Source organism: Corallincola luteus, assembly GCF_004336975.1.
In the GTDB taxonomy this organism is placed as follows: domain Bacteria; phylum Pseudomonadota; class Gammaproteobacteria; order Enterobacterales; family Neiellaceae; genus Corallincola; species Corallincola holothuriorum.
Genome location: NZ_SJXE01000003.1, coordinates 1 through 115,343 on the forward strand (window position 1 = coordinate 1; position 115,343 = coordinate 115,343).

General features: G+C 50.6%; 102 protein-coding genes, 1 other RNA gene and 2 pseudogenes (1 of these 105 running past the window's edge). 74 read left to right on the plus strand and 31 right to left on the minus strand.

The annotated features are described in order from the left end of the window. Positions 1-752 precede the first annotated feature (752 nt). The 4 genes and pseudogenes from ptsG (EZV61_RS08090) to ptsP (EZV61_RS08105) all read right to left on the minus strand — a co-directional run. A pseudogene (gene ptsG, locus EZV61_RS08090) lies at positions 753-2,189 on the minus strand (PTS glucose transporter subunit IIBC); the annotation flags it as partial. A 35-nt stretch (positions 2,190-2,224) separates the two neighbouring features. Beyond that, positions 2,225-4,759, minus strand: a complete 2,535-nt coding sequence (gene ptsP / locus EZV61_RS08095; protein ID WP_114338089.1) for a phosphoenolpyruvate--protein phosphotransferase — start codon at positions 4,757-4,759, stop codon at positions 2,225-2,227. A 556-nt stretch (positions 4,760-5,315) separates the two neighbouring features. Beyond that, positions 5,316-6,728, minus strand: a pseudogene (gene ptsG / locus EZV61_RS08100) (PTS glucose transporter subunit IIBC); the annotation flags it as partial. 79 nt (positions 6,729-6,807) lie between these two features. Then, complete coding sequence (gene ptsP / locus EZV61_RS08105; protein ID WP_131414931.1) at positions 6,808-9,378, minus strand: phosphoenolpyruvate--protein phosphotransferase; 2,571 nt, start codon at positions 9,376-9,378, stop codon at positions 6,808-6,810. A 258-nt stretch (positions 9,379-9,636) separates the two neighbouring features. Between ptsP (EZV61_RS08105) and EZV61_RS08110 the strand changes: the two genes are divergently transcribed. Both EZV61_RS08110 and EZV61_RS08115 read left to right on the plus strand, forming a co-directional pair. Beyond that, positions 9,637-10,188, plus strand: a complete 552-nt coding sequence (locus EZV61_RS08110; protein ID WP_131414933.1) for a lipid-binding SYLF domain-containing protein — start codon at positions 9,637-9,639, stop codon at positions 10,186-10,188. Between the two features lie 257 nt (positions 10,189-10,445). Next, a complete protein-coding gene (locus EZV61_RS08115) occupies positions 10,446-10,757 on the plus strand; it encodes a hypothetical protein (protein WP_130567165.1) in 312 nt (103 codons plus the stop codon). A gap of 72 nt (positions 10,758-10,829) precedes the next feature. On the opposite strand, the gene uvrA is transcribed toward EZV61_RS08115, so the two are convergent. Further along, positions 10,830-13,649, minus strand: coding sequence for an excinuclease ABC subunit UvrA (uvrA, locus tag EZV61_RS08120; protein WP_131414935.1), 2,820 nt, complete (start codon positions 13,647-13,649; stop codon positions 10,830-10,832). A 299-nt stretch (positions 13,650-13,948) separates the two neighbouring features. Here uvrA and EZV61_RS08125 point away from each other — a divergent pair, with 299 nt between their 5' ends. The 6 genes from EZV61_RS08125 to EZV61_RS08150 all read left to right on the plus strand — a co-directional run bounded on the left by EZV61_RS08125 (position 13,949) and on the right by EZV61_RS08150 (position 19,794). Further along, positions 13,949-15,826, plus strand: a complete 1,878-nt coding sequence (locus EZV61_RS08125; RefSeq protein WP_131414937.1) for an alpha-amylase C-terminal beta-sheet domain-containing protein — start codon at positions 13,949-13,951, stop codon at positions 15,824-15,826. Positions 15,827-15,963: 137 nt separating this feature from the next. Continuing rightward, complete coding sequence (locus EZV61_RS08130; protein WP_131414939.1) at positions 15,964-17,328, plus strand: MFS transporter; 1,365 nt, start codon at positions 15,964-15,966, stop codon at positions 17,326-17,328. A 38-nt stretch (positions 17,329-17,366) separates the two neighbouring features. After that, entirely contained in the window at positions 17,367-17,981 is a 615-nt protein-coding gene (ssb, locus tag EZV61_RS08135) for a single-stranded DNA-binding protein (RefSeq protein ID WP_114338096.1), read from the plus strand. A 278-nt stretch (positions 17,982-18,259) separates the two neighbouring features. Beyond that, the gene (locus EZV61_RS08140) at positions 18,260-18,892 is read left to right on the plus strand and encodes a ZrgA family zinc uptake protein (protein ID WP_131414941.1); all 633 of its coding nucleotides are present in this window, start codon (positions 18,260-18,262) and stop codon (positions 18,890-18,892) included. Positions 18,893-18,913: 21 nt separating this feature from the next. Next, a complete protein-coding gene (locus EZV61_RS08145) occupies positions 18,914-19,372 on the plus strand; it encodes a Fur family transcriptional regulator (RefSeq protein WP_131414943.1) in 459 nt (152 codons plus the stop codon). Between the two features lie 29 nt (positions 19,373-19,401). Next, positions 19,402-19,794, plus strand: coding sequence for a MerC domain-containing protein (locus EZV61_RS08150; protein WP_233496461.1), 393 nt, complete (start codon positions 19,402-19,404; stop codon positions 19,792-19,794). A gap of 25 nt (positions 19,795-19,819) precedes the next feature. Here the strand turns inward: EZV61_RS08150 and EZV61_RS08155 are convergent, their stop codons facing one another. After that, entirely contained in the window at positions 19,820-20,485 is a 666-nt protein-coding gene (locus EZV61_RS08155) for a DUF3299 domain-containing protein (RefSeq protein ID WP_240695173.1), read from the minus strand. Positions 20,486-20,607: 122 nt separating this feature from the next. On the opposite strand from EZV61_RS08155, the gene EZV61_RS08160 reads away from it, so the two are divergent. Both EZV61_RS08160 and EZV61_RS08165 read left to right on the plus strand, forming a co-directional pair. After that, positions 20,608-21,288, plus strand: a complete 681-nt coding sequence (locus tag EZV61_RS08160; RefSeq protein WP_131414947.1) for an ABC transporter ATP-binding protein — start codon at positions 20,608-20,610, stop codon at positions 21,286-21,288. Next, complete coding sequence (locus tag EZV61_RS08165; protein ID WP_131414949.1) at positions 21,279-22,526, plus strand: ABC transporter permease; 1,248 nt, start codon at positions 21,279-21,281, stop codon at positions 22,524-22,526. Before EZV61_RS08160 ends, EZV61_RS08165 begins: the two co-directional genes overlap by 10 nt. A gap of 152 nt (positions 22,527-22,678) precedes the next feature. On the opposite strand, the gene EZV61_RS08170 is transcribed toward EZV61_RS08165, so the two are convergent. Together EZV61_RS08170 and EZV61_RS08175 are read right to left on the minus strand one after the other, a co-directional pair. Continuing rightward, positions 22,679-24,724 carry a CotH kinase family protein gene (locus EZV61_RS08170; RefSeq protein WP_131414951.1) on the minus strand — a complete coding sequence of 682 codons (2,046 nt, stop codon included), beginning with the start codon at positions 24,722-24,724 and terminating at the stop codon, positions 22,679-22,681. Between the two features lie 367 nt (positions 24,725-25,091). Continuing rightward, positions 25,092-26,108: a tetratricopeptide repeat protein gene (locus tag EZV61_RS08175; protein ID WP_205695351.1), complete on the minus strand. Its 1,017-nt coding sequence runs from the start codon at positions 26,106-26,108 to the stop codon at positions 25,092-25,094. Positions 26,109-26,361: 253 nt separating this feature from the next. Here EZV61_RS08175 and EZV61_RS08180 point away from each other — a divergent pair, with 253 nt between their 5' ends. Both EZV61_RS08180 and EZV61_RS08185 read left to right on the plus strand, forming a co-directional pair. Next, positions 26,362-27,558 carry an EAL domain-containing response regulator gene (locus tag EZV61_RS08180; RefSeq protein ID WP_131414955.1) on the plus strand — a complete coding sequence of 399 codons (1,197 nt, stop codon included), beginning with the start codon at positions 26,362-26,364 and terminating at the stop codon, positions 27,556-27,558. A gap of 40 nt (positions 27,559-27,598) precedes the next feature. Then, complete coding sequence (locus EZV61_RS08185) at positions 27,599-29,521, plus strand: EAL domain-containing protein (RefSeq protein WP_131414957.1); 1,923 nt, start codon at positions 27,599-27,601, stop codon at positions 29,519-29,521. On the opposite strand, the gene EZV61_RS08190 is transcribed toward EZV61_RS08185, so the two are convergent. Further along, entirely contained in the window at positions 29,518-30,483 is a 966-nt protein-coding gene (locus EZV61_RS08190) for a 1-aminocyclopropane-1-carboxylate deaminase/D-cysteine desulfhydrase (RefSeq protein WP_205695352.1), read from the minus strand. The two genes, EZV61_RS08185 and EZV61_RS08190, sit on opposite strands and share 4 nt — an antisense overlap. Positions 30,484-30,605: 122 nt before the next feature. Here EZV61_RS08190 and pilM point away from each other — a divergent pair, with 122 nt between their 5' ends. The 18 genes from pilM (at position 30,606) to EZV61_RS08280 (ending at position 49,962) form a co-directional block, all read left to right on the plus strand. After that, positions 30,606-31,511 (plus strand): type IV pilus biogenesis protein PilM, encoded by a 906-nt coding sequence (gene pilM, locus EZV61_RS08195; RefSeq protein WP_114338106.1) that lies wholly within the window; start codon positions 30,606-30,608, stop codon positions 31,509-31,511. Then, on the plus strand, positions 31,508-32,101 hold the full coding sequence (locus tag EZV61_RS08200) for a PilN domain-containing protein (RefSeq protein WP_114338107.1): 594 nt from the start codon (positions 31,508-31,510) through the stop codon (positions 32,099-32,101). The genes pilM and EZV61_RS08200 overlap by 4 nt, the downstream gene beginning before the upstream one ends. Then, positions 32,098-32,748 (plus strand): type II secretion system protein GspM, encoded by a 651-nt coding sequence (gene gspM, locus EZV61_RS08205; RefSeq protein ID WP_131414959.1) that lies wholly within the window; start codon positions 32,098-32,100, stop codon positions 32,746-32,748. The genes EZV61_RS08200 and gspM overlap by 4 nt, the downstream gene beginning before the upstream one ends. 1 nt (position 32,749) lies before the next feature. Further along, entirely contained in the window at positions 32,750-33,082 is a 333-nt protein-coding gene (locus tag EZV61_RS08210) for an MSHA biogenesis protein MshK (RefSeq protein WP_114338109.1), read from the plus strand. A gap of 11 nt (positions 33,083-33,093) precedes the next feature. Then, entirely contained in the window at positions 33,094-34,764 is a 1,671-nt protein-coding gene (gene mshL, locus EZV61_RS08215) for a pilus (MSHA type) biogenesis protein MshL (protein WP_233496463.1), read from the plus strand. Between the two features lie 3 nt (positions 34,765-34,767). Beyond that, entirely contained in the window at positions 34,768-35,667 is a 900-nt protein-coding gene (locus tag EZV61_RS08220; protein WP_130567152.1) for an ExeA family protein, read from the plus strand. Beyond that, positions 35,664-36,854: a tetratricopeptide repeat protein gene (locus EZV61_RS08225; protein ID WP_131414961.1), complete on the plus strand. Its 1,191-nt coding sequence runs from the start codon at positions 35,664-35,666 to the stop codon at positions 36,852-36,854. The genes EZV61_RS08220 and EZV61_RS08225 overlap by 4 nt, the downstream gene beginning before the upstream one ends. Continuing rightward, complete coding sequence (locus EZV61_RS08230; RefSeq protein ID WP_114338112.1) at positions 36,854-38,602, plus strand: GspE/PulE family protein; 1,749 nt, start codon at positions 36,854-36,856, stop codon at positions 38,600-38,602. Before EZV61_RS08225 ends, EZV61_RS08230 begins: the two co-directional genes overlap by 1 nt. A gap of 10 nt (positions 38,603-38,612) precedes the next feature. Further along, positions 38,613-39,839: a type II secretion system F family protein gene (locus tag EZV61_RS08235; RefSeq protein ID WP_131414963.1), complete on the plus strand. Its 1,227-nt coding sequence runs from the start codon at positions 38,613-38,615 to the stop codon at positions 39,837-39,839. A gap of 1 nt (position 39,840) precedes the next feature. Further along, entirely contained in the window at positions 39,841-40,368 is a 528-nt protein-coding gene (locus EZV61_RS08240) for a hypothetical protein (RefSeq protein WP_131414965.1), read from the plus strand. Positions 40,369-40,424: 56 nt separating this feature from the next. Continuing rightward, on the plus strand, positions 40,425-41,027 hold the full coding sequence (locus EZV61_RS08245; protein ID WP_205695353.1) for a type II secretion system protein: 603 nt from the start codon (positions 40,425-40,427) through the stop codon (positions 41,025-41,027). Positions 41,028-41,057: 30 nt separating this feature from the next. Continuing rightward, on the plus strand, positions 41,058-41,582 hold the full coding sequence (locus EZV61_RS08250) for a type II secretion system protein (protein WP_130567146.1): 525 nt from the start codon (positions 41,058-41,060) through the stop codon (positions 41,580-41,582). A 189-nt stretch (positions 41,583-41,771) separates the two neighbouring features. Then, a complete protein-coding gene (locus EZV61_RS08255) occupies positions 41,772-42,284 on the plus strand; it encodes a type II secretion system protein (RefSeq protein ID WP_131414967.1) in 513 nt (170 codons plus the stop codon). Positions 42,285-42,468: 184 nt separating this feature from the next. Continuing rightward, positions 42,469-42,978, plus strand: coding sequence for a pilus assembly FimT family protein (locus tag EZV61_RS08260; RefSeq protein WP_165569557.1), 510 nt, complete (start codon positions 42,469-42,471; stop codon positions 42,976-42,978). After that, positions 42,968-43,597 carry a type IV pilus modification PilV family protein gene (locus EZV61_RS08265; RefSeq protein WP_131414971.1) on the plus strand — a complete coding sequence of 210 codons (630 nt, stop codon included), beginning with the start codon at positions 42,968-42,970 and terminating at the stop codon, positions 43,595-43,597. The genes EZV61_RS08260 and EZV61_RS08265 overlap by 11 nt, the downstream gene beginning before the upstream one ends. Continuing rightward, positions 43,597-44,439: a PulJ/GspJ family protein gene (locus EZV61_RS08270; protein WP_131414973.1), complete on the plus strand. Its 843-nt coding sequence runs from the start codon at positions 43,597-43,599 to the stop codon at positions 44,437-44,439. Before EZV61_RS08265 ends, EZV61_RS08270 begins: the two co-directional genes overlap by 1 nt. Next, positions 44,429-44,929, plus strand: coding sequence for a hypothetical protein (locus EZV61_RS08275; protein WP_130567142.1), 501 nt, complete (start codon positions 44,429-44,431; stop codon positions 44,927-44,929). Before EZV61_RS08270 ends, EZV61_RS08275 begins: the two co-directional genes overlap by 11 nt. Further along, on the plus strand, positions 44,926-49,962 hold the full coding sequence (locus tag EZV61_RS08280; RefSeq protein WP_131414976.1) for a DUF6701 domain-containing protein: 5,037 nt from the start codon (positions 44,926-44,928) through the stop codon (positions 49,960-49,962). Before EZV61_RS08275 ends, EZV61_RS08280 begins: the two co-directional genes overlap by 4 nt. A gap of 46 nt (positions 49,963-50,008) precedes the next feature. Here the strand turns inward: EZV61_RS08280 and EZV61_RS08285 are convergent, their stop codons facing one another. Continuing rightward, on the minus strand, positions 50,009-50,485 hold the full coding sequence (locus tag EZV61_RS08285) for a YbaK/EbsC family protein (protein ID WP_165419363.1): 477 nt from the start codon (positions 50,483-50,485) through the stop codon (positions 50,009-50,011). A gap of 216 nt (positions 50,486-50,701) precedes the next feature. On the opposite strand from EZV61_RS08285, the gene EZV61_RS08290 reads away from it, so the two are divergent. The 8 genes from EZV61_RS08290 to tldD are packed head-to-tail and all read left to right on the plus strand — an operon-like array spanning position 50,702 to position 61,597. Continuing rightward, complete coding sequence (locus tag EZV61_RS08290; protein WP_114338124.1) at positions 50,702-51,745, plus strand: rod shape-determining protein; 1,044 nt, start codon at positions 50,702-50,704, stop codon at positions 51,743-51,745. Positions 51,746-51,805: 60 nt separating this feature from the next. Next, positions 51,806-52,660, plus strand: coding sequence for a rod shape-determining protein MreC (mreC, locus tag EZV61_RS08295; RefSeq protein ID WP_131414978.1), 855 nt, complete (start codon positions 51,806-51,808; stop codon positions 52,658-52,660). Continuing rightward, positions 52,657-53,145: a rod shape-determining protein MreD gene (gene mreD / locus EZV61_RS08300; RefSeq protein ID WP_131414980.1), complete on the plus strand. Its 489-nt coding sequence runs from the start codon at positions 52,657-52,659 to the stop codon at positions 53,143-53,145. The genes mreC and mreD overlap by 4 nt, the downstream gene beginning before the upstream one ends. An 11-nt stretch (positions 53,146-53,156) precedes the next feature. Continuing rightward, entirely contained in the window at positions 53,157-53,783 is a 627-nt protein-coding gene (locus EZV61_RS08305; protein WP_130567137.1) for a Maf family protein, read from the plus strand. Next, positions 53,761-55,236, plus strand: a complete 1,476-nt coding sequence (gene rng, locus EZV61_RS08310) for a ribonuclease G (protein ID WP_114338127.1) — start codon at positions 53,761-53,763, stop codon at positions 55,234-55,236. Before EZV61_RS08305 ends, rng begins: the two co-directional genes overlap by 23 nt. After that, positions 55,237-59,325 carry a YhdP family protein gene (locus EZV61_RS08315; protein ID WP_131414982.1) on the plus strand — a complete coding sequence of 1,363 codons (4,089 nt, stop codon included), beginning with the start codon at positions 55,237-55,239 and terminating at the stop codon, positions 59,323-59,325. Then, the gene (locus EZV61_RS08320; protein ID WP_205695354.1) at positions 59,322-60,149 is read left to right on the plus strand and encodes a carbon-nitrogen hydrolase family protein; all 828 of its coding nucleotides are present in this window, start codon (positions 59,322-59,324) and stop codon (positions 60,147-60,149) included. The genes EZV61_RS08315 and EZV61_RS08320 overlap by 4 nt, the downstream gene beginning before the upstream one ends. Continuing rightward, on the plus strand, positions 60,149-61,597 hold the full coding sequence (gene tldD / locus EZV61_RS08325; protein ID WP_114338129.1) for a metalloprotease TldD: 1,449 nt from the start codon (positions 60,149-60,151) through the stop codon (positions 61,595-61,597). Before EZV61_RS08320 ends, tldD begins: the two co-directional genes overlap by 1 nt. A 122-nt stretch (positions 61,598-61,719) precedes the next feature. Here tldD and EZV61_RS08330 read toward each other — a convergent pair whose 3' ends face one another. Then, on the minus strand, positions 61,720-64,563 hold the full coding sequence (locus tag EZV61_RS08330; RefSeq protein WP_131414984.1) for an Ig-like domain-containing protein: 2,844 nt from the start codon (positions 64,561-64,563) through the stop codon (positions 61,720-61,722). A 23-nt stretch (positions 64,564-64,586) separates the two neighbouring features. Next, positions 64,587-65,114, minus strand: a complete 528-nt coding sequence (gene yjgA, locus EZV61_RS08335) for a ribosome biogenesis factor YjgA (protein WP_114338131.1) — start codon at positions 65,112-65,114, stop codon at positions 64,587-64,589. A gap of 92 nt (positions 65,115-65,206) precedes the next feature. On the opposite strand from yjgA, the gene pmbA reads away from it, so the two are divergent. Next, on the plus strand, positions 65,207-66,592 hold the full coding sequence (gene pmbA, locus EZV61_RS08340) for a metalloprotease PmbA (protein WP_420810809.1): 1,386 nt from the start codon (positions 65,207-65,209) through the stop codon (positions 66,590-66,592). Positions 66,593-66,653: 61 nt separating this feature from the next. Here the strand turns inward: pmbA and mgtE are convergent, their stop codons facing one another. The 11 genes from mgtE to EZV61_RS08395 all read right to left on the minus strand — a co-directional run bounded on the left by mgtE (position 66,654) and on the right by EZV61_RS08395 (position 74,998). Then, positions 66,654-68,012: a magnesium transporter gene (gene mgtE / locus EZV61_RS08345; RefSeq protein ID WP_114338132.1), complete on the minus strand. Its 1,359-nt coding sequence runs from the start codon at positions 68,010-68,012 to the stop codon at positions 66,654-66,656. 96 nt (positions 68,013-68,108) lie between these two features. Next, entirely contained in the window at positions 68,109-68,387 is a 279-nt protein-coding gene (locus tag EZV61_RS08350; protein ID WP_114338133.1) for an HPr family phosphocarrier protein, read from the minus strand. Positions 68,388-68,392: 5 nt separating this feature from the next. Next, complete coding sequence (rapZ, locus tag EZV61_RS08355) at positions 68,393-69,265, minus strand: RNase adapter RapZ (protein ID WP_114338134.1); 873 nt, start codon at positions 69,263-69,265, stop codon at positions 68,393-68,395. Further along, positions 69,262-69,711 carry a PTS IIA-like nitrogen regulatory protein PtsN gene (ptsN, locus tag EZV61_RS08360; protein WP_114338364.1) on the minus strand — a complete coding sequence of 150 codons (450 nt, stop codon included), beginning with the start codon at positions 69,709-69,711 and terminating at the stop codon, positions 69,262-69,264. Before ptsN ends, rapZ begins: the two co-directional genes overlap by 4 nt. Before the next feature lie 8 nt (positions 69,712-69,719). Further along, positions 69,720-70,007 (minus strand): ribosome hibernation promoting factor, encoded by a 288-nt coding sequence (hpf, locus tag EZV61_RS08365; protein WP_114338135.1) that lies wholly within the window; start codon positions 70,005-70,007, stop codon positions 69,720-69,722. A 31-nt stretch (positions 70,008-70,038) separates the two neighbouring features. Next, entirely contained in the window at positions 70,039-71,535 is a 1,497-nt protein-coding gene (locus EZV61_RS08370) for an RNA polymerase factor sigma-54 (protein ID WP_131414986.1), read from the minus strand. An 89-nt stretch (positions 71,536-71,624) separates the two neighbouring features. Beyond that, a complete protein-coding gene (gene lptB / locus EZV61_RS08375; protein WP_114338137.1) occupies positions 71,625-72,350 on the minus strand; it encodes an LPS export ABC transporter ATP-binding protein in 726 nt (241 codons plus the stop codon). Positions 72,351-72,353: 3 nt separating this feature from the next. Further along, entirely contained in the window at positions 72,354-72,884 is a 531-nt protein-coding gene (gene lptA / locus EZV61_RS08380; protein ID WP_131414988.1) for a lipopolysaccharide transport periplasmic protein LptA, read from the minus strand. Beyond that, positions 72,868-73,434, minus strand: a complete 567-nt coding sequence (gene lptC, locus EZV61_RS08385; protein WP_131414990.1) for an LPS export ABC transporter periplasmic protein LptC — start codon at positions 73,432-73,434, stop codon at positions 72,868-72,870. The genes lptA and lptC overlap by 17 nt, the downstream gene beginning before the upstream one ends. Continuing rightward, positions 73,431-73,988, minus strand: a complete 558-nt coding sequence (gene kdsC, locus EZV61_RS08390; RefSeq protein WP_130567129.1) for a 3-deoxy-manno-octulosonate-8-phosphatase KdsC — start codon at positions 73,986-73,988, stop codon at positions 73,431-73,433. The genes lptC and kdsC overlap by 4 nt, the downstream gene beginning before the upstream one ends. Before the next feature lie 41 nt (positions 73,989-74,029). Next, positions 74,030-74,998 (minus strand): calcium/sodium antiporter, encoded by a 969-nt coding sequence (locus EZV61_RS08395; protein WP_131414992.1) that lies wholly within the window; start codon positions 74,996-74,998, stop codon positions 74,030-74,032. 222 nt (positions 74,999-75,220) lie between these two features. Here EZV61_RS08395 and mlaF point away from each other — a divergent pair, with 222 nt between their 5' ends. From mlaF to murA, 7 genes are read left to right on the plus strand one after another with little or no spacing between them, the layout of a single operon-like run. Then, positions 75,221-76,030 carry a phospholipid ABC transporter ATP-binding protein MlaF gene (gene mlaF / locus EZV61_RS08400; RefSeq protein WP_114338141.1) on the plus strand — a complete coding sequence of 270 codons (810 nt, stop codon included), beginning with the start codon at positions 75,221-75,223 and terminating at the stop codon, positions 76,028-76,030. Beyond that, positions 76,027-76,803, plus strand: a complete 777-nt coding sequence (gene mlaE, locus EZV61_RS08405) for a lipid asymmetry maintenance ABC transporter permease subunit MlaE (protein ID WP_131414994.1) — start codon at positions 76,027-76,029, stop codon at positions 76,801-76,803. Before mlaF ends, mlaE begins: the two co-directional genes overlap by 4 nt. 4 nt (positions 76,804-76,807) lie before the next feature. Continuing rightward, on the plus strand, positions 76,808-77,296 hold the full coding sequence (gene mlaD, locus EZV61_RS08410) for an outer membrane lipid asymmetry maintenance protein MlaD (protein WP_131414996.1): 489 nt from the start codon (positions 76,808-76,810) through the stop codon (positions 77,294-77,296). Positions 77,297-77,323: 27 nt separating this feature from the next. Next, on the plus strand, positions 77,324-77,983 hold the full coding sequence (locus tag EZV61_RS08415; RefSeq protein ID WP_131414998.1) for an MlaC/ttg2D family ABC transporter substrate-binding protein: 660 nt from the start codon (positions 77,324-77,326) through the stop codon (positions 77,981-77,983). After that, positions 77,980-78,291, plus strand: a complete 312-nt coding sequence (locus EZV61_RS08420; RefSeq protein WP_131415000.1) for an STAS domain-containing protein — start codon at positions 77,980-77,982, stop codon at positions 78,289-78,291. Before EZV61_RS08415 ends, EZV61_RS08420 begins: the two co-directional genes overlap by 4 nt. Before the next feature lie 18 nt (positions 78,292-78,309). Then, positions 78,310-78,567, plus strand: coding sequence for a BolA family iron metabolism protein IbaG (ibaG, locus tag EZV61_RS08425; protein ID WP_114338146.1), 258 nt, complete (start codon positions 78,310-78,312; stop codon positions 78,565-78,567). A gap of 13 nt (positions 78,568-78,580) precedes the next feature. Further along, the gene (gene murA / locus EZV61_RS08430; RefSeq protein WP_131415002.1) at positions 78,581-79,846 is read left to right on the plus strand and encodes a UDP-N-acetylglucosamine 1-carboxyvinyltransferase; all 1,266 of its coding nucleotides are present in this window, start codon (positions 78,581-78,583) and stop codon (positions 79,844-79,846) included. A gap of 85 nt (positions 79,847-79,931) precedes the next feature. Here murA and degS read toward each other — a convergent pair whose 3' ends face one another. The 3 genes from degS to EZV61_RS08445 all read right to left on the minus strand — a co-directional run bounded on the left by degS (position 79,932) and on the right by EZV61_RS08445 (position 83,006). Beyond that, entirely contained in the window at positions 79,932-81,029 is a 1,098-nt protein-coding gene (gene degS, locus EZV61_RS08435) for an outer membrane-stress sensor serine endopeptidase DegS (RefSeq protein WP_130567125.1), read from the minus strand. A 113-nt stretch (positions 81,030-81,142) separates the two neighbouring features. Beyond that, entirely contained in the window at positions 81,143-82,498 is a 1,356-nt protein-coding gene (locus EZV61_RS08440; protein ID WP_131415004.1) for a DegQ family serine endoprotease, read from the minus strand. 85 nt (positions 82,499-82,583) lie between these two features. Next, on the minus strand, positions 82,584-83,006 hold the full coding sequence (locus tag EZV61_RS08445) for a Z-ring associated ZapG family protein (RefSeq protein ID WP_114338150.1): 423 nt from the start codon (positions 83,004-83,006) through the stop codon (positions 82,584-82,586). A gap of 117 nt (positions 83,007-83,123) precedes the next feature. Here EZV61_RS08445 and zapE point away from each other — a divergent pair, with 117 nt between their 5' ends. From zapE to EZV61_RS08485, 8 genes are all read left to right on the plus strand, one after another. Beyond that, complete coding sequence (gene zapE, locus EZV61_RS08450; RefSeq protein WP_131415006.1) at positions 83,124-84,209, plus strand: cell division protein ZapE; 1,086 nt, start codon at positions 83,124-83,126, stop codon at positions 84,207-84,209. A 191-nt stretch (positions 84,210-84,400) separates the two neighbouring features. Beyond that, a complete protein-coding gene (gene rplM, locus EZV61_RS08455; RefSeq protein ID WP_114338152.1) occupies positions 84,401-84,829 on the plus strand; it encodes a 50S ribosomal protein L13 in 429 nt (142 codons plus the stop codon). A gap of 18 nt (positions 84,830-84,847) precedes the next feature. Next, positions 84,848-85,240 (plus strand): 30S ribosomal protein S9, encoded by a 393-nt coding sequence (rpsI, locus tag EZV61_RS08460; RefSeq protein WP_114338366.1) that lies wholly within the window; start codon positions 84,848-84,850, stop codon positions 85,238-85,240. A gap of 241 nt (positions 85,241-85,481) precedes the next feature. Further along, positions 85,482-86,075 carry a ubiquinol-cytochrome c reductase iron-sulfur subunit gene (petA, locus tag EZV61_RS08465; RefSeq protein ID WP_114338153.1) on the plus strand — a complete coding sequence of 198 codons (594 nt, stop codon included), beginning with the start codon at positions 85,482-85,484 and terminating at the stop codon, positions 86,073-86,075. Next, positions 86,075-87,337, plus strand: coding sequence for a cytochrome b (locus tag EZV61_RS08470; RefSeq protein WP_114338154.1), 1,263 nt, complete (start codon positions 86,075-86,077; stop codon positions 87,335-87,337). The genes petA and EZV61_RS08470 overlap by 1 nt, the downstream gene beginning before the upstream one ends. After that, on the plus strand, positions 87,337-88,074 hold the full coding sequence (locus EZV61_RS08475) for a cytochrome c1 (protein WP_114338155.1): 738 nt from the start codon (positions 87,337-87,339) through the stop codon (positions 88,072-88,074). Before EZV61_RS08470 ends, EZV61_RS08475 begins: the two co-directional genes overlap by 1 nt. An 84-nt stretch (positions 88,075-88,158) precedes the next feature. Then, a complete protein-coding gene (gene sspA, locus EZV61_RS08480) occupies positions 88,159-88,788 on the plus strand; it encodes a stringent starvation protein SspA (RefSeq protein WP_114338156.1) in 630 nt (209 codons plus the stop codon). A 3-nt stretch (positions 88,789-88,791) separates the two neighbouring features. Then, positions 88,792-89,214: a ClpXP protease specificity-enhancing factor gene (locus tag EZV61_RS08485; protein ID WP_114338157.1), complete on the plus strand. Its 423-nt coding sequence runs from the start codon at positions 88,792-88,794 to the stop codon at positions 89,212-89,214. A 71-nt stretch (positions 89,215-89,285) separates the two neighbouring features. Here EZV61_RS08485 and dolP read toward each other — a convergent pair whose 3' ends face one another. From dolP to EZV61_RS08505, 4 genes are read right to left on the minus strand one after another with little or no spacing between them, the layout of a single operon-like run. After that, a complete protein-coding gene (dolP, locus tag EZV61_RS08490; RefSeq protein WP_233496464.1) occupies positions 89,286-89,867 on the minus strand; it encodes a division/outer membrane stress-associated lipid-binding lipoprotein in 582 nt (193 codons plus the stop codon). 4 nt (positions 89,868-89,871) lie between these two features. Then, on the minus strand, positions 89,872-90,462 hold the full coding sequence (locus EZV61_RS08495) for a phosphoheptose isomerase (RefSeq protein ID WP_114338158.1): 591 nt from the start codon (positions 90,460-90,462) through the stop codon (positions 89,872-89,874). A 22-nt stretch (positions 90,463-90,484) separates the two neighbouring features. After that, entirely contained in the window at positions 90,485-90,841 is a 357-nt protein-coding gene (locus EZV61_RS08500) for a YraN family protein (RefSeq protein WP_114338159.1), read from the minus strand. After that, positions 90,819-92,714 carry a penicillin-binding protein activator gene (locus EZV61_RS08505; RefSeq protein ID WP_131415008.1) on the minus strand — a complete coding sequence of 632 codons (1,896 nt, stop codon included), beginning with the start codon at positions 92,712-92,714 and terminating at the stop codon, positions 90,819-90,821. The genes EZV61_RS08500 and EZV61_RS08505 overlap by 23 nt, the downstream gene beginning before the upstream one ends. Positions 92,715-92,815: 101 nt before the next feature. On the opposite strand from EZV61_RS08505, the gene rsmI reads away from it, so the two are divergent. The 18 genes from rsmI to lpxC all read left to right on the plus strand — a co-directional run bounded on the left by rsmI (position 92,816) and on the right by lpxC (position 112,054). After that, positions 92,816-93,661, plus strand: a complete 846-nt coding sequence (gene rsmI, locus EZV61_RS08510) for a 16S rRNA (cytidine(1402)-2'-O)-methyltransferase (protein WP_131415010.1) — start codon at positions 92,816-92,818, stop codon at positions 93,659-93,661. A gap of 34 nt (positions 93,662-93,695) precedes the next feature. Further along, positions 93,696-94,060, plus strand: an RNA gene (gene rnpB, locus EZV61_RS08515) — RNase P RNA component class A. Positions 94,061-94,367: 307 nt separating this feature from the next. Next, positions 94,368-94,826 (plus strand): division/cell wall cluster transcriptional repressor MraZ, encoded by a 459-nt coding sequence (mraZ, locus tag EZV61_RS08520; protein ID WP_114338162.1) that lies wholly within the window; start codon positions 94,368-94,370, stop codon positions 94,824-94,826. Between the two features lie 9 nt (positions 94,827-94,835). Beyond that, positions 94,836-95,774: a 16S rRNA (cytosine(1402)-N(4))-methyltransferase RsmH gene (rsmH, locus tag EZV61_RS08525; RefSeq protein WP_131415012.1), complete on the plus strand. Its 939-nt coding sequence runs from the start codon at positions 94,836-94,838 to the stop codon at positions 95,772-95,774. Further along, positions 95,771-96,085, plus strand: coding sequence for a cell division protein FtsL (gene ftsL, locus EZV61_RS08530; RefSeq protein WP_131415014.1), 315 nt, complete (start codon positions 95,771-95,773; stop codon positions 96,083-96,085). Before rsmH ends, ftsL begins: the two co-directional genes overlap by 4 nt. Further along, the gene (locus EZV61_RS08535) at positions 96,082-97,830 is read left to right on the plus strand and encodes a penicillin-binding transpeptidase domain-containing protein (protein WP_130567120.1); all 1,749 of its coding nucleotides are present in this window, start codon (positions 96,082-96,084) and stop codon (positions 97,828-97,830) included. Before ftsL ends, EZV61_RS08535 begins: the two co-directional genes overlap by 4 nt. Beyond that, the gene (murE, locus tag EZV61_RS08540; protein WP_165569558.1) at positions 97,814-99,307 is read left to right on the plus strand and encodes a UDP-N-acetylmuramoyl-L-alanyl-D-glutamate--2,6-diaminopimelate ligase; all 1,494 of its coding nucleotides are present in this window, start codon (positions 97,814-97,816) and stop codon (positions 99,305-99,307) included. Before EZV61_RS08535 ends, murE begins: the two co-directional genes overlap by 17 nt. Then, positions 99,304-100,695: a UDP-N-acetylmuramoyl-tripeptide--D-alanyl-D-alanine ligase gene (locus tag EZV61_RS08545; protein ID WP_131415018.1), complete on the plus strand. Its 1,392-nt coding sequence runs from the start codon at positions 99,304-99,306 to the stop codon at positions 100,693-100,695. Before murE ends, EZV61_RS08545 begins: the two co-directional genes overlap by 4 nt. Continuing rightward, positions 100,689-101,771 carry a phospho-N-acetylmuramoyl-pentapeptide-transferase gene (mraY, locus tag EZV61_RS08550; RefSeq protein WP_114338168.1) on the plus strand — a complete coding sequence of 361 codons (1,083 nt, stop codon included), beginning with the start codon at positions 100,689-100,691 and terminating at the stop codon, positions 101,769-101,771. Before EZV61_RS08545 ends, mraY begins: the two co-directional genes overlap by 7 nt. Then, positions 101,714-103,108, plus strand: a complete 1,395-nt coding sequence (gene murD / locus EZV61_RS08555; protein ID WP_476695889.1) for a UDP-N-acetylmuramoyl-L-alanine--D-glutamate ligase — start codon at positions 101,714-101,716, stop codon at positions 103,106-103,108. The genes mraY and murD overlap by 58 nt, the downstream gene beginning before the upstream one ends. A gap of 17 nt (positions 103,109-103,125) precedes the next feature. Beyond that, entirely contained in the window at positions 103,126-104,337 is a 1,212-nt protein-coding gene (gene ftsW, locus EZV61_RS08560; RefSeq protein WP_233496476.1) for a cell division protein FtsW, read from the plus strand. Beyond that, positions 104,337-105,413, plus strand: coding sequence for an undecaprenyldiphospho-muramoylpentapeptide beta-N-acetylglucosaminyltransferase (murG, locus tag EZV61_RS08565; protein WP_131415020.1), 1,077 nt, complete (start codon positions 104,337-104,339; stop codon positions 105,411-105,413). Before ftsW ends, murG begins: the two co-directional genes overlap by 1 nt. A 3-nt stretch (positions 105,414-105,416) precedes the next feature. Then, a complete protein-coding gene (murC, locus tag EZV61_RS08570; RefSeq protein ID WP_131415022.1) occupies positions 105,417-106,898 on the plus strand; it encodes a UDP-N-acetylmuramate--L-alanine ligase in 1,482 nt (493 codons plus the stop codon). Further along, positions 106,888-107,811, plus strand: coding sequence for a D-alanine--D-alanine ligase (locus EZV61_RS08575; protein WP_131415024.1), 924 nt, complete (start codon positions 106,888-106,890; stop codon positions 107,809-107,811). The genes murC and EZV61_RS08575 overlap by 11 nt, the downstream gene beginning before the upstream one ends. Then, positions 107,812-108,579 (plus strand): cell division protein FtsQ/DivIB, encoded by a 768-nt coding sequence (locus EZV61_RS08580; RefSeq protein ID WP_130567113.1) that lies wholly within the window; start codon positions 107,812-107,814, stop codon positions 108,577-108,579. It begins immediately after the preceding gene. Between the two features lie 17 nt (positions 108,580-108,596). Further along, positions 108,597-109,832 carry a cell division protein FtsA gene (gene ftsA, locus EZV61_RS08585; RefSeq protein WP_114338175.1) on the plus strand — a complete coding sequence of 412 codons (1,236 nt, stop codon included), beginning with the start codon at positions 108,597-108,599 and terminating at the stop codon, positions 109,830-109,832. A 40-nt stretch (positions 109,833-109,872) separates the two neighbouring features. Beyond that, positions 109,873-111,039: a cell division protein FtsZ gene (gene ftsZ / locus EZV61_RS08590; protein ID WP_114338176.1), complete on the plus strand. Its 1,167-nt coding sequence runs from the start codon at positions 109,873-109,875 to the stop codon at positions 111,037-111,039. A 103-nt stretch (positions 111,040-111,142) separates the two neighbouring features. Then, positions 111,143-112,054 (plus strand): UDP-3-O-acyl-N-acetylglucosamine deacetylase, encoded by a 912-nt coding sequence (gene lpxC / locus EZV61_RS08595; protein WP_114338177.1) that lies wholly within the window; start codon positions 111,143-111,145, stop codon positions 112,052-112,054. A 75-nt stretch (positions 112,055-112,129) separates the two neighbouring features. On the opposite strand, the gene EZV61_RS08600 is transcribed toward lpxC, so the two are convergent. Beyond that, positions 112,130-112,579 (minus strand): DUF721 domain-containing protein, encoded by a 450-nt coding sequence (locus EZV61_RS08600; RefSeq protein ID WP_240695179.1) that lies wholly within the window; start codon positions 112,577-112,579, stop codon positions 112,130-112,132. Positions 112,580-112,659: 80 nt separating this feature from the next. On the opposite strand from EZV61_RS08600, the gene EZV61_RS08605 reads away from it, so the two are divergent. Together EZV61_RS08605 and secA are read left to right on the plus strand one after the other, a co-directional pair. Beyond that, a complete protein-coding gene (locus EZV61_RS08605; protein ID WP_131415026.1) occupies positions 112,660-113,586 on the plus strand; it encodes a M23 family metallopeptidase in 927 nt (308 codons plus the stop codon). Positions 113,587-113,701: 115 nt separating this feature from the next. After that, on the plus strand, positions 113,702-115,343 hold the 5' portion of the coding sequence (secA, locus tag EZV61_RS08610) for a preprotein translocase subunit SecA (RefSeq protein ID WP_131415028.1). 1,082 nt of this gene lie beyond the right edge of the window; only the first 1,642 of its 2,724 coding nucleotides appear in the window; it begins with the start codon at positions 113,702-113,704; the stop codon falls past the right edge of the window.

Below are 115,343 nucleotides of genomic sequence, written 5' to 3' on the forward strand. Positions count from 1 at the left end.
AGCAGTGAAACGCAATTGCGCCGATGGTAGTGTGGGGCTTCCCCATGTGAGAGTAGGTCACCGCCAGACACCTAATACAGTGAAGAGGCTACCCGATAGGGTAGCCTTTTTGCGTTTAAGGCCGTTGAAAACAAAAAAGCCCCTCGCTTGGGCGAAGGGCTTTTTTGTTTTCAGCGCGCCTAGTGTCGGCAGCCTATAGTGTTGTCATCAAGCTGAAAGAGTCGTCAATCAGGCCTGGATACTGATAAATAGTTAAGCAATTTTTAGCTGACTATCTCCGGCCTACTTCGCTGCCAGTCAACTAGTAAAATAAGCAGACTACATGAAAGGGGTATTTCCCATGCTGGCGACTTCAGGCAATAAAAAGCCCATCACTTGGATGGGCTTTGCTGGTTTATTAAGGCGCTCTATTTAATACGACTTCTGAGTTCAGCTTCGTGAGCTGTCGGATTATCCTGAACCAGTAAGTGGTAAAGGTTGTCGTTAATCCGCATGAAGTCCTTCACACCAGCGCCTTCAAGCTGGGCTAGCTCGACATCAACGGGTTGCTTAATAGATATCCTTAATCTGCTGGTTGCGCAGGCGATCACATCGGCAACGTTTGCCGCGCCTCCCATCGCCTCGCAAATGATATCTATATGTTGCTTAACGTCATCGCTAATATCTACGGCCGTCGATGATACCGATGTGGAAGATTCCACTGGCGCCTGCACCTGGGCCGTAGTTGTGGGTGCAACGCCATCAGCCTTTCCCGAGCGAATCGCCTCATCCATGTCGGTTTTTAGGTTTTCAGATTGGGTGCCAAAAATCGCTTGGATCCCATTCCCAACAACCACGACGCCAGCCGCGCCCATCGACTTTAATTTGTCTTGATTAACCTGGGCGATATCCTTAACGCCCACACGTAGCCGAGTGATACAGGCATCAAGGCTGGAGATGTTGTCTTTACCGCCAAATGCCGCGATAAGTGCGAGGGTTTTATCTGCTGCTGGATCTCCGCTACTGGATGTCTCTTCTTCGTCATCATCGACAACCATGGCGTCTTCTCGGCCCGGTGTGGCTAAGTTCATGGTTTGGATAACGACTCTAAATAAAACGTAGTAAATGGCGGCGTACATTAAGCCAAAGACGGGGAACAACCAGCCCTCTTGAGAGTTGGAGTAGAGCACAATAAAGTCAATTAAGCCATGTGAGAACGAGGTACCGTGAACCATTCCTATCGCATTAGTCAGTACGAATGCAGAGCCAGCAAGTAACGCGTGAATGCCGTAAAGTACTGGTGCTACAAATAGGAAAGAAAACTCGATTGGTTCGGTGATACCCGTCAGGAAAGAGGTCAACGCTGCTGACATCATGATACCGCCAACTTTGGCGCGGTTTTCAGGCCGTGCGGTGTGCCATATAGCGATGGCGGCGGCAGGTAAGCCATACATCTTGAACATATAGCCACCAGCGAGTTGGCCAAAGCCATTACCCGCTGCTCGGCTCGCAGGGTCTGCAGCGAGATAGCAACTAAGAACACCATTCACTTTTTCGCCTGATGCATTCACACACTCACCGGCTTCAAAGAAGAAGGGGACGTTCCAGATGTGGTGGAGGCCGAAGGGGATGAGTGAACGTTCTACGACGCCATATATACCAAATGCGACAGTTGGATTTTGATTTGCGGCCCAGTGCGAAAAGGCACTGATTGCGTCACCGATTGGCGGCCAGACGAAAGAGAGGATCACGCCCGCAATAATAGCGCTGAAGCCGGTAATAATTGGGACGGAGCGTTTACCAGCGAAGAACCCTAAATAGGCTGGAAGTTGGATCTTATAGAAGTGTTTAAATGCCCACGCGGCGATCCCGCCCGCGATGATACCACCGAGTACCCCGACATCCGTTCCTGGTGCAACAACGGACAAGGTTTTGATCATGATGACATAACCAACCGTTGCTGCGAGCGCTGCGACACCATCATTTTCGGTGAAACCAAGCGCGACGCCGATAGCGAATAGCAATGCCATATTGCCAAATATCGCGCCACCAGATTGTTCCATGATTTGGGAGAGAAGCTCCGGTAAGAAGCCAAATTTGGCTGCACCGACTCCCAATAAAATACCAGCAACAGGTAATACTGATACTGGCAACATTAACGATTTACCTACCTTCTGCAATGCTGCGAAGGAATGTCTCCAGACACTCATAGGGCGTTCCTTTTCTAGTAGTTGTTGGCCGCGTGTTAGTCCATGCTCAAATTGCGAACTGCAGTCGCATCAGGTTGAGCGAGGGCTTTAACCGCGAACTGTTTGCATTGTTCATAATTGAGTTTTCGTACATTTGCTTTTACTTCAGGGAGTACAGGTACACTTACTGAGAGCTCGGCTACGCCGAGTCCTACCAAAATGGGCACCGCGATCGGGTCGCCTGCTACCCCTCCGCAGACACCGACCCATTTGCCGTGGGCATTCGCCCCTTTCACTGTCATATCGATCAGGCGCAGTACCGCCGGGTTTAATGCATCAACCATGGGGGCTAATACTGGATGACCGCGATCCATCGCTAAAGTGTATTGGGTCAGGTCATTGGTGCCGATGGAGAAGAAGTCGACATGCTCAGCGAAGATTTCTGCCATGACTGCGGCGGCAGGTACTTCGATCATGATGCCGATCTCTACACCGGTAATTTCAAGCTTCTCAGCTTCTTCAATGACGACTCCTTTCGCGGCAAGCAGCTCTGGCAGAGTGGCAATCATAGGGAACATGATCCGTACTTTGCCTTTTTCGTTGGCCCGCAGAACTGCCCTAACCTGGCGTCTTAGCATGGAGGGGCGATTAAGTCCGACGCGGATACCGCGCTCACCAAGGAAGGGATTCTCTTCCTCCGGCAAAGGCATATAGGCCAAGGGTTTATCGCCACCAACATCTAGGGTTCGGATAATGAGTGGTTTATCCTTACCCAAGGTTTCAGCTATTTCACTGTAGATCTGCGTTTGGGTCTCTTCATCAGGCTCGGAGACGCGGTCGAGGTAAAGGAATTCAGAGCGGAGTAAGCCGACCCCTTCGCCTCCCAACTTGATCGACTCTATGGCATCAGCGTTACTGCCGATATTGGCAACAATCTCCATATGGTGGCCGTCAGTCGTTACTGCTGGCTCCATGCAGCTGCTGAGCGCCTCAGCTCTTGCGGTAGCATGCTGTGCTTGCTGCTCTTCTATCTGCTTGATCTTCTCCGCTGTTGGCGCGGTGTAGAGTTTGCCCTTGCCGCCATCAAGGATCACCGAGCGTCCCGCAGGTAACTCTAGGGCGGCCTTATCAATCCCTGCAATGGCTGGTAGATTCATCGACCGAGCGATAATGGCAACATGGGAGCTGGATCCGCCAAGGGAGGTGCAGAAACCGATCACCTTTTCTTTATCCAAATTCGCGGTGTCTGATGGTGTTAGATCTTCCGCAATTAATATGCTGTTCTGTGGAAAGTCATAGCTTTGATCGCCATAACCTAATATGTGGTGAAGTACACGTTGACCAACATCTTCTAGATCATTCGCTCGCGCTGCGAGTACTTCGTTATCGAGCTGAGTGAGCACTGCTTTCTGCATTTTTATCGCAGAGTCCCAGGCAAACGCGGCCGACTTTCCGGTGTGTATTAGGCGCTTGGCTTCATGATAGATCCCCGGATCTTCCAGCAACTCCTGATGGGCGGAGAAGATCTCGGCACGATCGGTTGCACCTTCAGCTTTAAGTTTGGTTTGCAGTTTTTCCAATGCGCTTCGGCTGCATTCGATAGCGTTGACCAGGGTTTCCTGCTCGGTGTTGCTGTCGTTAGCATCTTCATCAAAGCTGAGGGTTTGCTTGACTATCTGATAGATTTCACCAATAGCTAGGCCGGGGGATGCTGAGACGCCAATTAACACATCCTGCTCGTCACTCTTAATTTGGAGCAACGGGGCTTCTTCTGGCTCTGCGACGGCGGCCGCGGAAGGAGCGACTTGCTCACCGACCTCTTCACCTAATCCCAAGTGAATTTGCTCGGTTAGCTCTTCGATTGCTTTGGCACCATCACGACCTTTGGCAGTGATCTGGATGGTGCTACCAAATTGCACGTTAAGTCCCATGATAGCGACAACACTCTTGGCATTGGCCGTTAGTCCTTCTCGAACTAAAGTGATCTCTGACTGGTAGTGCTTGGCCAAGTTTGCCAATGTCGCGGAAGGTCGGGCGTGGAGACCTGCCGGGTTGGGAATAACGATGTCACTGCTCGTTACTGGCTGGTAGGTTTCTTTATCTATTATCTCTTGAGTCGAGGTTTCCCCTAACGATAACTCAAGTACGGTGTCTTGCTCCGCTTCGACATGGCCAGAACCGTACTGATAGGAGTGCACGAGCTCGCCATTGGTGACAATGATAATCGTTAATAGGCTACGCGCATTGAGTGCAATTTGATCCGCATCGAAGTCAACTAAGGGTTGGCCAACCGTAACTCGCTCGCCCTCTGTCACCAGAGGAAAAAAACCTTCCCCCTTGAGCAGCACAGTGTCTAAGCCAATATGCATCAACACTTCAACGCCTTGCTCTGAGCGGATGGTAACAGCGTGTTTGGCGGGGTGGATCTGAACAATGGTACCGTCAATCGGGGACACCAGGACTTGACTGGTTGGGTCTATGGCGATGCCATCGCCAACCATTTTTTGTGCAAAGACGGGGTCTGGCACATCTTCGATTGATCTTATGTAACCGGAAAGTGGGGCCTTAAGCTGTAAAGATGGCTGGGCCATATTCTCATACTCCATTAAAAGAAGATGAAAATAACTATAGTGCACAGGATGCAATTTGCGTGGTGTAATGATTGAAAGTTAAAGAAAATTTGGCTGTGTAGGTCACATTGTTGTAACCGAACCGGTGTAACCCTTTGGCGAGTTTACCCTCGCTTCGCTGGGATAAAAAAAGAGCCCCAATTAGTGGGGCTCTTTAAGCAGGTATCACGTTAAGTTATTAAGATTGACCGAGCTGCAGGCTAACTTCTGCCTCACAAGGCAATGCGAGTTCACCAAGCAACAGATGAAATACAGTATCGTTAATCTTCATTACATCAGTCACGCCTGCTGCCGAGAGTGCTTGCTCATCTGGTTGCACCGCCGCCTTTAGCTTTAAGCGTAAGCGACTGGTTGCACAGGTTTGAAAGCTCTCGATGTTATCACGGCCGCCCATCTGAGCGATGAGTGTGGCAACCAGTGGTGCGACATCGGTTGTGGCGACTGGCGCAGCACTATCGTCTCGGTGAACGGCTTCAGGCTTTGGGACTGCAAGTGCTTCCTGCAGCGAACCTGACTGTGAAAGATACTCGTCCATCGCTGTTTTCAGGTTTTCAGACTGCGTACCGAAAATAGCTTGCATACCGTCACCTACCTGAACAACACCAGCGGCACCCATCGCTTTAAGTTTAGCTTGGTCGACCTTTGCAGTATCAATCACACTGACACGAAGGCGAGTGATACAGGCATCCAGATTAGTGATGTTTGCAGCGCCGCCAAAGGCCATTACCAGTTGTTTTGCCTGATCAGAGCCACTGCTTGCAACTTCAGCTGCTTCAGATTCATCTTCACGGCCAGGCGTTTTCAGGTTGAGCTTGATGATAGCGACACGGAACACGACATAGTACAGCGCACCATACATCACACCGAATAGCGGGAATAACCAGCCCTTTTGCGAGTTTGCAAACAACACAATGAAGTCGATCAAACCGTGAGAGAAGGTGGTGCCGTGAACCATACCTAAAGCGTTAGTCAGAACAAATGCAGAGCCAGCCATCAGTGCGTGGATCGCATACAGTACTGGTGCAACAAATAGGAACGCGAATTCGATTGGTTCGGTAATGCCCGTTAGGAATGAGGTCAGGGCAGCTGAGATCATGATACCGCCCACTTTGGCGCGGTTTTCAGGCTTGGCTGTGTGCCAGATAGCGATAGCAGCGGCAGGTAGACCATACATTTTGAACATGTAACCACCGGCTAACTGACCGAAGCCGTTGCCCGCTGCGCGGCTGGCTGGATCCGCTGCACTGTAGCAGCTCAGGATACCGTTGATGGTTTCACCGGAAGCGTTAACACATTGGCCTGCTTCAAAGAAGAACGGCACATTCCAGATATGGTGCAAACCGAATGGGATCAGAGCACGCTCAACCACACCGTAGATACCAAAGGCGACAGTTGGGTTTTGATATGCCGCCCAATGAGAGAAGCTGGCAATCAGGTTGCCGATAGGCGGCCAGATGAATGACAACACGCAGCCGACACCGATTGCGGCGAAACCTGTGATGATCGGTACCGAGCGTTTCCCGGCAAAAAAGCCGAGGTAAGCTGGCAGCTCGATGCGGTAGAAGCGGTTAAATGCCCAACCCGCAATACCGCCTGCAATAATACCGCCTAAAACACCAACATCGGTGCCTGGCGCAACAACGGCCAACGTTTTGGTCATGATCACATAACCGACCGCAGCGGCAAGTGCTGCAACACCATCATTTTTCGTAAAGCCCAATGCAACACCAATGGCGAACAATAGCGCCATGTTGCCAAATACGGCACCACCGGCTTGTTCCATGATTTGAGAAACGATCTCGGGCAGCCAACTGAATTTTGCTGCACCGACACCGAGAAGTATCCCCGCGACCGGTAGAACGGACACGGGTAACATCAGCGATTTACCGACCTTTTGCAGGGCGGAAAAAGAGTTTTTCCAAATGCTCATAGCCTGTTACCTATCTATTTGTGTTTAGATTTAATTATGTTTTTAGTTTTCTAGTGCTTCGTTTTAGCCTGTACCGCCGCTAATCAACGGTCGGTACCAATGCTCGAACCTCTTTCGCGTCAGTTAGCTGCAAAGCTTTTGCTGCTAGCTCCTGACACTGAGTGAGTGTTAACTCACGTATCTGTGACTTGATCTCGGCCAGTACCGGTACGCTGACTGACAGCTCATGTATGCCAAGGCCGATCAGTAGCGGAACGGCTTGTGGATCGCTGGCGATACCACCGCAGACACCGGCCCATTTGCCGTGGCGCTTCGCTGCATCGGCAGTCATCTTAATTAAGCTGAGAACAGCAGGATTAAGGCCATCGACAAACGCCGCCAGTTTCGGGTGACCGCGATCCATTGCCAGGGTGTATTGGCTCAGGTCGTTACTGCCGATAGAGAAGAAGTCGACTTCCGGGGCAAACTGCTCAGCGAGAACCGCGGTGGACGGTACCTCTACCATGATGCCGATCTCTATCGGGGCGACATCCAGCTTGATGCGCTCTTCTTCAACCACCTGCTTAGCTAGTTTCAGCTCATTGAGCGTGGCGATCATCGGGAACATGATGCGGATGCGGCCATGGGCAGATGCCCGCAGAATGGCACGCACTTGCTTGCGCAATAGGGTTGGGCGATCCAAACCGATACGAATTCCCCGCAGACCCAAGAATGGATTCTCTTCGCTTGGCAGGGGTAAGTAGTTCAACGGCTTATCACCACCGACATCAAGGGTGCGAACAATCAGTGGGCGTTCAGGGCCAAGTTCCAGCAATACATCACGGTAGATCTCATACTGCTCTTGTTCGGTTGGCTCAGTGACGCGATCTAGGTAGAGAAATTCTGAGCGCAGCAGGCCAACACCTTCACCGCCCATGGTCACAGACTGGCTGGCATCTTTGATGCCACCAATATTTGCTACCACCTCCAGTTGATGACCGTCGCAGGTGATCGCCGCTTGATGGGCATTGAGGCGGGCATGCTGGCGGCGGCTGTCAGCGGCTTGCTGGCGGTTGGTGATCTCTTTCAGCGCAGCGGCAGAGACATTGAGTTTTAGCTGCCCTGACTGGCCGTCCAAAACAACTTGGGTGCCATTCGTTTGCTGCATCGCTCTGGGGTCTATACCGGCGATAGCTGGCAGCCCCATGGCGCGAGCAATAATGGCAACATGGGAGGAGGAGCCTCCTTGTACCGTAGCGAAACCCACTACTTTTTCTTTGTCCAGATTAGCAGTGTCGGATGGCGTTAAGTCGTCGGCAATCAGAATGCTGTTGTTCGGTAATTCAGGCCCTTGCGCTGGCATATTGAGCATAATGCGGAGTACGCGATTTCCTACATCCCGCAGATCAGTGGCACGCTCTCTTAGCAGTTGATTGTCCATTTGGCTGAAAACGAGCGCTTGCTGTTCGATAGTATGTTGCCAGGCGAATGCAGCCGATTTACCTGCAGTAATAGTGACCTCAGCCGCTTCCAACAAGGTGGGATCGCTGAGCAACTCTTGGTGCGCTTGAAAGATCTTGGCACGCTCAGCATCACCTTTATCGATCCAGGTTTGTGCCAACGTCGCTAGTTGTTGCGTGGCGGTACTGATCGCTTGATTTAACTGGTCAGCTTCATCGGCTGAATTATTTGTGGTTTCTTTGATGTCAAAGCGTTCGGGCTGGATAACAAATATCTCACCAATGGCTAAGCCTGGTGATGCCGCGACCCCTTCCAGCAGATCGTCTTGTTGTTGCTTGGGTAGTAGCAAAGAGGTTTCTTCTGGCTCCGCGACTTCCTCGTTTTGTGATTGTTGCACATCTTCACCGAGACCTTCGCGGATCGCTTGCGTTATCTGCTGCAGAGTCGCTTCGGCGTTGGCACCTGCGGCATGCAAAATCACAGAGGCACCGAAAGGCACGTTGAGTCCCATCAGGGCAACAACACTTTTGGCGTTAACCTGACTGTCGTTACATTCGAGGAATAGATCACAGCCACTTTCCTTGGCTAGTTTTGCCAGCGTTGCCGATGGACGGGCATGTAAACCTGTTGGGTTGGGGATCAACACTGGTTGGCTGCTAAGCAGTGGATAGTTTGGCTGGCTAGTTTTGGCTGCTTGCTCGTCAACTTGTTTCAGTACCAGCTCTAGCAAAGTGTCTTTGGGGCCATCCACGCGGCCGCTAGCGGGGATCTGCTTTTCTACTAACTCACCGTTGGTAATGATTATCTCTGTCATCAAGCTGCGGGCATTGAGAGCGACTTGGTCAGCGCAGAAGTGGATCAAAGGTTGTCCGGTAGACACTTTGTCGCCTTCGCTGACGTGGGGAGTAAATCCTTCACCGCGCAGCATCACGGTATCTAACCCTATGTGCATCAATATTTCGATACCCTCGGCGGTACGTATTGTGATGGCATGGTGAGAGGGGTGAAGTTGAATAACTTCGCCAGCACATGGGGCACATAGCGTGTCGCTAGTTGGGTCGATGGAGATACCGTCACCGACCATCTTTTGTGCAAATACAGGATCGGGTACTTCGGATAAGTCGTATATCATGCCTTTGAGAGGCGCTTGCAAAATAACAGACTGAGATGATGTCTGGCGTTGGATCTGAGCGTGTTGAGCGATGGCCATGACGATTCCTGACGAATGAAATTGGCGACGATTCTATGGTGATGCGCTTTAAATAAATTGCGCAAGATCACTTTTGGGGAATGGGAAAACACTAAATAACAGTCGGTTACGCTGCCGTTACACTAAGTTACATTGCACACGCTGGCAGCGTTATGTTTCCTGTTTTGCTGCGCAAAATTTGACCTTATGACTTGGCAAAGAGGGATTAACGGACTAGTTTAATAAAATAGTCTAACTCTTTGTTTGAACGGTGATTTCATGAAGAAAATTTGGTTTGCATTGTGTTTGCTGATTGGTTTTATGCCTGCGGTATGGGCCGACTCGGTGGCTGACGAACGCGCGGAAGTGATGGCCATGCATGATAAAGCATTGGCCCAACTTTATAAGGAAAAGCCGGAAGCGAAAACTAAAGTGCAAACGGCTCCTGGCTATGCGGTATTCAAGAATGCCGATGTTAACTTGCTAATCGCTGCTGTGGGGGGCGGTTATGGCGTGGTGCATAACAATAATACTGGCAAAAATACCTATATGAAGATGGGGACAGGCGGCATCGGTCTCGGCCTGGGGGTGAAAGATTTTCGTGCTGTTTTTATTTTTAGAACGGCGGAAGTGATGGATAAATTTGTTAATAGCGGTTGGGAGTTTGGTGGTGAGGCGGATGCGTCCGCGAAAGCCGGTGATGATGGTGGTACGGCAAGCGGGCAGGCGGTGGTCAGTGATATTGAGATTTATCAGATGACCGAGAGTGGCTTGGTATTGCAAGCGACGGTTCGTGGCACCAAGTATTGGCTGGATGACGATCTGAATTAGTCCCTTCAATTGCGGGCGAAGTGGCTAAAAGCTACTTCGCTCATGCTCGCTTCTATGCTTGCGCTCTCTTCTTCTGTGTCGCCCTGGCACGTTATCTGGTTGCGGTGGTGATTGCTAACACAGTACTCTACAGAGGTTATCAGAATCTTTTTTTGTCCAAAATTGCCTGTAGCCTAACGGTTTTTAGCTAATACCTTTAGGTACTATCGAAGTTCATTCGGCCGCGTTTGCCAATTTAAGTGATAGGGGAGTATTCAATGAGCGATCTCGACTTGCAGCATGAGTTGAACGCGGTTCACAAGCGATTAACTGCGATTGAAGTGGCACAGCAGTTGATGGCCAATCAGCTAAAGGAGTTAGCACCTGATAGTGCAAAGCGCTTAGCCAGTGCGCTAGAGAACGTCGCCTTTACCGACAAAATGCTCGTCGACGAGCATGTCAGAGGCCATCTGAAGCATCTTGCACATATGTTGAATAGCCAGTTTACGCCTCCCATTTCAGGGATCGGTGAGCCACTTAGTACGACACTGCCGAGTGAAGGATTAAAGCACGACCCGAGTAAAGAGTAAGCATTAGATTGAAAAATGGCCGAGTGATATCGGCCATTTTCTATGGTATTAAAGCTGATTGTTCCGAGCGGCTTACAACATAGATCGCAAAAAGCGCGCAGTGTGGGAGATCTTACTTTGGCTGACCTCTTCTGGCGTCCCGCTGGCGATTATCTGGCCACCACCTGAGCCACCCTCAGGCCCTAAATCGACTACCCAGTCTGCAGTTTTCACCACATCCAAGTTGTGCTCAATGATCACAACGGTATTGCCGTGATCTCGCAGCCGATGTAACACATCCAAAAGGTGCTGAATATCATGGAAGTGCAGGCCGGTGGTCGGTTCATCGAGAATGTATAAAGTTTTCCCTGTGTCCCGTTTGGACAACTCTTTTGCCAGCTTTACCCGTTGCGCTTCGCCGCCAGACAAGGTGGTTGCGGACTGGCCGAGGCGAATGTAGGAGAGGCCGACATCGATCAAGGTTTGCAGTTTGCGAGCGATAGCGGGTACCGGATCGAAGTAAACCCGCGCATCTTCCACTGTCATCTGCAGTACTTCATCAATGGTTTTGCCTTTGTAGCGCACCTCTAATGTTTCGCGGTTGTAACGTTTGCCTTTACAGACATCACAGGGCACATAAACGTCGGGCAGGAAGTGCATCTCTACCTTAATAACACCGTCGCCCTGACATGCTTCACAGCGCCCCCCTTTGACGTTAAAACTAAAACGCCCTGGCTTATAGCCGCGAGAGCGGGATTCCTGCGTGGCAGCAAACAGTTCGCGAATGGGAGTGAAAATCCCGGTGTAAGTTGCTGGATTTGACCGGGGTGTCCTGCCAATTGGGCTTTGGTCTATATCGACCACTTTGTCTAGCAGATCCATCCCTTCAATGTCGGTATAAGGCGCCGGCTCTCCGGTGGTCGCACCATTGAGTTCGCGATGGGCAATACGAAACAGGGTATCGTTTATTAAGGTTGATTTGCCGGAGCCGGATACGCCGGTGACGCAGGTCATTAGACCTATTGGCAATGTCAGTTCGACATCTTGTAAATTGTTACCTGTGGCGCCTTTGAGTGTTAGCCACTGATCTGAAGCGGGTGTGCGTTTTTCTGGAACCTCAATTTTCACCGCGCCAGAAAGGTATTTTCCGGTGAGAGAAGCATCGCTAGCCATGATGTCGTCGACACTACCCTCGGCAATGATCTCGCCGCCATGCACGCCTGCACCAGGGCCGATATCTACTACGTAATCAGCACTGCGGATCGCATCTTCATCATGTTCCACGACGATCACTGTGTTACCAAGATCGCGAAGGTGATTCAGCGTTTTCAGTAAACGCTCGTTGTCGCGTTGGTGCAGGCCGATGGAGGGCTCATCTAGCACATACATTACGCCAACAAGGCCCGCGCCGATCTGGCTGGCCAGCCTGATGCGCTGGGCTTCCCCGCCCGACAGGGTTTCGGCAGAACGGGATAGTGTCAGGTAGTTAAGACCAACATTCACCAAGAAGGTCAGACGGTCTTTGATCTCCTTGAGGATCTTTTCACCGATCTTCTCCTTCTGCCCAAATAGTTCCAGCTGTTCGAAGAAGCTCAGACAATCGCCAATAGAGCGCTCCACGACTTGGGGCAGGGTGGTGTCAGAGACAAATACGTTTCTGGCTTCCTGGCGTAGACGTGTACCACTGCAACTGCGGCAAGGCTTATGGCTGATGTACTTCGCCAGCTCTTCCCGCACTGAGCTTGATTCGGTTTCCCGGTAGCGACGGGCAAAGTTGTTAGCAATACCTTCAAACGGGTGGCGGCGAATCACGATATCGCCACGGTCATTTAGGTATTTAAACTCAATCTCCTGTTTGCCACTGCCATTCAGCAGCAGCTCTTTGGCTTTATCTGTTAGTTCAGCAAAGGGGATATCCAGCTCAAAGCCAAAATGTTCCGCCAGCGAGCCCAGCATCTGGTAGTAGTAAAAATTGCGTTTATCCCAGCCGCGAATAGCACCGCCAGCGAGAGTCAGTTCCGGGTTGGTAACGATCCGGTCTGGATCGAAAAACTGCTGGGTGCCTAAACCATCACAGGTCGGGCAAGCGCCGGCCGGATTATTGAAGCTGAATAGCCTTGGCTCAAGTTCGGCGATGGAATAACCGCAGTGTGGGCAGGCGAAGTTAGCGGAAAATATCAGTTCTGGTTTTTCCGCTTCATCCATCCAGGCGACTTTGGCATTGCCATTGGACAGACCCAGCGCCGTTTCAAAGGATTCCGCTAGGCGAAGTTGCAGATCCTCTCTGACTTTAAAACGATCAACTACAACTTCGATGGTGTGCTTCTTTTGTAGTTCTAATGCCGGTGGATCACTGAGATCACAGATCTCACCATCGATACGAGCACGGATAAAGCCTTGGGCGGAAAGCCCTTCAAGCACCTTGGTATGTTCCCCTTTACGTTCCTGCACCACAGGAGCCAGCAGCATCAACTTACTCCCTTCAGGTTGCGCCAACACATGATCAACCATCTGGCTGATCGTTTGTGCTGCCAGTGGGGCGTGGTGGGTTGGGCAGCGAGGCTCACCAACACGGGCAAATAATAAGCGCAGATAGTCGTATATTTCGGTGATCGTGCCGACCGTTGAGCGGGGATTATGGGATGTCGATTTCTGTTCGATGGAGATCGCTGGAGACAAGCCCTCGATGGCATCGACATCGGGCTTTTCCATCAGTGAGAGAAATTGACGCGCATATGCCGATAGGGATTCGACATAGCGTCTTTGTCCTTCGGCGTACAAGGTGTCAAAAGCGAGTGAGGACTTACCTGAGCCAGAAAGCCCGGTGATCACAATGAGCTTGTCTCGAGGCAGGGTCAGGCTGATGTTTTTTAAGTTGTGGGTGCGTGCGCCACGGATCTCAATTTCGTTCATAAAGCACTATTCAGCTGCCAAAAGGGAAACGCGTAGCATCTCACATTTTTAGCTAACTTACCTGCTTCAAATGATGGTGGCGCAGATTGAAAGAGTGTCAATAAATTAACGAAGCGTCAATAAATTGACTCTCTTTGGTTGTTGTGTGACCGGTATCGCTGTTTTTTGCTCAATAACCAAGCATTATGTGTTCGCTTTCTCAGCGTTGTGAGCAACATATTTACATCGTTTGATAGCGATAACAATAATAAGCTTTATTAGAAAAAAATGTACCTCTACCCTACAACAGGAATCCGATAATGAACTTGATCAGGCGCATGCTTCCGCTCGCGGTGGCAATGGCTGTGGCAACCCCCACTTTGGCTGCAGTATCAGAAAATAACGATGACATCATGATCCAAGGTTTTCACTGGCATTCAGCCAGTGCTGGTGATTGGTATCAGCAGGTCGGACACCAGGCAAATGAACTCGCCAGCGCTGGCTTTGACATGGTGTGGTTACCGCCCGCTTCACAGGCTGGCTCTCTGGAAGGTTACCTGCCAGAGCAATATAACAACCTGAACTCTAACTATGGTACAGAACAAGATCTGCGGGATCTGATTACCGCTCTGCATGGTAAAAATATCAAAGCAATTGCTGATATCGTTATCAATCACCGTAACGGTACTGGAAGCTGGTGTAACTTTGTTAATCCAGATTGGGGTAACGATGCGATTACGTCTGATGATGAAGCATGGGATGCGACCGGTTCGGATTGTTCCGGTACTCGCGGAGCTGCAGATTCCGGTGGTGGCTATGCGGCTGCTCGTGATCTCGACCATAGCCAATGGTATGTGCGTCAAAGTTTGAAAACTTGGATGAACGACGTATTGAAAGGTGTTGGTTTCGATGGCTGGCGCTATGACTATGTTAAAGGCTATTGGGGCGGTTATAACGGCGAATACAACGAAGCCACATCTCCTTACTTCAGCGTCGGAGAGTACTGGACATCACTTTGTTACAACGGCGAAGACTGCTTCTTTGGTGGTGAGTACCCAGATCAGCATCGTCAATTACAGCTCGATTGGGTTGACTCAACAAACGGCAACAGCGCTGTTTTTGATTTCACCACTAAAGGGATCCTGAATAAGGTTCTAGAAACCTACAACTTCTCTCATCTGCGTGATGGTAACGGCAAGCCTCAAGGTACCATTGGTGCTTGGCCTAGTCGTTCAGTCACCTTCGTAGATAACCATGACACAGGTCCAAGTGAGATGTGTGGCAATGGCCAAAGTCATTGGCCAGTACCGTGTGACAAGGTGATGCAGGCTTATGCTTATATCTTGACTCATCCGGGTGTGCCTTCCATCTACTGGGCGCATTACTTTGACTGGGGCTTAGGCGATGATATCAAGGCGCTGATGGCGCTGCGTAAAGCCGAAGGCCTGCACTCTGATTCTTCCGTTACCATTGATCGTGCTGAGCAAGGCCTGTATGCCGCTTATATCGGCGACACCGTGGCAATGAAGATGGGTAATGGTAGCTGGAGCCCTGCGGGCAGCAACTGGACAGTGGCTGAAGCGGGTACCGATTGGGCTATCTGGACCAAATCTGAGCTTCCAGGTGACTGGAAACGCACCGTTATTTTGATCGAGGGTCTTACTGAATCTGGTCAGGATATGTTTATCCGTGGTGGTATTGACCATGATTATGCGGCCGCCAACTTAGGACGTAGCTGCACCGCGACAAACTTTGAATGTGCAATGCCAATCCGTCACAACAACCTGCGTAATGCAACCACTGCACCGTGGAAAGCAAACGACAACTATCTAGATTGGTACGGACCTGAAGCGTCACAAAGTGGTACAGCCGAAGGGTCAGCTGCTGATTGGACAACGAACACTTGGCCTGCAGATTGGGGCGCAGTGAAGACGGTTGCCGTTGATGGTTTTGGTGAAGAGCCGCTTAATGCTTACGGCGCTCACTACTGGATGCTGGATGTCGATATGGATTGCAGTAAGGCCGTTGATGGTACTTGGTTTGAGTTGAAAACCTTCATCAGTAACGGCCCTGCTTGGGAAGCGGACGTTAGCCAAGCTGGTGCCCCTTATGTTTCCGGTAACCATTTCGCTGAATGCGGCAAAGTTAACGTATTCAAGCGGGGTGTGAGTGAGCCGGTAAGTATTCACAATTTTTAAGTCTGGACTAGCCATCCCTTGTTGATTGGCGCCTACGGGCGCCTTTTTTTATTTCGTTAAAGTGAGCGGATGAAGCTGCCCGCTGAGCGTGTTAGACTCGCTGCTCTTTTTGTGACAACAGATAGACTTCCTGAAGCATGGCGTTTGGACTTTCATCATTAGAAACTAAAGCGGCGTATTCGCTAGCGACCATCTTTGCTATTCGCATGCTGGGATTGTTTATGATCATGCCTGTGTTTGCGCTTTATGGTGCAGAGCTGGCTGGTTATAGCCCGCTTTGGGTCGGTTTGGCGATTGGTGCCTATGGTCTGACGCAAGCTGTTATGCAGATACCGATGGGGCTAGCCTCTGATCGTTACGGTCGCAAACCGGTGATCTACTTCGGCCTGCTGCTGTTTGTGGTTGGTAGTGTTGTCGCGGCTTTGAGTGACAGCGTTTATGGCGTGACAGTCGGACGGGCATTGCAGGGGATGGGCGCTATCTCCAGCGTGGTGATGGCATTGGCTGCCGACTTAACCCGTGATGAGCAGCGACCCAAGGTGATGGCGCTGATCGGCATGTTTATCGGCATTGCGTTTGCTGTTGCCTTAGTAGCTGGGCCGATCTTGGCTGCACAACTGCATCTATCAGGCTTGTTTTGGGTGACCGCAGGACTGGCTGTGGTGGCTTTTTTGTTAACGCGTTTCACCGTGCCAAATGCCATCTCTTTCGCCCCCAAGGGGGATGTGGTACCTATTCCATCAAGGCTGAAAGCGCTCATTGCTGATCCACAGTTAAGCCGCCTGAATATGGGCATTTTCTCGCTACATCTTTTGATGACCGCCATGTTTGTTGCCTTGCCGGGAGAGTTGGTGCGGGTGGGCTATCAACCAGAGCAGCATTGGCATATCTATTTACCAACCTTATTACTGTCGTTTGTATTGATGATCCCTATGTTGATCATTTCGGCGAAAAAAAGAAACAGCCGCGGTGGCGTCAGAGCATCACAGCTACTGCTGTTTGTCAGCCTGATGGGGTTCGCATTTGCGCCGGAAAACTTGCTGGTGGTGACCGGGATCGTGGTATTTTTCACTGGCTTTAATTATCTTGAAGCGACTTTGCCGACATTGATCGCAAGATTTGCTCCCGCTGGAGCCAAAGGCAGTGCCATGGGCATTTACGCCAGTAGCCAGTTTTTCGGTGCGTTTTGTGGTGGTCTGCTTGGCGGCGTGGTGATGCAATTTTTTACCCCCAAGATAGTATTTCTCGTAGCGGCCTGTTTGGTGCTGCTTTGGGCAGTGTTCGCTTGGGGAATGAGTGAAGCGGGGCGTTATCGCAGTGTTACCTTAGACGTTGCTGCATTGCTCACTAAACATGATGGCGCAGTCGCGCTGGCCGAGCAGCTAAGAGAGCTGCCCGGCGTTAAAGAGGTGACGATAGTCGCCGAAGAAGGAATTACTTATCTCAAAGTAGATGAGACATTTGAATTAGCACCAGCCAAGGCATTACTGGCCGGTAGTTAGTGTTATATTGCTGAAAAAGTAAAAGTGGAGAGCATGGCATGGCCAGCAGAGGCGTGAACAAAGTCATATTGGTCGGAAATTTGGGACAAGATCCGGAAGTCCGTTACATGCCAAATGGCGCAGCGGTAGCCAACTTTACCGTTGCAACCAGTGAAAGCTGGAAAGACAAACAGACCGGCGAGCAGAAAGAGCAGACGGAATGGCACCGTATCGCTATGTATCGTCGTTTAGCTGAGATCGCCGGTGAGTACCTGCGTAAAGGCTCTAAGGTTTATATCGAAGGGCGCTTGCAGACTCGTAAGTGGCAAGATCAACAGGGCCAAGATCGTTATACGACAGAGATTGTCGCTAACGAAATGCAGATGCTAGACAGCCGTGGTGCTGGTCAAGGCGCCGGTCAACCGCAGGCTAACGCCGGTGGTTTCCAGCCTCAACAAGGCTTTCAGCCTAAGCAACAGCCCGCTGCACAGCCACAGCAAGGTTTCCAACCACAGCAGCATGCCGCACCGCAAACCGCACCGGCGCAGCAGCCTGCACAACCGGGTTTCAATCAGAAACCAGCCGGTATGCCGCAGCAGCAACCTGCACAGCAGGCCCCGGGTCCAATGGGCGGCGAGCCACCGTTGGATTTCGATGACGATATTCCGTTCTAAGGGTTGCCATTCGGTTACCGCTGAACAATGAAAAAGCCCCATGTTTGGGGCTTTTTTGCGGCTAGCTACCAGGCTGTGGTCTTCGGATTCGATGACAGTCGCTATAAGAAAGTTCGCTGCAAAGCGGGCTTATATCACTCGATGAATTTGGTCCGGCGGTTCTTTTCGATTATCTATCACTATCGGTGCATGACTATTTCACAGCTAAATTTAATTGCGAATTAAATGATGTGTTGTAACATTGCTATTTGAGGTAAACGATTGAGATTGGGTGGGTTATGAGCGTGAACAGTAAGCGCTTTCGCTATTGTGAACTTGGCCTAGGTACAGTATTGGCGGCGCTGCCTGCGGCTTTTTCTGTTGCTATCGCTAGCCAACCCCATGTTCATGGGGTGGCGGAAGTAAACATTATTGCTGACCAGAACCTGTTGCTGGTTGAGCTTAGATCTCCCGCAGACAATTTGGTTGGCTTTGAGCACAAAGCCACGACCCAGGCCCAGGACAAACGTGTTGAAATCGCTAAACAAATGTTGGCCGATGCCAGTGCGCAGCTCCTTATCGATGGCGGGCAGTGCAAATTGGTGGATTACCAAAGTGATATTGGCAAGCTGGCTGTGAATGGTGATGGTCATGACCATCACCATCAAAACGTCGCATCTCAGCATCATCATGGTGAACATGAACATGAACATGAACATGAACATGAACATGAACACGATGATGGCGGGCATGCGGATATCGCCGCCAGTTACCAGTTTAGCTGTGATCAAATGGCTGCCGTTCGATCGGTAGATCTACTACTGTTCTCCTCTTTTCCAGTCATCGAAAGCCTGAATGTCCAGTGGGTTGCATATGGTCAGCAGGGCGCTGTCACACTTAAAAATGGCGAGCAACGCGTGTCACTCAAGTAGTGCGATGACCGAGGATTAGTTATGAACCGTTCTGAAAAAGTTCTGGCAGTGGCCGAACAGCAATGTAAGCAATCTGGCGCTCGTCTGACTAATAAGCGAAAACTGGTGCTTTCGGCACTGCTGCATTCAACTAAGGCATTGTCCGCCTATGAGATTGCCGATATCTGTCGCGAAGAAGAGGGGCAAACCATTCCAGTGATGTCGGTCTACCGCATGCTGGAGTTTCTGGAGCAAGAGCATCTGGTGCATAAGCTGCAATTGGCCAATAAGTATGTGGCTTGTGCGCATATCACTTGCAGCCATACCCACCAAATAGCGCAGTTTTTAATCTGCCAGCAGTGCGGTGAAGTGAAAGAGCTTGGCGTCGATATAGCCTTAATTGACCAGCTTCAGCATAGTATCGCAGATGTTGGCTACAAGCTTACATCTCCCCAGCTTGAACTGAATTGCGTGTGTCCCGAATGCCAAAAGGCAGCTTAATCAAAAAACAGAACTGAAAGGAATAACTGGTGAAATCTAAAACCCTGACGATGGACATGTTGGCTATTGGGATCTCAACGGCGTGTGCCGTGCATTGCATTTTGTTACCCATGTTAGTGGTGGCGTTACCCGCACTGGCTGGCTCAGCCTTAATGGATGAAAAATTTCATCTGATATTGTTACTCGGCATTGTACCTACCAGTGTGATCGCACTGTTTATGGGATGTCGAAAGCACCGCCACTGGCATCTGTTCGGTTGGGGCGTGGCGGGCTTATTGACGCTCATTCTTGCTGCATTGTTTGGCCACCACCTGCTTGGAGAGCTGGGTGAAAAAGTGTTGACCTTGGGTGGTTCGTTACTGATCGCTATTGGCCATATTAAGAACTTTCGATACTGCAAAGCGGGTCGCTGTCACGCCTGAACGATCTAGATGTGTGTTCATCCTCTCAATCCAGATAGGGCTCAATCTGGTCGATTTGCAGTGTATATGCCGCGGTCGCAGTGTCATTGGTATTTAGTTCAGCGATTAAAGTCCCAGAAAACCAGAACACATCGTACAGTGAACTGAGTTGCACACCGTTAGGGTGTTTCACATAGATGATCTGGTTTGGTGGCGGTGGTGGCACATGGATGCAGGCACCGAAGAAGGGGACTAAGAAGAACTCTTTGGTGACCATGGTATCGTCAAAATCCAGTGGTACGACAAACGCCGGAATACGAATAGCTTGGTTATTCATCGCCTCGATCACTCGGGTGGAAACCAATGCTTGCTCATAGGGGCTATCGCCGACACTGCTGGTGTCGAGTTGCAGCTTACTATCGATCAGGTCTTCATCCGAGCCATCGGCAATTTCGCCAAGAAACTCTGGCGGGTTAAGCAATGCTTCGAGGTCATCGGCAGGCATTAACTCAATCCACTCAATGGTGCGGTAGGTTTTAGGTGTTTCGTCTGCTGCTTGGTCTTGTGGTACTGGTTCAGTGATAGAACCTGCAATCGCTTGGTTCGTGGTGCTGGCGCTCTCTGGTTCGCTGCAGGATGTCAAACTGAGGCAAAATATGACAAGCAGGAAAGTGTTGGGGATAAGTATGCGGTTAGGCTGTATGAGATTCACAGTGGACCTTGTTGAAGAGAACATAACATGCATCAATATTGACGTTATATCATAACGGCTAGAGTGGAACTATCCTGCAAAGGGTTGGGCCAATCATACACCTCGGATCAGCGAACAAGTCCATGTCGATTGTTATTCACGAATTATTATTTTCTTACCCGGAACAAGCACAAACGCCAGTGCTTAACATCCCACAGTGGTCAGCCCATGGCGCAGAGCATGTTTTTTTACAGGGGCCATCGGGGTCAGGCAAGACCACCCTTATCAATGTTCTGAACGGTACTTTCCCTGTGACGCAGGGGCAGTTGGAGATCTGTGGTCAGCGACTGGACAAGATGAGTGCGCGTCAGCGGGATAAGTTTCGAGCTAATCACATCGGCTGCGTGTTTCAGCAGTTTAATCTGGTGCCTTATTTAAGTGCGCTGGAGAATGTGCGCTTAGCAGCATATTTCGCCAGCAACGGTGGTTCCGGTCAGCTCGCTGAGTCTTTGCTGGATGATTTGGGGATCCCAACGTCGTTGTGGCATCAAGCTAGCCAGCAGTTAAGCGTGGGGCAACAGCAGCGGGTGGCCATTGCCAGAGCTTTGATTAATCGGCCGGCATTGTTGATCATGGATGAGCCCACCTCTGCGCTGGACAAGAAAAATCGTGATCAGTTTATGACCTTGCTGATGGCGATGCTAGCGGAGCACCCAACCACCCTGATATTTGTCAGTCACGAGGATGACCTGGCCAGTCATTTTGTGCGTCATGAATCGATATTCGATATCAATCAAGCCACGGAGGAGCTCTCGTGTTTTTAAGCCTCTGTTGGAAAAGCTTGTATAGTCGCAAGGGGTCTGTACTGCTGACTGTGTTGGCGTTGACCGTCAGTATTTTTGTACTACTGGGGGTTGAGCATATTCGTCAGCAATCGAAAGAGAGTTTTCGCCAGACTGTTTCCGGCGTGGATCTGATCGTCGGTGCCCGCACCAGCTCCACTAATCTGTTGCTCTATTCGGTCTTTCGGATGGGGAACGCGACCAATAATATTGGTTGGTCGACCTATCAGAAGATCACTGAGCTGCCTGATATCGCCTGGACGATACCGATCTCTCTGGGGGATTCCCATAAGGGCTATCGGGTGATGGGAACGACAACGGATTACTTTACGCATTTTCGGTATGGCCAGCAGCAAAGCTTGAGCTTTTCAGCGGGCGATGCATTCAGCGACCTGTTCGATGTGGTGTTGGGGGCAGATGTCGCGCGTAAGCTGAGTTATCAACTGGGCGACAGCTTGATTTTATCCCATGGCCTCGTGAGCACCCAGTTCAGTAGTCATGACGATAAACCGTTTACCGTGGTTGGCATCCTAGCACCAACAGGTACACCGGTTGATCAAGCACTGCATGTGAGCTTGGCGGGCATTGAAGCGATTCATATCAATTGGCAGCAAGGGGTGAAGTTGCCGGTTACCGCGTCTCCTGCTCCGCTTATCGATCCCAACCAGCTGGTGCCGCAAAGCATTACTGCGATGATGGTGGGGTTAAATTCGAAGATATCTACGTTCCGGGTGCAACGTGCGATTAATCAGTATCGTGGTGAGGCGCTGACAGCGATTCTGCCCGGTGTGGCGTTAAGCGAGTTATGGCAGATGATGGCGGTGATGGAAAATACACTGCGTCTTATCTCCGTGCTGATCCTCGTCGCTTCACTGTTGGGCTTAAGTGCCATGATGCTCGCCTCTATTCGCGAGCGGCAAAGAGAGATCCAGGTGATGCGCTTGATCGGTGCGTCGCCCTGGTTCCTGTTCCGGCTGATACAAGTAGAGGCGCTGATTATCGTTTTGCTGTCTATGGCACTGGCGGGGGGCGTACTCAGTGCGTCGTTGCTGGTGCTGAACGGTTACCTGAGCACTGAGTATAGCCTGCATATCAGTGCCAACTTTATCTCTCAGTCGTCATTGACGATGATGGCAGCTGTCATTGCAGCAACAGTGCTGGTCAGCACCATACCGGCGGTATCCGCCTATCACAGGGGGATCAAATCTGCGGGGCAATGAATCCGTTTGACGATGCGTGATTCGTTGCTGAGCCTGTTGTTTAGTTACGCCACCGTGTCACCGGAAAACAGATTGATGGTTTATGCTCAAGCCAGCGCAATTAGGCGCTGGCTTTTTGCTTCGATTGCTTGCTGGAACCGACCTCTGCAAACTTAACTATTGCAGTGGCTTCTTAGTCGAACGCCCGCAGCCATCAGGAGTAGCAGGCCGAACCCAATTGCGCCTCCGCCGCCTGAGGCGGTCTCCTCTAGTTCACCTTCGTTTTCCTCTTCGGCTTTTGCTGTGACGGTAACGACCACACTGTCGGTTGCACTCAGGGCATCATTATCCGTTACCGTTAAGGTCACGGTGTAGGTTCCAGCGTTGGCGTAGAGCTGAGACGGGTTGACGCCGACCATGTCGTTAGACCATTGGTAACTCAAGATCTGCCCATCTGCATCTGCGGAGCCTGCACCATCAAAATAAGCATACTCTCCCTCTTCTATCTGAATATCGTCGCCAGCGTCAGCCACTGGCGGCTGCAGAACGACTGGAGGTGGGGTGACCGCTTTCACCACTTCGTAGCGCCCGTCGGCAGCAAAGAAAGTGATCTGATACTCACCAAAACCATCGCCGAAGTGGATTGAATTGCCCCCCTCCTCAACCATTCCGTCGGCATCGTTGTCACCGTAGTTGTGGCTCCAGTCGGCGTAGATATCGAATTTAAACCGCGGATCTCCGGAGGCATTGGTCGCCTCGTCGCTATTAACCGTGATACGCCAAACATCTGCTGATACCTGAGTCATCAGGCTCGCGCCCCAATCGTTGGTGACGCCACGGTAATACACGGTTGGGTAGGCGTGATTAGAGCCATCTAAGGCATTTAACACCGCGGTGCGGCGGGTTGAATACCAGTTCTTTCCTGAGTTGGTCTCATAGATTCGATAGTTGCTTTGGTTTCCCCAGTAGGCGGGTCGGTCGGCGATGATCTGATTGTTGCCAGTGGCGTTTGCAACATCGGCTTCGATAAGCTGGTGAACAGTCGCTATCCATTGCACCGAGTCACCCTCTACCATCAGCCCGCTATCCGTCACCAGTGCTTCAATATAGGTCTTATACTCGTCCATGTAGCGGTCAATGGCGAGGATCTTACGCACCAGTAATGGCGCATCGGCAGGCGGTGCGAATACCAAGGGATCGCGCTCACCTGAATCACTGACCAGCAACGATGTTCCCAGGGTGTTATCTGTGTCATAGGGGACAAAATGCATCACTTCACTTTCATCAATATAGATAAAATAGTTATTACCATTTCCCCAAAAACCATCCCAATGGCCGAGTACCGCCTCACTGGCTAATCCTTTTAGGAGTAGGGGGATATTGATGTGTTGTGCAACATAGGCCTCAAACTCTTCGCCTTGCAGGTTGGTAAAGTTCTCTGCTAAGTTAACCAGTTGGGCATGCCCTTCAAGGTATTTTGAGCCTTTACCTTTATATTCAAAGCTGGCCTGTTCAAAGTCACCTACGCCGCCCCATTGTGCGTTGATCTTGGAAAAGTGTGCCTTACCCCAGGATTTATGATTTCCCTGCCATAGAAAGCCGCCGTCGTTGTCTGGCCCAAAGCGTTTATCCAAATACTCCTTACGGTTGACGCTTTCATTCATCCGGTAGATGCCAAAATAGGCGTCAGCTCGGTCGCCAACGCTGATCACCAAGCGGGCGTAAGTCGAAGAGTGTGCTGTCCAGACACCGAAGTTGTGCATGATCTGGTTAGATAGTGGTTCGCGCACATAGCTTGAGTCATCCTTGAACCGTTTTAGCTTGAGTTTGGTGATGCCTCGTAAGGTCTGGTCATCGACAAACTCATCAAAATCAAGGGTGAAATTAGCTTGTACATAGTTCCCGTTGTGGTCTTCAGGTAAGACAAAGCTGGTGTTGCCGCTGACCTTAATCCCCAGGTTATTTAGCGGGTATTCAATGCCATCCTTTACATAGGTCAGATCACCGTTGACCTCCTCGCGGTCGCTGCTGGTCGAGGTTAATAGCAGACGCCACTGTTCTTCAGTGAAGTGTAATTTGACCGTGGGTAGATCATTTAGCTCAAACCAGAATTGATGATCCGCGTCGTTTAAGTAGCTAGTGTCATTCAGTGCCTGGCTAGTAAAGCTTAGGAGCAAGCCAAAGAGCAGGGCAGTTCCCTTTAAAGTATTGAAATACATCGTCTATCCAAATGTCGGAATAAGTCGTTATTTTTGCTTGTTGGTGTGCCGAGTTAGGTAGAAAGAGACAAAGGCATCTATCTATTTCCTATGCTATTGAACATACAGTAGTTGTGGTTCAGCGACTGTGACTTACTCAAGATTGTTGTGACTTCTACGTGGCCGTGAACCGTCGACTCATGGCCACCTTATCGCATGCAGAGACAGCTTTTGGATTAGCAACAGGCCTGAGCAGAGTGAGTAACACTTGTCAGATGAAAGAATGGCCGACGTAGGGGCACAGCGTGCGACGACTTAAATGGGAGCGAATGCGTTTCCAAGCGATAAGTGCAGAGCAAATCCAACAGAGACAGTAACAGAGCTTTGGTTACTGGGTTAATGCCGCTGTTGTTTGCGTATAGCTATCCAATTGTTGCAACTTACGGCGGTATTTTTGTTGTATGGCATAACTGCTGCCTAACTCCATCGCCACTTCTAAATACTTTTTCGCTTTTTGAGTATGGCCAAGGGCGTAGTAGCTTTTGGCTAAGCCAAAATAGAGATCGTGGATATAGGGAGAGAGTTTAATGCCTCGCTCGTAATACCTAAGGGCTGTGCGATACTCGCCAGCCTTGAATGCCTGCTCTCCTTGCTCATGATAGTGAAATGGATTGGTTTCAATCACTTTTTTCAGACGGGGCTGGATCTCTGCCAGTGCCTCGCTGTCTCCTTGCCGTTCTAGCAAAATGGCTAGGTTGGCGAGTAGTAGTGGATGATCGGCTTGATGTGCTAAGCCTGTTCGGTAGGCTTGGTTTGCTTGTGTGAGCTGGCCGGAGCGAGCATATATTACCCCTAGTGTGGCGTAGCCTGAGATAAAGCCTGGATCTGCAGTCAGTGCCGCTTTGCTTAGCCAATATGCGCTGTCAAAATCTTTATTCGCTATCGCCTGAGCTGCTCGGTTGTTGTAAAACATCGCCACCACACGTTCGGTTGATAACGATTTCTGCGGCAGATAGCGAAGGCTGGGGTTGCCGCTAAAGTCGATGGTATGTGCGTTGTCGGTGGCAGCTTCACCAATGCCATAGGCACTGGGTATGTCGATTTTTACATTAACGTGCTGGCTAACCAGATAGATATCGTCCCTATGCTCCCACAGCTCTGGGAAATCGGGTTGCTGTAAACGCACATCTAACTCCCATGCATCTGCAATGGCTTGGGTCAGCAAAGAGAGTGTCAGGCAATTACCTAAACGTTGCTGATATGCCTCCGAAACGGTTAGTGTCGCTCGATTGTCATAGCTGAGCATCAGTTCATCTTCTGAGCGTAAAAGATCGACAAGTCGCTCCAGCTTTGTGTGACTTCCTTTACTATGACCACTAAGTTTAGATTTAAGGTAGTCTTGCATCTGTGGTGAGATCGCGAAGATTTCGGCCTGCGAAGGGATCGTGGGGCGGTTAACAAAAGCGCTGTCTTGCCATAGCGAATTTGGAATTTTCGGCTTAACTTGTGAATGTAGGGCAGTATTGGAGCTGCAGCCCGATATACTAGCCAAACATAGCAGAGCTATGACACCCATGAACATTTGATGGACAGCGCGCATCGCATATTCCTTTGAAAGGATCTTGTTGATAAGTATAGCGCTGCTTTTTGGGGAAAGGATGACCGTAGAAGAGAGAGACAAGATCCGTGAACTGCGGATTTTGCTGGTGGAAGATCAACCTGTGCCGCGGCAACTACTGTTGCAGCTGCTGGAGCGACTTGGAGTAGAGCAATCTTGGCAGGCTGAGGATGGTAAGCAAGCTTTGCAGCTGCTGTCTGAGGGGATCCTGTTCGATATCATTCTGTGTGATCTGCAGATGCCAAACATGGATGGGCTAGAGTTTATTCGCCATCTGGGCCAACGCAGTTTTCATGGCGGGCTTATTTTGGTCAGCGCTGAATCCGATATGCTGCTGCATTCCGCCGAGGCGATGGCGACCGAGTATGGCTTAAAGGTTTTTGGTACCTTAGCCAAGCCAGTGCAACCTTCGCAACTGGTACCTATGTTGGCTCATCAATCTAGTGCTGAATCTCTAACTGATAACGAACTGCCTATCGCACTGCATGAGGTGATGGAGGGGTTGGAACAGGGAGAGTTTAATGCCGTGTTTCAGCCGAAAGTGCGTTTCGATAATCGGCAGTGGATCGGTGTTGAAAGTCTAGTGCGTTGGTACCACCCATCGCGCGGCGTGATCACCCCTGGTTTCTTTTTGCCCCTGCTCGAACGGGCGGGAGAGATTGAGTTACTGAGTGAAGTGATGTTAAGTGCGTCGCTGGCTCAATCCCGCCAATTTATCAAACAGGGGCAAGAGGTCACGGTGGCCGTCAACTTGCCGCCTAACTCTATGACTGACACCAAGTTTTGCGATCGTTTTATGCGTTTGCTTAAGCGCTATCAGGTACCGCCTGAACTATGCATGATCGAATTGACCGAATGTGAGTTGACGGCCGATCTAGGCCCTATGATTGAAACGTTGGCACGCTTGCGTATGAACGGTGTGCAACTGGCGATTGATGATTTTGGTACTGGCTACTCGTCATTGGAAAAGCTTGGCCAGATCCCATTTACAGAGCTTAAAATTGATCAGAGTTTTGTTCGTGATGCGGCACGTAAGCCAAAGTTGCGGGCTATCGTTGAGGCGAGTCTCGATGTGGCGAAAAAGCTTGGCCTGTCGACTGTTGCCGAAGGGGTAGAAGATGCCGCAGGTTGGCAGTTATTAAGAGAATTAGGTTGTGACTATTGTCAGGGGTATTATGCCGCCGAACCTATGATGAGTGCGGATCTTGATGCCTGGCAGCAGCAATGGGCCGTTTAGTTATCGATAGTCACTGGTTGATTAACGTAAAGGAATACCTATGGAATTAAGCCGAAAGTTACAGCGAGCATGGACCGGCAGCTTGCTGTTATCAACGGTCTTGGTTGGCCTGTTGTTTGCCTCGGCAGCTTTGCTGCACGCCTCGCAGCAACGGGCTGACCAGGTTGCGGTGATCGAAGGGCTGCTGGATACGCATTTTGCAGAGAGCAATGAAGCAGAGGCAAACCATGAGTCGTTGCAGCCTGCACTGGCCTTGATTGATGATTTAGTCTTTCTGACCGTTAAGCAGAGTGGACATACTATTTATCAGTACCCGGCTGGTGAAGATCTCGCCACGCAGGGTGTTTCGGTGGTGAGACTACGCTTACCGACCCACCAAAAACGCTGGGGTTTACTGGGCCTAAAACCTTTATTTATCAGTGCGTTTAGCAGTCTTTGGTGGTTGGTTGCACTGCTAGTTACTGTGATGGTGAGTAGTTTTGCAGTGCTTTATGCTGGCCGCATCAGCAGGCAACAGATGCAGGGTGTGGCGCTGCTGCAGCAGCGGGGCGAAGGGATCTTAAATGGTCAGGCCGCGCAAGCCGAGGCGGGAGAATCGCCTGCTGCCGTTAGTCAGGCATTGGATCAGTTGCAGCAACAGATCAAATCAGCGCAACAAGAGCGCAGCCGTTTTGACCAGTTTATTCGCGACAATACTTTTACCGATCTGGAATCGGGATTTGGTAATCGCCGATTTTTTGATAACCGTTTAGATGGCGTTCTGCGTGATAGTGAAGCCAATGATGGCGGTGCGGTTTATCTGATCCAACTGCAAGAACTTGACCTGATTAAAGAGCAACTGGGTGAGGAAGCCAGTGCCGAGTTGGTCTCCCAATTCAGTAATATACTCGGGCAGCTTCTGGCTGGTTACAACGATACCGTGATAGCCCGGCGTTCCAGCGCGGATTTTGCCGCATTAGTGCCTAATTTGATGCCTCGAGAGGTGGAAGATCTTGCCAATAAACTGCAACGGGGTCTGCGTCGCTTAGCTGTACCGGAAATTGTCGACCGCGAGTGCTTTATTCATATTGGTGTGGCTTTGTTTGCTCAGGGAGATGAAGGCTATCAGGTGCTTTCAGAAGCCGATATGGCACTACGGGCTGCGCAACTGCAGGGCCCAAGCTGCTGGTTTATGTATGACCGCGGTGTGATCGAACGAGGTCATGCTTTAGGCTCGGTACGTTGGCGTGCTCTTTTAGAGAATGCGATTGCCCGACGTACCTTTGTCATGTTTACTCAAAGTGCCGTTACCAGCTCAGCCAGTCGGATCCATCACCATGAGGTGCTAACACGAGTGCGGGATGATAAAGGCCAGCTGGTGAGCGCAGGGGTGTTTTTGCCTATGGCGTCTCGCTGCGGGCTATTGCCAAAAATTGACCGCATTATTATCGAGCAGTTGATAAAGCTACTTGAGTATGAAAAAGCCGATACCGAGCGTTGCAGTATCAATTTGTCCTGTGACTCACTGATGAATGATGAGTTCATGACGTGGTTACTCGCCACGTTGGACAGCCACCCAGCGATCGCACATCGCATTATCATTGAAGTCTCTGAATACCACGTCAGTCACCATCAAGATGATATACAGGCGCCTCTGCTAAAGCTTCAGCAAACAGGTTGCCAGTTGTTGGTTGATCGGGTTGGGCAGACAGTGGTGGGAAGTCACTACATCAACAAGCTAAAGATTGACTACCTGAAACTGCACCACAGTATCGTCCGAGATATCCAAAATCGGCCTGAAAATCAGCTGTTTGTCCGCAGTTTGTCCGGTAGTTTGGAAGAGCAAAAAGTGCATATTTTTGCGCTGGGTGTGGAAACCGAAGCGGAATGGCGCACCTTGCGAAATCTTGGTGTCTACGGTGGCCAAGGCCACTTCTTTTCTGAATCACTGGAACGGGTTGCTGAGTGCACCGAAAGTAGCTAATTTGGCTTAGTGTTGGGCATCTGAAATAGCCCGCGGTAAGCCAATCCGGCTAGGCCTTGTAACCCGCCAGTATGCAGAAAAATAATTTTGTGACCGGCGGGGAAATAGCCCTCTTTAATTAAACTCATCAGTGCTAAAAACGCTTTGCCGGTATAGACAGGTTCAAGCGGGATAGGGCAATGTTGCGCCAGTTCAATCAACTCCTGTTGCAGTGTTGCTGGGACTTTTCCGTACCCCCCTGCGCTGTAACCATGCAGCAGCTGCCAGTGGCTCGGCGCTGCTTGGTAGTGTGGTGCTTGCTCCGCGACTAACCGCTCAATACGTGCTGCCAAACTGTTGTCTTTTACCACAGGTATGCCAAGCAGTTGGTGTTTTCCCTGATCAGCGGCAATGAGCCCTGCAAGCGTACCTCCCGAGCCAACTGCGGTGATCAAGCTGTCATATTCAATATCGATCTCTGTCAGGATCTCGCCAACGCCGGGCAATGCTAAGGCATGACTACCGCCCTCAGGCAAAATCAGCGTATTGCGATGTTGGCGTCGCAGTTGCTCAAGGTATTCCGGTTCATGTCTGCGCCGATAGGTTTGGCGATCGACAAAGTGCAATTTCATCCCCAGCTCAGCGGCGCGTTTGAGTGTCGGGTTGGCGGCATCCGGCTCGCCGCGAATAATGCCGGTGGTGGTAAATCCAAAGTGGTGACCGGCTGCCGCCAGCGCAGCAATATGATTGGAGAAGGCGCCACCAAAACTGAGCAGATGCGTCAGCTCCCTTTCTGCGGCGTAGAGCAAGCCATACTTTAATTTACGCCATTTATTACCGGAAATTTCCCCATGGATTAGATCATCGCGCTTGCAATAGAGGGTGATGCCATGGCGCTGACACAGTGGTAATGGCACCGGCATCAGTGGTGAAGCCTGTGCTAGATCTCTTAATTTTGCGTGAACATCGTCAATTTTTGCCACAGGCACAACAGTTTAGGCTATTAGTTCATTGATAAGCGGGGCGTTTAAGCGATAATCCTAAACTATACAGCGCAAGCTGTAACCTATGATAAAGGCCCGCAGAGGCCGCAAGGGAGATATGAATGCCGCTCGGTCGTTTGTTTGGCCGCAAGGCGTCCGGAGAACGTATCGGTATTAGGGTCAGCAATGATACGTTAACTCTGTGCCGCTTTCGCGCCGGAGCACCTCATACCATATCCGCGGAGAGTTTGAGTTATCGCTCAGACATCACTTTTGAGCAAACGCTTGCCACGGGCGAAGCGCTGCCCCCTAACGCCAGTGACTGCCAGCTGGTGGTGGGACCTAGTTACTATCACATCGTGCAAGTTGATCGCCCAGCAGTCGATGACGCAGAGATCGCTCAAGCGCTCTCTTGGGCGATCAAAGATCTGGTGCCTATCGCACCCGAAAATATGATCCTCGATTACTTCGAACTGCCGGTGCAGCCTGCCGGAGCGAATAAGCTCAATGTGGTTTGTGCCGATATTCAAGTGCTTAAGCCGATGGTTGATGGCATACACGCGGCTAAGCTGCCGTTAAGCGGCATCGCGGTTGATGAGCTGACGTTGCCAAAACTGTTTCCAGTGACCGACGAAGCGCAACTGCTGTTAGTGCAACAGGCAAATGAAGAGCTGCTGCTGTTAATTGTGAAGCAGGGGATGTTGTTTTTCTCAAGACGTATTCGTGGCTATGACCTGCTGGTGTCGATGACTGGCGAAGAGCTAAGAGCTGGTGTTGTTGATAATTTGAGCTTGGAAGTTCAGCGTTCGTTGGATTACTTTGAAAGCCAGTTAAGACAAGCGCCAGTGAAACAGATAGTGGTCGCTTTGCCGGGTGACAATACCCCGTTGCTCCTTGAGTTAATGTCTGCCAATTTCTTTATTCCCGTGGTCACCTTCGAGCCTGAAGTGGCGATCTCTGCCAATTTGAACAGCGGTGAGTTACTCAGTTTTGCTGGGGTATTCGCTGCCGGCATGGGGGACGAATGAAGCAACATATCAATCTTTATGTTGATGCCTTGCGACCGCAAAGAGAGTCGTTGTCATTGCCGGTTGTGCTGGTGTTTTGGTGTCTCTCTATTTTGTTTATTGCCGGGAGTGCCATCTGGTTGAATTCCCGTTTGGCTGACGCGCAATATCAACTGTCGATGACACAGATGACCAACAAACAACTCAATCAGCAGCTGGCGGCATTGACCCAGCAGCTGCAACAGCGACAGCCATCCAGCAACTTGGTGCGGAAAAAAGAGTTGGTAACCGCCGAACATAAAGTGAAAACCCATTTACTACGTGAGCTAAGTAACCGTGAACCGCTAAAGAATCAGGGGTTCTCACAGTTGATGTTGGAGCTAGCTAAGCATCACGATGATGATGTCTGGTTGAGTGGTATAAAAGCCAGCGAAACTAATCTGGCATTGACCGGCTTCACTCGCACGTCGAAAGCTGTACCCCGTTGGGTGCAGGGGTTCCACCAAGGGCCAAGATTGCAAAAGGCCGGGTTCGCTTCGCTGTCTATGAGTCGGGATGAAAATCAGCGCTTGCTGTTTACTCTCAGCAGCTTACCGGGAGAGAGTGAATGAGCCAGTGGCAGCAGTTACTCACGCGCTATCATGGATTAAGCATCCGGGAACGGGTGCTCATTCTGGTCTCAGGGTTAGTGTTGGTGCTTTTCGGTGGCTACAGCCTATTTGTCGATCCAGCCTATCTTCAGTTGCGAAAAACTCAGGCCAATATGGTCAAGGCGCTTGATGAACAGTCTCGTACCCAGACTCAGATCGCCGATATTGAGATCCGCCTAAGTAAGGATCTGAATGAGCTATTGACGCAAGAGATTGAGGAAACAGAGCTTGCTATTCGCAAACTCGACCAGCAGTTAGAAACGCAAACCGTTGATTTGGTGCCAGCCTACCGGATGGCCGCTGTGTTGGAACAGGTGCTGGATAAAGGCAAAGGCGTGAAGCTGTTGGCGCTGACTTCTAAAACACCGATCCCGATGCTGGATCTGGTGGATGATTCCGGTCAGCAGATAAACCTTTATCAACATGGTATTGAGTTACAGCTCGAGGGGCGTTACTTCGATTTGATGCGTTTTATTGCCGAGGTCGAGGGGCTGCCGACACGTTTTTACTGGAAGAGCTTTAATTACCAAGTGGGTAGCTATCCAAAAGCCCTGCTCGTGATTGAGCTGTTTACCCTCAGTACCAGCCGAACATTTATCGGGAGCTAGGATGAAACGACTGTTTTTTAGCTTACTGATCTGCGCTTCATCGCTGGCGATGGCTGCCACTGAATTGAAGGATCCGACGCGTCCACCCGGACAGCAGAGAGCCGCCGTTGGCGGTGGGCAACAGGCTGCAAAACCTTCCTCTTTGCAGCTGCAACAGATTTTATTTCAAGATGAGCAAAGCTTGGTCATTATTAATGGCCAGCAATTGCGTACAGGACAGAAGATCCGTGGATACACTGTCGGGAAGATATCGGCCAATCAGGTTGAACTGATCCGCGGAGATAAGCGCGTTAAGTTGACTCTGTTTACTACGGTCAAACAGGCGTCGAAATAGGAAAAGTGAACATGCTGATGAAGCGAAGTGTTATTGCGATTTGTGGGTTAGGCCTGTTATTGGGCTGCGAAACGACGCCAAAACTGGCCCATACCGAGCAAAAACAAGCCATTAAGGAAGCGATTGATAATAACCGGCAAAATGAACAAGCGGATATAGAAACCACCGCGCCGCCGGCGGATGTGATGGCTGAATTGATGCCCGAGACCCAACCTGCCGCCCCGACCTTGGCAGGGGAGGCGTTACTGCAGGAGCGCCGTTTCGAGATCAGTGCCGATGGTGTTCCAGCGCGACAGTTTTTTGCCAGCTTGGTTGATGACTCCTCATACAGCGTGGCTGTTCACCCTGATGTGGTGGGGGATATTACCTTACACCTGAAAGATGTCACCCTGGCTGAAACGCTCGATGTGGTGACAGATATATACGGCTACGATGTTCGACGCAGTGGCAAAGTGCTGAATATTTTCCCCGCCGGTATGCGAACCGAAACATTTTCCCTTGATTACCTGTTTATGACCCGTGACGGCGAGTCGCGGACGACCATCCTGACCACGCGTCTGACCGATGATGATGACAGTAATAGCAACAGTGATAGTTCAGGTGGCAGTGACAGCTATAGTGATTCCAGCGGTTCTGACAGTAACAGCCAGGGCTTAAGTGGCACGCTCATCCACACGAAGAGTCAAACGGATTATTGGACGGAGCTGACGACAATCTTGAATTCTCTGGTAGGAGATGGCACCGGGCGGAAGGTGATTGTGAGCCCGCAATCCGGTTTGGTGACGGTTCATGCCTACCCTGAAGAGCTGCGCAAGGTTAGTGATTACTTGGCTCGTTCGGAAGAAACGTTACAACGACAGGTTCTGCTGGAAGCTAAAATTATAGAGGTGACGCTGAACGATGATTTCCAGCAGGGGATCAACTGGGAGCGAGCGGTTAGCCATATAGGTAGCACCGATTTCAACTTCACCAATACAGCGGCGACGCTGGGTAACGAACTCACCACCAACTTGGGCGGTATCGTTAATCTTAGTTTCTCGAACAGTGATTTCAGTGGTGTTATCTCCCTGCTCTCAACGCAAGGGGAGGTGAACGTGCTGTCCAGTCCACGGATCTCTGCGTCCAACAACCAAAAGGCGCTAATTAAAGTGGGGACGGATGAGTATTATGTTACTGATGTGTCTACCACCACAGTGACTGGCACCGCGACCTCAACTACGCCTGATATCGAACTGACCCCGTTTTTTAGCGGTATCTCCCTTGATGTGACCCCGCAGATCGATGAAGACGGTACCGTTTTATTGCACGTTCACCCATCGATCACCGACGTGACTGAAGAGAACAAAGTGATTGTGTTTGGCGGCGACACCATCGATCTGCCGCTGGCGGTGAGCGATATTCGGGAAACCGATACAGTGATTAAAGCGCACAGTGGTGACGTGGTAGTCATTGGTGGTTTGATGACCTCATTGACAGGGTATACCGACTCTAAGGTGCCGCTGTTAGGTGATATTCCGTTTATGGGTGAGTTCTTCACTAATAAACGTGAGTTTTCGTCAAAAGCTGAGTTGGTTATCTTGATTAAGCCAACCTTGCTGACCCGTGAAAGCTCCACCAAGGAGTTAGAGCGCTCCTCGGAATTGTTAGAGCGTTGGTATCCTGAGCCGGAGAAAGAATTCTGAGGTATGTACCTTTATCATTTTGGCCTGCGTGAGCTGCCGTTCACCCTTACGCCTAATACGGAATTTTTTTATGGGCTGCCAGCGCATCAGGAAGCGCTGGCGACGCTACTGACAGCTTTAAAAACCGGTGAAGGTTTTATCAAAGTGGTGGGCGAGGTCGGAACGGGTAAGACGCTGATCTGTCGTAAACTGCTTAACGATCTACCTGAGCATTTTGTTACCGCCTATATCCCGAACCCTTATCTGTCACCGGAAGAGTTAAGAGTGGCGGTCGCCACTGAGCTCGGGGTGAGGACGACAGGCAAACCAGACCAGCAACAGCTCACTCAACGCATTCAAGACAAACTTCTGCAGTTGCATCAGCAAGGGCATTCCGTCGTGTTGATCTTGGATGAAGCACAAGCGCTGCCCAAGGAAAGTCTGGAGGCGCTACGCCTGTTTACTAACTTGGAAACAGAACGCCGTAAGCTGCTGCAAGTGGTGTTATTTGGCCAGCCTGAACTAGATCAGCGCTTGGCAGGTGACGAACTGCGGCAGCTGCGCCAACGTATCACTTTTTCCTACAACCTGCGGCCATTGAACGCCAGCGAAGTGCACCAATACATCGTTTATCGTTTGCGGGTGGCGGGGAATAAGTCGGCGGATTTGATCACGACCAATATCGCTAAACAGATCCATCGTGGCAGCCGAGGGATCCCTCGATTGATCAATGTGCTTGCGCATAAAGCGCTGATCCTCGCTTATGGTCAGGGGCGCCACTATCTGCTGGCAAAGGATGTTAAGGCGGCTATTCGAGATACGGAAGAGGCATCTATGGGCAGTGGACTGTGGCGCTGGCTGTGCATGGCTTCGGTCTCTGTCGTGGCTCTGCTTTGGGGTGTCAGCAGCGGAGATTGGTTATGAGTGTGATCAATCAGATGCTCAAAGATCTGGAAAAGCGTGAGCAACATGCTCCGGTCAGTGCGACGTCACCGTTGGTGTCTGGCGGACGGGTTGAACGACCACCAGAAAATCTCAATTTTCGCTGGTTGGCGGCTGTTTTCTTGCTTGTGCTGCTTTTGCTTGCAGGGGGATGGTGGTTATTTGCGGGCAATTTCTCACTACCGAGCCCCCCGGCAACTGAGGTTGCCGAGCCTACAGCTGTTATCCAGTCCACAAAGATGCAAGGGAAGCCCGTGTTAGCTGGCGATAACCTTGCTGGAAAATCTGAACCGCAACAGCCTCTGACCGTCGTCGATGCAGCGGATCGCCTGTCGATGGTGGCGCAACAAAATGTGCCACTTGTGATTGAACAGCCCACCGACGATCCCGTGCGGCCGCAAGCTGATCTACCGGTAGCGAAAGCAAAGCCACAAGCAAAACCCGAAAAAATGCCGGATGACAAAGCCGTTGCTGTGGTTGCACCTAAAGTTGAGCCTGTCACTGAGACTAAAGCGGTGGTTGCACCCGCGCCAGTTGTGGCCGAACCGCCAAAAGCACCCAAAGTGATGGCGATCAAAGAGGTGCGTCTTAGTCAAAGCGAATTGGCAGCGGCGAAATTTCGCAAAGCCGAAGAGCGCATTGAGGCGGGAGATATCAGCGGAGCCCAAGACTTATTGCGTCAAGTGTTGGCGATTAAGCCTGATCAGGCAAAGGCGCGAGCGCGCTTAGCAAGCCTCTATTATGGCCAAAAGAATTCAGGCAAAGCGGCGAAAATATTGAGTGAAGGGCTGAAGGTGCAGCCTGGTAACGTAGAGTTTCGCTTGATGCTGGCACGTATTTTTCAGCAAGGAAAAAATGAACGCCAAGCGTTGGCGTATCTCAATCAAGGGCCACTGCCTGCGGCTGAAGATGTTGATTTTCATGCGTTGCGCGGTGCCTTGGCTCAACAGTTAAAACAGTATGCCGATGCGGTGAGCAGCTATCGCTTATTGGCGCAATACCAGCCAGAGCAAGGGCGCTGGTGGTTGGGATGGGGGATTGCCGCCGATGGGCTAAATGATACCCAGACCGCGCTGGCAGCATTTCAGCAAGCGTTAAAAAGCCGCAATTTGTCTGCCTCCGCAGTCGGTTATGCTAAGAAACGAATTCAACAATTGGGAGAGCTGTAATGGCGCAAGCGAAGTTACGCATGCGGTTAGGTGACTTGATGGTGCATGAGTCCATCATAACCGAAGAGCAGCTGACACAAGCGTTACAGGCGCAGCGCAGCGGTGGGCGCAAGCTGGGCGCGACCCTTATCGATTTGGGACACCTGACGGAAGAGCAGCTGCTGCAGTTCTTATCACAACAGCTCAATATTCCATTTATCGATCTACAGGATCTGCGTCTGGATCCAAAAATTGCCCAACTACTCCCTGAAGTACACGCTCGGCGTCATCGTGCGCTAGTGGTGCAGGATAAAGGGCAGAGTCTGTTGGTGGCAATGAGCGATCCGGCAGATCTTAGTGCGCAAGATGCCTTGGCGATGTTGTTGTCCAAGCCAATTGAGCTGGCAGTAGTCAAGGAAGCGCAGTTACTCGAGGCTTACGATCAACTTTATCGGCGGACGGCAGAGATCGCCTCATTTGCCAACCAATTGGGCGAAGAGTACTCACAGACCGAAGATTTCAGCCTTGGTGGTGATGGCGATGAAGAGGGTGAAAGCTCGACGGTCGCGCGCTTGTTACAGTCTATTTTTGAAGATGCGGTGCAGGTACGTGCATCGGATGTGCATTTAGAGCCGGATGAAAACGCGTTGCGGATCCGCCAGCGGGTGGATGGCCTGTTACAGGAAAATATTCTCGAAGAGTCGCGTATCGCTGCGGCCTTGGTGCTGCGTCTTAAGTTGATGGGGGGGCTGGATATTTCGGAAAAACGCCTGCCCCAGGATGGCCGCTTTAACATTAAGGTGCGTGGTCACTCCATCGATGTACGTGTCTCTACCATGCCGGTGCAGCATGGCGAGTCGGTGGTGATGCGTTTGCTGGATCAATCCGCTGGCCTGCTGAGTATGGAACAAACCGGATTACCGGATGACCTATTGCGGCGGCTGCGCCATCAGTTGAAACGCCCTCACGGCATGATCCTAGTGACCGGGCCGACGGGTAGCGGTAAGACCACCACTTTGTACGGTGCGTTGAGCGAATTAAACGAACCGGGGAAAAAGATCATTACGGTGGAAGATCCGGTGGAATACCGTCTGCCACGGATTAATCAGGTACAGGTGAATAGCAAGATCGGTTTGAGTTTCTCTCAGATCCTGAGAACCACCTTACGTCAGGATCCCGACATCATCATGGTGGGGGAGATGCGGGATCATGAAACCGTTGAAATTGGTTTACGGGGTGCCTTAACCGGTCACCTGGTGTTAACCACACTGCATACTAACGATGCGGTGACCTCAGCACTGCGTTTGATCGATATGGGCGCGGCTGGTTACTTAGTGGCTAGTGCCTTGCGGGCGGTGGTGGCACAGCGTTTGGTGCGGCGGATCTGTGACAATTGCGGCAAGCCTCACGCTTTAAATGACAGTGAAAAAGTGTGGTTGGAAGGGCTGTCAGGCTTCTCACTGACCGACAAAGTGTTCCATAAAGGAGTCGGGTGTCAGTCCTGTAATTATACCGGTTATCGTGGTCGGATCGGTGTGTTTGAGCTACTTGAGCTGGACGATGCCATGATGGCGGCGTTACGCCAAAGCGACCCACAACAGTTTGCACTGGCGGCGAAGCGCAGCAAGGGCTTTAAGCCGTTAGCCGAAGCGGCGCTGGATTATGCGTTTGCTGGTATCACTACGGTTGATGAGGTACTCAGACTGGCAGAGCATGTTGAACATATCCCCGAGGCGGTGAAGGTCACCGCCGATGCAGTGGAAGGTTAACTAGACGCCTATGCCAACTTTCGAATACCGAGGACGAGACAGCCGGGGTGGCGAAGTTAAGGGGCAGATTGATGCTGCGAATGCGGGTGCTGCTGCTGATCTGCTATCGCAACGCCAGGTGATCCCACTGCAGGTTAAGGCGAAAGCGGGCGCTGCAGAGGGCAGTAGTTTTGATATCAACGATCTGTTGCCGAGCAAGGTCAGCTTGGATGATCTGTCGCTGTTTACTCGTCAGATGTTCTCTCTGAGTAAGGCTGGGGTACCGATACTACGGGCGATCAATGGGCTGGCGCAGTCATCGACATCAAAAGCACTGAAAGCGGCATTGAGTGATGTGGCACAAGAGCTTGAGGGCGGGCGTACCATCAGTACCGCGATGAGCCAACATCCCAAAATCTTCAGTAAGTTGTTTGTCGCGATCGTCCATGTGGGTGAAAACACCGGCCGGTTGGAAGACGCGTTTAAGCAGCTTTCAGGCTATTTGGAGCTGGAGATAGAAACCCGTAAACGGATTAAAACCGCGTTGCGTTATCCCAGTTTTGTGGTGATCGCCATCGTCATCGCTTTGGTCATTATGAATATCATGGTGATCCCAGCGTTCGCTGATATGTTCAAACAGTTTGGTGCCCAGCTACCCTTACCGACGCGGATTTTGATCGGCATGAGTAACTTCTTTGTCAAGTACTGGTGGGCGTTATTGCTCGGCGCTGTGACATTGGTGAGCGGTACGATTTACGCGATAAATACGCCCAAAGGGCGTTGGCGTTGGGACCGGTTTAAGCTGCGCATGCCGATTGTGGGCGATATTATCAATCGCTCTACGCTGGCCCGTTATGCCCGTAGCTTCTCGTTGATGTTGCAATCGGGTGTGCCACTTACCCATGCATTAAACTTAGTTGCTGATGCGGTCGATAATGAATTTATGGGGCAAAAGATCCGTGATATGCGGCAGGGGATTGAGCGTGGTGAAAGCCTGCTGCGCACCGCCAACAGTTCAGAGCTGTTTACCCCCCTAGTGATGCAGATGATTGCGGTGGGGGAAGAGACTGGACGTATCGATGAACTATTGCTGGATGCTGCCGAGTATTATGAACGCGAAGTGGACTATGATTTGAAAACACTGACAGCGCGCATTGAACCCATTTTGATCGGTGTGGTCGCAGGCATGGTGTTGTTGTTGGCGCTGGGTATCTACCTGCCGATGTGGGACATGATGAGTGCCATGAAGGGGGGCTAAGGTGCCAGAAAATCGACAGCTGGATACGGAACGCCGCATGTTCTATTTTTTACCGGCTTTGGCGGTGATCATGGTGTTGGCGACCGTGTTGCTCAGCAGTCAAGATGATGCCAAGCGCGAGGTGGAAGACTCTGCGTTTAATCGTCTCACTAACAATTTTCTGGTGCGGTTAAACATGGTAAGAACCCAGTGGACTATCCACGGACGCCCGCCACAGCTGGAATTAGAGGGTACGCTTATGACCATGGGTAAGTTTGGTATTCCAGATTTGCGTACTCCCTATGGCAGTTATGATTGCCATGAGTTATGGCGGCTGATGCTGGCACAGCCGATGGAGATAAATCAGCGGCCGATCTCGGCCGTGGCGATGGTGGATCGGCGTTTGCATGGAGAATATTGCCGCTACCTGATTAGCGAGGAGGTGTACTTTGATGTTGATTTACGTCATGGAACCCTATCGCAACGGGCAGAAAAACTACGAGCCATCCAACAAAATGGCGATGAAGCGCTAGGCAAACAATTGAATTAGCTCTTACTATTAGGGCTGTAGTGATCCTTAATTTTGTTAACTAACAGGTAAATATGATGAAACAGCAACGCGGCTTCTCACTGATCGAACTTGTGATCGTCGTGATCATTCTGGGTATTTTGGCAGTGACCGCCTTGCCCAAGTTCCTCAATATCACGGATGAAGCTGAGGCGGCTAATATCGAAGGGATCGCAGGTGGTTTTGCTACCGGTGTTTCGCTAGTCAGAGCGCAATGGGAAGCAGAAGGCCGCCCAACTGCTGACAGTGAGAACTCTATCTGGTACGACGGTGTACGTCTGTATCTGACTGAAGAGATTGTAGAGAGCGTGTCTCCGGGCTACCCGATAGCGGATGTGACAGGCCAAACTTATGACGGCATTGACGAGACACACTGTATTCAGGTGTGGGAAGGCATGCTGCAAAATCCGCCAACTGTCACTGGTACATTGGCTGATTTAAATGATCCTAATAACAAGAATGCATTCCGTTATTTTGTTGAAGTGTCTGGTGGTGGTGTTAACCATACCTGTGACTTCTATTTGGTGACGACCATGGAGCAGAATGCGGCGGGTAACTACCTTAATCCCACGACAGGCGTTGGGAACAACTTTCAATATTTCCCGGCCACAGGGCGTGTGACCATTAATATTAATAACTAAGCTTAGTTAACTACTCCTGAGGTTTTAAGTATGAGAAAGCAACAAGGTTTTACCCTGATTGAGCTGGTCGTCGTGATCATTATTCTGGGGATTTTGGCAGTTACTGCCGCGCCTAAATTTATTGATCTGCAAGGCGATGCGAGAGAGTCAACCATGCAGGGCATGAAAGCGGCTTTGGAAGGGGCGTCTACGCTGACCTACAGTAAAGCGGCTATTGGTGGTATCGAAAAGAAAGCTGCGGCCTGCTTGGCGTTAAGTGGTACAGCGGCCGATCCTGATACTTGTACAGATGCAACGGCAACAGAAGTGAACGTTGTATATGGCTATCCAAAGGCTGCTACCGCGGATCTACAGAAAGTACTGGAAACAGTATTTGGTGATGGCTCAAACGGTGAAGAGTGGGACATCGATTTGACTTTGACTGCGGACGCGGTAATTACCCTGTCGGGTACCGATGGTACCGACACTGATGCGGATAAATGCCAAGTTGAGTATAACGAAGCAAACGATGCGAATAGTCGTCCTGTTATTGTGACTGAAACTGCCGGCTGCTAAAGCTTACAGTTAGTCACAGATCATGAAAGGCGCCTTCGGCGCCTTTTTTGTTGCTGCTTCCCCCCTGCGTGCGGGTTTCATCTTCCATTAGCAATCGGTGACCTTGGTCACTTCCCGATGAAAGAACTGTGTCAGGGCTACATTCAGCCACTAAACTGATGTTAATAACCTTGTTTATGAGGTGGTTAGATGATGCGGCAGCAAGGCTTTACTCTGATAGAACTGGTTGTGGTGATCATTATTCTTGGGATCTTGGCTGTGACCGCGGCGCCTAAGTTTATTGACCTGCAAGGGGACGCCCGAAAATCAACCCTACAGGGGATGAAGGCTGCGTTAGAAGGGGCCTCGACACTCACCTACAGTAAAGCGGCGATTCAGGATAAGCAGCGCGCACCTTTTGCTTGTGTGCTGCTCTCTGGCACACCAACAAGCAGCTGTAATGGAGATAATGAAGTCAATACGGTTTATGGTTACCCTCGAGCCACCCAGCGAGATTTAAGTGTGGTGCTAGAGACCATTTTTGGTGATGGCAGTAATGGTGAAGAGTGGGACATCGATTTCAGTTTGACCGCCGATGCGGTGATCACTTTGTCAGGTACCGATGGCACAGACACTCTTGCAGATAAATGTCAGGTTGAATATAACGAGGCGATTGATACCGACAACCGTCCTGTGATTGTGACGGCAAGTGATGGCTGTTAGATCTGGCATTTGTTGCATATCTAGATAACAGAGCGCTGAATTGATGCAACTGTAGACAGTTGTTCATTAAGCATGGCGATGTTTAGCTTGTTTTTCTCACCTTTGTGGCAGTGGTCAATCCTTCGCTAGGCCAGCTATGCTAAGAAGACTTAGTTAAGTAACTCAATTTGTTAGGTGCCTTCTGTTGCTGAGTTTTCAACGCGCCCACCGCGGTTTCACTTTGGTTGAATTGGTCACCACCATTATTCTTGTGGGGATCATTGCGGTGGTGGTGGCTGGTAAATTTTTTGGCCGCGGCGGCTTTGAAGAATACACCTACCGGGATCGCCTGTTGGCGAGTTTGCGTCTAATTCAGCTCAATGCCATGAATGATAGAGCTGAAACCTGCCATCAGTTGCTGCTGGAAGCAACCCGTTTTGGCGTTCCTAATCTGAACCCCTGTGCCTCGTCCCGGGGCTACAGCGACGACTATTTTTCTACGCCACTCGAACCTAATCGCAGCGCTGATTTAGGCAGTGAATCTGGCCGCGTCGTTTATGGCTTTAATCGCACATCGGGACTGCCTGCTGATATCCGTTTTGATGGCAGTGGCCGTCCTCTAGCCGCTTGCTTTGGTGGCTGTGAAATTACCGTGAATGGTGAGGTGACGTTGCGCATCTGTATTGAGTCGGAGGGCTATATCCATGGCTGTTGATGGCCGAACGCCCCTAACGTGCAGCAACGGCTTTAGTCTCATCGAACTGGTGATCGGCATTATTGTTCTGGCGGTAGCGCTAGTTACTATGCTGACCATGATTTTTCCGCAGGCCAGCCGCAGTGTTGACCCTTTCCATCAGGTGCGTGCTTCAGAGCTTGGGCACTCCTTGCTGAATGAAATTTTGACGAAGAAGTTTGATGAGTGCTCAGGCCACACTGGCGATGAGCGCTCCGATACTGATTGCAGTAATAACCCGGCTGGCAGCTACCGCTGTGACGAAGCTGGGCCCGCAGGTGTTTTGGTTGCTTGTATTGCGACGATCCCCACCTGTCCGGCATCGGGGATGAGTGCGGCAACAGAAGAGGGAAACGATCGCGCCACTTATAACGATGTCGATGACTATCACTGCCTCGACCAAAGCGGAGATCAGATCGAAAATGCCCTCGGTGAGCCCTTGACTGACTTCTATCAAAATTACCGCTTGCAGGTCAGTGTGGCGTACGACGGTGCGGCCTTGGGGTTGGCAAATAACCGTGCGGCGAAACGGGTCACCATTTTGGTCACCCTGCCGTCGGGTGAGCAGATCGCATTTAGCGGCTATCGGGGGAACTACTGATGGCTATTGCTCAAGCTAAGTTGATAGTGCCACGAACTCCGCGCACGCGCCGCGGTTTCACCCTGATAGAGATGATTGTCACTATCCTGTTGTTGGCGATCTTGTCGGCGGGGATCACCCGCTTTATCGAGATAGGCAGTGAGATCTATGTTGATGTCGCTGCGCGTGAACAGCTACTTAGTGAAAGTCGTTTTGTTTTGGAGCGGATCACTCGCGATATTCGGAGTGCGGTGCCCAACAGTGTGCGTGTGAGATCCGGTGCTGTCAGTGGCACCCAGGTACAGTGTCTGGAGTTGCTGCCACTGCGGGGCAGTGCCAGCTATATTGATCTACCGGTGTTAACAGCCGCTGCTCAGGCGCAGGTGATTAAAATTAATAATTACAGTTTTAGCAGTGGTGATCAGATGTTGGTGTATCCGCTGTTAACGGATCATGTATACGCTAATAGTGGGCGACGCCATACGGTAACGGCGATTAGCGATGTGTCGGGGGAGGAAGATCTGCAACAGATCGACTTTGCAGCAGCGACCCAGTTTGCCGCCGATTCGCCGGGTAAACGTTTCTATCTTGCGGCGCAGCCACTGAGCTATTGTGTGCGCAATGGCAGTGTCTATCTGCACCTGAATTATGGCTACCAGTCGAGCCAGCCGCTCTTTGCCAGTGGCGGTTTGCTGATGGCAACACAAGTGTCAAATAACCTGATCGCTGAGCCTGTTTTTCGTTTTGCTGGTGCGACACTAAATCGCAATGCGTTGGTGATTGTGCGCCTGCGACTGACACGGGTAGATGATGCCGAAACATTGGCTTATAACCATGAGGTGCAGGTGCCGAATGTACCCTGATCCTATCTCTGCAAAGCGCAACGACCTAACCGTGGCATCTCGTCAGCGCGGCAGTGCTTTGCTGCTCGCTCTGTTTATTATTGTGGTGTTGTTTGTGCTGGGGGCGGGGATGATCCGCTTGCTTGGCTCCTCGTCAGAGAGCGTGACCTTTGAAGTGTATGGGGTGCGAGCGATGCAGGCGGCACAAACGGGCGTGGAACGGGTGTTAACCACGCTGTTTCCTGCTGGTGGTCTTGATCAGCATTGTGACGGCACTCCTACCAGCCCTTTGCTTGATGATAGTTTTAGCTCCAGTGGCACTACGGCGTTAAATCTGGCAGGCATAACTGGCCTGGAAAACTGCGCGAGTGTGGTGGTGGAGTGCAGCGATCGCAAACACTTGGGCGTGACCTATTATTATTTGGTGAGCACTGCGACCTGTACGGTGGGTGGTGGCTCTACCGCGCTGGTGATGAGTCGGCAAGTGGAAGTTGAGGCAAAATCGTTATGAAGTCGATGCTGCGTTTGGTTGTTTTGTTTACCTTTCTGCTTGTTTCTCCGTTTTCGTTGGCGGTGACTTGCGATGCCTTGTTTACCAAGCCTGCGCAATCTTGGGACATTAATGGTCGTTTGACCATGTATAACAACTCCCGCATATACAACAGCATCGATGGCCAATTGCCTTTTGTAAACAGCACGCCGGATCCTTTACCAAATAACTCCTGTAGAAGCATTCCTGGGCCAGACGTTTGTTCGATTACAGGGACTTCTGCCGCTGGTCGTGACACTTTTACCTTTCAAGTCTCCAGCAGTAACGAATTTATTCAAGCGAATAACGGTGAGCAGATCGTCCTAGGGGAAGCTCCCTTTAATGGCAATGAGTTTGGCGCTATTCAGATCAATGGTGGTCGCGTTGAGTTTTCTGCCAATCACAGTGAATACAAAGTGGGCTCGATCCAAATCAATAACAGCAGCGCCCGGTTGACTTTCCCCGAGGGGATATTTTGGGTCAACGGTATTTTTACGCTTAACGATGGACGGGTTGAACTTAGCGGCAGTGGTACAGCAACAGTGATGGTGAAAGACCACTTTGAAGTGAACAGTGGTAATGGTCGCATCAACAACAATGGTGATCCCAAACGACTGTTGTTTTATTCGGGCCAAACCACACGGTTTAATGATGGAAGAATATGGGCCACTGTTTTTGCTGACAATGATTTTGTGATGAATAACGGTAGTGAGCTTAATGGGGCCGTCAATGGAAAAAATGTGGTAATGAATGATGGCGACATTAATGGCGTTGATGTTACTGGTATCGATTTTTCGCCTATCTGTGGCGATGAACCGCCGCTTCTCCCTGATATTCCGCAAACCTGTCCATCCCCAGAAACTATTGGCGCGGGAGTCACCTGGTCTACATTCGACAGCTCAGCGGTTGGGCACACGCCAGCGGCAGATGCCACAGAATTCCAGCAGCTGATCAATACCTACGCCAATGATACGTATCTGTTTGGTAGCTCTATCGTTGATGAGATCAACGGTGGTGGTACAGATATTAACCCCCACAGCAGCCAACAAGACTATTACATCAGTACATTTACTGGCTATATCGAGGCGCCGGAAGATGGCATTTACGAGTTTGCTATTGATGGTGATGACGCCGTCGAGGTGCTGATTGATGGTCAGGTGATCACGGGTTGGTATGGTGAACATGCCCGTGCTGGTAGTCCGCAATTCCCTGCACAAATTGGGCTTGAGCAGGGCTTTCATCGTGTCGAATTTCGTCATCAGGAGTTAGCGATCGAGGAGTACTTTTATCTGTATTGGAAGACGCCATCAGATATCGCTAATGGTGCTAACTTCACTATTGTACCCACCGACAACCTGTCGACCTGTTTTAGTACCAAGCCGCCGATCATCCCAGAATGTCCGGTGCCCGTCGCGGGGCTGGATTTTTATACCTTTGATAAGCCACCGGGAGCCCCGTTAGACGCTGCGCAGTTTCAAACCCTGGTGGATAACTACGGTCGTTTGGGCACCGAGCAAGGGCGTAGTGTCGTTGCGACCATTGATGGTTCTGGCAACCCCCATGGCGCTGATGATTATTTTCTCAGCCGTTTTATCGGCTATATCCACGTACCGGAAACCGGTCAGTATAAATTTGCTGTGGATGGTGACGATGCGGTAGAACTGTTAATCGACGGTGAGGTGATAACCGGCTGGTACGGTGCCCATGGCGATTGTAACTACTGCACCACCTATCAAGCGAGTGTGGGTCTTGAAGCCGGTTACCATGAGATTGAGTATCGTCACGAAGAGGAATCCGGCAGCAATGCCTATCGCTTGCTGTGGCAAGCCCCGAGTGACAGCAGTTTCTCTATTGTGGCTGATGCCGTGCTTGAACGCTGTCCGCCACCAACCTATGAATGGGGCCGAACCGAGATGAACAACGGGTCGGGCTCGGTGACGTTTAGCAATGATTACCTTGGCATTACTCCACTGGTGTTCGTGATGCCGACCATTGTTTACCCCGATGCTTTGCAGGATGGCCCTGCGTCTGTCGCTGTGCGCAATGTGACTTCTACCGGTTTTGATATCGTGCAACTGGAAGCGCCTAATCGTTATACCAATCAACCGGGTCAGAAGCCGATGGTTGATGTGGATTATTTTGTCACTTTGCCGGGGCGGGTACAGATGCCGGGCGGTGGTGAGTTTGAAGCGGGAACGATAGAGACGCAAAAATATCAGGGTAAAACGACCGACAGCGGTACAGGAAGAGGCGGTTGGGAAGCGCTTAGCTTTGACGCTGTGTTTGCGACAACGCCGGCTGTGCTTGGTCAAATCCAGAGCAATAATAATCCTGATTTATGGAAGACGACAGTGATCCGCAATGTCACTGGCAGCGGGGCGCAATTGGCGATAGAGATGTCGGAAGTACCGGGACGTACCAATGCCCAAGGACGGCCGACATCACCCGAAACTATCGCTTACTTAGCGGGTACAGGGAGTGGCAGTTTTCAAAGTAACAGTGAAACCATTCTTTATGAGTTTGGCCGTGGACGTACCCATGGCAACAATGGCCGCACGCGAGATCTGGATCAGCAGTGTGAATACTTAAACTCCCATATCAACGACTATATTGATCCGCCGGTACTGGTGGCGAATAAAAATTCTCGAGACGGCAGCGATGGTGGCTGGCTGCGCCGCTGTCAGAACTTCCGTCAGGCAGCAAGTTTTGTCACCGATGAAGATCAGGCCAATGACCGCGACCGTGCTCACCTACCTGAGGATGTGGGATATATCGCGCTGACGTATCGCTCAAATACGGATCCCATCTATGACTTCATTATTACCGCTTCGCCGGATGCATTGACCTGCCGGGTGCAGGAGATAGGCATTCGGGTAGAGCAAAACGGCGTGTTGGTGGGGGGGTATTTAGGTGACATTCAAATCAATACCGATACCGACAACGGTATCTGGTCGGCGGTCGATGCGAATGGCGTACTGCAGGATCTAGGCAACGGTGACATCCGCTATAGCTTTAACGCCAGTGATGGCGGTGAAATTGTGCTTGGGCTTGATAATGTCGTACCGGAAACGGTGACTATTACCGTGAGCGATGGACTGTCCAGCAACAGCGCCGCTGTCACCTTTCGCGCCAAAGGTTTTTTTGCCGAAATCACCCCCTGGCATGACCCTAGCTTTGCTATCCCAAATCAGTTGGCCGGGCAACCTTTTAACTTGGTGTTGACTGCTGTCGGTGATGACCCCAGTCAGTCCGGTTGTGAACCGCTAATTGATTTTGAAGGGGCGAAATCGCTGGAGATGTGGCAGGGCTATGTTGACCCTGATCCGGCGGCAGGCTTGTTGGCAGAGATTGATGGTGTGGCCTTGGGCGTTGGCGAGGCTAATGCTGTCTCTATCGCGGCGGAATTTGCTCTGGGTGTTGCGACCCTAAGCAACGTTACTTATTGGGATGCCGGGAAGATCTCGCTGCATGCGAAAGACCTTTATGACACGGGGGATCCACCCGCGGATACAGGCGATGAGATCCTGCAGGGTAGCAGCGAGATACTGTTTAGTCCGCAAAGCTTACGGATCGATAAAATATATAGAAGTGGCGATATCACGGCGTTAAATCCTAGCGGAACAGCTGACAGTGGTGATGGCTTTGTCGCTGCTGATGCACCGTTTGATATGGTGATACAGGCGCTGGCGGTTGATGGCGCGACGGTGACGTCATCTTATCGGGTTGGTTTGGCGTTAACACGGTTGCGTGATACTCCATCTAATTCGAACGCTAAAGACGGCATACTTCGATATGTTGATGGTGAAGGCCTGATTGCCCCGATTGTACCACTACCGCTTTGGGCGCCCCCGGGGGCTTCGCTAGCGCTGCCCGAAACTGTCTTTGATAAAGGGATTGCGACTATATCTTCGCTCTATTTTTCAGAGGTGGGCAGTATCCAGATAGGAATTGATAGCGGCGATTGGCAGGTGACAGGCAACAGTTTAACCATACCGGCCTCGACACAGCCGGTAATTGGGCGTTTTTACCCTGACCATTTTGTATTAACTTCGGATTTAACGACCGATGGCAACAGCAGTAATCCGCTGTGCGTCGCTGGCTTTAGTTATATGGGGGATGAAGCGCTCACGGTTGAGTATCAGGTGGAGGCTGTCAGTGCCAATGGCACTCTGACCAAAAATTATGATTATCCTACGCTGAGTTATGATACCGGTACATTAGGCCTGGCGGCTGAAGACAGCAGTGATGGTGTTGATCTCGGTGGCAGATTGGTCAATGTGATCGCGGCGGATCGAGCTGACTCCTGGAAGGAGGGTGTGTATACCTTCACCAGTAATACAGCGAGTTTGGAAAAGGCGCTGACTGGCGCCATTGATGGGCCGTTTCCTTTGTTACAACTGAGCCTAGTTGTCACGGCTGAGATGGATGGGGTGAATTTCGATACCTTGGATGAGGATGCCGACTCCCCCGGTGATTGCACTGATGATAGCGATATAACGTCCGGAGAGTGCAGCAGTCGCCGTATTGGTGGCACCTTAGATCTGCGCTTTGGCCGTTTGGTGACCGCAAGTAATTATGGCTCTGAGCTGTTGGCTTTGCCGATCCTGATCAGCGTCGAGACTTATGATGGCAGTAGTTTCATTACAGAAATTGACGACAGCTGCACCATCATAGACACAGCGTATGTCACTATGAATAGTGAACCGGCGGGAGCCTTGGACAATATCGCTCTGTTGGATGGCTCTGGCACGACCAATGCCGGCTACGCTGAGCCTATTCGGCAAGGTCAGCTGCAATTTACGCTATCGGCGCCGGGCGAGGGTAACACCGGACGCGCTGAAATCCGCTTTAATTTAAATGCGTTACCGTTTTTTCAGTTTGAATGGGATTGCGCCAATGACTTGACCAGTTGTAACGGTCTTGGTGTTGACAATCCGCCTGTAGCTGAGGGCTTCTTTGGCCGCTATCGTGGTAATGAACGGGTGATCTATTGGCGCGAGACCGGTGCTAACTAACACCATCAGTCTTATCTTGCTGGCTCGTTGTTAGCGCTGGTTACTCTTAAAGCGGGTGGCAGCAGTCCACCCGTGTTCCTTCAACCAGCGCTAGGTAATCGCTTACTTGCATGCTGATCGACTCTGTCAGAGAGCCGCAGGTAAAGACTATCTCCTGGTTGGCATAGATGGTTTCGTCGATAAACAGTTCGCAATCGATAAAGCGGCCGCCAAAGGGAGGGAGTGCGCCCTTACTGACCCCTGCGAGCTCTTTTAGCTCTTGTTCGTTAGCGAAGCGCACTTTCTGTTGTTGCAATATCTTGCGTACGCGATTGGAGTTGATTCGATAGGCCGCCGAGATGACAAACATGCTGAAACCACGGCGACTCTTAAACAGCAAAGATTTACCACCAAGATGCAGTGGCGTGCCTCGCAATGCAGCACTTTGATAACAGTCTACAGCGTCACTGTGTTGCCACTGTTGAAAGCTAATATTTCGTTGTTGCAGTAGCTGTTTGATCTGCTGATTCAGGCTTTTGCTCAACTTAATGAAACCTCTTGCGCTGCTTGTGGTCGTAACTTGCAACCGCTCTGCGCCCATATATTGGGTGAAAATTGCTCGTAAATAGCCAAAAACGCGTGTTAGCCAGTCATTACTTGAAAGCTATCACACTCGCCAGCTTGCTGAAAACAAGGGGCATTGGTAAAGTTACGCGGTTAACCGGAACCCTCAAATTAAGCATCCCAGTAGGCGCTCTCTATGTTCAAGAAACTCCGCGGCCTGTTTTCAAATGATCTCTCCATTGATTTGGGGACAGCCAACACTCTTATTTATGTGCGCGATGAAGGCATTGTTTTGAACGAGCCTTCCGTCGTGGCGATTCGCCAGGAACGTGCTGGTGGGCCAAAAAGTGTCGCTGCTGTAGGTCATGCAGCTAAGCAGATGCTGGGAAGAACTCCCGGCAACATTCGCGCGATCCGGCCGATGAAAGATGGTGTGATCGCTGACTTTTATGTCACTGAGAAAATGCTGCAGCACTTTATCAAGCAAGTTCACCAGAACAACTTGCTACGCCCAAGCCCACGGGTACTGGTTTGTGTCCCTTGTGGCGCGACGCAAGTTGAGAAGCGTGCGATCCGTGAGTCAGCCATGGGTGCCGGTAGTCGGGAAGTGTTCCTGATTGAAGAGCCGATGGCCGCCGCGATTGGTGCTGGCATGCAGGTGTCTGAAGCCCGCGGTTCGATGGTGGTAGATATTGGTGGTGGTACCACGGAAGTGGCGATCATCTCCTTGAACGGTGTGGTTTACTCCTCTTCCGTACGTATCGGCGGTGACAAGTTTGATGAAGCGATCATCAACTATGTTCGTCGAAATTACGGTAGCTTAATTGGTGAAGCTACCGCTGAACGGATTAAGCATGAGATTGGCTCAGCTTACCCAGGTGAAGAGCTACGGGAGATTGAAGTCCGTGGACGTAACCTGGCTGAAGGGGTTCCCCGCAGCTTTACTCTCAACTCCAATGAGATCCTTGAAGCACTGCAAGAGCCATTGACCGGCATAGTCAGTGCCGTGATGGTGGCCTTGGAGCAATCGCCACCAGAGCTTGCTTCTGATATTTCGGAGCGCGGCATGATGATGACCGGTGGTGGCGCTTTGTTAAAAGATATCGACCGTCTGTTGATGGAAGAGACAGGGATCCCTGTCGTTGTTGCTGATGATCCGCTGACCTGTGTTGCTCGTGGCGGTGGTAAAGCGTTAGAGATGATTGATGTTCATGGCGGTGATCTGTTCACTTATGAGTGATCACCTGTCACTTGAACCATTATCAGATAAGCCAACTTCATCTCGGAGTTGGCTGCTTTAATGAAACCGATTTTTGGTAGCGGACCATCACTGCAATTGCGTTTGGTGATTGCTGTCTGCCTTTCGCTTGCGCTAATGATCGCTGATCGTTCTTTGCCGCAGGTGGGTCAATTCAAGTTCTATTTGAGTACCTTGGTCAGCCCGTTGCAGTATCTGGCTAATGCGCCGCAAGGTGCCTTGGACTGGGCGATCGACCATGTAAAGTCGCGTCGACAGTTAATCGCTGAAAACCAAGCCCTCCGTGAACAAGCTTTGCTGGACAGTGGTCAGTTGCAACAGTTTGCCCAGTTGAAGCAGGAAAACGAACGCTTACGCGCATTGTTGGGGTCATCCAAGCGCTCAACCGTAAGAAAGATGGTTGCGGAGGTGTTTGCCGTCAATAGCGATAGATACAGTCTGCAAGTGGTGATCGATAAGGGCAGCTTTGATGGTGTTTATGTCGGGCAACCGGTACTTGATCATCAAGGTGTTGTGGGTCAGATAGAAGATGTTGGCTCGACCACCAGTCGTGTGATCTTAATCGGTGATAGCTTGCATTCGATCCCTGTCAGGGTTCACCGCAATGATGTCCGCGCCGTCCTTAACGGCACCGGTGAAGTCGACAAATTAGCTCTGCAATATGTGGCGCATAGCACAGATGTGCGGATAGGTGATTTACTGATCTCATCTGGTTTGGGGGGGCGTTTTCCTGAGGGCTATCCTGTTGCTAAGGTGACCAGTGTTGAGAGCGATGAAAGCTTTCCATTTGCCCTGGTGACAGCGCGCCCAATTGCTGAGCTAGATCGCCTCCGTTACCTGCTACTGCTTTGGCCTGATGCTGATGACCAACCTTGGACTAAGGGGGCGGCAGAATGAGCCTACAACTGCCCAATGGTCGAATTACAATCTATTTCTCTTTGGTTTTAGCGTTAGTGCTGACCATTATGCCGTTGCCTAGTGTGGTGTCTGCTTGGCGCCCTACCTGGGTGTTGCTGGTGTTGTTGTATTGGACCTTGGCATTGCCCCATCGCGTGAATGTTGGCCATGCCTGGGTGCTGGGCTTGCTGCAAGATGTCTTACTCGGGGCACCGCTGGGTGTACATGCCCTGAGCTTTAGCTTGGCTTGTTATGTTTTTGCTTTGAATTTCCAAAGATTTAGAAATTTTTCAATCTGGCAGCAATCTTTGCTGGTCGGCGTCATCTGCTTATTGCACCAGTTGCTTCGTTTCTGGGCGGCGTATCTGTTTGATGACGTGGCTCTGACCTCTGGGATCTTGTATCCGGTGTTCAGTAGCATGGTGCTTTGGCCGTGGATATTTCTATTGTTGAGAAAAACCAGACGGCGTTTTAAAGTCCGTTAACGGAGGGCACTATGGCGCTGCATCTGACCGTTCCGCTCACTCTGGCATCCGCTTCGCCACGGCGGAAAGAGTTATTATCCCAACTATGGCCCTCTTTTGCTGTCATACCTGCCGATATCGATGAAACCCCTCATGTTGGTGAGCAACCCCGAGCGCATGTGACGCGTCTGGCGCAGGAAAAAGCGCTGACGGTATCGGCGTTGCATCCCCATACATTGGTTCTGGCGGCCGACACCATCGTGGTTGCGCGAGGGGAGATCCTTGGGAAACCGGAGAATGATCAAGATGCATTTACCATGCTCGGTCTATTATCAGGTCAGGAACATCAGGTGATGACCGCTATTTCGGTGGCATTTACGGATAAAGTATTTAGTCAATGTGTGGAAACCCAAGTCTGGTTTCGGCCATTATCGAACGCTGATATCACCGAGTATTGGGCAACCGGAGAGCCTGCTGATAAAGCCGGTGCGTATGGTATTCAGGGCTTGGGTGGCCGCTTTGTCGAGCGGATTAATGGCAGTTACAGTGCTGTGGTCGGGTTGCCTTTGGTTGAGACAGAGCATTTGTTGCAGCAGGCTCAACAGACGTTGGTGAAACAATATTCAGGAGAATTGGGTGAACGTGGAATTATTGATTAACGTGACACCCAGTGAAACACGGGTTGCGCTGGTTGAAAATGGTATCTTGCAAGAGGTACATATTGAGCGACGTGCCAAGCGCGGTATCGTCGGCAATATATATCAAGGCAAGGTGAGTCGGGTGCTGCCGGGAATGCAGGCAGCGTTTGTCGATATCGGTTTAGATAAAGCCGCTTTTCTCCATGCTTCAGATATCGTTCCCCATACTGAATGTGTCGCTGACGTTGAACAGGAGCATTTTCAAGCGGGCAATATTGCCGAGCTAGTGCGCCAAGGTCAGGACATTATGGTGCAAGTAGTAAAAGATCCCTTGGGCACTAAAGGGGCGCGCTTGACTACGGATATCACCCTACCTTCTCGTTATCTGGTTTTTATGCCAGGGCAAAGCCATGTGGGTGTCTCGCAACGCATCGAGAGTGAGGATGAGAAAACTCGACTGAAAGATCTAGCGAGTAAACATATTGATGAACTGGGTGGCTTTATTGTTCGTACGGCTGCTGAGGGTGTCGGCGACCAAGAGTTCGAGCAAGACGCCAAGTTCCTACGCCTACTGTGGCAAAAAACTCAACAGCGCCGCACTGAGTGTCAGCCCTGTAGTGTTTTATATGAAGATCTGCCGCTGGCGTTTCGTATTCTGCGAGATTATGTTGGCACCGGCATCGACCGCTTGCGTATCGATTCCCGTCAAACCTACCAAAGATTAAAACTGTTTCTGCAAGAGTTTGTCCCTGAACTTACTGATACCGTTGAATACCATGCCGGTGATCGACCTATTTTCGACCTGTTTGATGTTGAAAATGAGATCCAACGGGCATTGGATCGAAAAGTTGAACTTAAGTCTGGGGGTTACCTGATTATCGACCAGACCGAAGCGATGACGACTATCGACATCAATACCGGTGCTTTTGTCGGTCATCGAAATCTCGAAGAGACTATCTTTAATACCAACTTGGAAGCGACGCAGGCGATAGCCCGCCAGCTTAGATTACGCAACCTCGGCGGTATTATTATTATTGATTTCATCGACATGGTGGATGAAGACCATCAGCGCCGGGTACTGCATAGCTTGGAGTTGGCGTTAGCCAGAGATAAAGCCCGCTTTAGTGTTAGTAGCTTTTCGTCGTTAGGTTTGGTGGAGATGACGCGTAAGCGCACGCGGGAAAGCCTTGAGCATGTGTTGTGCGCTGAATGCCCCGAATGTCAGGGGCGGGCATCGGTGAAGAGCGTGGAAACAGTTTGCTATGAAATTTTGCGTGAGATCCTGCGAGTGAATAAGGCTTACCAAGCCGATCGCTTCGTGGTCTATGCTTCACCGAGTGTGGCTGAAGCGTTGGAAGGTGAAGGTGATGAGTCTCATAACCTTGCGGAACTAAAGGTGTTTATTGGCAAAGAGGTGTCAGTGCAGCAAGAAGCACTTTATGCTCAAGAGCAGTTTGATGTGGTGATGATGTAAGTGACTAAACGGTTCATATCCCCACTTTATTGGTTGAAAAAGGCTTGGCTGATTGTCGCCATATTTTTGGTGCTAGCGGCCATGGCGGTTAGTGGTGCGCGGGCGTTGTTGCCATACCTCGACGATTACCGTGACGAGATCGTGCAGTGGATGGCGCACGAGTACGATGTTCACCTTGCCATTGATAGCCTGAGTGCGCGCTGGGAAAAGTTAGGCCCATCCCTCTCTCTGCAAGGCTTAACTCTGCTGGATGTCGATGACTCTAGCTTGCAGTTGTCAGTGGCCGAAGCGCGCGTCGAGCTGGATTTTTGGCGTACCCTCTATCACCGCGAGTTGCGCTTTAAAGATCTCACCTTGGATGGCGTGCGTTTTACTGTCGACCCTTCAAAGTCAGCTGCTAATAATCAGATGGATCTCGATGTCAGGCATACATTAGCGACATTTTTTCTGGTGCACTTATCGAAAGTGGAACTGACCAATTCTGAGCTTTTGTTACGTCAGGCGGATGACCACTGGCGTAAAATCGAGATTAATCGGGTGAGCTGGTTAAACCGCAACGGTAAACACCAGGGCCAGGGTGAAATCGTTTTAGAGTCACAGTCTCAGGAAACGGCTAATTTTGTGTTGAATGTGGCTGGAGAATTGGGTAACCCTGATTCATTGCAGGGGGAACTCTATATTGATGCTCAAGGGGTCAATTTTACCCGCTATCTGAACAGGGTGCTGGGTGATTTTTATCAGGTGACATCAAACGAAATAAGCGCTGAAGTATGGGTCGATTTTGCCTGGGATCGCCTTGTCGGAGTTTGGGTTGATTTTGGTGAAAACCACCTGAACTGGGATCTAGGTGGAGAGAGCCACAGTTTGACTCTGAATGGTGGCAGTGCGAAATGGCTGCCATTAGCGGAAGGCGGCTGGCAGTTCGCTTCCAGTGGTACTCAATTTGCCACCGATGGTAAGACCTGGAAAGACTACGAAGTGGCCGGGAAATACCACAATGATAAAATGGCAGTGAGTGTTAAAGAGCTGGATATCAGTCGCTTACTTCCCCTGTTGACCTTGGCGCCGGTGTTGCCACCCGAGGTTGAAGATCCGCTGAGGGGGTTGAAGCCGGAGGGGATCCTGAAACGCTTCAATATGTATGTGGATGTGAGTCAACAGAGCTTACATCTGTCGGCCGATGTGTCGGGGCTGGGTTGGAATCATTGGCAGGGCATACCGGGGGTGAAGGGCGTCGATGGTCGATTGGTTATTAACCCTGGAAGTGGTCACCTGAGTTTGCAAGGGCGGCAGTTAGCCGTTGATGTCGGCGAGGTGTTCGCTGAACCGCTAGTGATTGAGCAGATGGGCGGCGTGCTTTATTGGTTGCAGCAGCCGGGGCATTTTCAACTGTTCTCCGATCGTGTCGCGCTGACAACACCTGACTTGGGGGTGACGGCTGGTTTTCATTTAGATATTGCCGAACAAACCTCTTTATCTTTGTACGCGGATACCTCGTTGAATGATGCTGCGTCGGCTTACCGTTATTACCCGCTGCCGGTGATGGACGAGGAGTTGGTGGCTTATCTAACTGATGCCTTACAGGGCGGGAATAGCCAGCAGGGCGGTTTGCTTTGGCATGGTAGCTTTGCTGAATTCCCCTACAGTAATAATAAAGGCATCTTTCAAGCCCACCTCAACTTGGATAAAGCCAGATTTAAATTTGACCCTGAATGGCCAGCGTTAGACCCGGTTGATCTGCGGCTAATGTTTGAGAATGATGGCCTTAAAATCACCTCTTCTGGAGGTGATTTGATGGGCACTGAACTGCTGTCATTGCAAGCGGATATTCCGGAGTTTCAAGACAAGTCTGTGCTTTTTATTCAGGCATCGGCACGCAGTGATGGACCCAAAGCTACCGCGTTAATGAACGCATCGCCATTCCAAGATCCGGTGGGGCAAGTGCTTGAAGATCTGCCGGTTAAGGGCGGAGTTACAGCGAAACTTGATTTAACCATCCCGCTGTACGAAGAAGATCCTGTAGTAGCCAAAGGTGAAGTGTTCTTCAAAAATAATGAGGTGACAATCGCCGCGGCAGGAATGACCTTGCAGCAGGTTAATGGCAGTTTGTCATTTGTTGATAGCACGATACAGATGCGAAGCTCGACCGCCACCTTGTACGGTGAGCCGGTGCGTTTTGATCTGGATGGTCGTGAAACGGGTAATGATGACTATCGTATTGATGCCTCGGTTGATGGTCACTGGCCCGTGTCTGCGCTTGGTGCCCTATGGGATGATCCGCGTTTGGCATTGGCACAGGGTTCGGCGGATTGGCAGGGGGCTGTTGCTGTCCGGTCGATAGGCGAGAGAATCCTCACCGATATTACGGTGAGTAGCGGGCTAAAGGGGGTGAGCGTTGATTTACCTGCGCCTTTTGATAAGCCTGCTGAAGCCTCTTGGCCGATGATGGTGCGGTTGAACCATGACGGTCAGACCTTGCGTATCGATACGGAAGTTCCTGAGCGGTATAGGAGTCGGGTGATAATGACCGACGATGGTGATGATCTATTACTGGATTCCGTCAGTGTGGCAATTGGCAATACTGACTTACCGCCATCCAAAAATGGTGATGTACAAATTGGCGTAAAATTACCTGAGTTCGATCTGTCCCCCTGGCTCGACCAACTGTCCGTGCTACACCCTGATAAAGTGGATGGGGTGTCCCTGTCTGCACCAGAAAACGTTAACCGTGTTGAGTTTAGGAAGTTACGCGCTGATATTGGACGACTGACGGTGTCTGGTTTAGCGTTTGAACAGTTTAATCTGGATGTGACTGCCAATAGTGGTGTGTTGAGTGGTCAGGTCAGTGGAGATCAGGCGGAACTGGATTTTACCTACGCCAATGACTCAGCGGTGATTAATGCTGAATATCTAACATTAATGCTTGATCGCCAATTTGAGGCGACAGATAGCAGCGATAAGGGTGATACGGATAGTGTTGCAGAGCCGCCTGATGAGATCCCCGCGGATGGTGCTGATGAGAGTGTTGTATTAAAAAGTCATACGGAGGGGACTGGCGCTGACCATGATTCGGGAGCAGGGGCATCGTCTGTTGATAGTGAACACGCAGAAGGGGCTTTGCTTGATGAACTTGCGGCAACAGAGAGCCGAAAGCTGCCAGCTATCTCGTTAAAATGTAAGCGATGTGTTTATGACAAATACACCTTAGGGCAAGTCGTCTTTGAGCTACAACCTTGGCATGACGGGGCAAAGGGGATGTCGCTGGAAGCGTTAAATGTTGATGCCAAAGATGGCAAACTCCGGATGCAAGGTGGCTGGCGCGAAAATAGAGAGGGGCAGATTGTCACTCAGATTAAGGGCACTTTTGTGAGTAAGGACACTGGCGAAACCGCTGATTTTGTTGGTTTGCCATCACTGATCCGAGATGCCACGATGGATAGCTCTTTTGACTTTTCTTGGTTGGGCTTTCCCGAACAGTATACCCATAAGAACTTCAACGGCACCATGTCGACCAATATGAAGGATGGTTACATTGTTGATGCGGGCGGTGGCGGTGTTGGTATCATCAGCATGCTTAGCCTGGATACGCTGCTTCGGCGTTTGCGCCTGGATTTTAGCGATATGTTTGATAAGGGCCTCACTTTCAATAGCTTTAAAGGCAATTACGATATTGAGAGTGGTGTTGTGTCTACGAAAGATCTGAAGATGGTAGGCGCATCAGGCACCATGACCATTGCTGGCCACACCTCACTGGTGACAGAAGAGCTGGACTATGACGTGGTGTTTTATCCCAAACTCACCGCGAGCCTGCCAGTATTGACCGCGTTTGCTATTACCCCTGTCACTGGATTGGCGGTATTGGCGCTAACTCAGGTGATCGACCCTGTGGTTGAAGTGGTCTATCAGGTCAATATGAAAATTGAAGGCACCATGTCTGAGCCGAAAGTCTATGAATTGGATCGCAAGAGTAAAGACGTGAAGATGAAAGAGCTGAAGAAGCAGAAGCCTGAGGAGATAAAGGATGCTGACGGAGGCAGCGTTGATGCCACGGGTAAGCTTTCTGACTCTAAATTGGCTGAGGCCGCATGAGCTGGTTGAGCGCGGTACAAATGGTCAGTGGCCCGATACCGGCAGATAATTTTGCTCGCCTAGTCGTATTGCTAAGTAAGCTGCCGGAACATCGCCCCCAGTTGGTGGTGTTGCCAGAAAACGTGCTTTGCTTTGGCGGAGATCCACAGGCTCTGCAAACCATTGCTGAGTCACCTAACGATGGTCCCATTCAGCGTCAATTGGCGGCGTTAGCTAAGCAGTTTCAGCTTTGGCTAGTCGCAGGCAGCTTTCCTTTGCGCGCTGATGATCAAGTGACAGCCAGCAGTTTGCTGTTTTCTCCAGCCGGAGAAACCATTGCCCAATACGATAAGATCCACTTGTTTGATGTCGATGTGGATGATGCTACTGGCCGTTATCGCGAGTCAGATCAATATCTTCATGGTGCCACACCGACGATCGTGCCAACCCCTCTCGGCAATTTGGGGATGGCTGTTTGTTACGATCTCCGTTTTCCTGAACAGTTCCGTTGGATGCGGCAGCAAGGCGCAGATGTTATCTCGTTACCTGCGGCATTTACGCAGGTCACAGGAGAGGCGCATTGGCATACGTTAATCCGAGCTCGAGCTATTGAAAACCAATGCTACCTGGTGGCCGCCGATCAAGGTGGCGTGCATGCGGATGGGCGCGAGACATTTGGTCACAGCATGATTGTCGATCCCTGGGGCAAGGTGGTAGCCGAGCTGGAGAAAGGGGAAGGGGTGATCAGTGTAGCCATGGATAGTGAGAAAATGGCACGTATCCGTAGTAACATGCCGGTATCGCAACATGCCCGCTTTCATTGTCATTGGGGTAAGGAGTCTTAATGTCTATTGCATTGGCGCAGCAACATCTGCTTGAGCCGACAGGTATCACCATCGCCACATTGGAAGAAACGCTCGCATTTCTTCATCAGCAACCGCTGGATTTTTCCGATCTCTATTTTCAGTCCAGTCGCCATGAGTCTTGGATGTTAGAAGATGGCATTGTTAAAGAGGGCAGCTTTAATATTGAACGTGGCGTCGGTGTCCGAGCGGTGCAAGGGGAGAAAACCGGCTTCGCCTATGCCGATGAGATCACCCCTTCAGCGATCCGAACCGCAGCAACTGCAGCACGCGGCATCGCCCGTAGCGCGAGTCATGCAGAGCCCTGTGTTGCCCTTAAAGCGATGGCAGCGGCTCCGCTTTACCCTGCCGAAGACCCGCTTAATAGCTGGGATGAACAAACCAAAATCGCTTTACTGCATGAGATGGAAGCGGAAGCTCGACGCATGGACCCGCGGGTCAAGCAGGTGATTGCGTCTATTTCCGGGGTTTATGAACAGGTGTTGGTGGCGGCCTCTGACGGCACTTTGGCCGCAGATTACCGCCCTTTAGTTAGACTTAATTGTACCGTTCTGGCTGAACAGGATGGGCGGCGTGAGCGAGGCTCTGCGGGCGGTGGTGGCCGGGGTAGCTATGAGATGTTCTTAGCCTCCGACAACGCTGTGAAAGTCGCCTTAGGCTATGCCAGAGAAGCGGTAAGGCAAGCGACTGTGAATTTAGCTGCCATTGATGCGCCAGCGGGAACCATGCCCGTGGTTCTCGGTGCCGGCTGGCCCGGCGTGTTATTGCATGAAGCGGTGGGGCACGGTCTGGAAGGTGACTTTAATCGTAAAGGTACCTCAGCGTTTGCTGGTAAGGTGGGCGAGTTAGTCGCCAGTCCGCTATGCACCGTTGTTGATGATGGCACCATGGCAGGACGTCGGGGCTCATTATCTATTGATGATGAAGGTACACCGGGACAGTACACCACTTTGATTGAAGAGGGTGTGCTCAAAGGCTATATGCAAGATAAGCTCAATGCCCGTTTAATGGGTGAGCAGCCTACCGGGAATGGTCGCCGGGAATCTTATGCTCATCTGCCGATGCCGCGAATGACAAATACCTATATGTTGCCGGGAGAGCATACGCCGGAAGCGATTATCGCGTCGGTTGAGAGTGGCATCTATGCCCCCAACTTTGGCGGTGGTCAGGTAGATATTACTTCCGGTCGTTTTGTGTTTTCTGCGTCCGAAGCCTACTTGATCGAAAACGGCCAAGTGACTAAGCCAATTAAAGGTGCCACATTAATAGGCGTCGGTGCAGAGGCGATGCAGCAGATCTCTATGGTTGGAAACGATTTGGCGTTGGATAAAGGGGTCGGTGTTTGCGGTAAGGATGGTCAAAGTGTTCCCGTCGGCGTCGGGCAGCCAACTATTAAGCTGGATCAGCTGACCGTCGGCGGAACAGCTTAGTGACCAGATGCTAAGTGAACAGGAATCGTTAGATTCGATTGCAAGACATCAATCGATGCTATCTCGTTAAACATAAAGCCCAGCATTTGCTGGGCTTTATTGTGATTATCGCAGGGTGAAGGTTAGAGCCCCGTCATCGTTAGCGGCACCTGTAGCACCATACCCAGTCCTTTTGGCGTGGTGATGGTGACAGTGATAAAGCCAACCTCAGTGGGATCACCCGGTGCGAGGGTGTTAAGCAGGCTAAAGCTGACCGTGTCTCTATAGCTATCTGCTGAGCCAATGGCGGTACCACGGCTGTTGGCGACGGTGATGTTGGTGGTGCCGGTTAGGTCGCCTTGATCACTGGCGACTACGATGGTTGTTCCTTCAGGGAGTATCTGGTCCATACTGTCACCGATGTGAAAACTCAAGTTGGCCGCTGCGCCTGCGTTCAAAGTGACGCCGCTTGCTCCAATTACACCAGTGTTGCCAGCCCCTTGCTGTTGGGTGCTTGAGTCATCAAAACTACCATTGAGATAGTCCAGTTCCCAGTTGGCTGCAGAGTCCGACATGATTAATACGATCGCTCGGCGAATATGCAGTTTATTGTTGCCGGCGTCGGCACTGCCACATAGGCTGCCGGAACACTGCGGGCCATTAAACAGGCCATCGGCAAGGTTGAAGCCGCCACTATTTGCGTAGTCTAAGAAAGGCTCGTCAGTTTCTCTGATGAAGCTTTCGTCATCATCTCGCCAAGCCTCGCTCATATCGACAAACCCTGTGACTACGCCGGGCTGGCTAAAGCCTGCGTTGACCGAGGCGCCAGCGGCAATTGCGGTGCCGTCAGCCTCATCAAATATGCCGTTGCCGTTGTTATCGAAGAAAGTCTCGTGACCCACGGCTGATGCCAGAATGGTAACGCGATGGTCGGTTGGGCGTGGATCAGTACTGGTCCAGGTGGCTTGGCAACTACCCGACACCGTTTGGCAGCTTGGGGTGATCTGACCTGCTTCTGCGGTAAAGTTAACCGTTGTGCCATCTGGGGCCGGATTATTGAAACTGTCAGCCAACCAGACAGTTAAGGTCACTGTTTCGCCGTTATGGCGCCATGCTTCTGGGTTGAGAATGTCAGGGGACAGAGTGAAGCTGCTTTGTTCTGCCAGCCCGGTGTTTATGGTCAATAGATCTGATTGGCTCTGTATGATGTCATCGCCTGTGAGTGGACAAGCGGTGGCATCCTGTTGTGTTTGGGCGGTGACCCTTACCGGCGTCGGCACATTCCCTGATTGCACTTTTGTGGTAACCAGACCTTCTGAGTTAGTCAGCCCTGACTGTTGGCTTAGGCTTAAGCCTCCAACCTGAGTATCCAGACTGAAGCAGACTAGACGCTGTGGTAGTAACGAGCCCTGACTGCCTTTGACTAAAAAAGTGACGGTTGAGCTTTCCTGATTGCCTTGTCCACCGGTACCTTTGAGTACGATCTGCTCGGGCTCAGCGGAGACAAACTCAATTGAGCCCAGGGCTTCTGCTTCAATGGTGAGGGTTGCCAGAGCGTTCAGCGTGCTTGAACTATTACTGACAGTGGCAAGTAAGCTGTCACTGATTTCGCCGCCACTGGCACAGCTTTGATCCTGAAAAGTCGCTTGTGCCCGTCCTGCGATGGTTTGTGCGGTGGCATCTAAGCTGGCTTTACCATCTGCTGAGCAGCCGGAAGTAAAACTGACTGTCGCAGGTTCCAATAGGGCGCTAAGGCTACCATCGTCGGCCATTTCAACTAAATCTACGGTGAGACCCACGGTACCGCCTGCACTGATGCTGTCAGTGGCTATACCAACCACGCCATTTTGAAAACTGGCCGGATCGGCTTTGTCAGGCCAGTACCCTAGCAATATGGTGTCGCCGTCGCCGATAGCGTCACGAGCAAGGATCTCATAGCTGAGGCTGGCAGATAGCGTTAAGTCGTCGACTGATACTGTGGCAATCGCTTGATCTGCACCGAGATCGGTGTCCGTTCCGGTTAGCGTCACTTCCGCCTGACCGTTCGCTGCGGTTAGCGCGGTGACGGGGGTTAATGTCCCTAAGCCTGCAGTGAAGCTGATCACCTGATTTTCCAGCGGTTGGCTCTCGCCATCTAATAAGGTTGCCCGTAGCTGTACGTTGCTGCCGGCATTAAATCTATTCACCGGCGTGCCGCTATCCAGCATCACTATTGCTAGGCTAGGACTCTCACCGCCGCCGATATCACCAGTGGAAGTGAATTCATAAACAGCTTGCTCACTAAGCTCACCAGTCGTTGCCGTTGCGGTTGCTGCACCAACGCTGGTGTCATCACTGCTTACTAAAACGTTGGCGATACCATTGGCGTCGGTCAGGCGAGAATCGCTGGCCAAGGTTCCCAAAGGGGCGCTGAAACTGACGATAGTATCGACAACGGGACCATCATCGTTACTTAGGCTGGCTTGCAAACAAAAACTGCTACCAGCGACAAAACTTGGTGAGGTCGGTGACAGGCAGTCATCGGCAAGGATGGTGAGTTGTAATGCTTCGTTTGTACCGCCACTGGCGTTGACCTGAAAATTACTTGATGCAGTAAGGGTCTCTTCGCTGCTGCCATCAACGGACTCCAGTGTGGTGCTCGCGGTGAGTGTGCCAGCCCCGGTGACGCCGGTGGTTAGCAATTGCACCCTGGCTTTTCCGCCACCGTCGGTGAGGGCTGAGCTGGCGCTGAGAGAGCCTAACGAACTGCTGAAATCGACGATCTGGCCGTCGATCCCTTCGCCATACACATCGACCACTTTCGCTTCAAGCCAAGCGGTTTCGCCAGCGGTCAGAGTATTTGTGCTATCACCTTCACTGTTCCTGAGGGTTAACTCAAGCTGGTTGAATTCGTTAAAGTCGCCATCGCCGGAACTGCCATTGCAGGCGACTAAAGAAAGTAGGGTACACAGAGTAAACAGGTAACGGGAAAGTGCTTTGCTTATCATATTGCCCGGGCCTTATTTGATTGTTATTTATCTTCACTCGCTTCGGCCAGCTCCCGCAGATAGCGGAAGAGTTCTCTGGCTGATTTCGGTGGTTTATTTTGTTGTTGTTCTTTCTTTGCTTGTCTAACGAACTGGCGCAGTCGTTGCCGATCGCTGAGTGGATAGTCAGCCATCCATTGGTTAATGGTTTCATCGCTACCGGAAATTAACTCGTCACGCCACTTTTCCAGGCGATGAAAGAGCGCATTTCCCTGCTGATGGACACTGTTCAGTTGTTCGATCGCTTGGCGGATCGCGTCGGCATCGGCATGGCGCATCAGCTTACCAATCAGTTGCAGCTGGCGGCGATAGCCCTCTCGAGTGTTGCGGATCCGTACGGCCAGTTTCACTGCATCAGCCAGTGACTCTTCTAATGGGATTTTGGCTAAATCAGCTGGCTTTAACGTGGTCAGCTGTTCTCCCAGTTTTTGTAAAGCAAGCATTTCTCGCTTCTGCTGAGATTTTGAGATCAGCTCTTCGTCTGGCTGATTTTTGTCTGAGGTCTTACCCATGAAGATATTGAACTGTTTTTTTAAGGAAGATGAGTAACCTATACCACATGGATCACTGATCTATCCAGTCAGAAGCTGAGAGTTGAGGCCGATTGCAGTATTATGAGGTTAACGATACCTCAGATGGCGGAATTTTTGTGCAGCAGGACGAATTTGAACAGCAGTTACCCATATTAAAGCAAGCCGTGGAAGATGCTTTGGCGTTGGCTAAGTCTGAAGGCGTGAGTGGTGCCGAAGTGGCTATCAGCCGTCAACAGGGGTTGTCGGTGTCGATGCGCAAAGGTGAGGTTGATACGCTGGAGTTTAACCAGGATGGTGCGCTCGGGATCAGTGTTTATATGGGGCATCAGAAAGGATCTGCATCTACCTCTGATCTCAGTAAAGAGGCGTTGTCTCAGGCGGTGAAAGCAGCCGTTCATATCGCAAGTCATACGTCTGAAGACCCCTGTAATGGTCCTGCTGAGAAAAGCTGGTTGGCGACAGAGGTACCGGACCTGGATCTCTATCACCCACAAGCGATGGATGTGGAACATGCGATTGCGGTGGCAAGCCGCGCAGAAGCAGTTGCTCTGGCCCATGACCCTCGCATCGTCAACAGTGATGGTGCCACTTTTGGTACGCACAATGGCACCCGGGTTTACGGAAATAGCCATGGCTTTCTGCATGGCTATCGAAGCTCGCGACATAGCTTGAGCTGTGTGGTGATCGGCTCTGAAGGCGAACAGATGCAGCGAGATTATGGTTATTCTGTCGCCCGAGATCCGGCAGCGTTATGGAGTGCAGAAAAGGTTGGTGAGGAAGCCGCCCACAAGACCGTCGAGCGCCTTGGTGGCCGCAAACTGGATACCTGCAGTGTGCCTGTATTGTTTTCGCCTGAGATGGCGGGTGGCTTTGTCAGTCATCTGGTAGCCGCTATATCTGGCAGTAACCTTTATCGTCAATCCAGCTTCCTGCTGGATCAGCTGGGCGAGAAGATATTCCCTGAGTTTTTCAATATCACCGAACGTCCGCATTTGCCAAGGGCACTTGGTAGCAGCCCATTTGATTCGGAGGGGGTTGCCACTGTTGAACGCGATATCATCAGTGACGGTGTATTGCAGAGCTATCTGTTGACCAGCTATGCGGCTCGCAAAATGGGAATGGCGTCGACCGGCCATGCTGGCGGGATCCACAATTGGCAAGTGGCCAGTACCGATGGTGATCAAAAAGCGTTGTTGCAAAAGATGGGCAAAGGCTTGTTGGTGACAGAAGTGATGGGGCAGGGCGTCAACATAGTGACTGGTGATTACTCCCGTGGTGCCGCTGGTTTTTGGGTCGAAAATGGTGAGATCCAGTTCCCGGTGGAAGAGATCACTATCGCTGGAAATCTTAAAGATATGTTCCAACAGATCGTCGCAGTGGGTAACGATGTCGATTATCGCGGCGCGATGCACTCAGGCTCTATTCTGCTGGAGAACATGCGGGTAGCGGGTAACTAATCGGCTATGCATGACAAAGGCTGTTGGCAGCAGCCTTTGTCGGTAACGCTGCCTCTAGCGGCTAGAGCAATAACCAGGTGGCAACACCCAAGAAAGCGAACAGACCGACGACATCGGTAATGGTGGTGAGCACCACGCCACCGGCCAGTGCAGGATCGATATTCATTCGCTTCATTAGCAGTGGGATCATTACACCACTGGCTCCAGCACAAACCATATTCACCAACATGGCAAACGCGATCACCGCCCCGACTCTAATATCCTGTTTCCATACTGCGACTACTGCGGCGATCAATAGTGCCCAGATCAGACCATTTAACAGCCCGATTAATGCTTCTTTGCCTAGCAGCCAGCGCGAGTTGCTGTCACCAATGTGGCCTAATGCCATGCCGCGGATCACCAGTGTTAGGGTCTGACTGCCGGCGATCCCGCCCATGCTGGGAACGATGGTCATCAATACGGCCAATGTGGCCATCTGCGCTAAGGTGTCTTCAAACAGGTTACTGACAAAGGCCGCCATGAGTGCGGTCAGGAGGTTGATCCCCAGCCATACTGTACGTCGTTTGGTACTTTTGAGGACTGGAGCAAAGGTATCTTCTTCATCATCCAGACCCGCCATGCTCATCATTGAGTGTTCTGCATCCTCGCGGATAATGTCGACGACATCATCAATAGTGATACGGCCCAGCAGGACTCCCCGGTCATCAACCACGGGCGCGGAGATCCAGTTGTAACGTTCAAACATCTGGGCAACTTCCGTTTCCTCCATGTCTGCAGGGATCTTTTCTGCCCCCGTGTCCATCACATCGGCAATGGTGGCGCTGGGGTTGGCGGTAACTAAGGTGGTGAGTGAAACTTGCCCAAGTAACTCATCTCGAAGGTTTACCACATAGAGGTTATCGGTGGCTTCTGGCAGTTCGCCTTTCAAACGCAGGTAACGCAAAATTACATCGACAGTCACGTCGGGGCGCAGAGTGACGGTATCCGTATTCATGATCGCGCCAGCGGTCTCTTCTGGATAGGAGAGGGCGGCTTCAACCCTGTGCCTGTCCTGCGCGTCCATTTGTGCCAAAATTTCGCGATAGACGCTGTCTGGGAGACCACGTAATAGGTTGGCTAAGTCATCGGTATCCATCCCCTCTGTCGCTGCGGCAACCAGTTCTGGATCCATTAAGCGGATGATGCTGTCTTTTACATCTTCCGATAGCTCTTCAAGGATCTCGCCATGCAGATCAGGGTCGACCAGCTGCCATAGGACTGCACGGCCCTTAGTAGGGGTAGACTCAAATAGAAGGGCGACATCAGAAGGATCCATCTCCTGCAAAATGCGGCGAACATGGATAAACATGCCGCTATCTAGGGCACTTTTTACCTCTTTTAATTTTTGTTGGGTAAGGTCTTGCTCTAAAGTTTCAGCCATCGCCTTAAGCCCTCCAATCGATTAAAAAAGTTCGATAGCGGAATTGTATCGTAACAACCAGAAAAATAGAGAGAATTTTTCTTTAACAGGTGAGGATTATTCGTTTTCGTCGAATCTGTCATTGATCAGGGACTCAACAGCATCCAATGCCTGCTGTGCTTCATCCCCTTCGGCAACGACCTGGATCTCTTGCCCCATACAGGTTTCCATCATCAGCAGTCCCATGACACTGGCGGCGGAAGCGGATTTTCCTTGATGCTCAATCATCACTTCGGCATCAAATTTGTTGACCAGCATGACTAACTTGGTTGCTGCACGGGCATGCAAACCCAGTTTGTTTTTTATCAGTAGTTTCTTTTCAATGCGTTGTGTCATAAAGACTAATGACCTAGTTCTCGGTGACGGATCTGAATTTCGTTACGTAACTCTTTGAACTGCTTTGCCAATGTTTCGGCAATGAACACAGAGCGGTGTTGTCCACCGGTGCAACCGATAGCGACGGTTACATAGCTTCGATTGTTCAGTTCCAGATGTGGCAACCAGGTATTGAGTAAGTTGTTTATCTGCCAGATGAATTTGGCCACGATCGGTTGGCGGCTAAAAAACTGCTCAACTGGGGCGTCTAATCCGGTCATGGGGCGTAGTTCTGGTTCCCAATGGGGGTTGGGTAAGAATCGTGCATCAAACACATAATCAGCGTCTTGCGGAATACCGTATTTAAAGCCAAAGGACTCAAATACTAAAACCAGATGGCGATCAGCATTGCCTAGTAACCGTTCTCGCACCAGATCGCTGAGTTGATGTATCGACAGCTGAGAGCTGTCTATCTGAAGATCGGCACGGGAGATAAGCGGTTCAAGTAAACGCTGCTCTGCTTCAATCGCTTGCTCCAGAGATACACCATGCTTGGAGAGTGGGTGGAGCCGTCGAGTTTCGCTAAAGCGCTGGATCAATGCACTCTGCTGCGCATCCATAAACAGAACCGTACAGCGGCATTGCTGACATAAAAGGTCGAGAATTGTTTCCAGCGTATGTGGGTCTTCGGGCAGGTTTCTGACGTCAATGCTGACGGCGATATCGCTATAGTGCCCACTTACTTGAGCAACCAGTGTCGGTAGCATGGCTACCGGGAGGTTGTCGACACAGTAGTGACCTAAATCCTCCAATACGCGAAGCGCAACACTTTTGCCTGAGCCTGAGCGGCCACTGACAATCGTTAGTTTGGGTTTTGCGGCCACGTCAGTGCTGGTCATGAATCGGTGATGATTTCGTATAATTGTTGATCGTTAGCGGCACAGCGGAGCTGTTTGAGGACTTGTTTATCTGACAATTTGGCGGCGATAGCCGACAAGGTCTTCAGATGTTCCTGACAACTCTGTTCTGGAACCAAGAGGGCGAAAATCAGATCCACCGGTTTGTTATCAATTGCATCAAAGGCGATAGGCTCATCGCACTGCAATAACACGGCGACTGCTTTATTGGCGTTAGTGATCCTACCGTGGGGAATGGCAATGCCGTTACCTATACCGGTACTGCCTTTCTTTTCACGTTCTAGAATACTTTCGAAAATGGCTTTGTGGCCATGTTCTGGCAAGTGCTTGGCTGCCAATTCACTGGCCATTTCTAATATTCGTTTCTTACTTGAACCATGGACTGCACTTCGGGTGCAGTCCAGGCTAAGTATGGATGATATATCCATAGACATCTCTAGTGAGCGTTTAGCTTTTCTTTGTGTTTTATTACTTGCCGATCGAGTTTATCGATCAACGAGTCGATAGCTGCATACATATCACGATGCTCTGCATTCGCAAAGATCTCTCCACCATTTAGGTGCAGTGTGGCTTCGGCTTTTTGGGTTAATTTCTCAACATTGAGGATCACGTGGACATTGTTGATGTGGTCAAAGTGGCGCTCTAATTTACTAAATTTTCCGTCGACATACTCTCGCAGAGAGTCTGTTACTTCTACATGATGGCCGGTAAGATTGATTTGCATAGACCTCATCCTTATTTAGTTTTATTGCCTGCTATAGCAGGCTTTTTCGCTGATTTGACGGTGGAATAGACAAGGATTCCCGATACTTCGCAATGGTTCTCCGCGCTACCTGAATTCCCTGATCTGCCAGTAGGTCAGCAATCTTGCTATCTGACAAAGGCTTATTAGGGATTTCTGCCGCCACAAGTTTCTTGATTAACGCTCTAATTGCCGTTGAAGAACATTCTCCGCCACTTTCAGTACTGACATGACTGGAGAAGAAATACTTGAGTTCGAAAATACCCCGTGGGGTATGCATATATTTTTGCGTGGTTACCCGAGAGATGGTGGACTCGTGCATATCAACCGCTAAGGCAATATCATTGAGTACCATTGGCTTCATCGCTTCATCGCCGTACTCAAAGAAGTCGCGTTGGAACTGTACGATACAGTTGGCGACCTTGAGTAGGGTGTCGTTACGACTTTCCAAACTTTTGATGAACCACTTCGCTTCCTGCAGATGAGAGCGTATATATTGACTGTCAGTGGTGTTCTTTACCGTCCGGCTCATCGCTGCGTATTGCTGATTCACTTTCAGCTTGGGTACCGAGTCAGGGTTTAGCTCAACCACCCAACGTCCAGCTTTTTTCATTACCGACACATCTGGGATCACATATTGCTCATCACCGCTGATCACTGCGCTGCCGGGGCGCGGATTCAACGATTGGATCACCCGCAGAACTTCACGTAGCTGGTCTTCTTTCAGTTTGGTCTTGCGCATCAATTGGCGATAATCCCGGCTGGCTAGCAGGTCAATATACTGGCCAATAACCTGGCGGCACTCTTTTAGCCAAGGTGTCTCTTTGGCAAACTGATTGAGTTGTACCAGCAGACACTCCTGCAATGTGCGGGCACCTACGCCAATGGGGTCGAACAGTTGTACTCGCTTAATGACCGCTTCTACTTCATCAAGTTCGATATCTTCCTGCCCTAAAGAAGTAAGAATATCGTCGGCGGTGACCGTCAGGTAACCCGATTCATCAATCCCATCGATTATCGATGTCGCAATGGCTCTGTCGACATCTGTGAACGGGGTTAATTGCATCTGCCATTCCAGATGATCTTGCAACGACTCTGTGGTTTCGCCTTGATAGGTAAAGTCGGCGTCATCACTGAACGAGGAACCTGAAACGGGCGCTGCTGAAAGGTGGTCATCCCAGGTTGTATCGGTAGGCAGTTCTTCATTGATTTGTTGTTGGTTGAGCGCCTCAGATGTTTCCATGGCTGCATCTTCGCGCTCTTCCGACTGATTATTTTCAGCATTAGCCGTGGTTTGTTCCAGCTTGTCTGTCGCGGTATGGCTTTCACCATTAAGTTGCTCACTGGTTTCTTCCGCTTCGTTTTGCTCGAGTAGCGGATTATTATCCAGCGCTTCTTGGATCTCTTGCTGAAGGTCGAGCGTCGACAATTGCAATAGCCGGATTGCTTGCTGCAATTGCGGCGTCATGGTGAGTTGCTGACCTAAACGTAACTGTAATGACGGTTTCATCTACTTCCGTGACATTTAAAATAATGCTGTTGCTGTCATCGTTAATCGGCACTCAAAAGAGCCCGATGTATCAACGCTGGTTACTTACACTATAGCCGGAATTGTTCCCCGAGATATACGTCTCGTACCTTTTGGTCGGCTAACACTTGTTCCGGTTTTCCTTCGGCGATTAACTCTCCGTGGCTAACGATATAAGCATATTCGCACACATCGAGTGTTTCTCGCACGTTATGATCAGTGATCAATACACCGAGACCACGGTCTCTTAGGTGTTGAATAATCTTTTTTATATCCGTGACTGAGATAGGGTCTACGCCAGCGAAAGGCTCATCCAACAGCACGAACCTAGGCTCCACAGCCAGCGCTCTGGCAATCTCTACTCGGCGGCGTTCACCACCTGACAGTGACATACCTAAGCTATCTCTGATGTGAGTGATGCTAAACTCTTCTAGCAGATGTTCCAAGGTTTCCGTGCGCTGTAACCGGCTTAACTCTGGACGGGTTTGCAGTACTGCCATGATGTTGTCAGCGACACTGAGCTTACGAAAAATGGAGGACTCCTGTGGCAGGTAACCGATCCCCTTGCGCGCTCTGATATGCATGGGTGAAAGGGTCACATCTTCATCGTCAATCGTGATGCGCCCTTTATCGTTGGGTACCAGTCCAACCACCATATAGAAGGTGGTTGTTTTACCTGCCCCATTCGGTCCCAATAAGCCAACTATTTGGCCATCATTCAGCGCTAAAGAGACATTCTTAACTACTTGTCTATCTTTGTAGCTCTTGGCTAATTGACTGGCTTTCAATGTCGCCATGGTTTATTCCTTACTTTCGCCGAGCTGTTGTTGCAGCTGTTCGGGGAGAAAAATGGTTGTCACGCGATCATCTTTATCTGTGCCACTTTCTGCGACCATTTTTTGTTTGGCGATATCGTAATGAATAGTTTCGCCTTTCACTACGCTGTCTTGCTGCGTCAGTACCGCTGCGCCAGTTAATTGGATAGTGTTATCTGCTAATCGGTAACGGATCTCTGCAGCTTCGGCATGCATTTTTTGACCATTTTCCAAGACCTGACTGAACTTCGCTGGTTTACCGACAGCGATGAGCACCTCTTTTCCTGCGCCTGCGGATTGCTCAACCTGCAAAGTGTCGGCAAAGATCTGTAATGTGCCTTGATTTACCGTGACGTCGTCAAAGAAGGAGATAATGCCTTTTTGAATATCGATACTTTGGCGTTTTGCATCCACGCGGACTTCTTTATGAAAGTCACTTTCAACGGCGCTTAGGGAAGCCGATGTGGTCAGCAATAAGCCGACTAAGCTGAAGGTGAATCTATTTTTCAGGTTCATAGGTCGCTTTTACATCATTTAGCACTTCGATGTGCTCTTGTTCGACGTTGCCCTTTAATCCAACTCCATCGAGTCGGTAGCCAGGCCCTTTTACTGTGACTGGTTGATCACTGCTGACATCATTGGTTGTCAGGTCTATGTCAACATAATCTGTCAGTAAGGTATTGGTTTGATTCTGTGCTGTTAGCATGGTGATCACAACATCTTCTGATAAACGCAGTAGGTTGTTTTGCTCTAATTCACCATGGCTTGCGTTTAAGGTCCAACCAGAACGCTTACCGCTTGGGTAGACGACTAACTTGGGCGCATCAAATTGCGTGAGAGTCATCGAACCATTGTAATACTTCATGTTGCTGGCCCAGATTTGATTCTCTAGCTGACCCTCTTGGTTGTAAATCCTGCTGCGCAGTGTTTTGGCCGTATAGTCAGGCCGCTGTTGTCCCTGATTCTCCGCATTAATATCGATCTCGGACTTTAGCAAACTCTGATAGTAGTAGAGCCCGATGGCAGCCCCAAACAGTATGACGGTAAAAAGAATAACCCGGTTCATATGCTCAAACCTTGGCTTGTCTCTAATTTGTCTTGTGCTTGCAAAATTAGATCGCACACCTCTCTCACTGCTCCTCGCCCACCCGGGATCACGGTTTGATAGTGGCTAAAGCGATGGAGCATGGGGTGAGCATCTTGCACGCTGATGGCGAGTCCGACCTGTTGCATCACTGGGGCATCAACCAGATCATCGCCAATATAAGCGCACTGCTCTGGCGTTAAGTTGGTCGTGGTAAGAAGGCTGGAGAATGCTTGCACTTTGTTATCTTGGCCTTGGAAAATATGAGCAACACCCAAAGCGGTCATGCGCTGTTCAACGATATTCGATTGTCTACCTGTGATGACGGCAACCGCGACGTCTGAGGATTGCAGGGCTTTAATGCCATACCCATCTCGAGTGTGGAAAGCTTTCAGTTCTTCGCCATCGTTGCCAAGATAAATTCGGCCATCGGAGAACACGCCGTCAACATCGCAAATCAGTAGTCGAATTCGCGCTGCTTTTGCCAAGATGTCGGCTTTAACATGGCCATAAAGTGTCTGAACGGTTTCTGTCATCACTTCTCTCAACATGCTTCTTTAGTGCGCTATAGCCAAGCTTAGCGTAAGTTACTGAATAAAATGATCTGGTAACCGATAAAGCAGGCCGCTAATAGGCCGCCTTCCCATTTGGCCAATATCCGTTTACCACGCCAGCCATAACAAAAAATGAACAGCAACACCGTTAACCCAATCATTATCGGTATATCGCGATACAAGGCTTGCTCGTCTATTTTACCTGGCGCCAATAGCGCTGGCATGGCAAGTACAGCAAACAAATTGAAGATGTTTGAACCGATAATATTACCCAATGCCAAATCGCCTTCATTTCGCAGGGCGCCGGCCACACTGGCGGCTAACTCCGGCAAACTGGTGCCAATGGCGATGATCGTTAAGCCAATGACTAGATCACTGACACCAAAATAGTGGGCCAGTTCAACCGCGTTTGTGACGAGTAGCTCACTGCTGCCTAATAACAGTAGAAGTCCAATGGCCAGCCACAAGATGGCTTTGGCTGTGGGAAGATCGCTTGGGATCTCTGCTTCAGCCTCCGTAATCAGGGGATCTCCAGCCTTGGCTTCCTGCATCGATATACGCATCATCAAACCAGTAAATGCAATCAGACCGGCAACTAACAAACAACCATCAATGATGCTGAGGTTGAGATCGAGAAACATCGCACTGACACCAAATGTGATTAGCAGCAAGAGCGGAAACTCACGTTTGAGAGTGGCAGAGGATACTTTCAACGGGCGTACTAAGGCGGTAATTCCCAATACCATGGCTATATTAGTAATGTTGGAACCTAATGCGTTACCCACCGCCGTGTCTGGGTTGCCATTCAGGGAGGCGGATGCCGCCACGAGCATTTCTGGCGCAGAAGAGCCGAAAGCGACAACAGTTAAGCCAATGACAAGGGGGGATATTCCAAGGTTTCGAGCCAGCCCGGCTGCGCCATAGACAAATTTGTCTGCGCTCCAAACCAGCACTATGAGGGAAACTATGACAATGAGAGCCGGAATTAGCATAAGGTTTTAATCTTTGACCGTTGATAAAAGATGCAAGGAAAGCGCCATTTTGGTGGCAGAGAGTGACATTTTTTTAATGATATGTCGAACATAGCAATAATCAGAAACAGTTTTTTGAATAGTTTTCGATTTGGTCGCGAGACGTAAAAAGGATACAATCAGCGGCCCGCTAAAGGGACAATGCGGCCAACTGGCCCCGAGAGTCGGTAGAGGTTATGGAGCATGGCAACTGAAAACGTTGTTGATATACGCAATCTTACATTTCGTCGTGGCCAGAGATTTATCTATAAAGATCTGAATTTGACCATTCCCCGTGGCAAAGTGGTTGCCATTATGGGGCCTAGCGGTATCGGCAAAACGACCCTCTTGCGTCTGATTGGTGGCCAACTAACACCGACTAAAGGTGAGGTGTTGTTCGACGGTGACGACATTCCAAGCATGAGCCGACACCAGCTTTATGAGGCTCGGAAGCGGATGAGCATGCTTTTTCAAAGCGGCGCTTTGTTTACCGAGCAGGACGTTTTTGACAATGTGGCGTTTCCTATTCGCGAACACACTGCCCTACCAGAAGAGTTGATTCGTTCTATCGTATTAATGAAGCTCGAAGCTGTGGGGTTAAGAGGGGCTAGGGATTTGATGCCGAGTGAGCTCTCTGGTGGCATGGCGCGCCGAGCCGCACTCGCTCGGGCAATTGCATTAGATCCTGACCTGATCATGTACGATGAACCGTTTGCTGGCCAGGATCCAATTTCTCTGGGAATATTGGTTAAGTTAATCCGGTCACTTAATAGTGCATTAAATATGACGTCCATTGTGGTAACCCATGATGTGCCGGAAGTGATGAGTATCGCCGACTACGTTTATATTATTGCTGACCAAAAGGTGATTGGTCAGGGCACACCAGAACGGATTCGACAATCAGAGTCGCCGCTGGTACGCCAGTTTTTAGATGGTGCCCATGATGGTCCTGTGCCATTTCATTTTCCTGCGAATAGTTTTGCAGAGGATCTTAAGGGAGTTGATCCGAAGTGATTGAGAGAATTCGTCTCTTAGGCGTCGGTGTATTGGATAGTTTGGCGGGCGCAGGAAGGGCTACTTTATTGTTGACCGCTGTGCTATTCGGGCGTTTTTCTATACGCCGTGGTTTTCCACTGCTGATTAAGCAGATTTATATCACCGGCGTTTTGTCGATGTTGATTGTCTTAGTATCAGGGCTGTTTATTGGCATGGTACTGGGATTGCAAGCCTATAATGTATTGGTGGACTACAGTGCAGAAGCCAGCATTGGACCTATGGTTGCTTTGGCCCTTTTAAGGGAACTTGGCCCTGTGGTTACCGCACTGCTGTTTGCTGGTAGAGCAGGTTCGGCCATGACCGCTGAAATCGGTTTAATGAAAGCCACTGAGCAGCTCTCTAGTTTGGAGATGATGGCAGTCGATCCGTTGAAGCGGATCGTCGCTCCTCGCTTTTGGTCTGGCATCATTAGCATGCCGTTATTGGCATTGATGTTTAGTAGCGTGGGTATTTTTGGCGGCTACCTTGTTGGTGTAGAGTGGCTGGGAGTTGATAGTGGTACATTTTGGTCGGTAATGAACTCTTCCGTTGAATGGCGGGAAGACATTGGCAATGGAATTATCAAGAGCGCAGCGTTTGCGCTGGTAGTGACCTGGATTTCGGTTTTCAAGGGATATGATGCAGTGCCTACTTCAGAAGGGATAAGTAGGGCAACCACTGAAACCGTTGTTCATTCTTCGTTAGCGGTGCTAGGACTCGACTTTGTCCTTACCGCGCTTATGTTCGGGTAAATGGATGCAAAATAGTAAGCGTTTTGATCAGCGTAAAATCGAGATATTGGTTGGCTTTTTCGTTCTGACCAGTTTTCTGGCGCTACTCATGTTGTCACTGAAAGTGGCAACCTCAGAATTGAGTACCAGTACGAGCTCGTACACGCTGTTTGCTAAGTTCGACAATATTGGTGGTTTGAAAGTACGTGCGCCGATTAAAGTTGGCGGCGTTGTTATTGGTCGGGTGGCTTCCATTGCCCTTGATCCAACAGATTGGGTGCCAGTGGTGGAGATGCGTTTAGATGCTGACTATAACCGCTTTACCGATTCTACATCCGCATCGATTTTGACATCTGGACTGCTCGGCGAGCAGTACATTGGCCTGCAGCCAGGCTTTGAAGAGTTTGAAGAAGAGAGTATCTACTTAGCCGATGGCGATAAGATCCCAGATACCAAGTCGGCATTGGTATTGGAAGATCTCATTGGGCAGTTTCTCTATAGTCAATCCAAGTAAATAGTGAGCAGGGCAACTGTGTATTCAATGATATTCAAATTTACTTCCTTTTTATCAGCATGGTTACTGCTGGTTACTGCTGCTGTCGCTGAACCGCTGCCAACGGAACTGAGGGATGATCCATTTAAGCTCGCGCAAGCTGTGTCGAAGCGAACCTTTGGGCGTATTAATACTGAACAGGAACAGCTGCTTGCACAGCCTGAATTGCTTAAGGAGATTGTGCGCGAAGAGCTCATCCCTTATGCCGACTATCGCTTTGCCGCATATAAAGTGATCGGTCAGAGTGAATTGAAAAAATCATCCAAAGAGCAGCGCGATCGCTTTGTGGAAGCATTTAAAGAGAACCTTATAGTTACCTATGCTCAGCTTTTTACTGAGTACAATGGCCAGAAGGTTGCTTTTTTACCTGGCGCGTTATCAGATGAAAACTACGCCACGGTTAAGACACTGATCCAAGAACCTGGAAGGCCAGATATCAGCGTTGACTTCAAAATGCGCCGCAACAAAAAAACTGGTCAATGGCTAGCTTATGACATGGTGGCTGAAAATCTTAGTATGTTGAGCCAGAAAGAGGCTGAATTGCGAGGTCTTATCAGACAGCAAGGGTTGGATGCGGTCACCGATTTGCTGATAGAGAAGAACCAGACCAAGATCGAGTTTCAATCTGAGTCGGAGGAGGCCAAATGAGTGCAACCTTTGAGCGGGTTAAGGCCAGCCATTTTCAGATTAGCGGTAAGCTAGATCGCCTATCGGTTCCTACCCTTTGGGACAAACGTGAAAGCCTCTGCTGTGGCGAAGGCATTACCTATGTCGACCTGTCAGGGCTTGAGCACTGTGATAGTGCTGGTATGGCCTTTCTTTTCGAGTTATTTGCCTGTCAAAGCCGTCATGGGCGCGTGCTTAATTTTGTTAATGCGCCAGAACAATTGATGCGTTTAGTCGAAGTTTCTGATCTTAACGATATCCTTCTGATTGAAGCGGCTAAAGCCGCCTGATCTTTCCAAGAGGTTGTAATGGATAACACTGAAATTCAGTCATTACTGACTGATGCACTGTCGCTGGATGAAGTACACGTAAAAAGCGACGGTAGTCATTATGAAATTATTGCTGTCGGTGCCTGTTTTGAAGGTATGCGATCAGTGAAGCGTCAGCAGACGGTTTATGGCCCTTTGATGGCTACGATCGCTGCCGGTGACATGCACGCAGTTTCGATTAAAGCGTTTACCGTTGATGAATGGCAACGGGAACGTAAGTTGATGATGCCCTCATAGTAAGTCGTATGTAATGGATAGATTGTTAGTTGAAAAAAGCGGTCCTCTGCATGGTGATGTAACCATCTCAGGGGCTAAGAACGCCGCTCTGCCTATTTTATTTGCCACCCTGCTATGCGGTGAGCCGCTGGTTATTAACAACGTACCTCGCTTGCGAGATATCAATACTACGTTGACTCTGCTTGGCCGTATGGGGGTTGATGCGAACTGGAGTGGTGACAATCAAGTTACTATCGATGCCTCGATCTTGACCAGCCATGAAGCGCCTTATGATCTGGTGAAAACCATGCGCGCATCTATTCTGGCGTTGGGGCCTTTGGTCGCTCGTGGCGGTAAGGCGCGGGTTTCGTTACCGGGTGGCTGTGCTATTGGTGCGCGTCCAGTGAATTTGCATATTCACGGGCTAGAGTTGATGGGCGCTGATATTCAGGTGGAGGGCGGTTATATCAATGCCACCGCACCTGAAGGCGGCTTGCGTGGGGCGACTATTTTTCTCGATACAGTCAGTGTGACAGGCACAGAAAACTTGATGGCTGCCGCCGTCCTTGCCAACGGTAAAACGATAATTGAAAACGCGGCTCGTGAGCCGGAAGTGACAGATTTAGCCAACTTCCTAAACTCACTTGGGGCGAAGATCAGTGGTGCCGGGACAGATAGAATAGAGATTGAAGGCGTAAAAGCGCTACACGGTGGAAGTTATGCGGTGTTACCTGATCGCATAGAGACTGGCACCTTTTTGGTGGCAGCGGCTGTCTCCGGCGGTGATGTCACTTGCCGCAATACCGATGCGCGTTTATTGGAACCTGTTATCGCTAAACTGCAAGAAGCAGGGGCAAAGGTCACTTTTGCTGATGACTGGATCCGATTAGATATGCGCGCTCGCCAACTCAAGGCTGTAAGCATACGTACAGCACCACACCCTGGCTTCCCTACGGATATGCAGGCACAGTTTACCGTACTTAATATTCTGGCGGATGGCAGTGGTAAAGTGACAGAAACGATTTTTGAGAATCGTTTTATGCATGTGCCAGAACTATGCCGTATGGGTGCAGACATTGAACTGGAAGGCAACACTGCTATTTGTCATCACACTGATGAATTGACAGGTGCAGAAGTGATGGCCACCGATCTTCGAGCGTCAGCTTGTTTGGTGATAGCCGGTATGATGGCCGCTGGGCAAACGGTTGTCGATCGTATCTATCATTTAGATCGCGGGTACGAGGCGATAGAGAAGAAGTTGGGCGGCTTAGGTGCGACAATCACTCGCGTCAAAGCCTGATAGATTATCGTCTTGATATACGAATAAAAAAGCTGCCCTCAATGGCAGCTTTTTTATCTATCCACATTCAATTAAGCAAAAGTGGCTAGTTGTTGCTCGCCAGTGCTGGTGGCTCATGCACTTGAACCGGGATGTTGAGGCGCTCGCCACGCCTGACTACAGTGATATTTACCGTGGCACCAGGTCTGGTTTCTGCGATCCGATCCATTGCATCATGGACACCAGCGACAGCTATATCGTCCATCTTGATCATTACGTCATTACGGAGCAGTCCCGCTCTTGCTGCTGGGCCGTCCGGCTCCATGTTGTCAATTACAACGCCGGTTAATGTACCTAGCTTTAACTGCTTAGCGTGTACAGGGTTAACTTGCTGCCCTGTGATCCCTAAATAACCTCGTATGACGCGCCCATCGGAAATTAATTTGTTCATGATCTTATGGGCTAACGCATAGGGAATGGCGAAGCTGATCCCCTGGCTCTCAACATTGGGACTGGTGTAATAGGCTGCCGTGTTAATGCCGACAAGCTCACCCAGGCTATTGACCAGCGCACCGCCAGAGTTACCGCGATTAATTGCAGCATCGGTTTGCAGAAAGTCTTGATAGCTGGTGGAAGCCATACCACTGCGCCCTGTGGCACTGACGATCCCTTGGGTGATCGTCTGACCCAGGTTGTATGGGTTACCGATGGCCAATACCACATCACCGACCATGGCCACTGTGTCTCTATTTTGTGGGATCACAGGAAGATCGTCAGATTCAATATAGAGCACGGCAAGATCGGTATAGATATCACTGCCAATGAGCTCGGCGGTAAATATTCGCCCATCTTGCAGCGCCACAATAATTTGATCGGCATCGGCAATAACATGGTAATTGGTGAGTATATAGCCCTTTTTGCTCATCAATACGCCAGAGCCTAAGCCTTGCGGACGAAGTTGTGCTGGTTGCGAGTCGGTGACCGATCGTAGGCTGCGGGTATAGACATTGACGACTGCAGGCGCCGCTCGCCTAACCCCTTCAGCAAAAGATATTGCTGCAGGTTGACTGCTGATCAGCAGACTCCCGCCGCTTCCCTGCTCACGCAGGTTTGGTAGTAGCAGCAATAAGATCGCCGCAATGGCGAGGCCAAAAACGATGCTTTTGCCCAAATAGGAGGCGAAAGAGGCAAATCGAGAGATCATGGATATGAAATTCCTTTAGATACAATCGCAGGATAGCACTGCCACTAAAGAAAAGGGAGTAAGACACGCTCTGGGCGAGCGTGCCTTAATAGATCTTAGTTGATTATCGGGTGTTACCGGACAACTAAGTACATACGTTGGCCGTTACGCTGAATGTTCAGGGCCAATACGGATGGCTGCTGCTCCAGAATTTGGCGTAGCCCCTTCAGGTTGGTTACTGGCTGTTTATTGAGACCGAGAATGACGTCGCCCTCTTTAAAGCCGATTTGTGATGCTGGCGACCGGGGGGCGACCTTTTCTACGATCACTCCTGGTTGTTTATCGCTATCTTCACTGTTTCGCAGTACTGCTCCTTCGAAAGCGGGATGGAGCGCCTGGGCTTGCACTCGTGCTTCTTCTGCCTCTTTTAGAGTGACTTTAAAGTCAGTCAATTTACCATCGCGGATCACACCCAGCGTAACCTGGCTGCCAGCGCCGCGGGTAGCTATTTTGGCGCGCAGTTCGCCAAAGCTCTTGATCATACTACCGTCAACACTGACCACGATATCACCAGCTTTTATCCCAGCAACTTCTGCGGCCGATCCTTCGAACACCTGATTAACAAAGGCTCCGTGTTTGGTATCGTAGCCAAACGCTTCTGCTAAGTCTGGGGTGAGTTCGCCACCAGATACGCCGAGTACACCGCGTCTAACTTCACCGAACTCGATAAACTGTGAGACCAAGTCATTCACCATATCGATCGGGATGGCGAAGCCGATGCCAACATTGCCGCCGTTAGGGGCAACGATCGCTGTATTGATCCCGACCAGTTCACCATTGAGATTAACCAATGCGCCGCCAGAGTTACCCGAGTTGATGGCTGCATCGGTTTGGATGAAATTTTCATATTGGCCGATGTTAAGGTTAGAGCGACCTAGGGCGCTGATGATCCCTGAAGTTGCTGTTTGTCCTAAGCCAAAAGGGTTGCCTACGGCCACCACAAAGTCGCCAACACGCAACTGACTTGCATTGGCGCGGGGCAGCGCGACTAAATTATCTTGGTCTACCTGTAACAGTGCGATATCGGATTCTTCATCTGAACCAATAACGCGGGCATCGAGCTCTCGCCCATCTTGCAACGTCACCATGATCTTATCTGCGCTGTCGATAACATGGTGATTGGTGACTATGTAGCCTTTGTCACTGTCAATAATGACCCCAGAGCCGAGTCCGCGAAATGGTCGCTCTTGTACCTGCTCGCGCGGGGCTCCGAAGAAGTACTGATAGATATCCGGAACTCTTTGTTTCGCCGTATGTGTTCCAGATACGGATATGTCGACGACGGCTGGAGTGACTCTTTCCAGCATAGGAGCAAGGCTAGGAACTGGTTGCCCTTCGAAGGAGAGGGGAAGAGAAGCCGCGGCTTCTGTTGGGGTAACTATAAGCGTGGCGCATAGCGCCAACGAGGCAAGAGACAGCAAACGTTTCATACTGATTTCATTCTCCCTAATGGTGTTTGATTGTTGCTACATCACAAACAGACAGAGGGAAGCGGGGATAAGTTCCCCGCTTTGGTTAACTTACAGGCTCTTTCTGTTTGTCTTTTTCCGTACCACTGATCAGGCCTGACGGTGAACCAGAGTAATCTCGAGGCTGCTGCCACTCTTCGTCATCTTCTGCTGTTAACGCTTTGTTTTGTTGCTCCAGCGCTTCTAGCTCAGGTAACTCGGCCCGGCTCTTTTCATCAAGCAGGGCATGAGCACTCTCGGTCAACTGACCACATAATTTGCGGTAATTGTCATTGGCCTGTTCAAGCAATTCAGCCGTCGCGGCGAAATGATCCGACACTTCTTGCTTATATTGCTCTAATTCAAATTGGGTCGCTTCCAGTGCTTTTTCAACCGAAGCTTTACCGGAACCTTCATTGGTGGAGCGTGAAAAATACCAACCCGCCAAGAAGCCTACGACTATAGATAAAATTCCAACTAACCAGATCATTCAGCGCGTACTCCGTTTCGTTCAGTAGGCTATGCCCAGGATCACAATATACCTCGGTCAGAATCACCATGGTACCATTGCAAGTGTAAACAATTATTTGTCAAAGGTGGGCAGAAGATGTCAGATACGCCGCTGGCGCGTTATGAAAAAGCGCTGGAACAGAGTGGTTTTGTGAGGGACAGCGCACAAGCGAATGCGGTTAACCATCTTCAAGAGCTGTATCAGCGTCTCAGTCAGCCGCCGCAACGTTCATTCTGGCAACGTTTATCAAAAGCACCGACATCAACGGCGAAAGGACTTTATTTTTGGGGCGGGGTTGGGCGCGGTAAAACCTACTTAGTGGATACTTTTTTCGAATGCCTGCCGGCAGAGAATAAGTTAAGGCTGCACTTTCACCGGTTTATGCATCGGGTTCATCAGATGATGCAGGCGTTGTCTGGTCAATCTGATCCTTTGGACAGTGTCGCAGAGCAATTAGCTGCAGAGGCCAGGGTGATCTGCCTGGATGAGTTCTTTGTGTCGGATATCACCGACGCGATGATCTTAGGTAGTTTGCTGAAAGGCCTCTTCCAGCGGGGAGTGACGCTTGTGACTACGTCTAACATCCCCCCTGACGAGCTATATCGCAATGGTTTGCAACGGGCGCGTTTTCTACCAGCCATTGCTTTGTTGAACCAACATTGCGACATCGTCAATGTTGATTCTGGTATCGACTATCGCTTGCGGACACTGGAACGCGCAGAGATTTATCACCATCCTTTAGACGCCGCTGCGCTAGTCAATCTCGAACAGTACTTTGCCGCGTTAGCGCCTGAACCGGGTAAGGCTGGGGTGACAATTGAAGTGAATAATCGTCAGCTAGTCACGCGCTGGTTGGCAGATGGTGTGGTGATGTTTGATTTTGCGGTGTTATGTGAAAGCGCCCGCAGCCAGATTGACTACATTGAGCTGTCAAAAGAGTTTCATACTTTACTCCTACATGGCGTCAAGCAGATGGGCGTACACAATGACGACGTCGCTAGGCGTTTTATCGCCTTGGTTGATGAGTTCTATGAACGCAATGTGAAGTTGATTATTTCAGCTGAAAGTGAAATGGAGAAACTCTACGACGATGGGCGATTGAGCTTCGAGTTTAAGCGTTGCCAGAGCCGTTTGTTGGAAATGCAGTCCCATGAGTACCTCAAGCGCCCACATATTCCTTAAATATAAGTGAGAAAGTGGGTGATCTTTGTCCACGCTTTGTCTATAATCCCGCTCCGCCCACGTTGCCAGCTGCCATATCGGCAGTGCTGACATAGACCGACAGGTGTATTCGAAGGGATACCATGCGGTGATTTTTGTGATGTCTCAATGCGTTGAGACGTGGTGTAAACGAATTTTTTAGGTTTGGATAAATGAAAACATTTACCGCAAAGCCAGAGTCTGTAAAACGCGATTGGTTCGTTGTTGATGCAGATGGTAAAACTCTGGGTCGTCTGGCGACAGAAGTAGCGCTTCGCCTGCGTGGCAAGCATAAGCCAGAATATACTCCTCACGTTGATACTGGTGATTACATCATCATCGTGAATGCTGAGAAGATCCAGGTAACTGGTAACAAAGCGAAAGGCAAAATCTATTACAGCCATACCGGTTTCCCGGGTGGTCTGAAAGAGATGAGCTTTGAAAAGCTTATCCAGAGAGCGCCTGAGCGTGTTCTTGAGAAAGCAGTGAAAGGTATGTTGCCAAAAGGTCCTCTGGGTCGCGCAATGTTCCGTAAGCTGAAAGTCTACGCAGGTGCTGAGCATGGTCATGCTGCTCAACAGCCTCAAGCTTTAGAACTTTAATTGGGGGTTCAGTCCATCATGGCAGATAATCAATACTACGGTACTGGCCGCCGCAAGAGCTCAACAGCACGCGTATTCATCAAAGCGGGCAGTGGCGCTATTACCGTCAATGCACGTCCTTTAGATGTTTACTTCAGCCGCGAAACGGCTCGTATGGTTGTTCGTCAGCCGCTCGAGTTAACCGAACTGGTTGGCAAGCTGGACATCAACGTAACTGTGAAGGGCGGTGGTACTACCGGTCAAGCAGGCGCTATCCGTCACGGTATCACCCGTGCACTGATGGAATACGATGAGACTCTGCGTAGCGACCTGCGTAAAGCTGGCTTCGTTACTCGTGATGCACGTCGTGTTGAGCGTAAGAAAGTTGGTCTTCACAAAGCACGTAAGCGTCCTCAGTTCTCCAAGCGTTAATTCGCTGGTACTGGGCGTTCGTCAACGTCTTTGCAAAAAAAGCCCCGTTTTTCGGGGCTTTTTTTTCCTTTTTAGATTAGGGTTGTATGACGAGTATCCTTGCCAGCGCAGGGTGTTTTTTTTACAATCTTGACTCTTTTTTGCAGCGTACCGTTTTCTTTTTCGGGAATTCTCCTGATGAGGCGGTTCGTCGCGCTCCAAAGCCGCAGATAAAAGCGGATGGTATGTGGGAGATAACTGGATGAGCAATGCGCCTGTCAATAACAGCCGTCGTCGCTTTCTAACTGCCGCGACAGCTGTCGTAGGTGGTGTGGGAGCAGTAGCTGCTGCTGTCCCATTTATAAAATCTTGGAATCCAAGTGAGAAAGCCAAGGCCGCTGGTGCTCCGGTGGAAGTGGATATCAGTAAATTGGAACCGGGACAGCTAATACGTGTTGAATGGCGTGGCAAGCCTGTTTGGGTGGTGCTGCGTCCTGATTCTGTATTACAAGAGATGAAAGCCAACGAAGATAAACTTAAGGACCCTCAGTCCAGCGAAGTTGATCAGCAACCTGAGTACGCCAAAAACGAATTCCGTTCAGTGAAGCCTGAACTATTTGTTGCGGTCGGCTTATGTACTCATTTAGGTTGTTCGCCAACTTACCTTCCTGGTTCTTTTGGAGAACAGGTTGAAGGCGTTAACTACGGCTTCTTCTGTCCGTGTCATGGTTCTAAGTTTGATATGGCTGGTCGGGTTTATAAAGACGTACCAGCACCGTTAAACTTGGTTATTCCCCCGTACCATTTTAAAGACGATACAACCATCTTGGTCGGCGTTGACGGAGGGACTGTGTAATGTTCCGCTCATTACTCGAATGGATTGAATATCGGATACCTATGCAACGTGTATGGAATATGCACCTTGCTCAGTACCCGACGCCTAAGAATTTTAACTTCTGGTATTTCTTCGGCTCTTTGGCGATGTTGGTATTGGTGAACCAGATCCTGACCGGGATTTGGTTGACGATGAATTACACGCCCTCGGCTGAAGGCGCGTTTGCATCGATTGAATACATTATGCGAGATGTCGAATATGGCTGGTTGCTGCGTTATATGCACTCCACCGGCGCGTCAGCATTCTTTGTCGTTGTCTACCTGCATATGTTCCGTGGGTTGATCTACGGCTCATACCAAAAACCACGTGAACTGCTGTGGTTGTTTGGTATGTTTATCTTTATTGCCCTGATGGCTGAGGCCTTCATGGGCTACCTGCTGCCTTGGGGTCAGATGTCCTACTGGGGCGCACAGGTGATTATCTCGCTCTTTGGCGCGATACCTGTCATCGGTGACGATTTGACCCTTTGGATCCGTGGCGACTATGTCGTCTCAGGTGCAACACTGAATCGATTCTTTGCCCTGCATGTGATCGCATTACCACTGGTACTGGTGGTGTTGGTCTTCTTGCATCTGGTCGCACTCCACGAAGTGGGCTCTAACAACCCTGACGGTGTCGAAATTAAACGGCCAAAAGGGTCTGTTGCGGACGCTGATAAGCCTAAGTTCAAGTTCCACGAGTACTACACCAGTAAAAAAGATATTATCGATGCGGCGCCTTTCTTCCCCTATTTTGTGGTGAAAGATCTCATCGGTATCGGTGTGTTTTTATTCTTTTTTGCTTATGTCATCTTCTTTAACCCAGAGATGGGCGGGTATTTCCTTGAGCCACCTAACTTTGAGGCGGCTAACCCACTGAAGACACCTGAGCATATTGCACCAGTCTGGTATTTCACGCCGTTCTATGCCGTACTTCGTGCTATCCCACATAAGCTCGGCGGGGTTGTTTTCATGGGGCTGGCGATCGTCGTGTTGGCACTGTTGCCTTGGCTTGATCGTTGTAAGGTTCGTTCAATTCGCTACCGTAGTGGCTTGCACAAGCTAAACATTGCTCAATTCTCTGTGAGTTTTGTGGCATTGGGCATTTTAGGTGCTCTGCCAGCGACTGAAACCTACACTATGTATGCGCGGATATTTACCTTCTTGTATTTCGGTTTTTTCGTACTGCTTTGGTTCTATAGCAAAAATGAAAATACTAAACCGCTACCAGAGAGGCTGACCTGATGAAAAGGATGATCATAGCGCTGGTGGCGCTTCTACCAAGCTTGGTAATGGCTGCGGGTGGTAACGTCCACCTTGATAAAGCAAATTATGATTTGACCGATAAGGCGTCGCTGCAAACAGGTGCGAAGCTTTTTATGAACTACTGTTCAGGTTGCCACTCAACTAAGTATCAGCGTTACGAACGTGTTGCGCGTGATTTGGGTATTTCAGCAGCTTTGATGCAGGAAAATCTGATGTTTATTGAGGGAACCAAAATTGGTGCCTTGATGGAAAATGCAATGTCAGATGAATTGGGTGCTAAGTGGTTTGGCGCAACACCGCCAGACTTAACCTTGGTTGCCAGAGTTCGTGGCGCTGATTGGTTATACACCTATTTGCGTAGCTTCTATGAAGACCCGACTCGCCCATTTGGCGTGAACAATGTGGTTTTTAAAGACGTGGGTATGCCCCATGTACTGCAAGAGCTACAAGGGGTGCCACGTAAAACCTATGAATCTCGGCTGATTGACGGTGAACAGCAAGATGTTTATGTCGGTATAAGAGCTGATGGTTCTGGTGAAATGAGCACCGATGAGTATGACCATGCCGTACTCGATTTGGTCAATTTCCTTGTTTACTCAGCTGAGCCAGTGACCCTTGAGCGACGCTCTATGGGCTGGTGGGTGTTAGGGTTTTTGGTGATTTTCACTATCCTGGCGTACTTGCTGAAGAAAGAGTTCTTTCGCGATCTACACTAGTTAGGTTGTTGATAAGATAATGTTTGTCGGGAGACAGGGGTTACCCTGTCTCCTGTTTTTGCTAAAAGATAATATGGAGGCCCCATGGCCGTTGCTGCCAATAAACGTTCTGTGATGACCCTGTTTTCAGGTGCGAACGATCTGTACAGCCATCAAGTACGTATCGTGCTGGCTGAGAAAGGGGTAAGTGTAGAGATCAATCAGGTTGATCCGAGCAACCTTCCAGAAGAGTTGATCGAGTATAACCCGTACAACACGGTACCTACCTTGGTTGATCGCGAGTTAGTACTCTATAACGCTCGCATCATCATGGAATACCTTGATGAGCGTTTTCCTCATCCGCCTCTCATGCCTGTATACCCAGTTGCGCGCGGTAACAGTCGCCTCATGATGCACCGCATCGAGAATGACTGGTATGTTTTGGTTGATAACATCATCAGTGGCAACAATGCTGATGCAGCACGTAAAGAGCTGACAGAGAGCTTGATTGCACTGGCGCCCGTGTTTGCAGAATCACCCTATTTTCTGAGTGAAGAATTTAGTTTGGTTGATTGCTACATTGCCCCGCTGTTGTGGCGCTTACCTAGTTTAGGTATTGAGCTGACAGGGCGTGGTTCTAAAGAGATCAAAACCTATATGCAGCGCGTTTTTGAACGCGACTCCTTTCAGGCTTCTTTGACTGAGTCGGAAAGAGAACAGCGAGTAGGTTTTTAAACGATGACCCCAAGCCGTCCCTATCTGTTGCGTGCATTCTATGAGTGGCTAGTTGATAACAACTTGACGCCCCACGTTGTCGTGGATGCGACGGTAGATGCAGTAAAGGTACCTACGCAGTTCGTCAAACATGGCCAGATTGTATTGAACTTAGCGCCCCATGCAGTAGGGCAGCTAGAGTTGGGCAATGATGCGGTATCGTTTAGTGCTCGTTTTGGGGGGACGCCTATGTCTGTTTATCTGCCTATTGAGTCGGTGACGGCGATTTATGCCAGAGAAAATGGCGCAGGAACCGTTTTTGCAGATGATATTGCACCAGAGGCTGATCTGGAAGAGCAACCAACACTGGTGACATCCCCGGTGACGGATGACGATAAGCCGACACCACCTTCTGGTGGGCGCCCTAGCTTGCGCGTGGTGAAGTAGTCACGTTAGACCTTGATATAAAAAAGGAGCCGTTAGGCTCCTTTTTTGTATTTTGAGGAAAGCTGTTCAGGCTATTTGCTGGTGTACTCAAACACGCGCACCACTTGCTTAACCCCAGTGACATTACGAGCTATTTCGGTGGCTTTACTTGCTTCCTGTTTGGTTAATAATCCGAGCAGGTAAACCTCACTATTCTCGGTAACCACTTTGACCTGGTTGCCGTTTACCTCTTTATCACCAATGAGATCAGCTTTGACCTTGGTGGTTATCCAAGCGTCATTACTTTGGGTAGTAAGACTAATCGGTGTACCTACTTTAACTTCATTGTGCACTGTTTTGACGCTGGGTATACCTTCAACCACACGGCTTATTTCGTTTCGCAGATGTGCGGTCGGGGCTTGTCCTACCAATAGCAAGGTGCCATTCACGCTGCTGATACTGATACGACTATGATCCCAGATATCTTTGCGCTCCCGTAGACGACCGACTGCCTTGATTTCAATGGCATTGTCATCAATCTGAGAGCCCAAGGTACGACGGTCATCGATGGCTGCTGCGGTTCCCGCAGCGCCCGCTATGATCACTGCTGCACACCCTTGGAGGGCGAGAGTGCCGGCCAAAACGACACCCAGTAGGCGACGATGTGGCATCATATGATTACTCCTCATCTTGTGGGAATAAAGTGCGGTCGATGAGATCACAGAGGCAGTGAATAGCCAGCAGGTGAACCTCTTGAATACGTGCCGTGCGGGTAGATGGTACACGTACTTCAGCATCGTTTGGACCCAAAAGCCCAGCCATCTCCCCACCGTCTTTACCGGTTAAGGCAACAATTGTCATATCTCGTGACAGCGCCGCTTCCATCGCTTTAATCACATTACGACTTTGACCACTGGTTGAAATCGCTAGCAGAATATCGCCACTGTTACCCAATGCACGAACCTGCTTAGAAAAGATCTCGTCATAGCTGTAGTCGTTAGCGATGGAGGTGATGGTCGAGCTATCGGTGGTTAGGGCGATGGCAGGAAGGCTAGGGCGTTCCTGCTCAAACCGGTTTAATAACTCAGAGGAGAAATGCTGTGCGTCGCCAGCAGAGCCGCCGTTACCACAGGTTAGGATCTTGTTTCCTGATAGCAGACACTGCACCATCATCTGTGCAGCTTTTTCTATGGCTGGAGGCATCGCTTCTGCCGCTGCTATTTTGGTTTGTATGCTTTCTTTAAAGCTTTCTTCAATGCGACTCAACATTGTTTGGCCCTTATCTTTGGACTTAGATCGCGTTACGGATCCATTCATACTGGTCGCCGGTAATGGCAACCACATCAATTCGACATGGGGTCAGACTCTCGTCTAACCCCTTTTGTTGCAGAAAAAGTTGCACTGTATGCCTTAATCGATGAATTTTCTTTTCATCGATTGCGGCTAAAGCGCCTCCGTGACTGCCAGATTTTCGATACTTTACCTCAACAAACACCCAAGTGTTGTCTTCTCGCATCACCAGATCTATCTCACCACCACGGCAATGGAAGTTTGCGGTGACAAACTTCAACTGATGGCGCTCTAGATAGGCTCTGGCCCGCTGCTCATAGGCCTCACCAATCGCCCTATGGCTGAGTAACCATTTCATCTTCTGTTGCCTGCCTTGGCATAAGCTCCGCGCTACCATTGCGCATTTTTGCCCAGTTCAATTCCCGTTTTATCTGGCCATCTTCTGAGACTTGCAGTCTACCTGTCATACCTTCCACGCTAAAACCTGGGAATGCGCGCATCTGGGCCAACTGACCGATCAGTTGGTAGGCGTCGAGTCCAAGGGCGAATAGGCGCTGCTCAGAGGCGCTGCGCTGAGGCCACAGAGCCTTACTGGCGTCACGAGTGCTTGATTGCTCTTCGGAGGCTGGCAGTAACAGGGGGATCTCACTGAACATCACGCCAGTTAATTCCCGTGCCTGACCTTGTGCCAAGCTTTTTTCATGGCTGCGAGAGCTGGCATAGATCGGCAGTTGGTCCGCAAACGGACTGACGGTGACATCGACAAAAGGCTTGAGTAGGCGTGTCTCTATTGGGTTGGAGAACAGGTAGACGGCATCTAAGTCTCGGCGACTGCGCGGCTCAACTTCCAACTTAGAGCCGAATAGCCCTTTCATATGTCGGATCCGAGCCTGACTCTCGTTAACCCCGAGCGCTTGTTCGACCATTTTCTGCATCGCTTTGCGGTCACTGTAATAACGCACCTCAACACTCTGCTTGGTGTCATCATTTGGATCAAGCTGATTGCTGCTGACTAACTGCATCCAGCTCTCTTCAAACGCAGCAGCAATGCGACTACCTAAACCGCCCTTAGGCAGTAATAGTAAGGGGTAACGGTGGCCGTCATTCCACATTCGTTGGGCAGCCTGTACGGCTTCATCCTCGGGTGCCAACGGGAAGAAAAATAGTGATGCGTTGTCCACAGCACCGTCGATACGGTTTAGTGCTAGCAGCGGAGTGGTTAATGTGGTTTCGCTGAGCAATGTCTCAACGTTACCTTTTAGCAACGGACCGATAATAAAGTCGCTTGCAGCGAGTTGGGCCTGTTCCAGCGCCTGCAGTGCGCCTTCCGCTGCCGTATCATAAAATGTCACCGTTAGGTCTGGCATGGCTGTTTTCAGGTAGCCAAATACCATGCCATCACGTATCGCCTCACCTTGGCTCTTAAAGCGTCCAGTGAGTGGCAGCAAAACGCCAATCCGTTTTGGCGTGAATGGGCGGGTTTCTAGTGCGGTTTGCAGTTCCAACGGCAGGCTGGCGGCTGCGGGGTGATTGGGGAACTCTATGCGCCACTGCTCTAGGGCATCGATCATCGCAGCCGGGTGGGTTGACATGGTTTTGGTCAACGCCATTAGTCGTAACCAGCCTGTAAAGGCGTCTGGTGGCGGCGCTTGCTCAAAAGTTTGTAGCGAGAAGGGGGTCAGAGGCTTGAGATAGCTCCAGATATAACTGTGGTTTTCCACCTGCTGTTCTGGATCCAGTGAAGGATCGAGTTGCACCAGTGATCTGGCGGCTTCGACTCGGTTGCCACGGGCCAATTGAGCGCGAGCTAGCAGTTGATAGGTGCGCAACTTATCTTCGCTACTCAGCTTATCTTTCTTGATTGAGCCTAGGATCTCAATGGCTTGATCTGGTGCGCCGCGATAGATAGCAAACTCGGCACCTAACAGTGTGTACTCCAGTCGTTGATCATCGCGCGAAAGTGGGATCTCAATGTTGCCATAGACTGAGCGGGCTAACTCCAGTTGACCTTCAAGCAAGTGGGCGCGTGATGCCAACAGTTGATAGGCTTGGCGAGCCGCTCCTGATGTCTCTTGTGCTTTGAGTAAATAGTCGGCAGCGGGTGCCGTTGGCACCCCTACGGCAACGATGGCAACCTCTTCGGGTTTAGGATCCGGTTTTGGTGTCGGAGCACAGGCCGCAATGGTGAAGAGAATGGCAAGTGGCCAGCTTAGGCGTGGTAGAATACTCATCAGGTTAGGTTACCGGTCTCGTCTAGTAGGCGTAACTTTAATTTAAGTGGGCTTAGTGTACCTTTACCCTTTCATCTTAACAAACAACGGAAAACAGCCCAATGAGCTTAGCGAGTGCACTCTATATTGTCCCTACTCCCATAGGTAACCTAGGAGACATGACACAGCGGGCTATTGAAGTGCTGACAGCAGCGGATCTGATCGCCGCTGAGGACACCCGCCATAGCCGACGTTTATTGGATGCTTACAGCATCAGTGGCCATCTTTGGTCGTTGCATGAGCACAATGAACGGGCGCGCAGTGCTGCGATTATCGAAAGGGTGCAGGCTGGACAAATTGTCGCGCTGATATCTGACGCTGGCACACCCCTGATTAGTGACCCCGGTTATCCTTTGTTGCGTGCTTGTCGTGATGCTGGTGTCAATGTGATCCCTTTGCCTGGGGCATGTGCAGCAATTACGGCGTTAAGTGCAGCCGGTTTGCCAACCGACAGATTTAGTTTTGAAGGCTTTTTGCCTGCTAAATCTGGTGCACTGAACAGTCGCCTCGATGGATTGGCAAAAGAGCCTCGCACCATGGTGTTTTATGAGTCACCACGACGGGTGCTAGTGACCTTGACCGCGATGATTGAGCATTTTGGTGCCGAGCGTGAGGCGACATTGGCAAAAGAGCTAACCAAGCGCTTTGAATCGGTTGTCCAATCGACTTTAGCTGGCTTAATTGACTGGTTAGAGGCTGAGCCAGAGCGTCAGCAGGGCGAGTTTGTTTTGGTGATTGGGGGCTATCAGGTGCCCGAGGGGGAGGGCTTGCCTGCGGAAGCTGAGCGTTGGTTAACGCTTCTTATCGCTGAGTTGCCATTGAAGAAAGCAGCCGCTTTGGTCGCTGAAATGTACGATGTGAAGAAGAAGCTGGTTTATGACCTGGGTTTGAAGTTGCAGGGTCGCTAGCTGAAACCGCGCAACTCTGCTAGACTCCGCCGCCGGAGTTGGCCAGATGATCGCCGCCGTTATTTATAGCGGGGGAGGAAAGTCCGGGCTCCATAGGGCAGGGTGCCAGGTAACGCCTGGGCGGCGCAAGCCGACGACTAGTGCAGCAGAGAGTATACCGCCGATGGCTTTTATCTTCGGATAATCGCACAGGTAAGGGTGAAAGGGTGCGGTAAGAGCGCACCGCGCGGCTGGTAACAGTTCGTGGCACGGTAAACTCCACCCGGAGCAAGACCAAATAGGCTTCCTTACGGTATGGCCCATATCGGAAGCGGGTAGGTTGCTTGAGCCTGTGAGCGATTGCAGGCCTAGAGGAATGATCATCCACGACAGAACCCGGCTTATCGGCCAACTCCCCCAACTTTTCTCTCGCCCCATCAGGGGCGAGTGATGGCGCAAAATAACCACTTTTTGCCTGATGCCTCTCTCTTCTCTCTGATTTCAGCACTGGAAAAATAATTTTTGGGCTGGAACGGTATTTCACCACCACTTTTATCCACTTTATCAACGGCTTTCGATTTTGCTACAAAAACCCCATGGTGACTGGCCTCACAGCATGGTAGTGACTGCTTGACAAGGGTTGTTTACCCCCCCTACACTTTAGCACCGTGGGGGAAAGTGGATAATTGTGGATCTAAAGGCAATATAACAGGGAGCCAATCTGATCATGTTTCGCGGTGCTAATGCCATCAATCTTGACAGCAAAGGTCGCCTTGCGATGCCAACTCGGTATCGTGAGACCCTTATGCAACGCTGTCAGGGGCAACTGGTTTGCACTATCGATATCAAAGATCCTTGTCTATTGCTCTATCCGTTGCCGGCTTGGGAAGCGATTGAGCTCAAGTTGCAACAACTCTCCAGTATGCACCCCGCCGAAAGGCGCATGCAGCGCTTGCTGCTTGGTTACGCCACCGAAGTAGAAATGGACAAAAATGGCCGTTTACTACTCTCCGCACCACTGCGTCAGCACGCCAATTTGGATAAAAAGCTGATGCTGGTGGGCCAGCTCAATAAATTTGAGATCTGGGATGAACAGACCTGGGCAGATCAGGTTGAAGCGGATAAAGAACTCGAGCTGTCGGGCACTGAACCATTCAGTGAACGACTGCAGGATTTCTCTCTCTAACTAGAGGCAATGGCATTGGTGCATGAAACCGTATTACTGCGCGAAGCGGTAGACGGACTGGCAATTAAACCTGATGGGATCTACGTTGACGGCACATTTGGCCGTGGCGGACATTCCCGTGCCATTCTTTCACAGCTTGGCCCCCAAGGCCGCCTGCTCGCTATCGATCGTGACCCCACCGCGATCGCTGTGGCTAAGCAGTTCGATGACCCCCGTTTCGAGATTATCCACGGCACTTTCTCCCAAATTGCGGCCTATATGGATGAACGAGATCTGAGCGGTAAAATCGATGGTGTACTGCTGGATCTCGGCGTGTCATCTCCGCAACTCGATGACAGTGAACGCGGTTTTAGCTTTATCAATGATGGTCCGCTGGATATGCGGATGGACAACAGCAGTGGCCAAACAGCAGCAGAGTGGCTGGCTGTCGCGGAAGCAGACGAGATCGCTCGAGTGTTGAAAGAGTATGGCGAAGAGCGCTTTGCTCGCAAAATTGCTCGCGCCATTGTCCATGACCGCGATGAAAAACCGTTTTTACGGACATCACAACTGGCCTCTTTGATTGAGCGTATTACGCCGAATCGCGAAAAGCATAAACACCCTGCAACCCGCAGCTTTCAGGCGATCCGTATTGAGATCAATCAGGAACTCAAACAGATCCACGAAGTGCTTGCTGGAGCGATGGAAGTGTTAGCCCCCTGCGGCAGGTTGTCGGTGATCAGCTTCCACTCGCTGGAAGATCGCATCGTTAAGCAGTTTATGCGCTTGCAGAGTAAAGGGGCGCCGATCCCTCGGGGATTGCCCCTGACAGAAGCGCAGTTGGCGGGGCGCTGTAAATTGAAAACATTAGGTAAGGCGATCAAGCCCAGTGCTGCAGAGGTTGAGGCTAACCCTCGCTCACGCAGTTCAGTGCTACGCATTGCCGAGCGCCTTGAGGTGCCGCTATGACAGATAGTCAGCGTAGCCTCAGCCTATTGGTCTTTCAGGACCTATGGCGGCATAAAGGGTTATTCAGCATGGCGCTGATTAACTTGTGTTGTGCGTTTGCGGTGATCCTAACCGTGCACCACGCCCGTCAAGGCAACATCGTTTTGGAGCAGCTACTGGAGCGTCAGGATCAGCTGAAGGTCGAGTACCGCCATCTGTTGCTGGAAGAGAATTCGTTGGCCGAGCATAGTCGCATTGAGCGCCTTGCAAGCAGCCGATTAAAGATGATCAGGCCAAGCCCTGAGTCTGAAAAAGTGGTGAGACTGCCATGAGTAAACAGGCAAAAGCCAATAAGGGACATCAACACTTCGCCTGGCGCTTCTATTGCGTTTTGGGTGCAGTGTCTTTGTTGTTCGTTGCGCTTTTGTCTCGCGCTGCCTATATCCAGGTACTGGATCCGGATCGCTTGCGTATGGAGGGTGATAATCGCTCATTGCGCACCAAGACTGAAATTGTTCAGCGCAGCTTGATCACAGATCGTAATGGCATCGAACTTGCGGTGAGCGTGCCGGTAGAAGCGGTCTGGGTAGATCCAAAAATTCTGTTTGAAAAAGATGGCTTGTCGATGACCCGTCGCTGGCAAGCATTGTGTGATGTGTTAGACCTCGATTTCGATAAAGTGATGGCGAGGATGCAGGGGAGTAAAGGCAAACGTTTTGTTTATCTGCAGCGTCAGCTGTCACCTGCAATGTCTGGCTATGTCGAGAATCTCAAGATCCCGGGGGTTTACCTGAAGTCCGAGTCACGCCGTTTCTATCCTACAGGCGAAGTCAGTGCTCACTTGATTGGTTTTACCGACATTGATGACAGGGGCCTTGAAGGGCTTGAGCGCAGTTATGATGAGTGGTTAACGGGTACCGACGGTAAGCGAAAAGTTCGTAAGGACCGTGGCGGACGGGTGATCGAATCTCTGGAAGTGCTGGAGCAAGCGGAAACGCCCCATGATCTCGTGCTTAGCATTGATCAGCGGATTCAAGCGCTGGCTTATCAAGAGTTGAAGAAAGCCACGGAGTATCATCGCGCAACATCGGGATCGGTGGTGGTGTTGGATGTGCGGACCGGTGAAGTGTTGGCAATGGTCAATACCCCTTCATATAACCCTAATAACCGCAAAGGCTTGAAGAATCACCGTACCCGTAACCGAGCCGTGACAGATACGTTTGAACCTGGCTCGTCAGTTAAACCGCTGGCCGTTATCAGTGCCTTGGATGCCGGTTCAGTGCAGTCAGATACGGTGGTTGATACCTCGCCTGGTTGGATGCGTATTGGAGGTCGCCAGGTACGAGACTCCCGTGATTATGGTGAGCTGGATTTGGCAGGAATCCTGCAAAAGTCTAGCAACGTTGGCGTTAGCAAACTGGCTCTTTCTGTGCCAGTAGAACAGTTGCTGGGCACTTTTTACAGCTTAGGTTTCGGTAGTGATACCGGCTTGGGGCTGCCGGGTGAAAGCAGTGGCGTGATCCATGAGCGCCGTCGCTGGTCGGAATTTGAAGTGGCAACCCTGAGTTTTGGCTATGGATTGACGGTGACCACGTTGCAGCTAGCCCAAGCCTACGCGGTATTAGGAAGCGGCGGTTTATTGCGTCCACTTTCGATTATCAAAACCGATGAGCCACTGCCCGCCAAACGTGTGCTGGATCAGCAGGTTGCCCGCAGTGTTCTCACTATGATGAATGCCGTGACTGAAGAGGGCGGTACAGGTATTGCCGCACAAGTTGCCGGTTATCGCGTATCGGGTAAGACGGGTACCTCAAGAAAAGCGGTGGCCGGGGGGTATGGCGATGACTATGTTGCGTCATTTGCCGGAGTGGCACCTTTGGATAACCCGCGATTAGCGATCGTGGTGGTCGTCAATGAGCCCGCCGGAGATAGATATTATGGCGGTGATGTTGCCGCGCCGGTGTTTGGTAAAGTGATGGCGGGCGCATTGAGGGCGCTCAATATTAGCCCTGATGCGGTGGAGGATAGCCGCATTGCGGTGCTCAGTGGAGGAAAGCCTGATGGCTCAGCTCGCTGAACTGCTCCCAAATTATTCTATTACGTTGCCAGCGATATCGCTGGCACAGATGCATCTGGATAGTCGACAAATTCGTCCTGGTGATCTGTTTGCTGCTATCCCTGGGCATCTGGTTGATGGCCGTGAATATATTGCGAGTGCTTTGGCGGCTGGAGCTGCCGCTATTCTGGCCGCGGGCGACGAAGAAGCATTGGTTTGGCACCAGGCAAAAGATGCGGGTGCGGTGCCAGAGATCCGCGTGCCTGATTTAGCACGTCGGTTGCCACAGATCGCTGCCCAGTTTTACGGTGAGCCAGGTCAGCAGATGAAAGTGATTGGTGTCACAGGTACCAATGGTAAATCGTCTGTTTGTTCCATGTGTGCACAGTTGGCACAACTGTGTGATGAACAGGGTGGCGTGGTCGGTACGCTGGGATGGGGCGCGGTAGATCAGTTGCAGCAAACGGCAAATACCACTCCTGACTGCGTCTCTGTGCAACAGATGCTAGCGGCGATGCGAAACGAACAGATGTCATTGGTGGCAATGGAAGTTTCTTCCCATGGCTTAATGCAAGGGCGCGCAGATGCTGTACCGTTCAGCACGGCAATTTTTACCAATCTGTCTCGTGATCACCTTGATTACCATGAAGATATGGCGAGTTATTTTGCCGCTAAGAAGCGCCTATTTTCACTGCCGAGTGTAAAGCGGGCGGTGATCAACGTGGAAGATAGCGAAGGGCGCGTTCTCTTTGCTGAATTGCGCGAGACGCTGGACTGTTGTGTGGTGGGGGATGCCGCCGCGTTGTCCGAACTGGGGTGTGCCCAGTTCATCGCTTATCAAGAGTTGTCTCACTTTTCTGATGGTATGCGCTGTGAGTTATCGAGCCACTGGGGCGAGGCGAGTTTATATCTGCCATTGATCGGTGATTTTAATCTTCGTAATTTTCTTTGCGCTCTCGCGGCTTTGTGCGTTGAAGGTTATGACTTCCAGCAGCTGGTGGCTATGGCGGCAAAGCTACAACCTGCCGCTGGCCGCATGGAACTGATACACAAACCGGGGCATCCTGGCCTGGTGGTTGATTATGCACACACACCAGATGCGTTGGAAAAAGCCTTGGCCGCCTGTCGTCATCATTGCCATGGGCAACTATGGTGCGTATTTGGCTGTGGTGGAGATCGTGACGTTGGCAAGCGTCCATTGATGGCGAAAGTTGCCGAGCAGTTGGCTGATCATGTGGTGGTTACCGCGGACAATCCCCGTAGCGAACCGCAGCACCAAATTACCCAAGATATACTGGTTGGATTTGCTTTCCCTGAGCAGATCTCTGTCGTGGAAGACCGCAGCCAGGCAATCGTACAAGCCTTTAGTCAAGCGGCGATGGCTGATCTGATATTGATTGCCGGTAAAGGCCATGAAGATTACCAATTGGTTGGTAAGCAAACCTTGCACCATGATGATGGTTTGGTTGCCCGCCGCTTAATGGAGGAGGCGTTATGATCTCCCTGAAATTGAGCCAGATCGCCAATGCGCTAAATGGACGTTTAGTCGGTGATGAGCTCACCATTGATAACGTGAGTACAGATACCCGTGCCATTGGCAAAGGCGATCTGTTTGTTGCCTTGAAAGGGTTGCGTTTTGATGCCCATGAATTTGCCGGGCAGGCGGTGAGTGATGGTGCTGTGGCCTTGGTCGTGGATCACGAATTAGATCTGCCTGTGCCACAAATTGTGGTGACAGATACCCGCATCGCTTTGGGTGATTTGGGTGCTTTGGTGCGCCGTTCGGTTAATCCGCAGGTAGTCGCTATTACCGGTAGTACAGGTAAAACAACGGTTAAAGAGATGACCGCGGCGATCTTGGCAGAGCAAGGCCAAGTGTTGGCGACCCAGGGCAACTTTAATAACGATATTGGTGTGCCGCTTACCCTGTTACGCCTGACTGAAGATGATCAGTTCGCAGTGATCGAACTCGGTGCCAATCATATCGGTGAAATCGCCTATACCGTTGGGTTAACAGCGCCAGATGTCGCCTTGATAACCAATGCCGGAGCCTCTCATCTGGAAGGCTTTGGCAGTTTGCATGGTGTGGTTAGAGCAAAGGGCGAGATACTGAATGGTATTGAGCAGGGCGGTAATGCGGTGTTGAATTTCGATTCACCGGATCTGGCCTATTGGCAGGGGCGCTGTGGCGAACACCCTGTTCTCGGATTCTCCATCGACAAGCCAGATGCCACTGTTTTTGCCACCGATATCGATTTTGATAATGAGGGGCGTGCCAGCTTTATATTGAATCTGCCAGCGCAGCAGGCACAGGTGCACTTGACGGTACCTGGTGAGCACAATGTTAGTAACGCTATGGCTGCGGCTGCCGCTTGCTATGGCCTAGGTATCGATGCGCAGACGATCGCCAATGGCTTGGGCCATATGACCTCGGTAAAAGGTCGACTCAATGTGTATCACCCCAGCGATGATATCCGCCTGATAGATGACACTTATAACGCCAATGAAGCGTCGGTCATAGCGGCGATCAAGTTGCTCGCACGCTACCCCGGTGAAAAGGTATTGGTGCTCGGCGATATGAAAGAGCTGGGGGCGCAAGCGAAAGAGTTACACGAAGGCGTTGGTGTATTTGCTCAGCAACAGGGGATTAGTGCGCTTTACGCTGTGGGCGAACTTAGTGGTTGTGCCGCCGGTCGTCACAGTAACGGCCACCATTTTAACGATAAAGCGCGTTTGGTTGATGCGCTGAGGGAGCTGCTCAATCAAGGTCGTCCGACGACTGTGCTGGTGAAAGGATCTCGCAGCTCAAATATGGATAAAGTGGTTGCGGATCTTCTGCAACGACTGGAACAAGAAAAAGAGATGATAGGAGTTGCAGGATGCTAGTTTGGCTGGCGGAGTACCTGACCCAATACTACACGGGCTTTAATGTCTTCTCGTATCTAACGATGCGGTCGATTTTAGGTGTGCTGACGGCACTGGTAATGTCACTGATGATGGGACCCTGGGTGATCAGAAAACTGCAGTTACTGCAGATCGGTCAGACTGTGCGCGATGATGGTCCGCAGAGTCACTTGTCAAAATCGGGCACGCCGACCATGGGCGGGTTGATGATCTTAGGCTCAGTACTGACCAGTGTTTTGTTATGGGCCGATCTGTCCAATCACTATGTCTGGGTGATGCTGTTTGTGATTGTGTCATTTGGCCTGATTGGCTTGATTGATGATTACCGTAAAGTGGTTCGCAAAGACCCCAAGGGTTTGATCGCCCGTTGGAAGTATTTCTGGCAGTCGGTCGCGGCACTGACCATTGCGGGATTTCTCTATTATAACGCGCAGTTAGATGCTGAAACGGTATTGGTCGTACCCTTCTTTAAGGATGTGCTGCCGCAGCTGGGGCTGTTCTATCTGGTGGTAGCTTACTTTGCGATTGTCGGTACCAGTAATGCGGTGAACTTGACTGATGGGTTAGATGGCTTGGCGATTGTACCCACGATCATGGTGGCGTCTGCACTGGCTTTTATTGCGTACCTCACAGGTAACGTTAACTTCTCCGCTTATTTGCAGATCCCATATATCCCTTATACCAGTGAACTGGTGGTGGTCTGTGCGGCCATTGCTGGGGCCGGTATCGGTTTTCTTTGGTTCAATACCTATCCAGCACAGGTGTTTATGGGTGATGTTGGCTCGTTAACCTTGGGTGCCGCTTTAGGCGCCGTTGCTGTGATGGTGCGTCAAGAGTTGGTGTTGATCATCATGGGCGGGGTGTTCGTGATGGAAACGGTGTCGGTGATCCTGCAGGTGGGCTCATTTAAGCTGCGGGGGCAACGTATTTTCCGCATGGCTCCGATACATCACCACTATGAATTAAAAGGCTGGCCAGAGCCTCGCGTTATTGTGCGTTTTTGGATCATCTCGTTGATCCTCGTTCTGGTTGGTTTGGCAACATTGAAGGTACGTTAATGATCGATTACGGCGGACAACAGATAGTCATCGTAGGGCTCGGGCAGAGTGGGGTCTCTTGTGCCCGCTTTTTGCGCGCGCGCGGTGCCTGTCCGCTGTTAATGGATACGCGTGAGATGCCTGCCGCTTACGTTAATGCCCCTGATCTGCAAGGCCTACCCACCTGCTTTGGCGGTCTTAATGAAGATATGTTGTTGAGTGCCGAGCTGATCGTTGTCAGCCCAGGGTTGTCACTGAAACTGCCTGCATTAAGTAAAGCCATGTCGGCTGGTATCGATGTGGTGGGGGATATTGAGCTGTTTGCCAGAGAAGTGACTGCACCTGTCGTGGCCATTACCGGCTCCAATGGCAAGTCTACCGTGACCACATTGCTCGGTGAGATGGCCCATGCAGCACGCTTGAAAGTTGCCATCGCAGGAAATATTGGTATCCCAGCGTTGGACCAAATTTCGCCTGAAATAGAGCTGTATGTGCTTGAACTGTCGAGTTTCCAGTTGGAAACCACGTCCAGTTTGAACTGTATTGCCGCCACCGTGCTCAATGTTTCAGAAGATCATATGGACAGATATGATGATTTGGCCAGCTACAGCCTGGCGAAACAACGTGTCTATGCCCATGCCGAAAATATCGTATTTAACCGTGCCGATAGTCAGACCTGGTGTAGTCGGTTCCTCACCCATGGTTGCCGTTTCAGCTATGGTTTGGACGCGCCACGAGATAGTGAATCCATTGGTATTGCTGAGCATCAAGGGGTGCGATGGCTGATGCGTGGCGATAAGCCATTGATAGCCGTCTCAGAGCTTAAATTGCTGGGAGCCCATAATCTCGCCAACGTGGCCGCGGCAATGGCGTTGGCAACCCTCGCCGGGATCCCGTTGTCGGCGATGAAAGAAGCTGTGCGCTCGTTTAAAGGGCTTGCCCATCGTTGCGAGTTTGTGTGTGAACGCAATGGTGTTATTTACGTCAACGATTCGAAAGCGACGAATGTGGGAGCTACGGAAGCGGCGATCTCCGGTTTAGTTGATAGCATTGATGGTCAATTAATTCTATTGGCTGGTGGTGATGGAAAAGGTGCAGACTTCGCCCCGCTGCAAGCGGCACTGGCGCAGGTGGATTGCCTGATCACCTTTGGCCGTGATGGTGAAAAGATCGCAGCGTTAAAGCCTGATAGTCACGAAGTGGCCGTGTTGGAGCAAGCCGTCGCCAAAGCGTGTCACATAGCCCAGCCGGGTGATGTTGTTTTATTGTCTCCCGCTTGTGCCAGCTTCGATCAGTTCCAAAGTTTTGAGCATCGTGGGCAGCGTTTTGCCCAGTTGGTACAGGAGGCCACCGTATGAGTCAGTGGCTTGCCCAAATGCGCTTACCTTTGATCTGGCTTGAAAGCGACCGCAATGATGATGCGCCCTATGATCGGACATTGTTGGTACTGATTTTCAGTTTGATGTCATTAGGCTTAGTGATGGTGGCATCGGCATCTATGCCCATTTCAGAAAGGATGTATGGTCAGCCATTTCATTTCCTGTTGCGTCATCTGGTGTATGTGGTGCTGAGTGTGGCAGCGCTGTTTGCCATCATTCGTATCCCGATGGAACGCTGGCAGCAGGCCAACATGATGTTGCTGCTGGTGGCTATCGTGCTGCTGGTGGCGGTTTTGATCGTGGGGCGTAAGGTGAACGGGAGCTCCCGTTGGCTTGCATTGGGGCCGATCACTATTCAAGCCGCAGAGCCAGCCAAACTGTTTTTCTTCTGCTACTTGGCGGGGTATTTGGTACGCCGCCGTGATGAGGTGCGGGAGAACCTTAAAGGCTTTATTAAACCTCTGGCAGTGTTCTTTGTTATTGCGGTATTGCTGTTGTTTGAACCGGATCTTGGCACCGTGGTGGTGATGTTTATGACCACGGTCGGCATGCTGTTTTTGGCGGGCGCTAAATTGTGGCAATTCTTCTCCTTAGCGCTGATGGGCATATTGGCCATCGGCGTACTGGCTGTGACGTCAGAGTATCGATTGCGCCGTATTACTTCATTTATGGATCCGTGGGCAGATCCGTTTGGTAGTGGTTATCAGCTCACCCAATCTTTGATGGCATTTGGGCGCGGCAGTTGGTTTGGTGAAGGCCTGGGTAACAGTATCCAAAAACTTGAATATTTGCCGGAAGCCCATACCGACTTTGTAATTGCTGTATTGGCCGAAGAGCTCGGCTTTGTTGGCGTAGCACTGGTACTTGGCCTGTTGTTGGCGTTAGTGGTTAAGGCGTTGCTGATTGGTCGTCAGGCATTGCATTTAGATCGTACCTTTGAGGGCTATTTTGCCTACGGCATTGCGATTTGGATGGCGTTTCAAGGTGCGGTCAATATTGGCGCGAGCTCGGGGCTTTTCCCGACCAAAGGACTGACTTTGCCACTGATCAGTTACGGCGGCAGTAGTTTGCTGACCTTAGCCGTGACTGTCGGGATTTTGGTGCGGATTGAGCATGAAGTCAGGATGGAACTGCGCCAAACCAAGCGCGTGCCGAACAAAGCCAAGCCCGCAAAAAAAGCAGATGCTGTCCCAGCGGAGGAAAGCTGATGGCTAGCCGACTCCTAATTATGGCTGGTGGCACTGGCGGTCACGTATTTCCAGCATTGGCTGTGGCTGACTACCTCGCAGCGCGGGGCTGGCAAATAAGTTGGCTGGGTACCCGTGGCCGTTTGGAAGAGCAATTAGTGCCGAAATATGGGTATGCCATCGATTATATCGATGTTCAGGGTGTGAGAGGCAATGGCCTCGTTCGGTTGCTGGCGGCGCCATTTAAGATCGGTAAAGCGATTTACCAAGCGCGCCGGGTAATAAAGCAACGCCAACCTGACGTGGTTTTGGGGATGGGCGGATACGCCAGCGGCCCCGGAGGCATCGCCGCGTGGCTCACGGGTAAGAAGTTGGTGGTGCATGAGCAGAATGCCGCCGCCGGAATGACCAATCGTTTGCTCGCCCGTTTCGCCAGCGATCTGCTCGTTGCTTTTAACGGTGCATTTCCTGGGATTGAGCAGGTGGTAGGCAACCCGGTGAGAGCTGCGTTTACAGAGTTAGCGTCACCACGAGAGCGTAAAGCGGATATCACAAAGCGTCCAGTGCAGATATTGGTTGTAGGTGGCAGTTTGGGAGCGCGAGTGCTGAATGAAGTAGTGCCAGCTGCTGTGGTTAATTTGGACCGTCCACTGGTGATCAAGCATCAGACAGGCAAGGGCCAGCATGCTGAAGTGTTAGAACGCTACCGTGCGGCAGCGCAGGCCCAAGTAGAGGTAAGCGAGTTTATTGACGATATGGTTGCGACGTATGGTTGGGCTGATCTTGTGATCTGCCGCGCCGGAGCGCTGACGGTGTCAGAAATAGCCATGGCCGGTGTTGCCAGTATATTCGTGCCTTTGCCCCATGCGGTTGATGACCATCAGACTAAAAACGCACAGTATTTGGTAGCGGCGAAGGCGGCCATTTTGATGCCGCAAAAAGAATTTGATGCAGTGAGTTTAAATGAGCAGTTAACTGCGTTGTTGGATAAACCGGAAGTGTTGGTTGAAATGGGTGAATCAGCAAAAATTGCTGCCACGCCAAACGCGACCGCTGATGTGGCAAATATCATCAGCGAACGGGCTAGGAGACATTAGGCGATGGCAGTATTAAACGAACAACAGATTAGCCAGATTAGGCAATGGGTGCCGGAGATGCGTCGCGTTAGTCGCATCCATTTTGTTGGGATTGGCGGTGCCGGCATGGCCGGGATTGCCGAGGTATTGGTGAATGAGGGCTATAAAGTCACGGGGTCGGATATCAGCCTTAACCAATCAGCTCAACGACTAATTGGTTTGGGTGCTGAGGTGTTTATTGGCCATAACGCTGCACAGATCGACGGTGCCAGTGTGGTGGTTGTCTCTACGGCGATTGCGGCGGATAACCCAGAAGTATTGGCAGCTAATGCTGCGCGGATCCCCGTGGTAAGGCGCGCCGAAATGCTCGCGGAATTGATGCGTTATCGTCACGGCGTGGCGATAGCCGGTACCCACGGCAAGACGACCACTACCAGTTTGACCGCGACGTTGTTTGCCGAAGGGGGGCTTGACCCGACCTTTGTCATCGGAGGCCTGCTTAACAGTGCTGGAACCAATGCCAGGCTGGGCAGTAGCCGTTATCTGATCGCGGAAGCAGATGAGAGTGATGCGTCATTTCTCCATCTGCAACCTATGGTGGCGGTGATCACCAATATTGAAGCTGATCATATGGATACCTATGGCGGCGATTTCGAACAATTAAAAAGTACTTTTGTTGAGTTCTTACATAATTTGCCATTTTACGGACTAGCCGTACTTTGTATTGATGATGAGGTGGTACGCGAATTACTGCCTCGGGTTAGTCGTCATATCACAACATATGGGTTTAGTGACGACGCAGATGTGCGAGCCGTTGATTTTGTACAACGGGGCCATTGCTCTGAATTCACGGTTAACAGGAAAGGGCATAGCAGCTTACAAGTGACTCTGAATTTGCCAGGGCAACACAATGTGCTGAATGCGTTGGCGGCTATTGCTGTGGCGACCGAAGATGGTGTCGCTGACGACGCCATTGTTCGTGCACTTGGCGCGTTCGAAGGAATTGGCCGCCGTTTCGAGCACTATGGTGAGTTCGATACAGGCAATGGCAAAGCGATGCTCGTTGATGACTATGGTCACCATCCATCAGAAGTACAGATGACGATCAAGGCGGCTCGTGCTGGTTGGCCTGAACGGCGCTTGGTATTGGCATTTCAGCCTCATCGCTATACCCGGACGAGAGACCTTTACGAAGACTTTGCTGATGTGCTGTCGCAAGTCGACCTGTTGCTGTTGTTAGATGTTTATCCGGCAGGAGAGAAGCCGATCCCTGGAGCTGATGGACGTGCACTCTGTCGCTCAATTCGCCAGCGCGGCAATATCGATCCGGTGTTTGTGGCGACGCCGGAACAGCTACCTGCACAACTTGGTGAGCTGCTGCAGGACGGTGATCTGGTGTTGACTCAGGGTGCAGGAAACGTTGGTGCCGTCGCCAAGCGTTTAGCAGAATTAAAGTTGGATATTGCCGCAATGAAGGCAACCGGGGAGGGCGGTGATGGCCTCTAAGCAGTTTGGAAAAGTGGCCGTGCTTTATGGCGGAACTTCGGCAGAGCGTGAGGTGTCGCTCAAGTCAGGTGAGGCCGTGCTAAAAGGCCTGCATGCTGCGGGAATTGATGCCCACGGTGTTGATCCAAAACATCAGCCAGTTAGCAGCTTACATAAGCATGGTTTCGACCAGGTGTTTATCGCTTTGCATGGGCGCGGTGGTGAAGATGGCACCATGCAGGGTTTGCTCGAGCTGTTGCAGCTGCCCTACACCGGCAGTGGTGTATTGGGTTCCGCATTGGCGATGGATAAAGTGAGAACTAAGCAGGTATGGCAGAGCTTGGGGCTACCGACGGCGGGCTACCGCGTTGCGCTAAAAGATCAGTGCAGCCCTGAGCTGCTTGCGGCCTATCTTACTGAGTTGGGTGGGTGTGTCATGGTTAAGCCTGCCAACGAGGGATCCAGCATCGGCATGGCCAAGGTTGATACAGCAGATGCACTGACAGATGCAGTCGCTGCGGCTTTTGCGTACGACAACGAGGTTCTGTTGGAGCAGTATGTTGTTGGCAAAGAGTATACCGTGGCGATCCTGGAGGGTAGAGCGTTGCCAATGATCCGGATGGAGACGCCCAACACCTTTTATGATTATCAGGCGAAGTATCAGAGTGATACGACTCAGTACCATTGCCCTTGCGGTTTGGATGAGCAGTTTGAAGCTGAACTTGGGGAGATTGCGGTTCGGGCATTTGATGCGGTGGCGGCATCAGGCTGGGGTCGAGTTGATCTGATGATTGATGACGCCGGTGAAGTGTTTCTACTGGAAGTAAATACCGTACCGGGCATGACGGAAAAGAGCTTGGTGCCGATGGCAGCAAAGGCTGCAGGTATTGGCTTTCCCGAATTGACGTTGCGAATATTGCAAACGGCGGACTAAATGGCGATAGCGATGACGACAGAGCCAGAGATGACACCAGAACATGAGGCGACCAGTAAGCACTGGGGCGGCTTGGTGTTTTTTATTCTCACTCTGTTGGCGTTGGGCTATGGCATCTATCAATTGAGTGAGGCGGTGGCAGATCGTGAAGTGCTACCGATCGCGCAGCTTAAAATTATTGGTGAGCGGCGTTTTACCACCGATCAGGAGATCCGCGGTGCGCTCGAATCGGGTGCAGGGCTGGATTCGTTGATGATGCAAGATGTCGCCCATGTTCAGCGTCGCGTTGTGGAGTTGCCGTGGGTGGATGCTGTGCAGGTGAGAAAGTCTTGGCCCGATGGTTTGACGTTGTTTATTACCGAGCAGCAACCGTTGGCGCAATGGGATGAAGGTCGCTTGCTGAATCAACGGGGTGAGCTATTTACTGTGCCAGAGCCGGCTTTGGCGGAGCCTTTGCCTTTGTTGCAGGGGCCGGATGGTACCGAGCAACGGGTGTTGGATTATTTTAAGCGCTTCGATTCGTTGCTGGCTTACCACCAGCTCGAGTTGCTTGAGTTAACCATGAGTACACGACAGGCATGGAAACTGCTTTTAGCACCTAACCTGGAATTGCGTTTAGGGCGAGAAGATGAGATTGCTCGTTTACAAAGATTTATAGATCTCTATCAGGCATTGCCTGCAGAGGCGAAAAACAAAATCGCTTATGTCGATGCGCGTTACGACACAGGCATGGCGGTAGGTTGGCTTACCGAAAATGATACGGAATAGATGGCGAGTGTGTGGGAATGAGTAAAACCACCGATGCGAGATTGATTGTTGGCCTAGATATCGGCACGTCGAAAGTGACCGCCGTGGTAGGTGAAGTAATGGCCGATGGTGAAATAAGTGTCATCGGGCTGGGTAGTCATCAATCTCGGGGCATGGATAAGGGCGGTGTGAATGATCTTGATTCTGTCGCCCGCGCTGTGCAGCGAGCGTTAGATGAAGCTGAGCTGATGGCCGGATGCCAGATCGCTTCTGTGTTTCTGAGTATCAGTGGCCGCCATATCGAATGTCAGAATGAAAATGGCATGGTGTCAATTAATCAGGAAGAGGTGACACAAGAGGATGTCGATGCGGTGATCCATACCGCTAAGTCTGTGCCTATTTCCGATGAACGACGCATTTTACACGTGTTGCCACAGGAATTTGCTATCGACTGGCAGGAAGGGATAAAGAGCCCAATAGGTATGTCGGGCATGCGTTTGGAAGCCACGGTTCATATCATCACTTGTGCCAACGATATGGCAAAAAACATTGTGAAGTGTGTTGAACGATGTGGCTTGAAGGTCGATAAACTGATTTTCGCGGCGTTGGCATCCAGCTATTCGGTGTTGACCGATGACGAGAAAGAGCTGGGAGTCTGCCTGGTAGATATTGGTGGCGGTACCATGGATATCTCGGTGTTTACCGCCGGCGCGCTCCGCCATACCGCGGTGATCCCTGTGGCTGGGAATCAGGTCACCAGCGATATCGCTAAGATCTTTAGAACGCCACTGTCCCATGCCGAAGAGATCAAAGTGCAGTATGCCTGTGCGCTGCGCCAGTTAGTGAGTTTGGAAGACAGTATTGAAGTACCCAGTGTGGGGGGGCGACCGTCTCGTACTATGAGCCGTCACACATTGGCTGAAGTTGTAGAGCCCCGTTACCACGAGTTGTTTGATTTGGTAAAGGAAGAGTTGAAGCGCAGTGGTATGGAAGACCAGATTGCTGCGGGGGTCGTATTGACCGGAGGTACAGCGAAGATGGAGGGAACTGTCGAGTTTGCTGAGGATGTGTTTCAGATGCCCGTGCGGCTAGGAACACCGCTCGAAATTAAGGGATTAACAGATTATGTAGATGACCCGGTATATGCCACTGCTGTTGGCTTGTTGCATTACGGCAAAGATGATTTGCTGGGACAACGCCGGGAAAAGCGCGCAAGCGAAGGTGTTTCAGGCCTGTGGTCGCGAGTGCATAGTTGGTTTAAGGGTGAGTTTTAAAACGTTCTGGGTGAGAACAAAATAAATCGGAGATCGCATCATGTTTGAGTTCATGGAAAGTCATAGTAATGACGCTGTTATTAAGGTCGTAGGTGTTGGGGGCGGTGGCGGTAATGCTATCCAGCATATGGTTGAAAACACCATTGAAGGCGTAGATTTTTACGCTGCCAATACAGACGCGCAAGCGTTGCGCAGCAATGCGGCTGAGCACAAAATTCAGCTTGGTGGCGCGATTACTAAAGGTTTGGGTGCAGGTGCCAATCCTGAAGTTGGTCGTCAGTCAGCATTGGAAGATCGTGAAAATATCAAGAAAGCCCTTGAAGGCGCTGACATGATCTTTGTTGCCGCAGGCATGGGTGGTGGTACCGGTACTGGCGCTGCACCGGTAGTGGCTGAAGTCGCGCGTGAGATGGGGATCCTTACCGTTGCCGTGGTGACTAAGCCGTTTCCATTTGAAGGCAAGAAGCGCATGGAATATGCCGATGCGGGTATTGAAGCGTTGCGTGACCATGTTGACTCGTTGATCACTATCCCTAACGACAAGTTAATGAAGGTACTTGGGCCGCGTACCAGTCTGTTGGATGCTTTTAAAGCTGCCAACGATGTATTGAATGGTGCCGTACAAGGGATCGCCGAGTTGATCACCCGCCCAGGCTTGATTAACGTCGATTTTGCCGATGTCAAAACCGTGATGTCAGAAATGGGTACCGCCATGATGGGTACCGGTATTGCGTCCGGTGAAGATCGTGCAGAAGAAGCTGCTGAAGCGGCAATCTCTAGCCCGCTGCTCGAAGATGTTGATTTGGCGGGGGCACGCGGTATTCTGGTAAATATCACTGCTGGCCTAGATATCAGTATCGAAGAGTTTGAAACTGTCGGTAATGCGGTTAAAGGCTTTGCCTCTGAAAACGCCACTGTGGTTGTTGGTGCTGTTATTGACCCAGAGATGAGTGAAGAGCTGCGTGTGACCGTTGTTGCTACTGGTATCGGTGCAGAGCGTAAGCCGGATATCACTTTGGTGAGCCGTCCGACACCAGCAGTGGAACCGGTCAGCAAGCCTGCACCGACCATTGAACCTCTGTCTGCAAACATGGTCTCAGATCAGGTGATGCCAGAGAAAAAGGTTGTAAATGGCCCAGCCACAGGCGGTCAGGGAGAGTTGGATTACTTAGATATTCCAGCCTTCTTACGCAAGCAGGCAGACTAGGATTAGAGTAAAAGCTTGAAATTTAGTCAGCATATCGATAAAATATGCGGCCATTTTAAGCGGCTGTTCTATACTTTGAAGGATAGCTATAGCGGGTAACTGTATGATCAGACAGCGAACTCTAAAACAGAGTGTCAGTTCTACTGGTGTTGGTTTGCACTCAGGTAACAAAGTCTCACTGACTTTGCGCCCTGCGCCTGTGAACACCGGCGTGATATTTCGTCGTGTTGACCTTGACCCAGTAGTAGACATTCCAGCAGACCCAGCCTTGGTGCGAGACACCATGCTGTGTACCTGCTTGATCACGGATGATGGCGTTAAACTTTCTACCGTTGAGCATCTATGTTCAGCGTTGGCAGGTCTCGGCATTGATAACGTGATTGTCGAAGTGGATGCGCCGGAAATTCCGATCATGGACGGCAGTGCCAGCCCTTTCGTATATCTGCTGCAAACAGCGGGTATCGAAGAGCAAGGTGCAGCGAAGAAGTTTATCCGTATTAAGCAGACGGTACGTGTGGAAGATGGCGATAAGTGGGCCGAGTTCTCACCCCATAATGGCTTCCGCGTGAATTTTGCCATCGACTTCGAACACCCGGCGATTGACGGTGAGAAGCAGCGTTTGTCTATGGACTTAAGCGCATGCTCATTTGCCAAAGAGATCAGTCGGGCTCGTACCTTCGGATTCATGAAGGATATTGAGTACCTACGAGCCAATAATCTTGCTCTGGGTGGTAGCTTTGAAAATGCTATCGTGCTCGACGAATATCGGATCCTGAATGAAGACGGTCTGCGCTATGATGATGAGTTCGTGAAACATAAGATCCTTGATGCGATCGGCGATCTCTTCCTTGGCGGCTATTCCATCATTGGTGAAGTGACAGCATATAAATCCGGTCATGCGCTTAACAACATGTTGATACAAGCGTTGTTGAAGCAGCAGGAGGCGTGGGAGTTTGTGACTTTCGAAGACACAGAAGAAGCGCCTGTATCATATATGATGCCAAGTTTAGCCTGATAAATCAGTGAGTTAATATTAAAACCAGCCGTAAGGCTGGTTTTGTTGTTTTAGCCGCATAGTTTTTCGCGAAAGCTATTTTTCGCGATTGGCTAACTTGAGTAATTGTTTTTTTAGCTCTGCTGGTGCGTGATCGGCGAGCGCGCGCAACTGTTCGGCTGTTGATGGTGAGATCATTCTCGATTGGCCCGTAACTTGCGTTCTTTTAGGAACTATCGACTTGTTTGGCACTATTTGCACATTGATGGTGCTAAGCCCCGGCAGATGTTGCTTGCGTAACTGACTGAGCAACATACTTTGGGCAAAACGCAGTCGTTGAGCCCACCCGGCAGAGGGAACGGTAAGTACAAGAATGCCTTCACGATAATTGGCGACAGTGACTTGTTTGCTAATTAGCTCAGGCAGCAAGGCTCTCACAGCTTGGTTTATTTGAGTGATTTGTTGTGCGCCGTGTTGAAGTTTCGCCAGCGCACCTGTGTTAAGGTTTATCAGCTGTGCCAGCTCTTTGGGGCGTTTAGGGCGCATCACAATAAAGGTACCTGCCTAGTTACCAATGGTTTATCGGGCATTTGCCGAGTTACAAGGTATAGATAGAAGTAGTCGTTATGAGTGTATCAGTATCCTTAAAAACGCGAAATCGCGAGTACCACTTAAATCTAGGTGCCTGGCACATAGGTGGATTTTTTGTGGCTGTCGTGTTGCTTGCTGCCACGTTTGTGAGCACCCAGCTTAACCAGCTGGACCCAATCCGTTTGAAAGTTGCTGAAAAGCGTATCGAAAACGAGTCTCAAGTTGTGCAATTGGATGAGTTGCGTCAAGCGACCGCACGTCAGTTGCAACAGTTAGCTGGTCGTGTCGGGCTATTACAAGCTCATACCCAACGCTTGGAAGCGCTGGGTAGCCGATTGACCGATCTTCATGAGTTGGATTCAACTGAGTTTGATTTTGCGGCGGAGCCCCCTGTTGGTGGTCCAATCAATATTGATACTGCGGATGAGGTGATTGAGCCTGGAGAGCAGCTCGGGGAGCTGTTGGCCAAAATCGATGAACTCTCATCTCAGTTAAATAATCGTACTCGTCAGCTTGCACTACTTGAAAATCTATTACTGAATCACCAGATCTCTGACGAGAGCTATGTTTCTGGTCGCCCAATCAGCGATGGATGGTTATCATCGTATTTTGGCACACGTACCGATCCGTTCACCCGTAAACCAGCCCACCATAAAGGGATCGATTTCGCGGGGAAAGAGGGCGGTGACGTTGTTGCGACGGGTGCTGGCATTGTCACATGGTCTGCACATCGTGGGGGGTATGGTGAGCTGGTTGAGATCAATCATGGCGCGGGATTGTCCACGCGTTATGGTCACAATCAGACACTACTAGTGAAAGTGGGTGATGTGGTGACCAAAGGGCAAGTGATTGCTCGCATGGGCAGCACTGGACGCTCTACAGGGCCTCACGTGCACTATGAAGTACTCAAACATGGTCGTCAGATAGACCCGATAAAATACGTCTATCGAAAGGCTAAGTAATTAGAATAATAATGCGCTAGTCATGGTTGCTAGGCTGCCATGGCTTTTTATTTTATTAGGGATAACCCGGCGTCGCCTTCTGGTTTGAACGCTATAACTATTAGTAATCACACCCATGTTCGTAAAAGCACTTACCAAATTATTCGGTAGCCGGAATGAGCGCGTGCTCAAGCGTTATCGCAAAGTTGTTAATCAAATCAATGCCCTTGAAGCAGATGTCGAAGCACTATCTGACGACGCCCTGAAGGCGAAAACAGAAGAATATCGTCAACGCCTCGCTGATGGTGCAACGTTAGAACAGTTGTTGCCAGAAGCGTTTGCAACGGTTCGAGAAGCCAGCCGCCGGGTATTTGGTATGCGCCATTTCGACGTTCAGCTGATCGGTGGCATGGTGTTACACGAAGGCAAAATTGCTGAGATGCGCACCGGTGAAGGTAAAACGCTGACTGCCACATTGCCTGCTTATCTGCATGCACTTACCGGCAACGGTGTGCACGTAATTACGGTGAACGATTATCTGGCTCGCCGTGATGGAGACTGGAATCGTCCGTTGTTTGAGTTTTTGGGGATGACCGTTGGTTGTAACCTGTCACAGATGGATAGTGCCGCTAAGCGTGAGGCGTATGCTTCGGACGTGACTTACGGTACCAATAACGAATTTGGTTTTGACTATCTTCGCGACAACATGGCTTTCGCGCCTGACGATCGTGTTCAGCACGGTTTGAATTTTGCGGTTGTCGATGAGGTGGATTCAATCCTTATTGATGAAGCGCGTACGCCGTTAATTATTTCCGGTGCAGCAGAAGATAGCTCGGAAATGTATCGTCAGATCAACAAGTTGATCCCGCTGCTAGAAAAAGCCCCTGAGGATGATAGTGAAGAAGCTCGTGCCGTAGGTGATTACACGGTAGATGAGAAGGGTAAGCAAGTTTTCCTGACCGAACAGGGTCAGGAACGCGTTGAAGAGTTATTGAAAGAGAAAGGTCTGCTGGCAGAGGATGACTCGCTTTATTCGGCGGGCAACATCTCATTGATGCATCACATTAATGCTGGTTTGCGTGCCAGTGTGCTGTTCCATCGCGACGTTGATTACATCGTTCAGGACGGCGAAGTGGTGATTGTTGATGAGCACACCGGTCGAACCATGCCGGGTCGCCGTTGGTCTGAAGGTCTGCATCAAGCGGTAGAAGCAAAAGAGGGCGTGGATATTCGTAATGAGAACCAGACGCTGGCCTCGATTACGTTCCAGAACTTCTTCCGTATGTACAACACGCTATCGGGTATGACGGGTACGGCTGATACTGAGGCCTTTGAATTCCAGAGTATTTACGGCTTAGAAACCATCGTTATTCCGACCAACTTACCTATGGTGCGTGATGATCGCCCTGATCTGGTTTACCTGACTGCTGGTGAGAAATTCGACGCCATCATTGAAGATATTCAGGACTGTGTGAAGCGTGGTCAACCGGTATTAGTGGGTACCGTCTCTATTGAGATCTCTGAGTATCTTTCTGGCTTATTAAACAAGGCCAAGATTAAGCACCAGGTGCTTAATGCCAAGTTCCATGAGAAAGAAGCGCAGATTGTTGCCGATGCGGGCCTACCGGGTGCCGTCACCATTGCGACCAACATGGCAGGCCGTGGTACCGATATCGTACTTGGGGGCAACTGGCAGTCGCAGATCGATAGTTTAGATCAGCCCACTGAAGCGCAAGTTTCAGATATTAAAGCTGCATGGCTGAAGGTACACGAAGAGG

Coding starts and splice junctions, on each gene's coding strand:
- ptsP (WP_114338089.1), bottom strand. CDS start 4,759: ATGGCCCAGCCATCTTTACAGCTTAAGGCCCCACTTTCCGGTTACATA.
- ptsP (WP_131414931.1), bottom strand. CDS start 9,378: ATGGCCATCGCTCAACACGCTCAGATCCAACGCCAGACATCATCTCAG.
- EZV61_RS08110 (WP_131414933.1), top strand. CDS start 9,637: ATGAAGAAAATTTGGTTTGCATTGTGTTTGCTGATTGGTTTTATGCCT.
- EZV61_RS08115 (WP_130567165.1), top strand. CDS start 10,446: ATGAGCGATCTCGACTTGCAGCATGAGTTGAACGCGGTTCACAAGCGA.
- uvrA (WP_131414935.1), bottom strand. CDS start 13,649: ATGAACGAAATTGAGATCCGTGGCGCACGCACCCACAACTTAAAAAAC.
- EZV61_RS08125 (WP_131414937.1), top strand. CDS start 13,949: ATGAACTTGATCAGGCGCATGCTTCCGCTCGCGGTGGCAATGGCTGTG.
- EZV61_RS08130 (WP_131414939.1), top strand. CDS start 15,964: ATGGCGTTTGGACTTTCATCATTAGAAACTAAAGCGGCGTATTCGCTA.
- ssb (WP_114338096.1), top strand. CDS start 17,367: ATGGCCAGCAGAGGCGTGAACAAAGTCATATTGGTCGGAAATTTGGGA.
- EZV61_RS08140 (WP_131414941.1), top strand. CDS start 18,260: ATGAGCGTGAACAGTAAGCGCTTTCGCTATTGTGAACTTGGCCTAGGT.
- EZV61_RS08145 (WP_131414943.1), top strand. CDS start 18,914: ATGAACCGTTCTGAAAAAGTTCTGGCAGTGGCCGAACAGCAATGTAAG.
- EZV61_RS08160 (WP_131414947.1), top strand. CDS start 20,608: ATGTCGATTGTTATTCACGAATTATTATTTTCTTACCCGGAACAAGCA.
- EZV61_RS08170 (WP_131414951.1), bottom strand. CDS start 24,724: ATGTATTTCAATACTTTAAAGGGAACTGCCCTGCTCTTTGGCTTGCTC.
- EZV61_RS08175 (WP_205695351.1), bottom strand. CDS start 26,108: ATGCAAGACTACCTTAAATCTAAACTTAGTGGTCATAGTAAAGGAAGT.
- EZV61_RS08180 (WP_131414955.1), top strand. CDS start 26,362: ATGACCGTAGAAGAGAGAGACAAGATCCGTGAACTGCGGATTTTGCTG.
- EZV61_RS08185 (WP_131414957.1), top strand. CDS start 27,599: ATGGAATTAAGCCGAAAGTTACAGCGAGCATGGACCGGCAGCTTGCTG.
- pilM (WP_114338106.1), top strand. CDS start 30,606: ATGCCGCTCGGTCGTTTGTTTGGCCGCAAGGCGTCCGGAGAACGTATC.
- EZV61_RS08200 (WP_114338107.1), top strand. CDS start 31,508: ATGAAGCAACATATCAATCTTTATGTTGATGCCTTGCGACCGCAAAGA.
- gspM (WP_131414959.1), top strand. CDS start 32,098: ATGAGCCAGTGGCAGCAGTTACTCACGCGCTATCATGGATTAAGCATC.
- EZV61_RS08210 (WP_114338109.1), top strand. CDS start 32,750: ATGAAACGACTGTTTTTTAGCTTACTGATCTGCGCTTCATCGCTGGCG.
- mshL (WP_233496463.1), top strand. CDS start 33,094: ATGCTGATGAAGCGAAGTGTTATTGCGATTTGTGGGTTAGGCCTGTTA.
- EZV61_RS08220 (WP_130567152.1), top strand. CDS start 34,768: ATGTACCTTTATCATTTTGGCCTGCGTGAGCTGCCGTTCACCCTTACG.
- EZV61_RS08225 (WP_131414961.1), top strand. CDS start 35,664: ATGAGTGTGATCAATCAGATGCTCAAAGATCTGGAAAAGCGTGAGCAA.
- EZV61_RS08230 (WP_114338112.1), top strand. CDS start 36,854: ATGGCGCAAGCGAAGTTACGCATGCGGTTAGGTGACTTGATGGTGCAT.
- EZV61_RS08235 (WP_131414963.1), top strand. CDS start 38,613: ATGCCAACTTTCGAATACCGAGGACGAGACAGCCGGGGTGGCGAAGTT.
- EZV61_RS08245 (WP_205695353.1), top strand. CDS start 40,425: ATGAAACAGCAACGCGGCTTCTCACTGATCGAACTTGTGATCGTCGTG.
- EZV61_RS08250 (WP_130567146.1), top strand. CDS start 41,058: ATGAGAAAGCAACAAGGTTTTACCCTGATTGAGCTGGTCGTCGTGATC.
- EZV61_RS08255 (WP_131414967.1), top strand. CDS start 41,772: ATGATGCGGCAGCAAGGCTTTACTCTGATAGAACTGGTTGTGGTGATC.
- EZV61_RS08265 (WP_131414971.1), top strand. CDS start 42,968: ATGGCTGTTGATGGCCGAACGCCCCTAACGTGCAGCAACGGCTTTAGT.
- EZV61_RS08270 (WP_131414973.1), top strand. CDS start 43,597: ATGGCTATTGCTCAAGCTAAGTTGATAGTGCCACGAACTCCGCGCACG.
- EZV61_RS08275 (WP_130567142.1), top strand. CDS start 44,429: ATGTACCCTGATCCTATCTCTGCAAAGCGCAACGACCTAACCGTGGCA.
- EZV61_RS08280 (WP_131414976.1), top strand. CDS start 44,926: ATGAAGTCGATGCTGCGTTTGGTTGTTTTGTTTACCTTTCTGCTTGTT.
- EZV61_RS08290 (WP_114338124.1), top strand. CDS start 50,702: ATGTTCAAGAAACTCCGCGGCCTGTTTTCAAATGATCTCTCCATTGAT.
- mreC (WP_131414978.1), top strand. CDS start 51,806: ATGAAACCGATTTTTGGTAGCGGACCATCACTGCAATTGCGTTTGGTG.
- mreD (WP_131414980.1), top strand. CDS start 52,657: ATGAGCCTACAACTGCCCAATGGTCGAATTACAATCTATTTCTCTTTG.
- EZV61_RS08305 (WP_130567137.1), top strand. CDS start 53,157: ATGGCGCTGCATCTGACCGTTCCGCTCACTCTGGCATCCGCTTCGCCA.
- EZV61_RS08320 (WP_205695354.1), top strand. CDS start 59,322: ATGAGCTGGTTGAGCGCGGTACAAATGGTCAGTGGCCCGATACCGGCA.
- tldD (WP_114338129.1), top strand. CDS start 60,149: ATGTCTATTGCATTGGCGCAGCAACATCTGCTTGAGCCGACAGGTATC.
- EZV61_RS08330 (WP_131414984.1), bottom strand. CDS start 64,563: ATGATAAGCAAAGCACTTTCCCGTTACCTGTTTACTCTGTGTACCCTA.
- yjgA (WP_114338131.1), bottom strand. CDS start 65,114: ATGGGTAAGACCTCAGACAAAAATCAGCCAGACGAAGAGCTGATCTCA.
- mgtE (WP_114338132.1), bottom strand. CDS start 68,012: ATGGCTGAAACTTTAGAGCAAGACCTTACCCAACAAAAATTAAAAGAG.
- EZV61_RS08350 (WP_114338133.1), bottom strand. CDS start 68,387: ATGACACAACGCATTGAAAAGAAACTACTGATAAAAAACAAACTGGGT.
- rapZ (WP_114338134.1), bottom strand. CDS start 69,265: ATGACCAGCACTGACGTGGCCGCAAAACCCAAACTAACGATTGTCAGT.
- ptsN (WP_114338364.1), bottom strand. CDS start 69,711: ATGGATATATCATCCATACTTAGCCTGGACTGCACCCGAAGTGCAGTC.
- hpf (WP_114338135.1), bottom strand. CDS start 70,007: ATGCAAATCAATCTTACCGGCCATCATGTAGAAGTAACAGACTCTCTG.
- EZV61_RS08370 (WP_131414986.1), bottom strand. CDS start 71,535: ATGAAACCGTCATTACAGTTACGTTTAGGTCAGCAACTCACCATGACG.
- lptB (WP_114338137.1), bottom strand. CDS start 72,350: ATGGCGACATTGAAAGCCAGTCAATTAGCCAAGAGCTACAAAGATAGA.
- lptA (WP_131414988.1), bottom strand. CDS start 72,884: ATGAACCTGAAAAATAGATTCACCTTCAGCTTAGTCGGCTTATTGCTG.
- lptC (WP_131414990.1), bottom strand. CDS start 73,434: ATGAACCGGGTTATTCTTTTTACCGTCATACTGTTTGGGGCTGCCATC.
- kdsC (WP_130567129.1), bottom strand. CDS start 73,988: ATGACAGAAACCGTTCAGACACTTTATGGCCATGTTAAAGCCGACATC.
- EZV61_RS08395 (WP_131414992.1), bottom strand. CDS start 74,998: ATGCTAATTCCGGCTCTCATTGTCATAGTTTCCCTCATAGTGCTGGTT.
- mlaF (WP_114338141.1), top strand. CDS start 75,221: ATGGCAACTGAAAACGTTGTTGATATACGCAATCTTACATTTCGTCGT.
- mlaD (WP_131414996.1), top strand. CDS start 76,808: ATGCAAAATAGTAAGCGTTTTGATCAGCGTAAAATCGAGATATTGGTT.
- EZV61_RS08415 (WP_131414998.1), top strand. CDS start 77,324: ATGATATTCAAATTTACTTCCTTTTTATCAGCATGGTTACTGCTGGTT.
- EZV61_RS08420 (WP_131415000.1), top strand. CDS start 77,980: ATGAGTGCAACCTTTGAGCGGGTTAAGGCCAGCCATTTTCAGATTAGC.
- ibaG (WP_114338146.1), top strand. CDS start 78,310: ATGGATAACACTGAAATTCAGTCATTACTGACTGATGCACTGTCGCTG.
- murA (WP_131415002.1), top strand. CDS start 78,581: ATGGATAGATTGTTAGTTGAAAAAAGCGGTCCTCTGCATGGTGATGTA.
- degS (WP_130567125.1), bottom strand. CDS start 81,029: ATGATCTCTCGATTTGCCTCTTTCGCCTCCTATTTGGGCAAAAGCATC.
- EZV61_RS08440 (WP_131415004.1), bottom strand. CDS start 82,498: ATGAAACGTTTGCTGTCTCTTGCCTCGTTGGCGCTATGCGCCACGCTT.
- EZV61_RS08445 (WP_114338150.1), bottom strand. CDS start 83,006: ATGATCTGGTTAGTTGGAATTTTATCTATAGTCGTAGGCTTCTTGGCG.
- zapE (WP_131415006.1), top strand. CDS start 83,124: ATGTCAGATACGCCGCTGGCGCGTTATGAAAAAGCGCTGGAACAGAGT.
- rplM (WP_114338152.1), top strand. CDS start 84,401: ATGAAAACATTTACCGCAAAGCCAGAGTCTGTAAAACGCGATTGGTTC.
- rpsI (WP_114338366.1), top strand. CDS start 84,848: ATGGCAGATAATCAATACTACGGTACTGGCCGCCGCAAGAGCTCAACA.
- petA (WP_114338153.1), top strand. CDS start 85,482: ATGAGCAATGCGCCTGTCAATAACAGCCGTCGTCGCTTTCTAACTGCC.
- EZV61_RS08470 (WP_114338154.1), top strand. CDS start 86,075: ATGTTCCGCTCATTACTCGAATGGATTGAATATCGGATACCTATGCAA.
- EZV61_RS08475 (WP_114338155.1), top strand. CDS start 87,337: ATGAAAAGGATGATCATAGCGCTGGTGGCGCTTCTACCAAGCTTGGTA.
- sspA (WP_114338156.1), top strand. CDS start 88,159: ATGGCCGTTGCTGCCAATAAACGTTCTGTGATGACCCTGTTTTCAGGT.
- EZV61_RS08485 (WP_114338157.1), top strand. CDS start 88,792: ATGACCCCAAGCCGTCCCTATCTGTTGCGTGCATTCTATGAGTGGCTA.
- dolP (WP_233496464.1), bottom strand. CDS start 89,867: ATGATGCCACATCGTCGCCTACTGGGTGTCGTTTTGGCCGGCACTCTC.
- EZV61_RS08495 (WP_114338158.1), bottom strand. CDS start 90,462: ATGTTGAGTCGCATTGAAGAAAGCTTTAAAGAAAGCATACAAACCAAA.
- EZV61_RS08500 (WP_114338159.1), bottom strand. CDS start 90,841: ATGAAATGGTTACTCAGCCATAGGGCGATTGGTGAGGCCTATGAGCAG.
- EZV61_RS08505 (WP_131415008.1), bottom strand. CDS start 92,714: ATGAGTATTCTACCACGCCTAAGCTGGCCACTTGCCATTCTCTTCACC.
- rsmI (WP_131415010.1), top strand. CDS start 92,816: ATGAGCTTAGCGAGTGCACTCTATATTGTCCCTACTCCCATAGGTAAC.
- mraZ (WP_114338162.1), top strand. CDS start 94,368: ATGTTTCGCGGTGCTAATGCCATCAATCTTGACAGCAAAGGTCGCCTT.
- rsmH (WP_131415012.1), top strand. CDS start 94,836: ATGGCATTGGTGCATGAAACCGTATTACTGCGCGAAGCGGTAGACGGA.
- ftsL (WP_131415014.1), top strand. CDS start 95,771: ATGACAGATAGTCAGCGTAGCCTCAGCCTATTGGTCTTTCAGGACCTA.
- EZV61_RS08535 (WP_130567120.1), top strand. CDS start 96,082: ATGAGTAAACAGGCAAAAGCCAATAAGGGACATCAACACTTCGCCTGG.
- murE (WP_165569558.1), top strand. CDS start 97,814: ATGGCTCAGCTCGCTGAACTGCTCCCAAATTATTCTATTACGTTGCCA.
- EZV61_RS08545 (WP_131415018.1), top strand. CDS start 99,304: ATGATCTCCCTGAAATTGAGCCAGATCGCCAATGCGCTAAATGGACGT.
- mraY (WP_114338168.1), top strand. CDS start 100,689: ATGCTAGTTTGGCTGGCGGAGTACCTGACCCAATACTACACGGGCTTT.
- ftsW (WP_233496476.1), top strand. CDS start 103,126: ATGCGCTTACCTTTGATCTGGCTTGAAAGCGACCGCAATGATGATGCG.
- murG (WP_131415020.1), top strand. CDS start 104,337: ATGGCTAGCCGACTCCTAATTATGGCTGGTGGCACTGGCGGTCACGTA.
- murC (WP_131415022.1), top strand. CDS start 105,417: ATGGCAGTATTAAACGAACAACAGATTAGCCAGATTAGGCAATGGGTG.
- EZV61_RS08575 (WP_131415024.1), top strand. CDS start 106,888: ATGGCCTCTAAGCAGTTTGGAAAAGTGGCCGTGCTTTATGGCGGAACT.
- EZV61_RS08580 (WP_130567113.1), top strand. CDS start 107,812: ATGGCGATAGCGATGACGACAGAGCCAGAGATGACACCAGAACATGAG.
- ftsA (WP_114338175.1), top strand. CDS start 108,597: ATGAGTAAAACCACCGATGCGAGATTGATTGTTGGCCTAGATATCGGC.
- ftsZ (WP_114338176.1), top strand. CDS start 109,873: ATGTTTGAGTTCATGGAAAGTCATAGTAATGACGCTGTTATTAAGGTC.
- lpxC (WP_114338177.1), top strand. CDS start 111,143: ATGATCAGACAGCGAACTCTAAAACAGAGTGTCAGTTCTACTGGTGTT.
- EZV61_RS08600 (WP_240695179.1), bottom strand. CDS start 112,579: ATGCGCCCTAAACGCCCCAAAGAGCTGGCACAGCTGATAAACCTTAAC.
- EZV61_RS08605 (WP_131415026.1), top strand. CDS start 112,660: ATGAGTGTATCAGTATCCTTAAAAACGCGAAATCGCGAGTACCACTTA.